Origin of the sequence: Streptomyces aureus (assembly GCF_000725495.1) — a bacterium.
In the GTDB taxonomy this organism is placed as follows: Bacteria; Actinomycetota; Actinomycetes; order Streptomycetales; family Streptomycetaceae; genus Streptomyces; species Streptomyces aureus_B.
Map to the genome: position 1 here is coordinate 57,220 of NZ_JNZD01000005.1, position 115,343 is coordinate 172,562.

Genomic DNA, 115,343 nt, shown 5'->3' on the forward strand with positions numbered 1-115,343 from the left:
ATCGACCACCTGGTGGACGCCGGGGTGCACGGCCTGTTCGTCCTCGGCTCGACCTCCGAGGTGGCCTATCTGACCGACGCGCAGCGCAGGCTCGTGGTGGAGACGGCGGTGGCGCACGTCGCGGGCCGGCTCCCCGTCCTGGCCGGCGTGATCGACATGACGACGCCCCGCGTCCTGGACCACGCCCACACCGCCCGGGCCGCCGGCGCCGACGCGATCGTCGTCACCGCCCCCTTCTACACCCGCACCCACCCCGCCGAGATCGCCCGCCACTTCCGGCTGGTCGCCGCGCGCGCCGGGCTCCCCGTGTTCGCCTACGACCTGCCGGCCTCCGTCCACAGCAAGCTCGGCCCCGAACTGGTCCTGGAACTCGCCGCCGACGGCGTGCTCGCGGGCCTCAAGGACTCCAGCGGCGACCTCGGCTCCTTCCGGACGGTCGTCACCGGCGCCCGTACCCGCCCCGGGGTCCGCGGCTTCACCGCGCTCACCGGCTCCGAGGTGGTCGTCGACTCCGCCCTGGCGCTCGGCGCCGACGGCGTGGTCCCGGGTCTGGCCAACGTGGACCCGGTGGGCTACGTCCGGCTGTACGAGCTGTGCGCGGCGGGCGACTGGCAGCGGGCGCGGGCCGAACAGGAGCGGCTGTGCGAGCTGTTCGGCCTGGTGGGTGTCGGCGACGCCGACCGCATGGGCGGCAGTTCCTCGGCGCTCGGCGCCTTCAAGGCCGCGCTGCACCTGCGGGGTGTCATCGACTGCCCGGCGACGGCGGAGCCCCAGGTGCCGCTGTCGCCGGGCGAGGTCGAACGCGTGGGCAAGTACCTGGCGTCGGCGGGACTGCTCTGACCCGGCGCCGGGGCCCGTCCGCCCCTGGGGCCTGTCAGGGCCTGTCCGGGCCGAGCAGCTCGCTCACCGGCAGCCGCCTGAATTCGATGGACTCGTACGGTCCCCTGTCCCCGGTCTCGTAGAGGATGCCGACCCGGGAGGCGCCGAGCTGGACCAGGTCCGAGTAGGCGGCCCGCCGCGTGGACAGGGTGCTCGCCCTCACGAAGTCCGCTCCGGCCGTCGTGCTGCGCCAGAGCGCCATGGACTGCCGGGCGGTCGGGACGGACGGCCCCGAGAAGAGGAGCGGCGCGGAGCGGCCGGTGAGCTGGAGGACGCTGCCCTGGACGACGGGGACGTCGTCCAGGGTGGGCTGCACGGCGAAGGGGCGGTCCAGGGTCTCGGCGCCGTCGCTCGAGTAGGAGTCGAGGCGGTTGCCGGGGCTCGTGCCGTTCTGGTCCCGGGAGGAGAAGTAGAGCCGTCCGTCGGGGAGTTCGGCCACCGAGCTCTCGTTGGCGTTCTCCGTCCCGTCGTAGGTGTCGTCGACGAAGCCGAGCCGCCAGCTGCGCCCGCCGTCGTCGCTGTAGAGCGCGTGCGCCCCGTAGTACCGGGCCTCCTGGCCGGAGTCCGGTGACCCGGCGGGCGGGGCGGCGGAGTGGTTGGCGGGGACGACCAGGCGGCCCGCGTGCGGTCCGTGGCGCAGCGCGATCGCGTGGCCCGGTCCGGTGGCGTACCAGCGCCAGCCCGGAGGCTTCACCTGGTCGGTGATGTCCCGCGGGGCGGTGAAGTGCCGTCCGTCGTCCCGGCTGGTCTGCACGAAGACGCGCCGGCTCTGCTCCGGGGTGACCTCGCCCCGCATGATCTGCGCCTCGGTCACAGCACCGCTGTTGTAGGACGTGAGCAGGACGATCCGGCCGGTGCGGGGGTCCACCACCGGCGCCGGGTTGCCGCGGGTGTCGCCGTCCCCGGAGGAGACGACCGTGAGCGGGCTCCAGGTGCAGCCGCCGTCGGCGGAGCGTCTGAGGACGACGTCGATGTTCCCGGTGTCGCCCGCCCCGCTGTGCCGCCCCTCGGCGAAGGCGAGCAGGGTGCCGGCGCCGGTCCGGACGGTCGCCGGGATGCGGTAGGTGTCGTAGCCGTCCTGTCCCGCGGTGTACGGGACGGAGGAGACGCATCCCCCGCCGCCGCCCCGGGGAGTGGCCGCGGCGGTGCCGGTGGCGGCGAGGGCGGTGAGGAGTCCGGTGGCGGCGGCGAACGTGAGCGTGCGGCTCATGCTGGTCATGGCACTCCCTGGACGGCGTCGACTGCGTCGGGCCCGGGACGTGGGACGTGGGATGTCCCGGTGCACCTACTGTGCCCCGGGCGTCACGCCGGTACCCGTGCCGTCGGGGTGGGATGACGGGGCGTCAGCGCTTTCCGGCCGCCTTCCGCGCCCGCCCCGGACGGCCCGGCGGGTCAGGTCCGGCCCGCGTCCCCCGGGGTCACCAGGCCCGACTCGTACGCCACGATGACCAGCTGGGTCCGGTCGCGGGCACCCAGCTTGCCCATGATGCGGCTGACGTGGGTCTTCGCGGTGAGCGGGCTGAGTCCCAACGCCGCCGCGATCTCGGTGTTGTTGAGGCCGCGCGCGACCAGGGTGAGCACCTCCCGCTCGCGTTCGGAGAGCCCTTCGGGGCCGGCCGCCGTGAGCGCGGGGACGGCCGGGGCGCTCAGGAAGCGGGCGACCAGGCGGGCGGTGGGGCCCGGCGAGAGCAGCGCGTCCCCGGCGGCCACCGTGCGGATCGCGTCGAGGAGTTCCGCGGGCCGGGTGTCCTTCACCAGGAAGCCGGAGGCGCCCGCGCGCAGCGCCTCCACGATGTGCTCGTCGGTGTCGTAGGTGGTGAGCACGAGCACCCTGACCCCGGCGAGGTCCGCGTCGGCCGCGATGAGCCGGGTGGCCTCGATGCCGTCCAGGTCGGGCATGCGGATGTCCATCACGACCAGGTCGGCGCGCCCGGTGCGGGCCAGCTCGACGGCCTCGCGCCCGGTGGCGGCCTGTCCGACCACCTCCATGTCCCGTGCCGACTCCACGAGCATGGCGAACGCGGCCCGCACGAGGTTCTGGTCGTCGGCGAGCACCACACGGATGGTCATCGCACCCCACCCCGCCCGCCGTCGGCACCGCCCGCGAGCCCCGGCCCGGAGCGGGGGACCCCGGGTGCCGCCTCACCGGCCGGAAGGCCCGACACGGCGGGAGCCGCCGACGGCCGGGACGGGTGCGCGGGCACCGGGGGCTCGGCCGGTTCCAGGCGCGCTCCCGTGTCCGGTTCCGGGCGCACTCCTGCGGCCGGTTCCGGGCCCACTCCAGGGGCCGGGCGCACCCCCGTGCCCGGCTCCAGGCCCGCCCCCGTACCCGGCTCCAGGCGCACTCCTGCGGGCGATTCCAGGCCCACCCCCGTGCCCGGTTCCGGGCGCGGGTCCGGCACCGTGCCCAGGGGAAGGACCGCCCGGACCGCGAATCCGCCCTCCTCGCGGGTCCCGGTCTCCACCGTGCCGCCCACGCTGCGGGCCCGTTCCCGCATTCCCACCAGCCCGAAGCCGGGCGGGCCGCCCGCGTCGCCGGCGCCGTCGTCCGTGACCGACACCCGCAGCGCCCAGCCGTCGGTGTCCAGGTCCACCCGGACGCGCGCGCCGGGACCCGCGTGCCGTACCGCGTTGGTCAGCGCCTCCTGGACGATGCGGTAGGCGGCGGCGCCCACGGCGGTGGGAACGCCGTCGGCCCCCCTCAGCGCCGGGGCCTCCACCGCCGTGCCCGCGGCCCTGGCCGCCGCCACCAGGTCGGGCACCCCGTCGAGGCCGGGCAGCGGGCCCCGGGCCTGACCGCCGTGCTCGGAGTCGCGCAGCACCTTCAGCGTGGTCCGCAGTTCGCCGCGCGCGCTCCGGCAGGTCTCGGAGATGTCGTCGAGGGCCTTGGCGACGGCCGTACGGTCCAGCCGGTCGGGGTCGGCGGCCAGGACGTGGGCGGCGACGGAGGTCTGCACCCCGATCAGGGTGATGCTGTGGGCGAGCAGATCGTGCAGGTCCCGGGCGATGCGCAGCCGTTCCTCGGCGACCCTGCGGCGGGCCTCCTCCTCCCGGGTGCGTTCGGCGCGTTCGGCGCGCTCGACGACCGAGGCGAAGTACTGCCCGTGCACCCGGACGTACACGCCGAGCACGATGAACGCGACGATCCAGCCGGTGACGCGCAGCGCCTGGGTGCCCTCGGTGGTGCCCTGCCCGAACTTGACCGTGAGCATGATGCCGATGACTCCGCTGCCGATGAGCAGCGAGCGCAGCGGGCTTCCGGTGACGGCGACGGTGAACAGCGCGGTCATCGAGACGAGCAGCGGCGCGCTGTGGTCGAAGTCGAGCGCGTGGTACGGGGCGACGCAGGCGACGAGCAGGAGGAACGCCGGGAGCGGGGCGCACCGCCGGAAGACCAGCGCGAGGTGGGCCCCGGTCAGCAGGGTCCAGCCGAGCGCGTCGGGCCGCCGCCCGTCGGTGTGCAGGGTGAGCGCCACGGCCATGTCGAGGATCAGCAGCACGCCGGCGAGCAGCGCGTCCTGGCGCAGGAGCCGCGCCCGGGCGACGTTGCCCCGGTACCCGGAGCCGGTGAGGTGCAGCAAGCGTTTGACGTCCACCGCTTCATCTTCCGTGAGGGGGCGCCCCCGCGGGAGACGGGGGCGCCCGGAACCTGTCGTCCGGTGCGGGGTCAGCCCACGGGGGCGGGCTCCCTCGGTCCGGCCGGCTCGGGGTCCGGTTCGCGGGAGAGGGCGCCCGGCCACCAGACCTTGCGGCCCAGGGCCACGCTCGCGCTGGTCACCAGGTACGTACGGACGAGGAAGGTGTCGAGCAGCACCCCGACCGAGATGACGAAGCCGAGCTCGACGAGCTGGAGGAGCCCCATGTTCGTGAGCACCGCGAAGGTGGCCGCGAGGACGAGGCCGGCCGAGGCGATCACCCCGCCGGTGGTGCGCAGCGCGGTCAGCGCGGCGGCGGCCGGTTCGGCTCCGGACAGGGACTCCTCCCGCATCCGGTGCATGAGGAAGATCCCGTAGTCGACGCCCAGGGCGACGAGGAACACGAAGGACAGCAGGCCGAGTCCGGGGTCGGTCCCCTCGAAGCCGAGCAGCGGGCCGAAGACGAGACCGCCGATGCCGAGGGCCGCTCCCCACACCGCGATGACGGCGGCGACGAGCAGCAGCGGTGCGACGAGCGAGCGCAGGAGCAGGATCAGGATCAGCAGCACGGAGACCAGCACGATCGGGACGACGACGAGCCGGTCGCGGGCGTCGGTGTCCTGGAGGTCGATCTGCTGGGCGCTGGGGCCGCCGACGTAGGACCCGTCGAGGTCGGCGCGCAGGGCCTTGATCGTGGCGGTCTCGGCCGCCGACTGCGGGGCGCCGCGCGCGATGACGGAGAGCTCCGTCCAGCCCCCGCCGCTGCGTCCGCGTTCGGCGCTCGCGACCCCGGCGTGCCCGCGTACGGCGGACAGGGTCGCCTCCGCCCGTCCGGTGGGCGTGATGACGGTGATGGGCTGGGTGCCCCGCTCGGGGTAGGCGCGGGCGAGGGTCTCCAGCGCGGTGACCGAGTCGGGCCGGTGGGCGAAGGAGTCCTGCTGCTTGAGCGGTCCGGGCAGGTTCAGGGTGCCGAGGGCCAGCGCCCCGAGGAGGGCGGCTCCGGCGGCCAGGACGACGAGGGGCCGGCGGCCGGCGGAGGACCCCATCGCGGCGAACAGGCCCCGCCGCGAGGAGGGCTCGCTGCCGTACGCCGGGACGAGCGGCCAGAACACCCGGCGGCCGAGCAGGACGAGCACGGCGGGGAGCAGGGTCAGCATGGCGACGAGGGCGCAGAGGACGCCGACGGTGCCGGTCGGACCCATGCCCCGGCTGCTGTTCAGGTCGGCGGCCAGCAGGCACAGGAGTCCCGCGGCGACGGTCCCGGAGGAGGCGAGGACGGCGGGCCCGCAGCCGCGCAGGGCCTCCCGCATGGCCTCGTAGGGGCGTTCCACGCGCCGCAGTTCCTCCCGGTAGCGGGAGATGATCAGCAGGGCGTAGTCGGTCCCGGCGCCGAAGACGAGGATCGTCATCACGCCCGTGCTCTGGCCGGAGACGGTGGTGCCGAACGCCTGGTGCAGTCCGTAGGTGACGCCCATCGACAGATAGTCGGCGACACCCGCGACCGCGAGCGGGACGAGCCACAGCAGCGGACTGCGGTAGATGAGGATCAGCAGGACGGCGACGACGGCGACGGTGGTGTAGAGCAGCGGTCCGCCCAGCGAGTTGTAGACCTCGCCCGCGTCGGTGGCCAGGGCGCCGGGCCCGCCGACGACGACGCTCATCCCGTCGGTGGACCGGGCGACGTCCCGGACGTCGTTCACGAACGCGTCGCGCTTCTTCTCGTCGGTGCCGGGCGCGGTGCTGGCGAGGGGGTACATCAGGGTGGTGCCGTCGGCGGACGGGACGGCCCGGGGTGTGCCGGTGAGCGGATTGGCCCGGGTGATCGCGGCGATCTGGCGGGCCGCGGTGTCACGGTCGGCGGCGCCGAGGCCCCCGTCCCGGTGGTAGACGAGGACCAGTTCGGTGGCCTCGCCGCCGGGCAGCCGGTCCTCGATCTTCGCGACCCGGGTGGAGTCGGCGCTCGCGGGCAGATAGTCGACGGCCCGGTCGTGCTGCACGTCCGACAGCTTCGCCGCGAACGGGCCGACGACGGCCAGCAGTCCGATCCACAGCGCGAGCACCGCCCACGGCACGGCCCGCCGCCGCGGGCGCGTTCTTGTCTCTCCGGCCCCCATGGACAGGGCCTCCCTTCGGTCCGGATGTCTGGTTCCGCGTTCCAGACTTCCGTTCCGCGCCCCGCCTTTCGTCGCCCGCCGGAGCGAGCCGGGGCCTACTGCGGGGGGTGTCCCAAGGCGGGCGTTACTCCCCGGGGAGTACTGCGGGGGTGCCCGCTACGAGGGTGTCCGGGCCGTGGCCAGCAGGCGGGTCACGTCGTCGGAGCAGATCGTCAGGGCCGCGCCCACGGTGGCCAGCGCGTCGCGTTCGGCGGGCGTGTAGGGGCCGTCCGCGAGGGCGATGCGGGCGCCCTGGAGGAGGATCGCCTCACGGCCGGTCGGTGCGAGGTGCGGGGCCAGCGGGTCCAGGGCCTCGTGGAGCTCTATGGCCAGGCTCGCTCCGCAGGGCTCGCCGAAGAAGCGGCCGGTGTCGGCGGCGAGGGCCTCGACGAGGGCGTTCAGCTGGTCCTCGGTGCAGTCGTCGAAGCCGGCCGAGCGGACGGTCGCGGCGGCGGTCTCCAGGGACGCCCGGGCGCAGCAGCCGCCCGCCGCGAGGACGGCGAGGGCGACGGTGTGGACGGCGTCGCGGAGCATCGCGGAGAAGCGGGTGGTGGTGGGGTGGTCCAGGACGTCGGCGCCGTAGTGGCTGCGGCAGGCCGCGCATTCGACGACGGGCCCGGTCTCGCCGCGCGGCAGGACCGGAACACCCAGAAGGGTGAAGCGGCGCCGGCCGGTCAGCCGCTGGTAGTTGCGGTCGCCGCCGCAGCCGGGGCAGAAGAACTCGCCGTCGCCGACGGTGCTCCACGCCGTACGGGTGCCCAGGATGCGGGGAACCTGAACTGCACGACCGTTTCGTCCCCATCCTGGCAGCACGTCGCACACCTCCGTAACCACGCGGCAACATCGCCGCGCTGGCGTGATGTTAGCCACATTGTCGAGGTGTCGTCAGTACCTGGGACGAGACCTGCTTGTTACCTGCACACGGATTGGCCGGGACACGACCCGGCCCCGCCCGCCTCGAAAGGCGGACGGGGCCGGAAAGACGCAGGTGGGCGCGGTCAGCGAGCGGCGCGGTTGACCGCGGAGACGACGGCCTTCAGCGAGGCACGTGTCGTATTCGCGTCGATGCCGATTCCCCACAGGACCTTGTCGCCGATCGCGCACTCGATGTACGAGGCGGCCTGCGCGGAGGCGCCCTCGCTCATCGTGTGCTCCTGGTAGTCGAGCAGGCGTACGTCGACGCCGATGGACTGCAGGGCGTCGAAGAACGCGGAGATCGGGCCGTTGCCGGTACCGCTCAGGACGGTGTCGGCGCCGTCGACCGTGGCCTCGACGGTCAGGGTGTCGACGCCGTCCTTGTCCGTGGTGGACTGGCCGGTCCTGACCTGGATACGGCCCCAGGCGTTGTCGGGGTTGGGCAGGTACTCGTCCTGGAAGGTCGCCCAGATGTCCTTCGGCGTGACCTCGCCGCCCTCGGCGTCGGTCTTCGCCTGGATCATCTTGGAGAACTCGATCTGCATCCGGCGCGGCAGGTCCAGCTTGTGGTCGTTCTTCAGGACGTAGGCGATACCGCCCTTGCCCGACTGCGAGTTGACCCGGATGACGGCCTCGTAGGAGCGGCCGACGTCCTTCGGGTCGATGGGCAGGTACGGGACGGCCCACTCGATGTCGTCGACGGTGACGCCCTTGGCGGCCGCCTCGGCCTCCATGGCGTCGAAGCCCTTCTTGATGGCGTCCTGGTGGGAGCCGGAGAAGGACGTGTAGACCAGGTCGCCCACGTACGGGTGGCGCGCGTGGACCTCCATCTGGTTGCAGTACTCCCACGTACGACGGATCTCGTCGATGTCGGAGAAGTCGATCTGCGGGTCGACGCCCTGGGAGAACAGGTTCATGCCCAGGGTCACCAGGTCGACGTTGCCGGTGCGCTCGCCCTGGCCGAACAGACAGCCCTCGACGCGGTCGGCGCCGGCCATCAGCGCCAGTTCGGCGGCGGCGACGGCGGTGCCGCGGTCGTTGTGGGGGTGGATCGACAGGCAGACGTACTCGCGGCGGGTCAGGTTGCGGTGCATCCACTCGAACCGGTCGGCGTGCGTGGACGGGGTCGAACGCTCCACCGTGGCGGGCAGGTTGAGGATGATCTCGCGGCCCGGACCGGGCTGCCAGACGTCCATGACGGCCTCGCAGACCTCCAGGGCGAAGTCCAGCTCGGTGTCGGTGAAGATCTCGGGGCTGTACTGGTAGCCGAACTCGGTCTCGGGGCCCAGCAGCTTCTCGGCGTACTCCACGACCAGACGCGTGCCGTCGACGGCGATCTGCTTGATGTCTTCCTTGGAGCCGCGGAAGACGACCCGGCGGAAGACCGGCGCGGTGGCGTTGTACAGGTGGACGTTGGCGCGCCTGGCGCCCTTCAGCGACTCGACGGTCCGCTCGATCAGGTCCTCGCGGGCCTGGGTCAGTACGGAGATCGTCACGTCGTCCGGGATCGCGGTCTCGTCCTCGATGATGGAGCGGACGAAGTCGAAGTCCGTCTGGCCCGAGGCGGGGAAGCCGACCTCGATCTCCTTGTAGCCCATCTTGACCAGCAGGTCGAACATCTCGCGCTTGCGCGCGGGCGACATGGGGTCGATCAGGGCCTGGTTGCCGTCGCGCAGATCCGTGGAGAGCCAGCGGGGGGCGACGGTGATCCGGTTGTCGGGCCAGGTCCGGTCGGGGATGTCGACCTGGTCGTAGCGGCCGTACTTGTGGACCGGCATCGACGTGGGGCGCTGACGGTTGGGACGGGCGTGCTGGCTGCTCTGGCTGTCCGCCATGATGCGTGGGCTCCTCAGGATGTCCGAAAGGACGGCCGACGGCGCAACGCCAGACTCCGCGGGGAGGGGGTCGGCCTCGACTACAGGCCCTCGCCGCGGCAGCTAAGAAGAAGCAGCCCGAAACGCATGATGCTCCGCAGCCTAGCCGAGCCGCGCTCCGTGCGGAGGGCTGTATCAGTATGCGGGATCGCACCCCCCGAAAGGGACAAAAAGTGCGCCATACCACTTCCGGGCGGAATCCTCGGCTCCTTATCCCCCCATTTCACCAATCATGGTTGCACGTAGTGACATCGACGTCACTCAGTGCAAGGGTGCCGGGCATGAAGACCAACGGGGGCTTCGAGCCCGTCCACTGCACCATCGTTCCGCCCCACGTCCTCGACCGGATCGCCCGGCACGAGGACCCCGCGCTCTCCGGTCCCGCGCGCCAGACCCTGGAGCGCGACGCGTACGAGCGCACCCACCGCCGGCTGACCACCGTCGTCGCCGCGCCCACGGGGACCGGCGACCCCGCGCCGCACCGCACGATCTACGACGCCCGTCACCACCAGGACCTGCCCGGCCGGAAGGTCCGCGGAGAGGGCGACAAGCCGGGCAAGGACGCCACCGTCAACCGCGCGTACACCGGCCTCGGCGCGACCTTCGACCTCTATCTGAAGGCCTACGGACGCACCTCGATCAACGGCGACGGCCTGCCTCTGGACGCGACCGTGCACTACGACACGCACTACAACAACGCCTTCTGGAACGGCGAGCAGATGGTGTTCGGCGACGGCGACGGCGAGATCTTCCTCGACTTCACCATCCCGGTCGACGTCATCGGCCACGAACTGACCCACGGCGTCACCCAGTACACGGCGAACCTCACCTACTTCGGCCAGCCGGGCGCCCTGAACGAGTCGATGTCGGACGTCTTCGGCTCGCTGATCAAGCAGTACGCGCTCGGCCAGACCGCCGGCGAGGCCGACTGGCTGATCGGCGCCGGGCTGCTCGCCCCGCGGGTGACCGGCACCGCCCTGCGCTCCATGAAGGCGCCCGGCACCGCGTACGACGACGACGTGCTCGGCAAGGACCCGCAGCCCGGGACCATGGACGGCTACGTCCGCACCGGCCGGGACAACGGCGGGGTCCACATCAACTCCGGCATCCCCAACCACGCCTTCTACCTCGTCGCCCAGGCGCTCGGCGGTCACGCGTGGGAGCGGGCCGGGCAGATCTGGTACGACGTGCTGACGGGCGGGGAACTGCCGCAGCAGGCCCTGTTCTCCGACTTCGCGCGGCTCACGCTCGCCGCGGCGCGGACCCGGTACAACGAGGGGGAGGAACTTCAGGCCGTGACGAAGGCCTGGGAAGAGGTCGGAGTGACGTCCGACTGACCCGGGCACCCGAGTCGTACGAGAGGGGACCCATGCGGATCGAGGTACGGCGTACGGGCGGGTTCGCGGGCATCGAGCGCCGTGCCGAGGTGGACACCTCGGCACGGCCCGACGCGGCCGAGTGGCACGCCCTGGCCGAACGGGTGCTCGCCACCGAAGGAGACACCCACCCGGCCGGTGTCCCGGACGGCTTCCACTACGAGATCACGGTGGACGGCACGACGGTCCGCGCGGCCGACCCGCACCTCACCGACGCCCAGCGCGAACTGGTCTCCCGCGTGCTGAAGGAGGGGGCCTGAGGGCCTGCCCCGGCGCGGGTTCACGCGGAACCGTTGACTTCCGTTACCGCAGGTACGGATGATCGCGCATGGCGACGAACCCACTCCCGCAGTTCCCCTCCGGCTTCCTCTGGGGCGTGTCCACCTCGGCCCACCAGATCGAGGGGGCCGTCGATCTGCGCGGCCCCTCGGTGTGGGACGCCTTCACGGCCGTGCCCGGGCACGTCAAGGACGGTTCCACGGCGGCGGTGGCCTGCGACCACTACCACCGCTACCCCGAGGACGTGGCACTCCTGAAGGACCTCGGGGTGGACGCTTACCGCTTCTCGGTCTCCTGGCCCCGGGTGAACTCCCCCGGCGGCCTCGACTTCTACGACCGCCTGGTCGACGCGCTGTGCGCGGCCGGCGTCCGGCCCGTGCCGACCCTCTTCCACTGGGACCTGCCGGCCGAGCTGGACTGGGCGGACCGGGACACCGCCGAGCGGTTCGCCGCGTACACCTCGGTCGTCGCGGAACGCCTCGGCGACCGGGTCAAGAAGTGGATCACCCTCAACGAGCCCGCCGAGCACACCCTGCTCGGGCACGCGCTCGGCGCGCACGCCCCCGGGAAGCAGCTCCTGTTCGACGCCCTGCCGGTGGCCCACCACCAGCTCCTCGCCCACGGTCTGGCCGTACGGGCGCTGCGCGCGGCCGGGGCCGACGACATCGGGATAGCCAACTCCCACGGACCGACCTGGGCCGCCTCGGAGCGCACCGAGGACGTGGAGGCGGCCGACTTCTACGACCTCCTGCTCAACCGGCTCTTCGCCGACCCCGTCCTGCTGGGCCGCTACCCCGACGGCATCGCGGAGCTGATGCCCGGTGACGTCGAGGCGGACCTGAAGATCATCGGCGAGCCGGTCGACTGGTACGGGATCAACTACTACCAGCCGACCGGCGTGGGCGCCCCCGAGGGCGCGGAGATCGAGTTCGGCGGACTGACCCTGCCCGCCGAACTGCCCTTCACCGTCAAGGAGCTGGAGGGCTACCCGAGAACCGACTTCGGCTGGGCGGTGGTGCCCGAGGGGCTCACCGAGCTGCTCACCGGCTTCCGCGAGCGCTACGGCGACCGGCTCCCGCCCGTCGTCATCACCGAGAACGGCTGCAGTTACGAAGGCGTCGACGACCAGGAGCGGATCGCCTTCCTCGACGGTCACGTCCGGGCCCTGCACCGGGCGCTGGAACAGGGTGTCGACGTCCGCGGCTACTTCGTCTGGTCGCTGATGGACAACTTCGAGTGGGCGGAGGGCTACCAGCGCCGCTTCGGTCTCGTGCACGTCGACTACGAGACCCTGGAGCGGACCCCGAAGGCCTCCTACGCCTGGCTGCGGGACGCCCTGCGGGCGCAGAGATGACCGCCGCCGACGCCGCCCCGCCCGTCTCGGCGCTCGCCGAGCCCGTCGAGCGGGTCGGCCGGGGCTGGACCTCCGCGCTCTCGCTCGCCAACGGGGCGATCTGGGTGGGCTGGTACGGCCCGCTCCAGATCCTGCTCGCCTCCCAGGCGGAGGACTTCGCGCCCGGCTCCGGCATGTCCAAGGAGACGATGCTGGCCTGGGTGACGGGCGCGGGCGCGGTCGTCTCGCTCGTCGCCAACCCGCTCTTCGGCGCGCTGTCCGACCGGACGACCGCGCGGTGGGGCCGGCGCACGCCGTGGATCGTGGCCGGAGCGGCCGGCGGGGCGCTGTCCCTGCTGCTCCTCGCGGGCGCGGGCGGGGTGTGGACGATGGCGGCGGGCTGGTGCCTGGTCCAGCTGACCCTGAACGCCGCGTTCGCCGCCGTCACCGCGGCCGTCCCCGACCGGGTGCCGCGGCTCCAGCGCGGCAGCGTGGGCGGCTGGCTGGGCGCGGCGCAGATCCTCGGCGTGGTGGGCGGCACCGGGCTCGCGACGGCGGCCGGGGGCACCGGCGGCGGGTACGCGGCCTGCGCGGTGTTCACCCTCGTGGGAGTCCTGCCGTACGTCCTGCGCCATGAGGACCTGCGGCTTCCGGTGTCCGCCCGGCCGCCCTGGTCGGGGCGGGAATTCCTCACCTCCTTCCGGCTGAGTCCGCGCGAGCACCCCGACCTCGCCTGGGCCTGGCTGACCCGCTTCCTGATCAACCTCAGCAACGCCCTGGTGCTGCTGTACCTGCTCTACTACCTGCGGGACCGGCTGCGTCTCGACGACCCCGAGCAGGGTGTCCTCGTCCTCACCGCGGTGAACGGGATCACGCTGCTGGCCACCGTCGTGGTGGGCGGGATCTGGTCGGACCGGCTGGGGCGGCGCAAGCCGTTCGTCATCTGGTCCGGCGTCCTGATGGCGGTGGCCACGGCGGGCCTGGCCTGCTGGCAGACCTGGCCCGGCGCGATCGCCGCCGCGGCCGTCCTCGGCATCGGCTTCGGCGTCTTCACCTCCGTCGACTTCGCCCTGATGACCGACGTCCTGCCGACGGCCCTCGACCGCGGGAAGGACCTCGGCGTCATCAACATCGCCAACGCCCTCCCCCAGGTCGCGGCCCCCGTCCTGGCGGCCCCGGTCGTCACCTACCTGGGCGGCTACCGGGTCCTGTACCTGCTCGCCGCGGTGATCGGTCTGGCCGGGGCACTCCTGGTGGTGCGGATCAGGGGAGTGGACTGAGCGGACGGCCCTCCCGGGCGCCGGACCACCGGCGGCCTCCGGCGCCCGGGAGCCAACTTCGGCCACTTTTCACGACCGTTGAAGGAAAGGGCTCCCTTCCCTTGCAATCGTGAGGCGCCCGCGCCTCAATGGAGCCGCACATTCCGACGGACCGTCGGTCACGCCTCCGCACGGCGTCCCGCACCCCCACGAGCGGACGGTCCGCGTACACGTCTCCCCGCACCCTCACCGGCACAGAGGTGAGAAGCCCGTGTGCCCGGACCCGGGCCCACTGCTCCGTCCCGACCATCCCCACATGGCAATTCCCCCACCAGGGAAGGGATTTCGATGAGAGGCACGCGACTCGCAACACTGTCGGCGTTAGCCGCCGGCACTCTCGCCGCGACCGGACTGGCCTTCGCGCCGGCCGCCGCGGCGGTCACTCCCCAGACCGCCACCGTCACCGCGACCTGCACCATCGGCGGCGGCGGTGCGGCCACGCTCACGGCCACGCAGGACGGCACGGCCGCGACCGTCACCCTCAGCTCCACCGCCATCACGGCCCCGATCCCGATCGCCGCGAACTCGGTCACCTCGACCCTGTCCATGGTGAACGCGAACGGCGGGACCACGGCCTTCAGCGGCAGGAAGAACCCCGCGATGGCCACCGGCAGCGGGGTCTCGGTCGGCCCCCTCGACGGCACCGTCGCCTCCGGCGACAGCCTGGAGTTCTACGGCGGCTCCCTGAAGATGACCATCTTCGGCATCACGATCACCTGTACGGCGGACGCGCCGCAGTCCCCGGGCCCGTTCGTCTTCGACTGAACCGCCGCGCCCTGACGTGAGGAGGGCCGGTGCCGCCCGCGCGCAGCGGCACCGGCCCGACACCCCGCGGCCTCCCCGGGCCCCCTCCGGACCTCTCCGGGCTTCCCCGGGCCTCCGGCACGACGACGCTTCCGCCGCGTGCGGCCCGGCCGCCGACCATGACAGAACCTGATGGGCCATCAGTCAGTGCGCCGGGACTCCATTGACTTCTCACACGACCGGCACATCAATGTCCCCCTGGCGGCGCAGACGAGCCGCTGCGCCCGCATCCCTCAGGAGGGGGCACCAACCATGTCAACCAAGGGTCCGACAACCCGAAGACGCCGCGTCGCGGCCCTTCTCGGGGCGACCGTGCTCGCGCTCACCGCCGGGGGCGCGCTGGCCGCCCCGGCCGGAGCCGCACCCGTGAACGTGGACTTCGCCACGCACTGCATCCCGCCGGCGATCGCGGGCCTCCCGCCGATCGACGGCACCACCACCGCGAAGATCACGGTGGACAACGCGAGTCCCAAGGTCGGCGACACGGTCACCGTGACGTACACGGTGGTCACACCCGCCGCGAGCAACCCCGTCGATCTCGCGCTGCCGGCCGACATCATGACGCCCACCGGCAAGGTCGCGCTGGGCGGGGCCCAGACCGGAAGCGTCACCGTCGCCGGTCCGAAGAAGAACGACCCGGTGCCGGCCAAGGGCGCCTTCCCGTCGTTCAGCATGACCGGGACGTTCACCGTGACCGCGCCCGGCGCGATCACTCTGTCGCCCGGCGACTACAACATCCACACCAGCTACATCATGGAGCTGGACACCCCGTGCACGGTCACCAATCCGCCCGCCCCGGTGTCGGAGACGGTCACCGCGACCGGCGGACAGACCAACACCCGGGCCATCCAGCTCGGTTCGGCCTCAGGGAACCCCGGTGACAGCGTGACCGTCACCGGCAGCGGCTTCACCCCGGGCGCGAGCGTCACCCTCGCCGGACGGTCCGGGGCCACCCAGACCGCCGACACGGCGACCGTGACCGCGGACTCCCAGGGCTCGGTCAGCGGCTCGCTCGTCGTCAACGACAAGACGACGACCGGCGTGGTCGCGTACGAGGGAGGAAGCTGGAACCCGGACACCGGGGCCGGTCCGGCCGCGTACGTCGTCATCGACAACACCCCCGTCCCCGCCGGCAGTCAGAAGCTGACCACCACGGTGAAGGCGGGAACGCTGTCGATGACCCAGGCCGGGGACGCCGTCGCACTGTCGTCGGTGGACTACGGCAAGGGCGGCGCCTCCACGGGCTCCCTGCAGACGGTGACGGTCAAGGACTTCCGCGGCGGCCCCGCGGGCTGGTCCCTGACCGGCAAGGTCACCGACTTCACCGGCCCCGGCGCGAAGATCGACGCCGGTGCCCTGAGCTGGACCCCGGCCTGCGCGACCAAGGCCGGCAGCCCGAGCACCTGCCAGGCCGGCTCGTCCGGCACGGTCGGCACCTCGGGAGCGACCCTGGCGTCCACCCCCAACGGGGGCGTCACCGGTGGTGAGTTCACCGTCGACGCCGGACTGTCGCTGAACGTACCGGCGTTCACGCCTCCCGGCTCGTACTCCGGTGTGCTCACGCTGACGCTCAGCTGACCGGTCCGCCCTTCGACCGGTCTTCCGCACCCCGTGGCCGGGCGCGCACCCGCCCGTCCACACAGCACCCCTCCCCACCGAGTCCGTCACCACAGCGTCCGTCACGACGGCGCCTGTCACCACGGCAGCCGCCCGTCGGCGAAGCCGTCCGCGGGGGTCCGCACCCATGCGCAAGCCGTACGCCCTCCTCCTGAGCGTGTTCCCGGTCCTGCTCGCCCTCCCGGCCCTCCTGGCCGCGCCCGCGTACGCGGCCGACAACGGCAGCTGGTCGGTCTACCCGGTCTCCTCGCGCATCGCCGCGCGGCCCTACTTCTACCTCTCCGCCGATCCCGGCCAGACCCTCCGGGACAAGGTCACCGTCGCCAACAAGACCGGTGGCCCGCTGACGTTCCGGCTGTACGCGGCCGACGCCTACAACACCGCCCGGGACGGCGGTTTCGCCGTGCGCACCCTGGCGGAGAAGCAGCGCGGGGTGGGGGCCTGGGCCCGGCCCGGGCGCACGCGGATCACCGTTCCCGCGCACGGCACGGTCACGGTGCCGTTCACGCTGCGGGTGCCGCAGCGGGCGGAGCCGGGCGATCATCCGGGCGCCCTGGTGGCGCTCGACGAACGGATCGAGACGGGCTCGGGCTCCCTCTCGGTCGGGGTGCGGCGCGCGGTCGCGGCCCGGGTCTACCTCAGGGTCGGCGGGCCCACGGTCCCCGCCCTCGCGGTGGAGAAGGTCCGCCTCACCCGCCACCAGCCGCTGATCCCCGGTACCGGCGCCGCCACGGCCACCGTCTCGTACACGCTGCACAACACGGGCAACGTGACGCTGAACCCGAAGGTGCGGCTGCGGGCCGAGGGCCTCTTCGGGCGCACCCTGCTCTCCCGCGACCTCGCGGGCATCCCCTCGGAACTGCTGCCGGGCCAGCGGGTGCGGCTCACCGCGCCCTGGCACGGGTCGCCCCAGCTCGACCGGGGCAGGGTGACGCTGACGGCCAGCGCCGCGGGCACGAAGGAGTCGGCGAGCGTGTCGTTCCTCGCCCTTCCCTGGCTTGCGGCCGTCCTGGCGGCGGCCCTGGTCGCCGCCGCCGTGGTGGCCCTCAGAGCGCGTCGGGCCCGCGTTCGCCCGTCCGTACCCGTACGACCGTCTCCACGGGTACGGACCACACCTTTCCGTCCCCGATCTTCCCGGTCTGCGCGGCCCTGACCACGGCGTCGATGACCTCGTCGGCCTCCGCGTCCTCGACGACGACCTCGATCCGGACCTTGGGGACCAGGTCGACCTGGTACTCGGCGCCGCGGTACACCTCGGTGTGGCCACGCTGCCGCCCGTAGCCGCTGGCCTCGGTGACGGTCATCCCGTGCACACCGAGCGCCTGGAGGGAGCCCTTGACCTCGTCGAGGCGGTGGGGCTTGACGATCGCGGTGATGAGTTTCATGCCTGCGGCTTGGCCTTCTGCGCGACGGGGAGGGACGAGGACACCGGGGCGCCGTGGCCCAGGACCCCGTGATCGTAGGCGCTCTCGGCGTGCACCGTAAGGTCCAGGCCGGTCCGCTCGTGCTCCTCGTCCGCGCGCATCCCCAGGAACCGGTCGATCGCGGTGCCGATGCCGTACGTGGCGCCGAACGCGTACAGTCCGACGGCCAGCACGCCCACCAGCTGCCGGCCGAGCTGTCCGAGCCCTCCGCCGTACAGCAGCCCCTCGGCACCGCCGGTCATCGTGTGGACGGCGAAGACGCCGATGAGCAGCGTGCCGATGATCCCGCCGACCAGGTGGACGCCGACGACGTCCAGCGAGTCGTCGTAGTCGAACCGGAACTTCCAGCCCACGGCGTAGGAGCAGACCACGCCGGCGGCGAGCCCGACGACGAGCGCGCCCAGCAGGGACACCACGCCGCACGACGGGGTGATGGCCACCAGGCCCGCGACGGCGCCGGAGGCCGCGCCGAGGGTCGTCGGGTGGCCGTCGCGGCGCTGCTCGACCAGGAGCCAGCCGAGCAGGCCGGTGCAGCCGGCCGCGAGGGTGTTGAGGAAGGCCGCGGCGGCCAGACCGTTCGCGCCGAGGGCGGACCCGGCGTTGAAGCCGAACCAGCCGAACCACAGGAGACCGGCGCCGAGCACGACCATCGGGAGGTTGTGCGGCCGCATGGCGTCCTTCTTGAAGCCGAGCCGCGGTCCGAGCACCAGGCACAGCGCGAGCCCGGAGGCGCCCGAGGCGATCTCGACCGGCATGCCGCCCGCGAAGTCGAGCGCGCCGAGACCGTCGTGGATCCAGCCGCCCGGGCCCCACACCCAGTGGGCGACGGGAACGTATACGAGCAGTGCCCAGACGGGCACGAACACGAGCCAGGCCCCGAACTTCACCCGGTCGGCGACGGCCCCGCTGATCAGCGCGGCGGTGATGATCGCGAAGGTGAGCTGGAAGGTCGCGAACAGCAGGGTGGGGACGCTCCCCTGGACGCTGTCGGGACCGATCCCGGCCATCCCGGCGTGCTCGAGACCGCCCACCAGCCCGCCGAACGCGTCCGGGCCGAACGCGAGGGAGTACCCGGCGGTCAGCCACACCACCGTGACCAGGGCGATCGAGACGAAGCTCATCATCAGCATGTTGAGCACGCTCTTCGCGCGGACCATGCCCCCGTAGAACAGGGCGAGACCGGGGGTCATCAGGAGGACGAGCGCGGTGGCGGCGAGCAGCCAGGCGGTGTCGCCGGTGTCGATCCGGGAAGCGGCCAGGGTCACGGTCTCTCCAACGGAGTGGGGGCACGGGGAGGGCGTCGTCAGAGCGTCGTCGGCGTGCGTTTCCGGTTGCGCACGCGGACGTTTCCGATGTGTTTCATTGCGCCCCGATTTCCGATTCCTCACGGTGCGGGCGGCCGGCCCCGCGCCCGGGACACCCCGGACGGGAGAAGCGGAACGACCGCTTCATGGATGCGGGGGCGACGGCGCCCGTGGTGTCGGCCACCTTGGTACGGCGGGCGCCCGACGATCAGGGACAATGGGCGCCATGAGCGTTCGCAACCAGTCATCCGAGCCGTCCGAGGACAGGGGCTCCTCCGGCGCCCTCGACGCGGTGGAGCCCCACCGTGCCGGCTTCGCCTGTTTCGTGGGCCGTCCCAACGCGGGCAAGTCCACCCTGACGAACGCTCTGGTCGGCCAGAAGGTCGCGATCACCGCGAACCAGCCGCAGACCACGCGGCACACCGTGCGCGGCATCGTGCACCGGCCGGACGCCCAGCTGATCCTGGTGGACACCCCCGGGCTGCACAAGCCGCGCACCCTGCTGGGCGAGCGGCTCAACGACATCGTCCGCACCACCTGGGCGGAGGTCGACGTGATCGGCTTCTGTCTGCCCGCGAACGAGAAGCTCGGCCCGGGTGACCGTTTCATCGCGAAGGAACTGGCGTCGATCAAGAAGACGCCGAAGATCGCGATCATCACCAAGACCGACCTCGTCGACAGCAAGACGCTCGCCGAGCAGCTCATCGCGATCGACCAGCTCGGCCGGGAGCTCGGCTTCGAGTGGGCGGAGATCGTCCCGGTGTCGGCGGTCGCGGACAAGCAGGTGGGCCTGCTGGCCGACCTGATCGTCCCGCTGCTGCCGGAGGGGCCCGCCCTCTACCCGGAGGGCGACCTGACGGACGAGCCGGAGCAGGTCATGATCGCGGAGCTGATCCGCGAGGCCGCGCTGGAGGGCGTCCGGGACGAGCTCCCGCACTCCATCGCGGTCGTGGTGGAGGAGATGCTGCCGCGCGAGGACCGTCCCGCGGACAAGCCGCTCCTGGACATCCACGCCTTCGTCTACATCGAGCGCCCCAGCCAGAAGGGGATCATCATCGGCCCCAAGGGCAAGCGCCTGAAGGACGTCGGCATCAAGTCCCGCAAGCAGATCGAGGCCCTGCTGGGCACCCCGGTCTTCCTCGACCTCCATGTGAAGGTCGCCAAGGACTGGCAGCGCGACCCCCGGCAGCTGCGCAAGCTCGGCTTCTGAGGGAGCCCCGGCCCGGGGGAGGGATCCGGTCCCGCCCCCGGGTCACACGCGTGTGCTCAGCCCGCGGTCACCGTCGTGTGCACCGCGCCGTCGGGGCCGGCCAGCAGCACCGGCGTCGCGGGCCCGGCGAGATCCCGTACGGCCGCGCGGTCCGCGTCGGCGACGGCTCCGGCCTCGGACACCACGGCCGCCGCCTCCAGGGACTTCGCCCCGGACGCCACGGCCATCGCCACGGCCGTCTGCAGGGCACTCAGCCGCAGGGAGGCGAGTTCCACGGTCCCGGCGACGTACGTACGCCCCGTCTCGTCGCGTACGGCCGCGCCCTCGGGCACGCCGTTGCGGGCCCGTGCGGAACGGGCCAGGGTGACGATCTTGCGGTCCTCGGGGTCGAGCGCGCTGCTGTCGGTCATGACCAGAGCATACGAAGTGCCGGCGCCGTCCCCCGCCGAAGGGTCACCCCGCCACCGGGTACATCGAGCCGCGGCGCCCCTCCGGCGAGGCGAGCCACTCCAGCTTGGCGGCCGTGTTCTCCTCCGGCAGCGGTGTGTGCAGCACGATCGTGAGGTCGGGCCGGACCGGCACCTTCATCGCGGTGGACTCCACGGCCAGCAGTCCCACCAGCGGATGGTCGAGCTCCTTGCGGATCTGCCCGGCGTCCTCGATGTCCCTGCGTTCCCACAGCCGGGCGAACTCCTCGCTGGCCCCGGTCAGTTCGGCCAGCAGCTCGCGGAAGCCCTCGTCGTCCGGCGCGGCCGCGCACGAGGCCCTGAACTGGGCCACGACGGTACGGGCGTTGCGCTCCCAGGTGCGTGAACGGCCGCGGTACAGCGGGTCGGTGAAGAAGTCGACGATGCAGTTCTGGGTGTTCTCGGGGCGCATGCCGAGGACCACCGCGGCCGCGTCGTTGTACATGACGCAGTTGTAGTACGGGTCCATGATGTGCGCCGGGTACGGCATCCACGTGTCGATGAGCCGCCGCAGCCCGTCGCACATGTCCCGGTTCCCCGGGGCGACTTCGGGAGCGGGAGGGTTGAGTCCGGCGAGCGAGTACAGATGACGGCGCTCGGTGTTGCTGAGCCTGAGCACCCGGGCGACGGAGTCGAGGACCTGCGGCGACACGGAGATGTCCCGCCCCTGTTCCAGCCACTGGTACCAGGAGGCGCCCACGCCCGCGAGAACGGCGACCTCCTCGCGGCGCAGCCCCGGGGTGCGGCGCCGGGCGCCGCCGTCCGGGAGCCCCGCCTCGGCCGGTGACACCCGTGCCCGCCGGCTCATCAGGAACTCGCGCAACTCCGGGCGTCGCCCGGCCCTCGGCGCCTCCTCCGTCACGTGTCTCCCCCTTCGGTGACTGGTGGTGCGGCCACCAGCATAAGTTCCGGCTCCCCACGGATATTCCGGCCGCCGCACGCTCTTCCCATGACCACGCAGACGACCACCGAGTCCACCACCCGCACCCCCGGCGACGGCCTGCCGGGCATCGATCCGGCCACCACGAACGGCCCCCGGGCCGAGACCCAGGGCGGCTCGGGGGCCGGCCGGCTGCCGCGTCGCGACGCCCTCGTGCTCTTCGTGCTGTGCGCCGCCCAGTTCATGGTCGCGCTGGACTTCTCCGTCCTGAACGTGGCGCTGCCCGTGCTCGGCAAAGACCTGGGGATGAGCCCGTCCGCGCTCCAGTGGGCGGTCACCGCGTTCGCGCTGCCCTCCGGCGGCTTCCTGCTCCTCTTCGGCCGGATCGGCGACCTGTTCGGCCGCCGGGGGCTCTTCCTCGCCGGGCTGACCCTGTTCGGGGCGGCCTCCCTGCTCGCCACGCTCGCCTGGGACCCGGCGGCCTTCCTGGCCGGACGGGCCCTCCAGGGGCTCGCCGCGGCGGCGATCGTGCCGACCGGCATGTCGCTGCTGACCACGACGTTCCCCGAGGGTCCGGCCCGTGACCGCGCGCTCGGCATCTCCGGCACGCTCCTGTCGCTCGGCTTCACGGTCGGCATGGTGGCGGGCGGCGTCCTGACCGACGTGCTGGGCTGGCGTTCGACGATGGGCCTGCTGTCGCTGTTCGCGCTGGTCGTGCTGCCGCTCGCCGTCACGCTGCTGCCCGCCACCGAGGCCCGGCACACGGCCGTGGACGGCGCCGGGGGCGGCCCCCGCCTGGACGTCCCCGGCGCGGTCACCGTCACCGGCGGCCTGCTGGCCCTGATCTACGCCCTGTCGACGGCGGCCGAGCGCGGCTTCGGCGGCGCGGACGTCGTCACGACGCTCGCCCTGGGCGTGCTGCTGCTCGGTGCCTTCGTCCGGATCGAGTCCCGCGCCCACGCCCCGCTCGTCAGCCTGCGGATGCTGCGCCGTCCCACCGTGGCCTGGGGCAACCTGGGCGGCCTGGTCACCTTCTCGATGATGTCGACGGTCGTCTTCGTGCTGACCCTCTACCTCCAGGAGACGCTCGGCCTCTCCGCCTTCGAGACGGGTCTGGTCTTCGGGGTGCAGGGCGCGCTGTCGGCCGTCGCCGGGATGTACGCCCCGAAGGTCATCGGCCGCTTCGGCGCCCGGCGCACCCTGGCCGGCTCGCTCGCGGGCCAGGGTCTGCTGGTGGCGGGGATGCTGCTGCTGAACGCGCACGTCTGGTCCGTGTGGATCGCCGTCACCGGGGTGTCGCTGGCCAGCATGTTCCACCTGGGCGCGATCATCTCGTACGGCCTGACCGTCACCTCGGGCGTCCCCGACGAGGAGCAGGGCCTGGCCACCGGCCTGGTGACCTCCACCCAGCAGGTGGGCATCACCGTCGGCATCCCGCTCCTCGGGGTCCTCGCGACCACCTCGGACGACCTGCTGAGCGGCGTCCACACGGTCCTCGCCCTGGACGCGGCGATCGTGCTCGCGGCGGCGGCCCTGGTCGCCGTGGGGCTCGGACGGCGGGGCGCGGCGCGCACCCGCTGAGGAGCGGCGCCGGGCCGCGCCCGGTCAGGGGCGGTCGAGGCGCAGCCGCTCGGCCCGGGGCAGCCCGGCCACGACGAGATCGTAGGAATCCTCGACCAGCTCCCGGACCAGACGGTCCGGGAGCTCGCCGTCGACGGTCACCGTGTTCCAGTGCCGCTTGTTCATGTGATAGCCGGGGACGATCAGCCCCGGGTGCTGCTCGCGCAGCCGGATCGCGTCCTGCGGGTCGCACTTGAGGTTGACCGTGAGCGGGCGCCCGTCCAGGTTCGACAGTGCGAAGAGCTTGCCCAGCACCTTGAAGACCGAGGTCTCGGGGTTGAAGGGGAAGTCCTCGACGGCCGCGTTGAAGGACAGGCAGAACGCGCGCAGCTGCTGCGGGGTCACTCCGGCTTCTCCTCCGGCGGGGGCCCGGCCGGGCCGACCGGCTCGACGAGCACCGTGACGATCTTGTTCCGGCGGCCGGCGGCGGCCTCCGCGGTGAGCCGCAGTTCGCGTCCGTCGGGCAGTTCGACGGCCGAGGAGGCCCCGGCGATGGGGACCCGGCCCAGGGCCTTGGCGAGCAGTCCGCCGACGGTCTCCACGTCCTCGTCGTCGTAGGCCTCGAAGCCGTACAGCTCGCCGAGGTCGGTGATGTCGAGGCGGGCGGTCACCCGGAAGCGGTCGTCGCCGAGCTCCTGGACGGGCGGCAGCTCGCGGTCGTACTCGTCGGTGATCTCACCGACGATCTCCTCGAGGATGTCCTCGATGGTGACGATGCCGGCCGTGCCGCCGTACTCGTCGATGACGACGGCGACGTGGTTGCGCTCCTGCTGCATCTCGCGCAGCAGGTCACCGGCGTTCTTGGTGTCGGGCACGAACGTGGCCGGCCGCATGGCCGTGGCCACCAGCTCGGACTCGGCGTCGCGGCTGATGTGCGTCTTGCGGGCCAGGTCCTTGAGGTAGACGATCCCGACGATGTCGTCCTCGTTCTCCCCGGTGACGGGTATGCGGGAGAAGCCCGAGCGCAGGGCCAGGGTGAGGGCCTGCCGGATGGTCTTGTACCGCTCGATGACGACGAGGTCCGTACGGGGCACCATGACCTCGCGCACGAGGGTGTCGCCGAGCTCGAAGACGGAGTGCACCATGCGGCGCTCCTCGTCCTCGATGAGCGACTCCTTCTCGGCGAGGTCGACCATCGCCCGCAGCTCCGCCTCGGAGGCGAACGGGCCGCGCCTGAAGCCCTTGCCGGGGGTGAGCGCGTTGCCGATGAGGATCAGCAGCGGCGGGATCGGGCCCATGATCCGGGCGAGCGGCAGCAGGACGTACGCCGCCGCGGTCGCCGTGTTCAGCGGGTGCTGGCGTCCGATGGTGCGCGGCGAGACCCCGACCGCGACGTAGGACACGAGGACCATGACGGCGATGGCGACCGCGAGGGCCTGCCAGGTCCGGTCGAACTCCTTCAGGCAGGCGAACACGACGAGCGCCGCGGCCGCCATCTCGCAGGCGACGCGGACCAGGAGCGCCACGTTCAGATAGCGCGTCGGGTCCGCGGCGACCTGCACGAGTTTCGCGCTGCCGCGCCGGCCGGCCCGGACCGCCTCCTCGGCGCGGAAGCTGGAGACGCGCGCCAGGCCCGCCTCCGCGCAGGCGGCGAGCCAGGCGACGACGACCAGGACGATGGCACCGACGACAAGCTGTGGGCTCATGACACGGTCGGGGCCGGAGACGGACCCGTGATGCCCTTCTCCGCGCGCCAGCCGTCCACGATGGCGGCCTGCAGGCCGAACATCTCGGCCTTCTCGTCGGCCTCCTCGTGGTCGTAGCCGAGGAGGTGCAGCACACCGTGGACGGTGAGGAGCTGGAGCTCCTCGTCCATGGAGTGCTCGGTCGGGGCGTCCTTGCCCTGGCGCTCGGCGACCTCGGGGCAGAGCACGATGTCGCCGAGCAGGCCCTGCGGCGGCTCGTCGTCGTCCTTCGACGGCGGGCGCAGCTCGTCCATCGGGAAGGACATGACGTCCGTGGGCCCCGGCAGGTCCATCCACTGGATGTGCAGCTGCTCCATGGCGTCGGTGTCCACGACGATCACCGAGAGCTCGGAGAGCGGGTGGATGCGCATCCGTGCGAGCGCGTAGCGGGCGATGTCGAGGATCGCCTGCTCGTCGACCTCGGTTCCGGACTCGTTGTTGACGTCGATCGACATGGCGGTGCTGGTCTACTTCCCCTTGTGGCCCCGGCTCTTGTGGGAGCCGTTCTCGGTGCCGTTCTCGCTGTCGTACTTCTCGTACGCGTCGACGATACGGCCGACCAGCTTGTGCCGGACGACATCCTGGGACGTGAGCCGCGAGAAGTGGACGTCCTCGACCCCCTCCAGGATGTCCTGGACCTGCCGCAGACCCGACTTCGTGCCGCTCGGGAGGTCGACCTGCGTCACGTCACCCGTGATGACGATCTTCGAGTCGAAGCCGAGGCGGGTGAGGAACATCTTCATCTGCTCGGGGCTCGTGTTCTGGGCCTCGTCCAGGATGATGAAGGCGTCGTTGAGGGTGCGGCCGCGCATGTACGCCAGCGGCGCGACCTCGATCGTGCCCGCCGCCATCAGGCGCGGGATCGAGTCCGGGTCGAGCATGTCGTGCAGCGCGTCGTAGAGCGGGCGCAGATACGGGTCGATCTTCTCGTAGAGCGTGCCGGGCAGGAAGCCCAGCCGCTCGCCGGCCTCGACCGCCGGGCGGGTCAGGATGATCCGGTTGACCTGCTTGGACTGGAGCGCCTGGACGGCCTTCGCCATGGCGAGGTACGTCTTGCCGGTACCGGCGGGGCCGATGCCGAACACGATCGTGTGCTTGTCGATGGCGTCGACGTAGCGCTTCTGGTTGAGCGTCTTGGGGCGGATCGTGCGGCCGCGCGAGGACAGGATGTTCTGCGTGAGCACCTCGGCCGGGGTCTCCTGGCCGTCGCCCTCCCCGTTCCCGCTCGCCCTGAGCATGGCGATCGAGCGTTCCACTGCGTCCTCCGTCATGGGCTGCCCCGTGCGGAGCACCAGCATCATCTCGTCGAACAGGCGCTGGACGAGCGCGACTTCAGCGGCGTCGCCCACCGCACTGATCTCGTTTCCCCGGACGTGGATGTCGGCCGCCGGGAAGGCCTTCTCGATCACGCGCAGCAGGGAGTCTCCGGACCCCAGAACGGTCACCATGGGGTGCTTGGCCGGGACGGTGAAGTGCGCGCGCGCCTGCCCCTGGACGGGGCCGTGAGCTGTGGGTGTCTGAGTCATGGGCCGGCTCTGTAGGCCTGCGTATCCTCCTCGGTCGGCACGCTTGCCACACGGGCAGCCTTGCGGTTCCCAGCGTACGTCGCGGCGCACACGGACCCGTAGGGCTTTTCTTCCGGTGACGAGGTCGTGACCTGAGGGCGGGCCGGACGGGGGCTCAGGCGGAGCGGCCGAAGCCGATCGTCGGGACGGCCCGGCGCAGCGGCCAGGGGCGGGTGACCTCCGGGAGCAGCCCCTCCAGGAAGGCGTACCGGCTCAGCGCCGCCGGGTCCTGGCCGGCGACCGAGTGGACCCGGCGCCACCAGGCGGCGATCTCCGACCAGCCGGGCGCCGACAGCGATCCGCCGAACTCCTGGACGGAGAGGGCGGCGGTCAGCCCGGCGAAGGCGAGCCGGTCGGCCAGTGGCCAGCCGGCCAGGGTCCCGGTGACGAATCCGGCGACGAAGACGTCCCCGGCGCCGGTGGGGTCCAGCGCCTCGACGGCGATCGCCGGGACCTCGGCGCTCTCGCCGGTGCGCCCGTCCACGGCGTAGGCGCCGTCGGAGCCGAGGGTGACGACGGCCAGCGGTACGTGCTCCGCCAGCGCGTGCGCCGCCGCGCGGGGGCAGTCGGCGCGGGTGTAGCGCATGGCCTCCTCGGCGTTCGGCAGGAACGCCTCGCAGTGCGCGAGATCGGCGAGTCCCGCAAGGTCCCAGCGGCCGGTGTCGTCCCAGCCGACGTCCGCGAAGATCCGGGTGCCGTTCGCGGCGGCCTGCTCGATCCAGGGCTCGCGGACTCCGGGGGTCAGCGAGGCGACGGCGGCGCGGGCGCGGGGCGGGCACGCGGGCGCGGGCTCCTCGGGCGGCGGCTCGTGCCCGTGGCTGACCATGGTCCGTTCGCCCTCGTACGCCATCGACACGGTGACCGGGGAGTGCCAGCCGGGCACGGTCCGCGACGGCGTCAGATCGATGCGCTCGCCCTGCTCCAGGGCGTCCCAGCAGTACTCGCCGTAATGGTCGTCGCCGAAGGCGGCGGCGAGGGAGGTCCGCAGGCCCAGCCGGGCGAGGGCGGTCGCCATGTTGGCGACGCCGCCGGGGCTCGACCCCATGCCCCGCGCCCAGGACTCGGTGCCGCGCACGGGGGCGGAGTCGAGGCCGGTGAAGATGATGTCCAGGAACACCGTGCCCGTCAGATAGACGTCCCAGGGCGGGTCGTCGGCCGTGCGCAGCCCGGCGAGCGGGTCGAGATGAGCGTGGCGGAACGGTCCCTCGCCGTTGATCACGGTGTGCTCCCTGGGGGTGGTCCGGATCTGGCCAGTGTGCACCACACCGGCCACCCCGGCCTCGGGTCACGCCGGAGCGTCCCTGGCCTCCGAGGCGGACATGCGCGTCCCGCGCGTCCCGGTCGGGCCGCGGTCCGCCGCCCGGTCCCGGCGCTCCTTCGGGCCTCCCACCTGCCCGGACGCGTGCACGGCCGCCGCCGGACAGCCCGGGGCGGGCGGCCCGGCATCCGGCTTGCCGCCGCGTCCGGCACGCGGGGAACGCCGCCTCTACCCCGCGTCCCGCGCCGCAAACGAAGAGTGCTCCAGATCACACGGCCACGCCTTCTTCGCGGACCCCCCACCTTGATACAAATTGCCCGCGCGTTCCTGTCCGTCGACAGCCGCCCCTCCCCCTCCTCATTCTTGAGCCGCTCTCGCCTGCCCTGGGAACGCCCGTGTCCGCCCGCACCCCCACGCCCTGGCCCCTCGTCGCCCTTTTCACGGCCGGGTACCTCGCCGCGTATCTGCTCCCCACCACCGTCGGCCGCCTCGACGCGGGACTCCCGCTGTCGGCCACCCAGGCCGGTGCCGTCGGCAGCCTCCTGCTGCTGAGCTCGGCCTCGGCCGGCTTCCTGCTCGCCTCGCGCGTCGACCGCTTCGGCCCGCGCGCGCTCGCCCGCGCCGGGCTGCTCCTCGCGGCCGCCGGCTTCGGCACCGCGGCGCTCTCCTCGGCCCTGCCCCTCGTCGTCGGCGGCGCGATGGCCGGCGGCTTCGGTTCGGGCACGGCCACCACGGTCGCCGCGACCGGGATCGCCGGCCGGCCCGATCCCCACCGGGTCACCACCCTCGGCCTCTTCGGCGTCTCCGGCCTCGCCGGCGCGCTGTACCTGACCATCCCCCACCTCGGCCCGGGACACGGCTACCCGCTCGCCGCGATCGCCTGCACGGCGCTGGTCGCGCTGTCCCTGACCGGGCGGCTCCCCGCCCGCACCCCGGCCTCCCACGCCGTGCGCCCCGTCGGCCCGCTCCCGCACCGCCGCCCCGGGCTGCTGCTCGCCGGCGCGATGCTCTTCTGGTCCCTCGCGCAGAACTCCCTGTGGGGGGTGAGCGGCCGGATCGGGCTGGCCCAGGCCGGTCTCACCGAGGTCGAGGTCGGCGCGGTCTTCGCGGTGGCGCTCGGTGCGGGGCTGCTCGGGACCCTCGGCGCGGGCGTCCTCGGACCCCGGCTCGGCCGGGCGCTGCCGATCGGCGCGGGCACGGCGCTGATAGCCGGCTGCATCGCCCTCAGCGCGGCGGCCACCGATCTGACGTCCTTCGCGGCGGGCGAGATCACCTGGAACACGGTGTACCCGGTCGTGCTCTCGTACGTGATCGGCCTCGCCGCGTCCATGGACCCGCGCGGGCGGTGGGCGGTCCTCGTCGGCTCCGCCTCCTCGCTCGGCACCGCGTGCGGCCCCCTCACGGGCAGCCTGCTGTCGGCCCGGGCGGGCTACCCGGCGATGGGAACGGTCCTGGCGGCCGGGCTGCTGCTGGTCGGTGTCCCGATGACGCTGGTGGCCCTGCGTCCGCGGCACGCCACCCAGATCGTGGAGCTGCCCGTGGCGGAGGCCAGCGCCGTGGAGATCCCGGTGCCGGAGATCCCCGTCGTGGAGATCGCCGTGGCGGAGATCCCGGTGGTGGAGATCCCCTTGGAGGGCGTGCCCGCCCAGCGGGAGGCCTACGGCACGGCGGGCCCCCGCCACACGGGCGCCACCACAGCCGCCCCACCGGGCCCGGCCGGCCCCTGACCACGGCGGCCCCGGCGGGCGCCCTACGCCCCCGCCGTCCCGGGCCGGTCCGTCAGTCGAACTCGTATGCCTCGACCTCGGCGAGGTAGCGGGTGCGGCGGTCCTCGTCGTCGTCCAGGAAGGACGCCTCGAACGAGTTGCGGGCCAGCTCCCGCAGCCGCTCCTGGTCGAGACCGAGGGCCTCGCGCACGGCGTCGAAGTTGTCGCCGGCGTAGCCGCCGAAGTAGGCGGGGTCGTCGGAGTTGACCGTGCACAGCAGACCGGCGTCCATCATGGCGGGCAGCGGGTGCTCCGTCAGGACGTCGACCGCGCGCAGCCGGACGTTCGACAGCGGGCACAGGGTCAGCGGAACCCGTTCCCGGACCAGCCGTTCGACCAGCTCCGGGTCCTCCATGCAGCGCAGCCCGTGGTCGACGCGCTCGACGCCGAGGATGTCCAGGGCCTCGGTGATGTACGCGGGCGGCCCCTCCTCGCCGGCATGCGCGACGCGCCGCAGTCCGAGCGCGGCGGCGGCCTCGTACACCGCGCGGAACTTCACGGGCGGGTGGCCGACCTCGGCGGAGTCCAGACCGATGCCGGTGATGCGGTCGAGGTGGGGCTTCGCCGCCTCCAGGGTCTCCATGGCCGACTCTGCCGACTCGTCGCGCAGGAAGCACATGATCAGCCGGGTGGAGACGCCGTGGGTCTCCTCGCTGCGTCCGAGCGCCCGCCACAGCCCCTCGACGACCGTCCCCATCGGCACGCCCCGGACGATGTGCGCCTGCGGGTCGAAGAAGATCTCCGCGTGCCGCACGCCCTGCGCGGCCGCGCGGGCGAGGTAGGCGTCGGCCAGGTCGGCGAAGTCCGCCTCCGTCCGCAGGACGGCCATGAGCTCGTAGTACAGGTTCAGGAAGGACTGGAGGTCGTCGAAGCGGTACGCCTCGCGCAGCTCCTCCGTGTCCGCGTACGGCAGCGTGACGCCGTTGCGCGCGGCGAGCGCGAACGCCAGCTCGGGTTCGAGGGTGCCTTCGATGTGCAGGTGCAGTTCAGCCTTGGGGAGGGACATCGAAGCATGGTACGGCCCGTTCCCCGATGGATCGAAACACCACCTGTCCGTCGCCGGGGCCCGCGCCGTCCTCAGTGCCGTGTGGGGACCGGCACCCGCACCAGGTCCTGCGCCACCGTCAGCTCCCCGTCGAAGCCCGCGGCACGGGCCTCGGTCTCGAACGCCCCGGAGTCGGGGTAGCGCTGGCTGAAGTGGGTGAGCACCAGGTGCCGCACCCCTGCCTCCCGGGCCACCCGGCCCGCCTGTCCCGCCGTCAGATGACCGTGGTCGGCGGCGAGCTGATGGTCCCCGTCGAGGAAGGTCGACTCGATGACCAGCAGGTCGCAGCCCTCGGCGAGCGCGTCCACGCCCTCGCACAGCCGGGTGTCCATGACGAACGCGAACTTCTGTCCCCGCCGCACCTCGCTGACGTCGTCCAGGGTGACGCCCCGCAGCGAGCCCTCCCGCTGGAGCACTCCGACGTCGGGGCCCGTGATCCCGAGCTCCCGCAGCCGCTCGGGCAGCATCCGCCGGCCGTCCGGCTCGACCAGCCGGTACCCGAAGGACTCGACGGGGTGGGAGAGCCTGCGGGCCTCCAGGGTGTAGGCGGGAGTGGTCGCGAGGACGCCGTCCTCGGCGACCGGCACCTCGGTCAGCGGCACGGTCTCGCGGTAGGCGGTGGCGTACCGCAGCCGCTCGAAGAAGTGCTGCCCCGAGAGCGGGTAGTGCGCGGTCACCTCGTGCGGCACCCGGTCGAGGTTGATCCGCTGGATCACCCCGCCGAGCCCGAGCGCGTGGTCGCCGTGGAAGTGGGTGACGCAGATGCGGTTCAGGTCGTGCGCCGCGACGCCGGCCCGCAGCATCTGACGCTGGGTGCCCTCGCCGGGATCGAAGAGGAGACCCTCGCCGTCCCAGCGCAGCAGATAGCCGTTGTGGTTGCGGTGCCGGGTCGGGACCTGGCTGGCGGTGCCGAGGACCACCAGTTCACGGGCGGACAAGGCCGGCTATCCCGGGGGCCACTGCATGCCGCGGCCGCCCAGGAGATGGGCGTGCGCGTGGAAGACGGTCTGGCCTGCGCCGCTGCCCGTGTTGAACACGATGCGGTAGCTCTCCAGCTTCTCCTCGCCCGCGACCTCGCCGGCCTCGCGCAGGACGTCCGCCGCGATCGCGGGCTCGGCGGCGGCCAGGGTCGCCGCGTCCGGGTAGTGCACCTTGGGAATGACCAGGACGTGCGTCGGTGCCTGCGGGTTGATGTCGCGGAACGCCACGGTCGTGTCGCTCTCGCGCACCAGCGTCGCCGGGATCTGCCCCGCCACGATCTTGCAGAACAGGCAGTCGTCCTGCGGTTCCCCGCCGGCACCCCGCCTCGACTCCTGCGTCATGCGTCCGTCTCCTCACGCCGGCCGATCATCACCTCCGCATGCTAGCGGCCCGGCGCGGCGGGCGACGTGCCCGCGGCCCGCGCCGGACCGCGGGGGCGTCACCGGTTCACAGCGGCGGCAGCACGGGCGCGGTCTTCGCCGGGTTCTCCTCCAGGGCGGCCAGCGCGATCCTGATCGCCTCGTCGAGCTGGGTGTCACGCCCGGCCGCGTGGTCCTGCGGTGCCTGGACGACCTCGACGTCGGGGTCGACACCGTGGTTCTCGACGTTCCACTCGTAACCCTCCATCCAGAAGGCGTACTTGGGCTGGGTGACGAGGGTGCCGTCGACGAGCCGGTAGCGGGAGTCGATGCCGACGACACCGCCCCAGGTGCGGGTGCCGACCACGGGTCCGATGCCGAGCGCCTTGATCGCCGCGTTGACGATGTCGCCGTCGGAGCCGGAGAACTCGTTGGCGACGGCGACGACGGGACCGCGCGGCGCGTCCTCCGGGTAGCTGTAGGCGCGCAGCCCGCGGGGCAGGTCCCAGCCGACGATCCGACGGGCGAGTTTTTCCACGACCAGTTGCGAGGTGTGGCCGCCGCGGTTCTCCCGGACGTCCACGACCAGGCCCTCGCGGGCCACCTCGACCCGCAGATCGCGGTGGAGCTGGGCCCAGCCGGCGCCGACCATGTCCGGCACGTGCAGATAGCCGAGGCGTCCGCCGGACCGCTCGTGGACGTAGGCGCGCCGGTCGGCCACCCACGCGTGGTAGCGGAGCGGCTCCTCGTCGGCGAGCGGGACGACGACCGCGTGCCGGGGATCGCCGCCGCCCGAGGGCGAGACCGTCAGTTCGACGGGCTTGCCCGCCGTGCCGACGAGCAGGGGCGCGGGCCCGGCCACCGGGTCCACCGGCCGGCCGCCGACCGCGACGATCGCGTCCCCGGCGCGCACCGCGACGCCGGGCGCGGCGAGCGGGGCCCGCGCGTCCGGGTCGGAGGTCTCCGAGGGCAGGATCCGGTCGATGCGCCAACTGCCGTCCTCATGACGGGCGATGTCCGCCCCGAGGAGCCCCTGCGCCCGGTCGCCGCCGCCCCAGCCGCCGCGCGGGGAGACATAGGCGTGCGAGGTGCCGAGTTCGCCCTGCACCTCCCACAGCAGGTCCACGAGGTCGTCGTGGGTGGCGATGCGGTCCAGCACCGGCCGGTAGCGCTCCAGGACACCGTCCCAGTCGACGCCGCCCAGGTCCGGCCGCCAGAAGTTGTCCCGCATGAGCCGGCCCGTCTCGTCGTACATCTGGCGCCACTCGGCGGCCGGATCGACGCTCTGGCGCACCCGGGACAGGTCGACGGTGATGTTCGTGTCGCTCTCGTCGTCCAGCGAGGCACGCCGGTCGCTGGGCACGACCTTGAGCTTGCCGTCGGTCCACAGCAGGACCCGCTTGCCGTCGCCGGTGACGGTGAAGTGGTCGGCGTCGGCGGCGAGATGCTCGATGCGCTGCTGCGCGAGGTCGTACCGCTCCAGCTCCGTCTTCGGGTCCGGATCGTCCGGGGTGGCGCGGGAGGCGCCGAGCACGCCCCGGACCGGGTGGCGCAGCCACAGCACTCCGTCCTTGGCGGCGCGCAGCGTGGAGTAACGGGCGGCCTCGACGGGGAAGGGCACGATCCGGTCGGCGAGTCCGTCCAGGTCGATACGGGTGCTGGGGGCGCCCTCGCTGTCGGGCGTCTCGTCCTTGTCCGGTGCCTCGAAGGGCCTGCCGTGCCGCTGCGGTCCGAACGGGGACGGGGTCGTCGCGGCCAGGGTGATCAGGTACGGCCGGGAGCCGCCGACGAAGGCCAGGTCGAAGACGTGCTCGTCGTAGACGGGGTCGAAGGCGCGGGCCGAGAGGAAGGCGAGGTGCTTGCCGTCGAGGGTGAAGGCGGGCGCGTAGTCACGGAAGCGCAGCGGGGTCGCCTCGGTGACCGACAGGTCGGTGGTGTTGGCGAGCCGGAGCTGGCGCAGCGGGCGCGGGCCCGGGTGGGACCAGGCGAGCCAGGCCGAGTCGGGCGAGAAGACGAGTCCGGTGACCTCGCCGTCCTCGCTGCGGTCGACCTCGCGGACCTCTCCGCTCTCGCGCTCGACGAGCAGCACGCGCCCGTCGTGCGAGGCGACGGCGGCGCGGCTTCCGTCGGGCGCCACGGCGAGGCCGAGGACCCGGCCGAGCGCTCCGGCGGCGATGCGTCGGGGGGTGGCTCCGGGGGCGACGCCGGTGGCGGGGGCGAACTCGAGGGCGTCGTCGCCCTCGGCGTCGGTCACCCACACCACGTGTTCCTCGCCCTCGGCGCGGAAGGCGCGGGGCAGCCGGGCGCGCACGCCCTGTCCGTCGGCGAGGGCCCGGGTGGGGCCGGAGCGGTGGGTGACCCAGTGGACGGCGCCGCGCACGGAGACCGCGCTGCCGCGTCCGGTGTGGTCGGGCGCGGCGGCGGAGAACCAGCGCGAGGCGCTGATCGGGTGCGGCTGCTGGTCGGTGCGCTGGCCGCCGAGCCGGACGTCCAGACGGCGCGGTTCGGCGCCGTCGAGGTCGTCCAGGATCCGGAGTTCACCGGCGGCCACGTATACGACCCGGGTGCCGTCGGTGGCCGCGTGGCGGGCGTAGAAGGAGTCGACCGGGGTGTGGCGGCGCAGGTCCGAGCCGTCGCCGAGGGAGGAGTACAGGGCGCCGACGCCCTCGTGGTCCGACAGGAACGCGATCCGCTCACCGGCCCAGAAGGGGTACTCGATGTTCCCGTCGAGGTCCTCGTGCAGCCGGACGAACGCGCCGTCGCCGTCCCGGTCGATCCACAGCTTGCCCGCCGTGCCGCCGCGGTAGCGCTTCCACCAGGCGGCCTCGCGTCCCATGGGCGCGGACAGCAGGACGACGCCGCCCGCGCCGTGGGCGACGTCGCCCACGGGTCCGTAGGGCAGGACCGTCGCGGGCCCGCCGTCGAGCGGGACGGACCGGGCCCAGGTGCGGCGCAGGCTGGCCTGGCCCTCGGTGCTGAGGGCGAGCACCTGTCCGTCGGGGGTCCAGCCGCGCACCTGGGTCTTCGCGCTGCCCCAGTACGTCAGCCGTTTCGCGGGCCCGCCGTCCAGGGAGGCGGCGTGGACCTCGGGGGCCCCGTCGCGCGTCGACGTCCAGGCGACGGTGGTGCCGTCCGGGGAGATGCGCGGATGGCTGACCGGTACGTTGTCGGCGCTGACCCGCCAGGCGCGTCCCCCGCCGTCGAGCGGTGCGGCCCAGATGTCGTCCTCGGCCGTGAACACGACCAACTCGCCGTGCAGATGCGGAAACCGGATGTACGCGGAGGCTGCGGACTCAGTCACCCGGTCACCCTATGCAGCGCACGCGCGCCCCGACAGGGGTTCGGATCACTTGATCCCTGTACGGATCGCAGGTCACTTGCCCTGCGAGGGCCAGCAGGTGGGGTCGCCCTTGCACCACATCGTCTTCGTGACGGTGACGGTGACGGTGGGGCCCGGCCCGCCGTTCGTGGGGTGGTAGGTGACCGGCGGGGTGGGTCCGGTGTCGCAGTCGCCGAGGCCCTTCACCCGGAAGACCTGCCGTCCGCCGACGGTGGCGCGCAGGTCGCCGCGTACGCAGGCGCCGTTGACGGCGCGGGTCACCCGGCCCTTGACGACGATGGCCCGTCCGTCGTCGGTCTGGCCCTGGCAGTCGACGGAGGCCACGGTGTTCTCGCTCGGCGAGGACGACCCGCCCGCCGTGGAGGCGGTGCCCACGTGCGCCGTGCAGGTGAGCCACCTCACGTCCACGTGACGGCGGTTCAGTTCCTTGGTCGCCGTCTGGTCGGTCGTGTAGGCGACGGTCGCGGTGCTCAGTCCGTCCACGGGCTGGCACGCGGTCATCGCGAACACCCCGGCCGCGCCCAGCCCGAGGGCCGTCAGTACCCGTCCGCGCCGCGTGCGGCGCCTGAAATGCCTCAAAGCCCCCATGAATGGCAGCGTGCCACCGCGGGGCCATGCGCGGTAGACCGCATGCGGCCATCGGGGGCACAACCACCCGAAGGAGTTGCCCGGGCGCCCGCGGGGTCACGGACTCCGCCGTCTTCCGTGCCGGACTCCGCCGTCTCCCTTGCCGGGCGCCCCCGTTGACCGTCCGTCAGCCGAGCAGCAGCAGCCACTCCTGGAGTTCCACCAGGTTGCCCTCGGGGTCCTTGAGGTGGGCGACGCGCATGCGCTCCGTCATGGGCGCGGGGCCGTGCAGCAGGGTCGCGCCGCGCGAGACGACCTGCTCGCAGTAGCTGTCGAGGTCGTCCACCCGCAGCACCACCAGCGACCGGTGCCCGGTCACGGTGTCGCCGAGCTCTCCGAGGACCTCGGCCATCATGGCCCGGTCCTGGAGGGCGATGCCCGCGGACCCGGTGACGGGGCTGAACTTCTCGTACGGGCCCTCGGCCGCGCCCGACTGGGGCTTGAGGCCGAGGACTTCGCAGTAGAAGCGGTAGCAGGCGGCGAAGTCGGAGACGAGCAGTCGTACCTGAGCGAGTTCCATGGATTCCCCGGTGAGGTGCGGACGGTGACGTGGTGCGGGCGGGTCGGGACCGGCCGTTGCGGTCGGGACCGGCGGCCGGTGCGGGTCAGGACCAGCGGCCGGTACGGGCCAGCAGCAGCGCCGCGGCCACGGTCCCGGCCGTCGAGGTGCGCAGCACGGTGCGCCCCAGGTGGAAGGTCCTCGCGCCGGCCTCGGTGAACAGTGCCACCTCCTCGGCGGAGATGCCGCCCTCGGGACCCACCACGAGGACGATCTCCCCGGAGCCGGGCAGCGCGGCGGTCGCGAAGGGCTCGGTGCCCAGGGCGGTGTCCTCGTGGAGCACGGCGGCGAGGTCGGCTTTGGCGAGAAGTGCGGCAACCTGCTTGGTCGTCATGGCGTCCGTGACCTCCGGGAAGCGCACCCGGCGGGACTGCTTGCCGGCCTCCCGGGCGGTGGCCCGCCACTTGCCGAGCGCCTTCAGTCCCCGCTCGCCGCGCCACTGCGTGATGCAGCGGGAGGCGGCCCAGGGGACGATCGCGTCGACGCCGGTCTCGGTCATGGTCTCGACGGCCAGCTCGCCCCGGTCGCCCTTGGGCAGGGCCTGGACCACGGTGATGCGCGGCTCCTCCGGCGCCTCCTCGGTGACCGCGCCGATCCGTACGATCAGCCGGTCCTTGCCCTCGGTGTCCACGACCACGCCGTCGGCCCAGCGGCCGGCCCCGTCGGTGAGCCGGACCTCCTCACCGCTGTGCAGCCGCTTCACGGAGACGGCGTGCCGTCCCTCGGTTCCGTCGAGGACATGGCGCTGCTCGCCGTCCGTGTCGAAGTGCTCGACCAGGAACACCGGTGCCGTCATCGGGCCGCACCCTCTTCCGGGATCTCGGCGGCCCCCGACAACGCTGTCCGGGCGGCCGCGATTTCTGCGTTCAGTACCTCCACCAGCCGCCCGGCGGGCAGGTCGCGCGCCATGCGGTGGCCCTGTCCCGCCCACAGGGCCGTGCCCTGCGCGTCGCCCGCCTTGGCCGCGGCCCTGCGCAGCGGCAGGGTGAGGTGGTGGATCTCGGGGTAGGCGGCGGGGGCGTAGGGGCCGTGCTCGCGCATGAAGCGGTTGGCCAGCGCGCGCGCCGGACGTCCGGTGAAGGCGCGCGTGAGCTCCGTGCGGACGTAGAGGGGGTCGGTCAGGGCCTGCTTGTGCACGGCGCTCGCCCCGGACTCGGGGGTGGCGAGGAAGGCGGTGCCGAGCTGCGCCGCGTGCGCGCCGGCGGCGAGGACGGCGGCGATCTGGCTGCCGCGCATGATGCCTCCCGCGGCGACGACCGGGATGTCCACCGTCTCGCGGATCTGCGCGACCAGGGAGAGCAGTCCGACGCCCGTGCCGTCCGTCTCCGGGTTGTCCCGGTGGGTGCCCTGGTGTCCGCCGGCCTCGATGCCCTGCGCGATCACCGCGTCGGCGCCGGCCCGCTGCGCGCCCAGGGCTTCCTCGGCCGTGGTGGCGGTGACCAGGGTGAGGGTGCCGGCGCGGCGCAGCGCCTCGAGCGTCTCCGGCTTCGGGACGCCGAAGTGGAAGGAGACCGCGGCCACCGGATTGTCGAGGAGGACCGCGAGTTTGGCGTCGTAGCCGTCGTCCCGGCCGCTGTCCGGGTCGCCGAGTTCGGTCTCGTACCAGGCGGCCTCGCCGGCGAGCTGGTGGGCGTACACCTCGACCGCGGCGGCGTCCGCGTGCTCCGGCTGCGGGAGGAACAGGTTGACGCCGAAGGGACGGCCGGTCAGCCCGCGCAGCTGCTTGATCTCCTGGTACATGCCGTCGGCGGTCTTGTACCCGGCGGCGAGGAAGCCGAGTCCCCCGGCCTCGGAGACGGCCGCCGCGAGCTGCGGGACGGAGACTCCGCCCGCCATGGGGGCCTGCACGATCGGGTGAGGGAAGAGATCGGTCAGCGCGGAGGACATGACGGCATGTTGTCACGTCCCCGCAACAAGTCCGAATCCGGTCGTCCGCCCGGAACGGGCCCCGCGGCGAAGGGCACGAAGCGGCTTCAGCTCCGTGCCCCCGCGTGGATCACCGGCCGTTGAAGGCGTCCTTCAGCCGGGAGAAGAGTCCCTGCTGACCGGGCTGGAACTGACCCGTGGGCCGCTCCTCGCCGCGCAGCGCGGCGAGCTCGCGCAGCACCCGCTCCTGCTCCGGGTCGAGCTTGGTCGGCGTGGTGACCTCGACGTGCACGACGAGGTCGCCGCGGCCGCCGCCGCGCAGGTGCGTGATGCCCCGGCCGTGCAGCGGGATCGACTGGCCGGACTGCGTGCCCGGACGGATGTCGACCTCCTCCATGCCGTCGAGCGTCTCCAGCGGCACCTTGGTGCCGAGGGCCGCCGCGGTCATCGGGATGGTGACCGTGCAGTGCAGGTCGTCGCCGCGCCGCTGGAAGGTCGAGTGCGGCAGCTCGTGGATCTCCACGTACAGGTCGCCGGCGGGGCCGCCGCCGGGGCCGACCTCACCCTCGCCCGCGAGCTGGATGCGGGTGCCGTTGTCCACACCGGCCGGGATCTTGACCGTGAGGGTGCGGCGGGAGCGGACCCGGCCGTCGCCCGCGCACTCGTGGCACGGGGTCGGGACGACGGTGCCGAAGCCCTGGCACTGCGGGCACGGCCGCGAGGTCATGACCTGGCCGAGGAAGGACCGCGTCACCTGGGACACCTCGCCGCGGCCGCGGCACATGTCACAGGTCTGCGCGGAGGTGCCGGGAGCGGCGCCCTCGCCGTTGCAGGTGCCGCAGACGACGGCCGTGTCGACCTGGATGTCCTTCGTGGTGCCGAAGGCCGCCTCGTCGAGCTCGATCTCCAGACGGATCATGGCGTCCTGGCCGCGGCGGGTGCGCGAGCGCGGTCCGCGCTGCGACGCCGTGCCGAAGAACGCGTCCATGATGTCCGAGAAGTTCCCGAAGCCGCCCTGGCCGAAGCCGCCGGCACCGCCGCCGCCCTGCTGGGACAGCGGGTCGCCGCCGAGGTCGTAGACCTGCTTCTTCTGCGGGTCCGACAACACCTCGTACGCGGCGTTGATCTCCTTGAACCGCTCCTGCGTCTTCGGATCGGGATTGACGTCCGGGTGCAGCTCGCGAGCGAGCCTCCGGAACGCCTTCTTGATCTCGTCCTGGGACGCGTCGCGGCGCACGCCGAGTACGGCGTAGTAGTCCGTGGCCACTTAAGACTCCGCCAGGATCTGTCCGACGTACCGTGCCACCGCTCGTACCGCTCCCATCGTTCCCGGGTAATCCATGCGGGTCGGGCCGACCACGCCGAGTTTGGCTACTGCCTCGCCGCCCGAACCGTAGCCGACGGAGACCACGGACGTGGAGTTGAGTCCCTCGTACGCGTTCTCGTGCCCGATTCGCACGGTCATGCTCGAATCCCCGGCCTCTCCAAGCAACTTGAGGAGCACGACCTGCTCCTCCAGCGCTTCGAGCACCGGCCGGATGGTGAGAGGGAAGTCATGTCCGAAGCGCGTGAGATTGGCGGTGCCGCCGATCATCAGGCGCTCCTCGGTCTCCTCGACGAGCGTCTCCAGCAGTGTGGAGAGCACCGTCGAGACCGTACCCCGGTCCTCCGCCTCGAAGGCTTCGGGGAGGTCCTGGACGAGCTGCGGGACGTCCGCGAAGGGGCGCCCCGCGACCCGGCTGTTGAGCCGGGCCCGCAGGTCCGCCAGCGACGTCTCACCGAACGGCGCCGGACAGTTGATCATGCGCTGCTCGACCCGGCCGGTGTCCGTGATCAGCACGAGCATCACCCGCGCGGGGGCGAGCGACAGCAGCTCCACGTGACGGACGGTCGAGCGGGTCAGCGAGGGGTACTGCACGACGGCGACCTGCCGGGTGAGCTGCGCGAGCAGCCGCACGGTCCGGCCGACGACGTCGTCCAGGTCGACCGCGCCGTCCAGGAAGTTCTGGATGGCGCGGCGCTCGGGCGCGGTCATCGGCTTGACGCCGGCGAGCTTGTCGACGAAGAGGCGGTAGCCCTTGTCGGTGGGGATGCGCCCGGCGCTGGTGTGCGGCTGGGCGATGTACCCCTCGTCCTCCAGGACCGCCATGTCGTTGCGGACGGTCGCCGGCGAGACGCCGAGGCGGTGCCGTTCGGTGAGCGCCTTGGAGCCGACCGGCTCCTCGGTGCCCACGTAGTCCTGGACGATGGCGCGCAGCACCTCGAGCCTGCGTTCGCTGAGCATCGCGCACCTCCAGAAGTCGACTCGGTGGTCTTCGTGGCCTTCGTGGCATTCGCCTGGCACTCAGCGCACCCGAGTGCCAACGTTCCCCGGCCCAGTGTACGGCGGTGAGGCGCGCCCCGGGCAAGGGCGGGCCTGCGATGTCGTGCACGGCACCCGGTCACCGTTAGCGTCGCCGCATGAGGCTGACTTGGGAAGAGCTGGGGTGGGAAAGGGTGGCGCCCCGGGTGGGGCGGCGGCGGCTTCCGGGCTGGGACTGCACGGCCGGGCTCGTCGTCGGCGACGGGGCGGCGCTGATGATCGACGCCGGGTCGAGCCTCGCGGAGGGCGCCCTGCTGCGCGCCGACGCGCGGGCCCTCGCGGGCGCGCGTGTGACCCATATCGCGCTCACCCACCCGCATTTCGACCACGTTTTCGGCGCGGCGGCGTTCGCGGGCGTGGAGGTCCTCGCCGCGGGCGGTTCCTCGGATGTGTACGAGCGCGGCCGCGAGGAGCTGTGCGCGGACGCGGTGCGCAACGGGCTCGACCCCCGGGCGGCGGAGGAGGCGGCCGACACCCTCGTTCGGCCGAGGCACTTCGTGTGGGGCACCTGGGAACTGGAGCTCGCCGGAGGCGTCCGGGTCCGGCTGGTACGGACGGGCGAGGGCCACACCGCCCACGACCTCGTGGTCGTCGTCCCGGGCGACCCGACCGTGGTGTTCTGCGGCGACCTGGTCGAGGAGTCGGGCGAACCGCAGGCCGGCCCCGACGCGGTGCCCGCGCGCTGGCCGGCGGCCCTCGACCGGCTGCTGGAACTGGGCGGCGAGGACGCCCTGTACGTCCCCGGCCACGGCGCGGTCGTGGACGCCGCCTTCGTACGCTCCCAGCGGGACGCCTTGGCGGAGCGCTTCGGCGTAGCGGGGTAGGCGCGGGCGGGGCGGACCCGCCAGGTGCTGGGACGGCGGGTTTCGGCGTGTCGCGGTGAGGCTCGGGCGGCTTCTCCTATCGTCATCCGAATGCGCCAGTACTCTCCGGACCTGACCCCGCCGTGGAAGAAGCCCCGGCCCGTGCCCGAGGTCCCGGCGGACCCGGGTCTGGTCGTCGAGGAGCCCGGCACCGGCTTCTGCGGCGCGGTGATCCGATGCGAGGCCGGCACGGTGACCCTGGAGGACCGCTTCGGCAAGCACCGGGTGTTCCCGATGGAGCCGCGCGGCTTCCTGCTGGAGGGCAGGCCCGTGACGCTGGTCCGCCCGGCGGCCGCGGCACCGGCCCGGCCCGGCCGGACGGCGTCCGGATCGGTGGCGGTCCCCGGCGCCCGCGCCCGGGTCGCGCGCGCCGGGCGCATCTATGTGGAGGGCCGCCACGACGCGGAACTGGTGGAGCGGGTCTGGGGCGACGACCTGCGCATCGAGGGCGTCGTCGTGGAGTACCTGGAGGGGGTCGACGACCTCCCGGCCGTCGTCGAGGAGTTCGACCCGGGACCGGACGCCCGGCTGGGCGTCCTGGTGGACCATCTGGTCCCGGGCTCGAAGGAGTCCCGGATCGCGGAGGCGGTCACCAGCGAGCACGCCCTGGTGCTCGGGCACCCGTACATCGACGTCTGGGAGGCCGTGAAGCCGTCGTCCGTCGGCATCGCGGCCTGGCCCCGCGTCCCCCGCGGCCAGGACTGGAAGACGGGCGTGTGCCGGGCCCTGGGCTGGCCGGAGAACACCGGCGCGGCCTGGCAGCACATCCTGTCCCGGGTCCACTCCTACAAGGACCTGGAACCGGCCCTCCTGGGCCGGGTGGAGGAACTGATCGACTTCGTCACGGCGCCGGAGTGACGGCCCGGCCTCCGGCCTCCCGGGTCCGGGGCAGGTGCCCGTTGACGTCCGGGTCTCCGCGGAAGCCGGGCGCCACCCGCCGACCGCCGAAACCAGAGGTCCGGTGCCCGTCGGAGGCAGCCCGCCGACACGGCGTCGCGCCCGTCCGAGGGCCGCACGCTGACGCTGTAGCGAAGCCGGGGCAGATATGGCCGCGGACTGTACGGGAATCAGGTGTTCAGTCCACCAGGTCCCGGACGACGGCGTCCGCGAGGAGACGGCCGCGCAGGGTGAGGACGGCGCGCCCGGCGTCGTAGGGGCCCTCTTCGAGGAGACCCTCGGACAGCGCGCGGCGGGAGGCGGCGAGCCCGTCGGGGCGCAGCAGCGAGAGCGGGCAGCCCTCGCGCAGCCGCAGCTCCAGGAGGATGCGCTCGACCCGGCGGTCCTCCTCGGAGAGGAGTTCGCGGCCGGCCCCTGGCGAGCGGCCCTCGGCCAGTGCCGCCGCGTACGCCCCCGGATGCTTCACGTTCCACCAGCGAACACCGCCCACGTGGCTGTGCGCGCCGGGGCCCGCGCCCCACCAGTCGGCGCCCCGCCAGTAGAGCTCGTTGTGCAGACAGCGGCTGTCCGGCGAGCCGGCGGTGGCCCAGTTCGAGACCTCGTACCAGTCGAAGCCCGCCGCCGACATCACCTCGTCGGCGATGAGATACCGGTCCGCGTGCACGTCGTCGTCGGTCATGGGGACCTCGCCGCGGCGGATCCGGCGCGCGAGCTGCGTGCCCTCCTCGACGATGAGCGCGTACGCGGAGATGTGGTCGGGACCGGCGCCGAGGGCCGCCTCCAGGGAGGCCCGCCAGTCGTCGTCCGACTCCCCCGGTGTGCCGTAGATCAGGTCCAGGTTCACATGTGCGAAGCCGGCCGCGCGGGCCTCGGCGACGCAGGCCTCGGGACGGCCCGGGGTGTGTGTGCGGTCGAGCACCTTCAGGACGTGCTGCCGGGCGCTCTGCATGCCGAAGGAGATCCGGTTGAAGCCCCCGGCGCGGAGGGTCGCCAGGTACTCGGGACCGACCGACTCGGGGTTCGCCTCCGTCGTGACCTCGGCGTCGTCCGCGAGCCCGAACTCGTCCCGGATCGCGCCCAGCATCCGTACGAGATCACCGGCGGCCAGCAGCGTGGGCGTACCGCCTCCGACGAAGACCGTGCGGACCGGGCGGGGGTCGTCGCCGAGGACCTTGCGGGCGAGCCGGATCTCGTCGATCAGGGTGTCCGCGTAGTTGTCGCGGGAGGCGAGGACGCCCCCGCTGCCCCGCAGCTCGGTCGCCGTGTAGGTGTTGAAGTCGCAGTAGCCGCAGCGGGTCGCGCAGTACGGGACGTGGAGGTAGAACCCGAGGGGCCGCTCGGCGGCCCCGGCCAGGGCGTGTGCGGGCAGCGCCCCGTCGTCGGGGACGGGCTCACCGTCGGGAAGTGCGGAAGGCATGCCTTCCATTGTCCAGCACGCACGGAGTACGGCGGCCCGGCACGGGCGGGCGCGCCGTTCCCCACCGACCGGACCGGGCGGGCAGAGCGTTCCCCCGTCCGGCGCGGGCGGGCCCGGTGGGCTCCGCCGTCCGGCGCGGGCGGGCGCGGTGGCCCCGCCGTCCGGCGCGGACGGGCCCGGTGGGCTCCGCTATTCCGCCTGGAGCACCAGCAGGGCCATGTCGTCCTCCGGCGGCCGGGGGCCGAACGCGTGGACCAGTGTCCGGATCCGTTCCGCGATCAGCTCGGCGTTCAGGCCCGCGCACTCCGCCAGGGCGTGCGCGAGACCGTCGTCGTCGTCGAACTGGCGGGAACCGTCGCGCCGCTCGGTCACCCCGTCGGTGACGCACAGGAGGGTGTCGCCGGGATACAGGTCGAAGGACTCGGAGGTGTACTCGGGGTCCTCGAAGACACCGAGCAGGGTCTGCGGCCGGGCCATCTCCCGTACGACGCCGTCGGGGCCCAGCAGCAGCGGCAGCGGATGCCCCGCCGAGGCGAGCGTGCAGCGCACACCGCCGTCGAAGGGCACCAGCTCGCCGTAGAGCATGGACAGGAAACGGGTCTGCGGGCCGAGGTCGGCGCCGAGCCCGGGTCCGCCCGCGGCCACCAGCGCCCGGGCCGCCGCGTCCGCCGCCTCCGTCGCGTCGTCGAGGAGGAGCTGGTTGAGGCGGTCGAGGACGTCCGCGACGTCGTAGCCCTCGCGGGCCAGCAGCCGCAGCCAGGGCCGGGCCAGCCCGATCACCACGGCGGCCTCCGGGCCCTTGCCCTGGACGTCGCCGACCGCGAAGCACCAGCGCCCGTCGCCGGCCGGGAACACGTCGTAGAAGTCGCCGCTCGGCCCGCCCTTGTCCAGCGGCTCGTAGACGAGGGCGCTGCGCACCCCGGGGATCTCGGCGACCGCGCCGGGCAGCAGCCCGCGCTGCAGGACCCGGCTGATGGTGGCCTGGCGCGCGTACTGGCGGGCCGCGCCGATGGCCAGGGCGATACGGCGGCTGAGGTCCTCGACGAGTCCGGTGACCTCGTCCGGGAAGGCGGGCGGTCCGGCCCGCCCGATGACGAGCGTGCCCAGCGGCCGTCCGCCCGCGATCAGCCGGTACGCCAGCGCCGCCCCGCTCGCGCCCCGGGGGCCCAGCGCCGCACCGGGCCAGGGCACCGGGACGGCGCGGGAGCGGACCGCGTCGGGCAGGCACGGCGGATCCTTCTCCAGGGCCTGGCGCAGTCCCTCGACGAGGTTCTCGCTGCCGTGCCAGACGCGGGCGAGACGGGGTCCGAGGGCGAGGCCGAGACCGCCGGCCCGGTCGGTGGCCTCGTCCTCCAGCCACACGGCGCACCAGTCGGCCAGCCTCGGGACGAGGAGCTGTCCGGCCAGCGCGGCGACCAGGTCCTCGTCGAGCTGCCCGGCGAGCAGGTCCGAGGCCTCGGCGAGGAACGAGAGGGCGCCCCGGTCGAGCCAGTCGTGTGCCCGCGCGGGGCCGAGGCGATACGGGTCCGCGCCGGTGCCCGGTCCGTACCCCGGAGGCGGCCCCTCGGCGTACGCGTCGGCGCCGGCGCCGGTCGACTCCGCGCCGTCGGCCGGGTCCGTGAACCCGCCGGTCGCCGTGTAACCGCCCGCGTCGGCGAACCCGCCCGCTCCCCCGTAACCACCCGTGTCCGCGTAGCCGTCCCGGTCCGTGAAGCCGTCCGGGCCCGTGAGCGCGCCCGTGTCCGTGAACCCGGCCGTTCCGGCGAGAGGTCCGACGTCCTGGAGCCCTCCCGGACCGCGGAAGCCGTCGTCGTCCGTGAACACCGCCGGCGTCGGCGGCACGGCGGCGCCGTCGACCAGCAGCCGGGACCACACGGTCTTGACGCCCGGGCGGTAGGTGATCCCCCAGGCCTCGGAGAGCGCCGAGACCAGGCGCAGGCCCCGCCCGTACTCCGGTGTCCCGTACGGCGGCTCGGCGCCGTCCTCGCGTATGGCGCGCGAGGGGTGGTGGTCCGACACCTCGATCACCAGCGGGCCGGGCGGGCCGTCGGTCTGGCGCTCCAGGCGGCACACCAGGTCGACGTCGGTACCCGCGTGCACGACGGCGTTGGTGACGAGCTCGCTGACCACCACGGTCGCGTCGTCGGCGAGCCGGCCGTCGATGATCTCCGCGCCCGGCACGGCACCCTCGGTCCAGTGCTCGAGGGTGTCCCGGAGGAAGCGGCGCGCGGCCGCGGGGGCCAGCGGAGTGCCCGGCAGCGACGTGTGCGACACGAGGTCCTGGCCGGCCCGGTGGTGCGCGAGCGCGCCCGGTGCGCACGCCGTGGACTCCCGTTGCGTCGGAATGGCCCCCACTGTGCGGCTCCCTGGGCAGTTCGGACGAACCTCGTACGATGCGGCCAGGGTGACAGAAAGGCGGCGTCCATAAGCGGCGAGTCACCGAAGTGGGCCGTCATGGATGCGAACGATGGTATGGATGTGCTCGAAGACGGACAGATTCGAGCATCCGGTCCGCGTCCACGGCCCCGGGGGCCACTGCCGTCCTGCGGGGCCGCGCACCGAAGCGGGGGCCGTACGAAAGCGGGGGTGCGCACGAAGCCGGGGCGCACACGAAGGCGGGGGCCCGTACGAAGCCAGGTGCGTGCGCGAAGCCGGGGGCGCGCACGAAAGCGGGGGCGCCCCGGGTCCCTCCGCTCGTTCGCGGACGGATCCGGCGCACCCCCGCCCCGTAGGGGCCGGGCCCGGGGTCAGGCCTCGCGGGCGCCGGCGTACATCTCGTCGATGAGGTGCTTGTACGCCTTCTCGACCACCGGGCGCTTCAGCTTGAGGCTCGGGGTGATCTCGCCGTGCTCGACGTCCAGGTCGCGGGGCAGCAGCCGGAACTTCTTGATGGTCTGCCAGCGCTGCAGACCACCGTTGAGCTCCTTCACGTAGCCCTCGACGAGGGCGACCGTCGCGGGCGCCGCGACGACGTCGGCGTACGACTTGCCCTCCAGCCCGTTGCCCTTCGCCCACTCCAGGATCGACGGCTCGTCGAGGGCGATGAGCGCGGTGCAGAAGTTCCGGTCGGCGCCGTGCACGAGGATGTTCGAGACGTACGGGCAGACGGCCTTGAACTGGCCCTCGACCTCGGCGGGCGCGATGTACTTGCCGCCCGAGGTCTTGATGAGGTCCTTCTTGCGGTCGGTGATCCGCAGGTAGCCGTCCGCGGACAGCTCGCCGATGTCGCCGGTGTGGAACCAGCCGTCGGCCTCCAGGACCTCGGCGGTCTTGTCGGGCAGCCCGTGGTAGCCCTCCATGATGCCGGGGCCGCGCAGCAGGATCTCGCCGTCGTCGGCGATGCGCACCTCGGTGCCGGGCACCGGCTTGCCGACCGTGCCGGTGCGGTAGGCCTCGCCCGGGTTGACGAAGGAGGCGGCCGAGGACTCCGTGAGGCCGTAGCCCTCCAGGATGTGGATGCCGGCACCGGCGAAGAAGTAGCCGATCTCCGGCGCGAGCGCGGCCGAGCCGGAGATGCAGGCGCGCAGGTTGCCGCCGAAGGCCTCGCGGATCTTGGCGAAGACGAGCGCGTCGGCGACCTTGTGCTTGGCGCCGAGCGCGAACGGCACCGAGGCCGAACCCGTGCGGCGGAAGTTGTCCTGGCTGGCCTTCGCGTAGTCGCGGGAGACCTCGGCGGCCCACTGGAAGATCTTGTACTTGGCGCCGCCGCCGGCCCGTGCCTTGGCCGCGACCCCGTTGTAGACCTTCTCGAAGATGCGCGGGACGGCCGCCATGTACGTCGGCCGCACCACCGGAAGGTTCTCGATGATCTTGTCCACGCGGCCGTCGACGGCGGTCACGTGCCCGACCTCGATCTGGCCGGAGGTCAGGACCTTGCCGAAGACGTGCGCGAGCGGCAGCCACAGGTACTGGACGTCGTCCTGGCCGAGCAGACCGGTCGAGGCGATCGCCTTCGCCATGTACGACCAGTTGTCGTGCGGCAGCCGGACGCCCTTGGGGCGGCCCGTGGTGCCGGAGGTGTAGATGAGCGTCGCGAGCTGGTCGGCGGTGATCGCGCCGACGCGCTCCTTGATCAGCTCGGGGTGCTTCTCCAGGTACGCGGAACCGCGCGCCTCCAGCTCGGCGAGGGTCAGGACCCAGTCGTCGGTCTCGACGCCCTCGGGGTCGATGACGACGACCCGGGTGAGCTCGGGGAGCTCCGCGCGCTTCTCCCGGGCCTTGGCGAGCTGGGCCGCGTCCTCGGCGATGAGCACCCGGCTCGCGGAGTCCGAGAGGATGAACGCCGACTCCTCGGCGTTGGTCTGCGGGTACACCGTCGTGGTGGCCGCGCCCGCGCAGAGGATGCCGAGGTCGGCCAGGATCCACTCGACGCGGGTCGAGGAGGCGAGCGCGACGCGCTGCTCCGGCTCGACGCCGAGTTCGATGAGACCGGCCGCGATGGAGAAGACCCGCTCGGCGGCCTGCGCCCAGGTCAGCGACTTCCACTCGTCCGGCCCGCCGCCCGAGGCCGGTACCGGGTACCGGTATGCCTCGGCGTCGGGCGTAGCCGCCACGCGCTCCAGGAACAAGGCGGCGACGGACGGCGGACGGTTCTCGATCAGGGTCTGTGTGTCGCTCACGACATCCTCCGGGGCCCGCGGCAGTGCGGCTGGCTCAATTGCGGCTGTTGTTTAACTCGCGAGTAACTACCGAGCAGAGATCAGACTAGAGCGCGTCCGGCCGGTGCGTAAGAGGCGGCGGCCGGTCACTTCTTGCAGGACACACACAGGAGACAAGCACAGGGCCCGCCGCGCCGAAGCGCGACGGGCCCTGAAACACGGGATTCCGCGGGGCTACTTCTTGCCCTTGGCGGAACCGCCGCTGTCGTCACTGGACAGCACGGCGATGAAGGCCTCTTGCGGAACTTCCACAGAGCCCACCATCTTCATCCGCTTCTTGCCCTCCTTCTGCTTCTCCAGCAGCTTCCGCTTACGGGAGATGTCACCGCCGTAGCACTTGGCGAGGACGTCCTTGCGGATGGCGCGGATGGTCTCGCGGGCGATGACCCGGGAGCCGATGGCCGCCTGGATGGGCACCTCGAAGGCCTGCCGGGGGATGAGCTCGCGCAGCTTGGCGACCAGCCGCACGCCGTACGCGTAGGCAGCGTCCTTGTGGGTGACCGCCGAGAAGGCGTCTACCTTGTCGCCGTGCAGCAGGATGTCGACCTTGACCAGGCTGGAGGTCTGCTCGCCCGTGGGCTCGTAGTCCAGCGAGGCGTAGCCGCGGGTCTTGGACTTCAGCTGGTCGAAGAAGTCGAAGACGATCTCCGCGAGCGGCAGGGTGTAGCGGATCTCGACCCGGTCCTCGGAGAGGTAGTCCATGCCGAGCAGGGTGCCGCGCCGGGTCTGGCACAGCTCCATGATCGCGCCGATGAACTCCGAGGGGGCGAGGATCGTCGCCCGCACGACAGGCTCGAACACCTTGTCGATCTTGCCCTCGGGGAACTCGCTCGGGTTGGTGACGATGTGCTCGGTGCGGTCCTCCATCTCGACGCGGTAGACCACGTTCGGGGCGGTCGCGATGAGGTCGAGGCCGAACTCGCGCTCCAGGCGCTCGCGGATCACGTCGAGGTGCAGCAGGCCGAGGAAGCCGACGCGGAAACCGAAGCCCAGCGCCGCCGAGGTCTCCGGCTCGTAGACCAGCGCGGCGTCGTTGAGCTGGAGCTTGTCCAGGGCGTCGCGCAGCTCGGGGTAGTCCGACCCGTCCAGCGGGTACAGGCCCGAGAAGACCATGGGCTTGGGGTCCTTGTACCCGCCGAGCGCCTCGGTCGCGCCCTTGGCCAGGGTGGTGATGGTGTCACCGACCTTGGACTGACGGACGTCCTTCACACCGGTGATGAGGTAGCCCACCTCACCGACGCCGAGGCCGTCGGCCGCCTTCATCTCGGGAGCGGAGACACCGATCTCCAGCAGCTCGTGCGTGGCGCCGGTGGACATCATCCGGATGCGCTCGCGCTTGTTGAGCTGGCCGTCGACGACACGCACGTACGTCACGACACCGCGGTAGGAGTCGTAGACCGAGTCGAAGATCATCGCGCGGGCCGGGGCGTCCTGGACGCCGACCGGGGCGGGGATCTCGGCGACGACCTTGTCGAGCAGCGCCTCGACGCCGAGACCCGTCTTGGCGGAGACCTTGAGGACGTCCTCGGGGTCGCAGCCGATCAGGTTCGCGAGCTCCTCGGAGAACTTCTCCGGCTGGGCGGCCGGCAGGTCGATCTTGTTCAGTACGGGGATGATCTTGAGGTCGTTCTCCATCGCCAGGTAGAGGTTGGCGAGGGTCTGCGCCTCGATCCCCTGGGCGGCGTCGACGAGCAGGACCGTGCCCTCGCAGGCCGCCAGGGACCGCGACACCTCGTACGTGAAGTCGACGTGCCCGGGGGTGTCGATCATGTTGAGGATGTGGGTGCGGCCCGGATCCTCGGACGGGGCCCAGGGCAGCCGGACCGCCTGGGACTTGATCGTGATGCCGCGCTCGCGCTCGATGTCCATGCGGTCGAGGTACTGAGCGCGCATCTGGCGCTGATCAACCACCCCGGTCAGCTGGAGCATGCGGTCGGCGAGCGTGGACTTGCCGTGGTCGATGTGCGCGATGATGCAGAAATTGCGGATCAGAGCCGGGTCGGTACGGCTCGGCTCGGGCACATTGTTAGGGGTCGCGGGCACGCAGGGTCCTGTCTCTTGAGGCGCCTTGTGCCTCGGGTCGGATCGATACGTAGGTTCCATGGTCCCACGCGCGAGGGGCTGCGACCGGTTCGGGCCGCGTCGGCGCGGGACCCGCGACCGGTCCGAAGCCCCTGACCAGCGCTTCGGCGAGCGCCCCCGGGTCCGGGGAGCACCACCGGTTTGGGCCGGTCGCGGGGGGACTGGTAGCCTGGGTGGCTGTGTCTCATGCCCTCTCTGCAGGAGACGCACCCAAGAAAATCAAACGGCGGGTGAGACGTGACGTCTTGCGCGCCTGAACCTGTAAAGGCTCATCAGTGGCGAACATCAAGTCCCAGATCAAGCGGATCAAGACCAACGAGAAGGCCCGGCTGCGCAACAAGGCCGTCAAGTCCTCTCTGAAGACCGCGATCCGCAAGGCCCGCGAGGCTGTTGCCGCGGGTGACGTCGAGAAGGCCACCGTCGCGGCGCGCGAGGCTTCGCGCAAGCTCGACAAGGCCGTCTCGAAGGGCGTCATCCACAAGAACCAGGCCGCCAACAAGAAGTCGGCGCTTGCTTCGAAGGTCGCTTCCCTCCAGGGCTGAGTCGGCTGAGCTCTCCGGGGCTCAACCCCTGACTTGACCGTCGGCCGGACCCGGGCGGGCCCTCTCTCTCCGCCCCCGACCGATGTACCGGATTCACGCACGATCTGCGTTCGCCACGCGGGCGTGAATCCACCGGCTTGAACCGAAGGCCCCGCTCCCTCCCTTCCCCGGGAGAACGAGCGGGGCCTTCGGTGTGCTGTCCCGGCTGTCCTAACGGCGGCCGGCGCGGGCGGCTCGGGCGACGGCCACGACCGCCTTCTCCAGGGCGTACTCGGGGTCGTCCCCGCCGCCCTTGACGCCGGCGTCCGCCTCCGCGACGGCGGTGAGCGCCATGGCGACACCGTCCGGGGTCCAGCCCCGCATCTGCTGCCGCACGCGGTCGATCTTCCACGGGGGCATCCCCAGCTCACGGGCCAGGTCGGCGGGCCTGCCGCCGCGCGCGGACGACAGCTTCCCGATCGCCCGCACCCCCTGCGCGAGCGCACTGGTGATCAGGACGGGGGCCACGCCGGTCGACAGCGACCACCGCAGCGCCTCCAGCGCCTCGGCCGCCCGCCCCTCCACGGCCCGGTCGGCCACGGTGAAGCTGGACGCCTCGGCCCGCCCGGTGTAGTACCTCCCGACGACGGCCTCGTCGATCGTCCCCTCGACGTCCGCGGTCAGCTGCGACACCGCGGACGCCAGCTCCCGCAGATCGCTCCCGATGGAGTCCACGAGAGCCTGGCAGGCCTCGGGCGTGGCCGCCCGGCCGAGCGTCCGGAACTCGCCGCGCACGAACGCCAGCCGGTCCGCCGGCTTGGTCATCTTGGGACAGGCGACCTCCCGCGCGCCCGCCTTGCGCGCGCCGTCGAGCAACCCCTTGCCCTTGGCACCGCCCGCGTGCACGAGCACCAGGGTGATCTCCTCGGCGGGCGCGGCCAGATACGCCTTGACGTCCTTGATCGTGTCGGCCGACAGGTCCTGGGCGTTGCGCACGACCACGACCTTGCGCTCGGCGAAGAGCGAGGGGCTCGTGAGCTCGGCGAGCGTGCCCGGCTGCAACTGGTCCGGGCTGAGGTCCCGGACGTCCGTGTCGGCGTCGGCGGCCCTGGCGGCGGCCACCACCTCCTGCACGGCACGGTCGAGCAGGAGATCCTCCTGGCCCACGGCCAGCGTGACGGGGGCGAGAGGGTCGTCTTGTGCGGTCTTCTTGGCCATCACGGAAAGCATCCCACGCGCCACCGACAACCCGGACCGACCGGCACCCCCGGCTCCGCCCGCCGGTCCGGCAGACCGGGACACCGGGACACCGGTGGTCCGGGACACCGGGACACCGGTCCAGGAGACCGGGCGGGGCTCGGTGACGAGCCGAGCGCGCACCTGGCGGGGCGGGCGTGGGGGCCGGGGCGGCGGGGCCGGGACGGCCGGACGGGAACGGACGCCATGGCTGTCCCGTCAGCGCGGGCGGGACCGCACGGAGAGCGATCCGGTCCGCGGCCCCGGCGTCGGGACTACGAGCGGCGGGGCTACGGGCGGCGGGACTACGGCTCCTCGTGCCAGCCGTCCCACTCGGCCGCGAACTCGTCGAGTTCCTTCGGGTCCAGCCGCTCCTCGGGGTCCGTCAGGACCACCAGCCACTGCGCGTCCTCGGCGTCGTCCTCGCCCGCGAGGGCGTCCCGGACGAGCTGCGGTTCCTCCGCCAGCCCGAACCGGTCGCCGACGGCCTCCGCCGCCTCTTCCGCCGCGTCACGGTCGGGCAGCACCAGTACATGTCTCACGTCGCTCACCCGGACATCTTCCGGCACACGGGAGGCCCCCGAGGCCGGGATCGGGACCCGGAGCGTGTGATCTGCGCTGCTCATCGGACCGGAGGCACGACTACCCGAACTTCCCGACCTCCGGCACCCGGTCCAGTTCGATCCCGAAACGCTCCCGATACGCGGTCAGCATCTCCTCGTCCGTCGTCAGTTCCGTCACCTCCTTGGTCCCGTCGGCCGCGGACACGGTGAACCTGCGGCCGCCGAGTGTGATCCGTCCCCCGTCCTCGGTGACCCGCGAGCAGACCAGGGACCGGGTGAAGTGGGACTGCGGCGAGGTGGTGTGCCACCAGGCCCCGGCGACGAAGTCCCCGAGCACGCGCGGCCGCACCTCCAGCCGGTACTGCCGCTTGTCGCCCATGAGGACGTCGAGGTCCTCGTGCTCCCGCGCACCGCCGGCACCCCGCACTCCCGCCGCGTCCGGCGCCGACTCCACGACCCGGAACACCCCGGCGGGATCGTGCTGTTCACCCCGGTCCGTGAACGACAGCGGGTAGTGGCTGTGCGCCCCGAACCCGACGTCCGTCAGCCAGTCGCCGCCGTCCACCGTCCGCACCCGCAGCGCGAGATGGTCGTACGGGATGCCCGGCTTCTCCTCGTCCCCGTACACCCGTGCCGCGAGCAGCGTCACGTCGAAGCCCAGCGCTCCCAGCAACGCACCGAACGCGCCGTTGAGTTCGTAGCAGAAGCCCCCTCTGCGAGCACCCACCACCTTGTCCAGGAGCCTCTTCTCCTCCAGCACGATCTCCTCGCCGAGATGGATGGACAGGTTCTCGAACGGCACCGTCCGCAGATGGCACAGCTGCAGCTCGCGGAGCACGTCGGACGTGGGCCACGCCGGGTGCTCGGCCCCGATGCGGCGAAGGTAGGCGTCGGCCTGCGCGGATTTCATGCCTTCAGTGTCGCGCCACACCCAGCCCTTCGCCCGCACCCGTGACGGCGAGATCACCGTCCTCGTCGGTCCGCAGCACCACCGCGCCCCGGGCCCGCAGGGCCCCGACCGTGCTCGGGGCGGGATGTCCGTACGGGTTGTCTCCCCCTACCGAGACGAGCGCGAGGCGCGGAGCCACCCTGCGTATCAGTTCCGGGTCCTGGTACGCGGAACCGTGGTGGGCGACCTTGAGCACGTCGACACCGTCCAGCCCCGCGGCTTCCGGCGATCTCGACAACGCCCGCTGGGCGGGCGGCTCCAGGTCGCCGAGGAGCAGCAGCCGCAGCCCCGCGGACCGTACGAGCAGGGTGACGCTGGCGTCGTTCGGGTCGTCCGGCGGCGGGTCCGGATCCGGCGGTGGCCACAGGACCCGCCAGTCCAGGCGCCCGGCGCACCTCCGCTCCCCGGCCACGGCCCGGGTCACCGGGATGTGCCGTTCCGCCGCCTCCCTCCGTACGAACTCGGCCTGCTCCGGGGGCTCTTCGAAGCCGGTCGTCTCGATCTCGCCCACCGAACGCCCCCGCAGCACACCCGGCAGGCCCGCCACATGGTCGGCGTGGAAGTGCGTCAGGACGACCAGCGGGATCCTGGTCACCCCGAGCGTGCTCAGACAGTGGTCCACCAACGCCGGATCGGGCCCGGCGTCCACCACCACCGCGCTGCCGTCCCCCACCGCGAGGACACCCGCGTCGCCCTGCCCCACATCGCACATCGCGAACCTCCAGCCGGGCGGCGGCCACCCCGTGATCACCCTGGTGAGCGGCGGCGGCTGCACCACGAACAGCAGGAGCAGCGCCGCGACGACGACGGCCGCCGGCGGATGTCTCAGCAGCCGCCGGCCCGCGGCCACGCCCACCGCCGTGACGAGCGCCAGCAGCAGGGCGCCCGTCCAGTTGTCCGGCCAGTCCACTCCCCCGCCCGGCTGGGCCGCCCCCGTGCGCGCGATGTCCGCGATCCACCCCGCGGGCCAACCGGCGCACCACGCGGTGAACTTGGCCACGGGCATCGCCACGGAGGCGGTCGCCAGGGTGGCGAACCCGAGCACCGTGGCCGGAGTGACCGCGAACTCCGCGAGGAGATTGCAGGGCACCGCCACCAGACTCACCCGGGCGGACAGCACGGCGACGACCGGGGCGCACAGGGCCTGCGCGGCGGCGGCCGCGGCCAGCGCCTCGGCCGCACGCGCGGGCACCCGGCGCCGGCGCAGCGCAGCGCTCCAGCGCGGGGCGAGGGTGAGCAGCGCTCCGGTCGCGAGGACGGAGAGCAGGAATCCGTAACTGCGGGCGAGCCACGGGTCGTACAGCACGAGGAGCAGCACCGCGGCGGCCAGGGCGGGGATCAGCGATCTGCGGCGCCCGGTCGCGACGGCGAGCAGCGAGATCGATCCGCAGGCCGCCGCCCGCAGGACGCTCGGGTCCGGCCGGCACACGATCACGAACGCGAGGGTGAGCGCTCCGCCGAGCACGGCGGTCGCCCGGAGCGGGACTCCGAGCCGGGAGGCCAGTCCCCGGCGTTCCACCCGCTGGGCGAGGCCCGGCGGCCCGAGGAACAGTGTGAGGACGATGACGAGATTGCCTCCGCTGACGGCGAGGAGATGGGTGAGGTCCGTGGCCCTGAAGGCCTCGTCCAGCTCCGGTGCGATCCGTGAGGTGTCGCCCACCACGAGCCCCGGCAGCAGTGCCCGCGCGTCCGCGTCCAGACCGTCGGTCGCCCGCCGCAGTCCTTCGCGCAGCCGGCCCGCGAACCGTTGCGGACCGGACGGCGCCCCGACCACCTCCGGCGGTGCGCTCCCGCGGACCCGCAGCACAGCCGCGATGTCGTCCCCGTCCACCAGGGCGGGCACGACCCGTGCGGTCACGCGCAGCCGGGTCGACGGCAGCAGGCCCTGCCACGGCGAACGCCGGCCGGTCTCCGGGAGCCCGAGCCCATCCGTCCGCCGAGGCCCTCCGGCCTCCGCGGGGGCACCGGCCGCTTCCAGACGCCGGTGTCCTCCCGTCTTCCCCTGCGCACCCCGCCGCGAGCGGACGTCGACGATCACGAGCACCGGTGTCCGGGTGGCCAGCTCCGTGCCGTCCGCCCGGACGACGCGGGTGACGTCCGCGTCGAACAGCAGGGCCGTCGGGGCGACGTGGTCCCCGGTGATCCGGGGCCGGGTGAGCCGGGGATCGGAGGTGAGCTCCACCTCGGCGGTGACGTCGGCGAACCTCTCCGCCAGCGCCGGGACCGGTCCGCGTCGCAGGTCCGCCGCGTGCAGTCCCGCCGAGGCCGCGGCGGCGCCGACACAGAGGAGCACGGCGGAGACCGATGCCCACAACCCCGGCCGCGCCGGCCCGGCACGGGCGCTGGTCCCGGCCCGCGCGCTGTCGGCCCCTGCGGGCGGAACCTTCCCTTCCGCCCGTGTGCACCGCCTCCCCGCCCGGGTGCACCGCCTCCCCGCCCGGGTGCCCCTCCGCCCCGCCACCAGCAGGCCGCCGCCGATGACCAGGGACACCGCCGCGACGGCCGTGACCCAGCCCGGTGACAAGCCGACGCTCACGGCCGCCGTGATCCAGACCGCCGCCGCGGGCGCCACGAGCCGCAGATCGGTGGGTCCCTCCGCCCTGGGGTGCGCGTCCCCCAGACGGCTCCCCGCCGCCGCGTGCACGGGCCTTCGGCCGGTGGCGCCGGGGGGATCGGCCGGACGGCGCGACGCACCCCGCGGTTCCCCCGGCCCTTCGCCCGGCAGCGGTCCGGCCCGCTCTCCGCTCATGGCCGCACCAGGTTCCTGAGGTCAGCGAAGCGGCGGTCTCCGATCCCGCTCACCTCGCGCAGCTCGTCGACCGAGCGGAAACCGCCGTGCGCCGTGCGGTAGTCGATGATGTGCCGGGCCAGCACGGGGCCGACGCCGGGCAGGCTGTCGAACTGGTCGACCGTGGCCGTGTTGAGGGGAATCGGCGCGGCGGGCACCGCGCCCGCCGTGGATCCTCCGCCGCCCGACGGTCCCGGGAGGACAGGACCGCCCGGTCCGGCTCCCGCGGGCGGGGCGGACGCGCCGACCACGATCTGTTCGCCGTCGACGAGGAGCCGGGCGCGATTGAGGCCGTCGGTGTCCGTGCCGGGCCGGGGCCCACCGGCGGCCCGCAGGGCGTCCTCGACTCGGGACCCGGCCGGCAGTCGCTGGATCCCGGGCGCGCGGACCTTCCCGCCCACGTCCACGACGACCACGCTCCCGCCCGCACCGGCGGCACCGGCGGCACCCGGGAGTCCGGCCGGGGCGCCGGATTCCGCTCGCGTCGGCTCCCCCGGTCCGTGCCCCGGCGCGCGCTTCCCGCCGTACGGTGCGGCGGCGCTCACCACTTCGGGAGCCCGGACCGGCCGCGTCCGGCCCGCCCAGAAGTGCTGCACGGCGAGGACGGCGGCCACGACCAGGAGCACGCTCAGCGCGACCACGCTGCGGCGTTCCAGACCACAGCGCGACTGCAGCCACAGCGGCAGCCGCTCCCGCACGGCGAGCCCGGCACGCCCTCGCCACGCGCCCACCTCGTCGACCGGACACTCGGTCGCCCCGTCGACCGGAACCCGGGCCGGAGCGACTCGGGCGGGCTCCCGAAAGGTCGGATCGGCCGGGATCAGCCCGGTCGCGGGCGGCCCGCCCCAGGCCTGATCGACTCGGGCCGGATCGTCCAGGGTCGGATCACCCGAGACCAGCCCGACCGGAGTGGGCTCGGCCAAGGCAGGCCCCACCGAAGTCGGCCCGCCCGGGATCAGCCCGACCGAGGCCGGCTCCACCGGGATCACCTCGGACGGCACCACCTCGTTCGGCACCACCTCGTTCGGCATCACCTCGGTCGGAATCACCGCCGTCGGAATCGAAGGCGTCGGACCCAACCCGGTCGGGGCCCACCCCCGGGGACGCCAAGGGCCACGGACGGAACGACCGGTCAGAAGGTCCGTACCCGCCAGTCCCGTACCCGCCAGTCCCGTACCCGCTGCCGCATCCGCGCTCGGAACCCCCCGCCCCCTGCCGTCCACGTCCGGCGGTCCGTTGCCCGACTCGCGTCGAACCCGGGTGCGTTCGGTGAACAGGGCGTCGGCCCGCAGGCGCAGGGCCGCGGCCGAGGCATCGTGGCGACGGGGCCGGCCATGGCTGTCGTGGCGGCCGGTCCGGCTGGTGCCGTCACGGCGGCGGTGTCGGCTGCGGCTGTCGGAGTGGGGGCCGCGACCCGGACCGCTGGTCGGGGTCGCGCTGCGTGAGCTCGGTCGAAGTGCCATGCCGCGAGGATCCGGCATCCCGGCATCTCGCGATGATCTTGCTCAATTCCGGTGGAGAGCCGCCCAGTTGTGGACAACTCCATCACTCGTGCGAGCGACACACACGGATGCCACCGGCTCCGGCGCCCTCATCGGGGCGAGACGACCGCCGCCAGCAGCCCGGGGCCGGTGTGCGCTCCGATCACCGCGCCCACCTCGCTCACATGCAGTTCGGCGAGTCCCGGCACCCGCGCCCGCAGACGGTCCGCGAGGGCCGACGCCCGCTCGGGGGCCGCCAGATGGTGCACCGCGATGTCGACCTGGGCGCTCCCCGCGCGGTCGGCCACGATCTCCTCCAGCCGCGCGATCGCCTTGGACGAGGTGCGGACCTTCTCCAGGAGTTCGATACGGCCGTCGCGGAGCTGCAGCAGCGGCTTCACGGCGAGCGCGGACCCCAGCAGGGCCTGCGCCGCCCCGATCCGGCCGCCGCGGCGGAGGTAGTCGAGGGTGTCGACGTAGAAGTGGGCGGACGTGCCCGCGGCCCGCTTCTCGGCGGCCGTGACCGCGTCGTCGACGGTCCCGCCCGCCTCGGCGGACTCGGCGGCGGCCAGCGCGCAGAACCCGAGGGCCATGGCGACCATGCCGGTGTCGACGACGCGCACCGGCACCGGGGCCTCGCGCGCCGCGAGCACAGCGGCGTCGTAGGTGCCCGAGAACTCGGAGGACAGGTGCAGCGAGACGATTCCGGTGGCGCCGGACTCGGCGACCTCGCGGTAGGTCGCGGCGAACGCCTCGGGGCTGGGCCGGGACGTCGTGACGGGGCGCCGCTTCTGGAGTGCCTGGGCGAGGGAGCGGGCCGAGAGCTCGGTGCCGTCCTCGAGCGCCTGGTCCCCGAGGACCACGGTCAGCGGGACCGATGTGATGCCGTGGCGCTCCATCGTCCGCGGCGGCAGGTAGGCCGTTGAATCGGTGACGATCGCGACATGGCGGGACATGAGCTGGAGATTACCTGGCGGGGAGGGTGCTCGGCAGCCCGGCCCCGTCCGCCCGCGGTAGGAACGGCCGGATCATGTCGTGCTCTCGGGGCGGGGCTTCTTCTGCCAAGGGTAGGTGGGCCGTTGGCCGGGGGGCGTGATGGCCGAGGGCCTCGGCCGGTCCTCGGCGCGGGACCCCCGGCTCTCCGGGCGGGTCCGTCCGTCCGAGGTGCCCTCGTCCGTGCCGGGAGCGTCGGGCCAGGAGGCGGCGGGCCCCGGCTCCTTGGTCCAGTGGCGCAGGGCGCCGGCCTCCACGTCGATCTGGGCGCTCAGGCTGTCCAGGTCGTCGCCCGCGAAGCGGTGGGCCCGGTCGCGGGCGGCCCAGCGCAGCGAGTCCGCCGACTTCGTGATCCGCTGGGTGCGCTCACGCAGGCCGGGGAGCCGGGTGGCGAGCGTGGCCCGGTCGGGCTCGGCCTCCAGACGCTTCAGTTCGGCGTCCAGCTCGTGCCCGTGGACGCTGAGCCGCTCGAAGAGGCCCAGCGACTCCTTCAGGGACTCGTCCTCCATGACGCCCGCCTGGAGCGCGTCCTGGGTGGCGCGCATCGAGGTGCGCAGGGTCAGTCTGAGCTGGGCGAGCTCGCCCTGGGGGCCGGGCTGGGCGTAGGTCTTCGCGCGCAGGGTGGTGTCCTCGACCGTGCGGCGGGCCTGCGAGATGGTGCGGTCCACGCCCCGCTTGGCGGCGCCGATCACTTTCACCGTCGCATAGGCGCCGAACACCACGAACAGCAGGAAGAGCAAGGCGATTACGGTGATCACGGTCCCCATCACACTCCTCCTCCGACCGGTCGCGGCAACTGTCGCCGTGCTCTCAACGGTAAACGCTGCGGGCAGGTTCGGAGTTCCGAAAGGACCCCGAACCTGCCCGTAGGGGACTACCCCGAGCCGTCGCACCGCCCGGACCTGCACGGCTGCCGGACCCGGGGCCCGGCACCCTTCACGACATGGCGGCCGCACCGCGACGGCCGGCCCCGACGACCCGGCCGACGACCAGGTCGGCCGCCGGAACCCGACGACCCACCGGCCGCCGGGCCGCACCGACCGCCCCGCAGCCCCGCGGCTACGCGGTGACGATGTTCACCAGCTTCGGCGCGCGCACGATGACCTTGCGGATCCCCGCGCCGTCCAGCGCCGCGACGACCTTCTCGTCGGCCAGGGCCACCTTCTCCAGCTCCGCGTCGGTGATCGACGGGGAGACCTCCAGGCGCGCCTTGACCTTGCCCTTGATCTGCACGACGCAGGTCACGGCCTCGTCGACGACGTACGCCGGGTCGGCCACGGGGAAGTCCTGGTGGACGACCGTGTCGGAGTGGCCCAGCTTGCGCCACAGCTCTTCGGCGATGTGCGGGGCCAGCGGCGCGACCATCAGCACCAGGGCCTCGGCGACCGGCCGCGCGACCGGGCCGCCGGCCTTGGTCAGGTGGTTGTTCAGCTCGGTGACCTTGGCGATGGCGGTGTTGAACCGCATGCCCTCCAGGTCCTGGCGCACCCCGTCGATGGCCTTGTGCAGGGCACGCAGCGTGTCCTCGTCGGGCTCGGCGGAGCCGACCGTGACCTCGCCGGTCGTCTCGTCGACGACGTTGCGCCACAGCCGCTGCAGCAGGCGGTACTGGCCGACCACCGCGCGTGTGTCCCAGGGGCGGGACACGTCCAGGGGACCCATCGCCATCTCGTACAGGCGCAGGGTGTCCGCTCCGTACTCGTCGCAGATCTCGTCCGGGGTGACCGCGTTCTTCAGGGACTTGCCCATCTTGCCCAGCAGCCGGGAGACCTTCTCGCCCTGGTAGAAGTAGGCGCCGTCGCGCTCCTCCACCTCGGCGGCCGGGACGGCGATGCCGCGGCTGTCGCGGTACACGTAGGCCTGGATCATGCCCTGGTTGAACAGCTTGTGGAACGGCTCGGCGGACGAGACGTGGCCCAGGTCGAACAGGATCTTCGACCAGAAACGGGCGTACAGCAGGTGCAGCACGGCGTGCTCGGCACCGCCGACGTACAGGTCGACACCGCCGTGCGGCTGTCCCTCGCGCGGACCCATCCAGTACTGCTCGATGGCCGGGTCGACCAGCTTCTCGTCGTTGTGCGGGTCCAGGTAACGCAGCTCGTACCAGCAGGAACCGGCCCAGTTGGGCATGGTGTTGGTCTCGCGGCGGTACTTCTGCGGGCCGCGGCCGTCCTCCAGGTCCAGGGTGACGTGGACCCAGTCGGCGTTGCGGGACAGCGGGGTCTCGGGAGAGGTGTTCGCGTCGTCCGGGTCGAAGGTGCGCGGCGAGTAGTCCTCGACCTCCGGCAGCTCCAGCGGCAGCATCGACTCGGGCAGCGCGTGGGCGACGCCGTCCTCGTCGTAGACGATCGGGAAGGGCTCGCCCCAGTAGCGCTGGCGGCTGAACAGCCAGTCGCGCAGACGGAAGTTGACGGTGCCCTCGCCGATGCCCCGGCGGGCCAGCCACTCCGTGATGCGCGCCTTGGCGTCGACGACGCCCAGACCGTCCAGGGAGATGTCCTCTCCGGCGGAGTTGACGATCTTCGCGTCGTACGAGGAGAAGGCGTCGTCCCAGGTGGAGGCGTCGGTGCCGCGGTCGTCCGAGGGCTCGACCACACAGCGCACGGGCAGTTCGAAGGCGCGGGCGAAGGCGAAGTCGCGGGTGTCGTGCGCCGGGACGGCCATGATCGCGCCGGTGCCGTAGCCCATCAGCACGTAGTCGGCGATGAAGACCGGGACCTTCTCGCCGTTGACCGGGTTGGTGGCGTACGCGCCGGTGAAGACACCGGTCTTGTCCTTGGCCTCGGCCTGGCGCTCGACGTCGGACTTCGAGGCGGCCTGCGCGCGGTAGGCGGCGACGGCCTCGGCGGGCGTCGCGTGGCCGCCGGTCCACACGTCGTGGGTGCCCTCGGGCCAGGCGGCCGGGGTGAACTTCTCGACCAGCGGGTGCTCCGGCGCCAGCACCATGTAGGTGGCGCCGAACAGGGTGTCCTGGCGGGTGGTGAAGACCGTGATCGCTTCGCCGTCGACCGGGAAGTCGACGCGGGCGCCCTCGGAGCGGCCGATCCAGTTGCGCTGCTGCAGCTTGATGGCCTCGGGCCAGTCCAGCGCGTCCAGGTCGTCCAGCAGGCGGTCCGCGTAGGCGGTGATGCGCATGTTCCACTGGCGCAGCTTGGCCTTGAAGACGGGGAAGTTGCCGCGCTCGCTGCGGCCGTCGGAGGTGACCTCCTCGTTGGCCAGGACGGTACCCAGGCCCGGGCACCAGTTGACCGGCGCGTCGGAGGCGTACGCCAGGCGGTAGCCGCTCAGCACGTCGGCGCGCTCGGTGGCGCTCAGCTCGTTCCACGCGCGCACGTGGCCGCCGACGGCAGGGACGGCACGCTCACCGCTCTCGAACTGGGCGATCAGGGCGGAGACGGGGCGGGCCTTCGCGGCCTCGTCGTCGTACCAGGAGTTGAAGATCTGCAGGAAGATCCACTGGGTCCACTTGTAGTACTCCGGGTCGATCGTGGCGAACGACCGGCGCTTGTCGTGGCCCAGGCCCAGCGAGCGCAGCTGGACCTTCATGTTCTCCATGTTGGCCTCGGTGGACACGCGCGGGTGCGTGCCGGTCTGCACGGCGTACTGCTCGGCCGGCAGGCCGAAGGCGTCGAAGCCCAGGGTGTGCAGGACGTTGTGACCGGTCATCCGCTGGAACCGGGCGTACACGTCGGTGGCGATGTAGCCCAGGGGGTGACCCACGTGCAGGCCCGCGCCCGAGGGGTACGGGAACATGTCCATGATGAACTTCTTGGGCCGGGCCGCCAGCTCCGGGTCCCCGGCCAGGTCACCGGTGGGATTCGGGGCCTCGTACGTGCCCTCGGCGTCCCAGAAGTCCTGCCAGCGTGCCTCGATGTCGGCGGCCAGGGCGGCCGTGTAGCGGTGCGGCGCGGCCGACTCGGCGGTGGCGGCAGCGGTGTTCGTCTCGCTCATGTCCTCAAAGCTCCATCGGTCGTCTCTGCCAGCGGCTGTGTCACGCGGAAACGAAAAATCCCCTCGCACAGGAGGGGACGCCGCGCCGATGCCGACCACGATGCGTCAGTGGTCGGTGCTGATCAGCGCGGCTCGCTAAGCAGAAGGCGTACGGCACGCATGGCGTCAGGGTACCGCAGCGTCCGCACGGGCCGCGACGAGGTTCCGGGCGGTTCGGGCACCTCTCCTGCCCCGCGGGGGCCGGAAAAAACGTTGAACGATGTTCAAATTTTACTTCGCTTAACGGACGCTTGCGGACAACACAAAGACCTCATTGCCCTTTGGTAACAACGCAATAACTCAAACGTGGAGCTCGGCGCGTTTTCTCGACCTAGAGTGCGCCTTCGGGACCGCTTCCCCGAACCGTAGGGAGTAACCCCTCATGGACCCTCGTCGTAACAACAGCTCGCTTCCCCGGATGGGCCGTTCGGCCTATGGGGTGGCGACGGCTGTCGCCCTGTTCCTCATACCCGTGATCGTGCTGGTGGGAGGCAACGCGGTCCAAGACTTCCTGAACTTCGGCGCCGGCGTCCTGTCGCTGGTCTCCCTGACGTGTTCGGTGATCTGGGGCCTGGTCGCCCAGGACCGGCTCCTCCTGGACACGCGCCAGCGGATCATCGCGCAGGGCGTCCACCGGGTGACCGCCGTCGGCTCGATCGCCTTCCTCCTGGTGCACGTCACCGTCAAGCTGGCGCTCGACCACACCGTCCTGATCGCCGCGCTGATCCCCTTCAGCCTGGGCGTCACGGGCATCGGCGGGCTCATCGGCCTCGGCTCGCTGGCCGGCCTGCTCATGATCTTCGTCGGCATCACCGGTGCGCTGCGCAATCAGTTCGCCGCTCCGGCCGTCGTCGCCGCCCGCTGGCGCGCGATGCACATGCTGGCCTACCCCGCGCTGTGCGCGGCCCTGGTCCACGGCCTGTTCGCGGGCCGCGCCGCGAAGCCCTTCTTCATGGTCTCGTACGAGCTGTGCCTGGCCGGCGTCATGGCCGCCCTCCTCGTGCGCGCCGCCCCGAACCCGGTCAAGCACAGGATCGCGGCACAGATCCTGGCGATCACCGGCGGCGGCAGCGCCCGCGGGTTCCGCGAGGACCTGGAGGCCTCCCGCGCCGCCGCGATGGAGGGTCAGGGCGGCCGCTCCGAGCGTCGTTCCGCGGGCGAGGACGGCGTCCCGTCCCCCCGCAAGGAGCGCAAGGACTCCACGTCCTCGCTGTTCGGCGGTGCGCAGGGCGCCGCGGACACGGCCGGCTTCGCGGCGGCCTACCGGACCGCGGCCCCCGGCGACGCGGCCCCCGGCACCCAGCAGTTCCCGATGCCCTCCAACGCCCAGCCCACAGAGACGTTTCCGCGCGCCGGCAACGGCGGGCAGGGTGCCTGGCCCGTTCCCCAGTCGGCCCCGGTCGGCGAGGCCCCGGCATCGGCGTACGACCCGCTCCAGGACACCGGATACACCACCCCCGTCTATGGCAATCCGGCCACCGGCGGCTACGGGACGAGTGATGTGTACAACACCGGTGAGACGAATCAGTCCTACCGCACGTACAACAGCAACGACACGTACGACAGCGGTCCCACGACTGACGTACTGCCGGGCGCCTTCGACGCTCCTGGCTCCGGTGAATCCTGGAATGCCCCTTCCGGAGGCTTTAAGTGAACGAGGCCCTGCCCGACGTCCCGGAAGTCCGCGTGGTCGGACTTCCGCAGCTCACGTCGGGTTTCGACCTGGTTGAACGTCTTGATCTACCCATGCACCTCAAGGTGCACGGTCCGCTCGAACCCCTGGGCGGAGAGGACCTGGCGAGCCTCGCCGAGGACATCAATCTGAAGGGCCGCGGCGGGGCGGGCTTCCCCTTCGGGAAGAAGCTGCGCTCGGTGGCCGAATCGGCCATCAAGAAGGGCATCCGCCCGGTGGTGGTCGTCAACGGAAGCGAGGACGAACCGGCCTGCCGCAAGGACACGGTGCTCATCAACCGTGCCCCGCACCTCATCCTCGACGGCGCCCTCCTCGTCGCGGAGGCCATGGGTGCCCGCACGCTCGTGATCGGTGTGACCCGCGAGTCCACCCAGCGCTCGATGGAGGCGGCGCTGGCGGAGCGGGGGCTGAGCAACCGCAGGGGGTCGCCCCTTCGCGCGCGCGTGCAGCGCAATCCGGTGCGCATGGTGACCGGAGCGGCCGCCTCGCTGATCCGCTCGATCGACGGCGGCCCGGCCGTGCCGCCCGGCCGCAAGGTCAGCGCCTCGCAGTCGGGCGTCGGGGGCGCGCCCACCCTGCTGTCGAACGCAGAGACGTTCGCGCAGCTGGCCATCGCCGCCCGCATCGGCCCGGAGCGCTACCGCAACACGGGCCTGTACGACGAGCCCGGCACCGTCATGCTCACCGTCTCGGGCGCGGTCGCGCGCCCGATGGTGATCGAGGTCCCCACGGGCGTGCCCCTGCGGTACGTGCTCCAGCTGGCCGGCGCCCCGGCGATGCCGCAGGGCGTGCTGACCGGCGGCTACCACGGCAAGTGGCTGGACGCGGCGACCGTCAACGACGCGATCGTCTCGCGCGACTCCCTGGCGGCGGTCGGCGGCGCGCTCGGCGCCGGCGCGATCCTCCCCATCACCCAGGAGACCTGCCCGCTGGGCGAGTCGCTGCGCGTGATGCAGTGGCTGGCCGACGAGAGCGCGGGCCAGTGCGGTCCCTGCTACCTCGGTCTGCCCGCCGCCGCGCGCGGCCTGGCGGACATCCTCAACGGCGGCGGCCCGGCGGCCCTGGAGGCCGTGAAGCAGGTCGCCAAGTCGGTGAAGCGGCGCGGCGCCTGTTCCCACCCGGACGGCTCGGCGATGTTCATCGAGTCGACCCTGAAGGCGTTCACGGACGACCTGGCCGCGCACGTCCTCGGAAACGGCTGCGGAAGGCCCGTGGAGGGCGTTCTGCCGCTCTTCGAGGACGGTCAGGTGCCGATGGGCGTCCTGAGCGGCCCGAGCGAGCAGGAGGCGGGGCCGGCCCGCCAGAAGATCTTCGTCGACTGGACCCTGTGCCGCGGGCACGGCCTGTGCGCCGACCTCCTTCCCGAGGTCTTCGAACTGGGCGCCGACGGCTTCCCCACCGTGGCGCAGGCCCCGGTGCCCCGGTTCGCCGAGGCGAAGGCCCTGCGCGCGGTGCGCCGCTGCCCGGCGCTGGCCCTGCGCATCGAGGAGGACACGAGGGGCTCGTCCTCCTCGCGGACCAACCTGCCGGTGCTGTCCCAGGGCCGCGGGCGCCGCGCGCTCGGCAGCGGCCGCTGACCCGAAGGAGCGGGCCGCCGGGAACGGCGGCCCGCCCTCGGCATGTTCCGGATGTTCCCGGCGCGGGAGGTTCACCCGTGGCGCCGGGAGGCCCGTTCCGTGAAGGACCCGGGAAACGAAGAAGCGGACCACCCTGATCGGGTGGCCCGCTTTCAACGACTGTGGAGCTAAGGAGAATTGAACTCCTGACCTCCTGCATGCCATGCAGTGAACCACCAAATCGTTTCCGGTCCGTACGGATTCGCGCCGCATGTCGCATTTTCCGGGTCCTGGCGTGCGCCGCGCCCGCCCCGCCCTGCCCGCCGCGCCGGCCCCGGCGGGCCTCAGCGGCCCCACAGGCGGCTCACGGCACCCCGTCGCCCCTCCGGGGCGCCCGGGGACGCGGACGGTGCGCGGGGGCGGCTTCAGGGCGGCCGGAGGCCCGCGGCCAGGAAGGGCCGGCTCCCGGGACCGGAAGACTCCCGGAAACGGGAAAGCCCCGGGGACGGCCCGTCCCCGGGGTCACACGGCCTCGATCAGGCCGTGGCGAACGAATAGAACCGCTTGAGCGTGCAGTGCTCGTCGAGGAGCCGTGCGTAGATCGGCTCGCCCTCCAGCTCGCGGTACGTCTCGATCGGGTCGCCTTTTATGATCAGCGCCCGCGCGCATTCCTCGCACCAGTACTGGTAGTCGTGGTTGACCGGCTCCATGTCGCGGACGATCGGCGTACCACTGCCGCACCAATCGCATTTCCGCCTGTGTGCACCCATCAATCAGCTCCAGCTGTGGCCGCAGGCCGTGCACACGTAGGAGATTCCTCCGTTGTCACCGAGAACCTGGGCAACGTGGACCGATCCGCAGGAAGGGCAGTCGAGGAGGGTGGCTTTCTCACGGTTCAGTGCCACTTCGAGGAGATCGTCGACCTCCTCGAGGATGCTGGCAGGCATCGCTACTCCCTCCCGTCGGGCCGCGCCCCCTTCCGGCCGTTTGATTCTGCCACGGCCGGAGCAATACGGTCAGCGACGCCTGCGTACCAGTCCGGACACGGGCACCCGGCGCGGCCGTACGGGGCGGCGCATACGAGCACGCCGGGAGCGCGTCCGCAGAGGTATACGCCCCAGGGACCCCAACCGACTCAAGCGATTCCGGAAGAGTGTGCCGAAGGCCACGGTGCCCGGGGGTCCGGGGCGCTCGCCCGGCCCCTGACGGTCCGGCGGCCGGAGCGGACCGGCGCTTCCGGGGCGAAGGACCCCGGTGCCTCCGGGGCGAAGGACTCGGGAAACGAAGAAGCGGACCACCCTGATCGGGTGGCCCGCTTTCAACGACTGTGGAGCTAAGGAGAATTGAACTCCTGACCTCCTGCATGCCATGCAGTGAAATCCGGTCCCGCCGGGGCCGCGCGAGGGGATGAAGAGCGGCCCGGCGCGCCTCAGTCGTCGTCGCCGAGGACCGGCTCCGGCAGCGTGCCGGCGTTGTGCTCGAGCAGCCGCCAGCCGCGGACGCCCTCGCCGAGGACGGACCAGCAGCAGTTCGACAGACCGCCGAGGCTCTCCCAGTCCTGCGACTCCAGGCCGAGCAGACGGCCGATCGTGGTGCGGATCGTGCCTCCGTGGCTGACGACGACGAGGGTGCCGTCGTCGGGCAGCTTGTCCGCGTGCCGCAGCACCACGGGGGCGGCGCGGTCGGCGACCTCGGTCTCCAGTTCGCCCCCGCCGCGCCGCACCGGCTCGCCGCGCTTCCACGCGGCGTACTGCTCGCCGTGGCGGGCGATGATCTCCTCGTGCGTCAGCCCCTGCCAGACGCCCGCGTAGGTCTCGCGCAGGCCCTCGTCGTGGGTGACGTCCAAGCCGGTGAGGACGGCCAGCTCGGCGGCCGTGGCCGCGGCGCGCTGGAGGTCCGAGGCGACGATGGCGTCGGGCTTCAGCGAGGCGAGCAGCCGGGCGGCGCGCCGGGCCTGCCCGATGCCCGTCTCGGTCAGCTCGACGTCGGTCGAGCCCTGGAACCGGCGGTCCACGTTCCAGGAGGTCTGGCCGTGCCGCCACAGGATGATGCGGCGGCCCCGGCCGGGCTTCCCGTCGGAGGCCGGGCCCGCGGCCCCGCGGGCCTCGGCGCTCACCGGAGTTCCCCCAGGCCGGCGGAGTCCTCCTCGGCCTGGAACTTCGCGTGCTCGGCGGCCTTGCCCCGGGTCGCCTTGGCCTCTTCGGGCAGGTCGAGCTCCGGGCAGTCCTTCCACAGCCGCTCGAGGGCGTAGAAGACGCGCTCCTCGCTGTGCTGGACGTGCACGACGATGTCGACGTAGTCGAGCAGCACCCAGCGGGCCTCGCGGTCGCCCTCGCGGCGCACCGGCTTGGCGCCGAGTTCCTTGCTCAGGCGCTCCTCGATCTCGTCGACGATCGACTTGACCTGGCGGTCGTTCGGCGCGGAGGCCAGCAGAAAGGCGTCGGTGATGGAGAGCACATCACTGACGTCGTAGGCGATGATGTCGTGCGCGAGCTTGTCTGCGGCCGCCTGTGCGGCGGTGTTGATGAGCTCGATGGAGCGGTCCGTGGCGGTCACTGCGCGGCTTTCCGTCGGCGGTCGGTTACCCCTCAAGGGTCTCACGGACCGCCGACGACACCCCACGCGTTTCTCCGGCCACGCCCCGGGGCCGAGCCCCGGGGCGTGCCGCCGGTCACTCGTGGGTCACCCCGTCTTGGTGCTGGTGATCTTGTAGTCCTGGCCGAGGACGACGGACACGTCCGCGTTGCCCGAGGCCTTGCCCTTCGTGACGCTGCCGGTCGGCAGCCCCAGGGTCTTGGCGACCTCGACGGCGTCCGCCTTCCTGGCGGCGTCGGCGTACGTGATCCTGGACACGCTCCGGGCGGCCGAGGTGCCGGAGTCCAGGAACGTGTAGCCGCCGTTGACGAGGACGACACGGGCCTGGCTCGTGGCCGCCTTGACGCCGGTGGCGTTCTCGATGCCGACGCGGACCGCGGACCCGGCGTCGGGGCTCTTGGCCGTACCGCCGAGAACGTCCTTGATCACACCGCTGGAGGCGGTCGTGCTCAGGGTGCCGTCCTGCTGCACGGGCAGCATCGCGGTCTTGTAGTCGCCGCCCTTCGCGAGGTCGGCCAGTTTGGCGAGGAAGGCGCCGAGGTCCTGGTCGGTCAGGGACGGGTCGAGGATCTGGGCGAGGGTCTGCACGGTGGTGGTCGCGGCCTGCTTGTCCGAGGACAGCTTGCGCATCACGCCCTGCATGACCTGCCCGAACCGCTCGAGCTGCGCGTTCTGGGCCTCGCCGGGCGCGCGGTAGGTGGCGTAGGCGACGGCCATCTTGCCGCTGAGGGTCTGGTCCTCGCCCTTCTTGACGAGCGGGTCCCCGCCCTTCTTCTTGTCGGCGGGGTCGGGCACCGCGGCGTTGGTGGTGACCTCGATGTTGCCGACGAGCTCGACGAGGTTGTCCAGATAGGGGGTGTCGAGCCGCCAGGTGCCCTGGATGCTGGTGCCCAGGACGGTGTCGAGCGCGTCCCGGGTGCCGGAGGAGCCGTCGTCGTCGACGGACTTGGCGAGGGTGGTCGTCGAGCCGTCGTCGTCCGTCAGGGCGAGGGCGTTGGGCAGCAGGACGGTGGTGCCCTGCTTGGTGGTGGTGTTGTCCACGAGCAGGGCCGTGGAGGTGCCGCCGCCCTTGGTGTTGTGCAGATGGACGACGATCACGTCGCGCTTCTGCGCGGCGACGGGCGTCGAGGCCCCCGGCTTGGCGTCGGAGGTGCCGCCGGGCAGCTTGCCCGCGTACCAGAGGTAGCCGGCGCCGCCGACGAGGGCCAGGGCGAGGACCACGACCAGGGCGACGACCCGGCTGCGGGCGCGGCGCTTGGCCTCCTCGCGGCGCTCCGTGCGGTTCTCGGTGAACTTGAGCCAGTCGATGACGTCCTCGGACTCGGCTTCCTGCTCCTCGACGAAGGCGAACTGCTCGGTGCGGTAGTCCCGGTCGGCCTCCGGGGCGTCGTCCTGCGCCGGCCGGGCCTGCTGCGGGATGCGGGCGGCCTGCTCGGCGACCCGGGGCTGCCGCCCGGTGCTCGTGGCCCCCGCGGGCTCGCCCTCGCTCGCGTAGCCGCCGTCGTACGGTGCCTGCGCGGTCCCGGTCCCACCGGCCCCGGGCGCACCCGTGCCGAACGGGTCGAAGGGGTCGTAGGAGGGGACGGCCCGCTGTTGACCGGTGTCGTAGGAGGGGACGGCCCGCTGTTGACCGGTGTCGTAGGGGGAGACGGCCCGCTGCTGACCGGTGTCGTAGGACTGCGCGGCCCCCCGGCGGCCGGTGTCATAGGGGGACACCGTCTCGTGCTGCCCCGTGTCGTAGGGCGGCATCTGCTGCTGCCGGCCCGTGTCGTAGGGCCGGACGGGTTCCTGACGTCCCGTCGCGTAGGGGTCGTAGCCGTAGCCCTGCTGTTGGCCGGCGTCGTAGCCGTCGTACCCCTGGCCGGGCTGCTGCGGGATCGGCCGGTACACAGGCTGCCCGTACTCGTCGTAGCCGACGATCTCGTACTGCTCGCCGCCCGCGTATCCGTCGTATCGGTCGTTCACCGGGTGCCCCTCTCGGCTCACTGGCCGCGGTACAGCTCACGCTTGTCGATGTAGCGCACCACACCGTCCGGCACCAGGTACCAGACGGGGTCGCCCTTGGCGACTCTCGCACGGCAGTCTGTGGACGAGATGGCGAGCGCGGGAACCTCGACCAGCGAGACACCGCCCTCCGGGAGCCCCGGGTCGGTCAGGGTGTGACCGGGCCGGGTGACCCCGATGAAATGCGCAAGGGAGAACAGCTCTTCCGTGTAGCGCCAGGTGAGGATCTGGCCGAGCGCGTCCGCGCCGGTGATGAAGAAGAGGTCCGCGTCGGGGTTGAGCGCGCGCAGGTCGCGCAGCGTGTCCGTCGTGTAGGTCGGGCCGCCGCGGTCGATGTCGATCCGGCTCACCGAGAACTGGGGGTTCTCGGCGGTCGCGATGACGGTCATCAGATAGCGGTCCTCGGCCGGGGTGACCGCCCGGTCGGTCTTCTGCCAGGGCTGCCCGGTCGGCACGAACACCACCTCGTCGAGGTGGAACTGCGCGGCGACCTCGCTGGCCGCGACCAGGTGTCCGTGGTGGATCGGGTCGAAGGTTCCGCCCATGACGCCGAGCCGGCGCTTGCCCGGGTTCGAGGGGCCGCCGCCGGGGCCGGTCGACGGGCGTCTGCGCGCACCGCCGGCCGCCGCGCCCGCGCCGCCCGTGGCGTCGCCGGCGGCGCTGGTGCCCGTGTCGTTCGCCGGACCGGTAGGCATGTCCTGCTCTCCCATGCGTGCAGACCCTACCGGCCCGGCCGAGGGGCTTCGGCCGAGAGGGGCCCCGAGCGGGCCCTCGGGGCTCAGCGGTCGCGGTTGAAGCGCGTGGTGATCCACAGCAGCAGGAGCAGGATGAACAGGGCCCCGCCGCCGGTCAGGTACGGGCTGAGGCTCTCGTGGTTGCCGCCGTTCTCGCCCTCGGCGACGACGGTGGCCAACTGTGCGGCAGTGTGCTGGAAGCTCATCTCGGCAGGACCTATCCAGTGTGTGCGGGATAAAGATGTCGGCCCATCGTATGCGGGCGCCCACGCAGCGAACACGGCGACTCCGCCGTTGGGGACACGGTCGCGGGGCCGCCCTGCCGGTCCTCCCGCTCGGTCGTACCGCTCAGTCGTCGCGCTTGTAGCCGCGCAGCAGGAACCAGGCGGTCAGGGCCACGCCGACGACCATGACGATCAGCACGACGCGGAGCAGATTGCCCGGGCCCTGCTTGTCCGCCGCCGCTGCGGCCTCCGTGAGCCATGCGGCCGCGGGGATGTGCTCCATGTCGTACGACTCCTTCTCTGTACTGCCCGTCAACGGTATCTCCGCCTAGGCTGGGCACTGCCTTGGGGGCACATAAGGCACTCAGACGCACATGGGGGAACACATGTCCGACGGCGACCACGAGCGGAACGGGCACGAGAAGGTGCCCAGCAGGCAGCGCAGGCGCTTCCCGGGGATCTCCTCGCGGGCCTACGAACACCCGGCGGACCGCTCGGCCCTGGTGGCGCTGCGCAAGCTCAGCGGCTTCGACACCGTCTTCAAGGCGCTGAGCGGTCTGCTGCCCGAGCGCAGCCTGCGGCTGCTCTTCCTGTCCGATTCGGTGCGCGTCTCGGACGCCCAGTTCGCGCACCTCAACGACATGCTGCGGGACGCCTGTTACATCCTGGACCTGGAGAAGGTCCCGCCGATGTACGTGAACCAGGACCCGCAGCCGAACGCGATGTGCATCGGTCTGGACGATCCGATCATCGTGGTGACGACCGGGCTCGTCGAGCTGCTCGACGAGGAGGAGATGCGGTCGGTCATCGGCCACGAGGTCGGTCACGCGCTGTCCGGTCACGCCGTCTACCGCACGATCCTGCTGTTCCTCACCAACCTCGCCGTCCGGGTCGCCTGGATCCCGCTGGGGAACCTCGCGATCATGGCGATCGTGACCGCGCTGCGCGAGTGGTTCCGCAAGTCGGAGCTGTCCGCCGACCGGGCCGGGCTGCTGGCCGGCCAGGATCTGCAGGCCTCGATGCGCGCCCTGATGAAGATCGCGGGCGGCAACCATCTGCACGAGATGAACGTGGACGCGTTCCTGGAGCAGGCCGAGGAGTACGAGGCGGCGGGCGACCTGCGGGACTCGGTGCTCAAGATCCTGAACGTGCTGCCGCGCACGCACCCCTTCACCGCGGTCCGCGCGGCGGAGCTGAAGAAGTGGGCCGAGTCCCGCGACCACCAGCGGATCATGGACGGCCACTACCCGCGGCGCGAGGCGGACAAGGACACCTCGGTGTCCGACTCCTTCCGCCAGTCGGCGGCCAGTTACGCCGGGGACGTGAAGAACTCCAAGGACCCGCTGATGAAGCTGGTCAGCGACATCGCGGGCGGCGCGGGGGACCTCGGGGGCCGGGTACGGCGCGGCTTCGGGGGCTTCACGGGCGGTGCGCCCAAGGACGGCGGCGCGGGCGCCGACTCCTCAGGTGCCGGCCGGGCGCCGCGCGAGGACCGCTCCGAGGACGAGGACGCCGACGGCCGCGACTGACCGCCCCGGTCCGGGCGGCCCGGCCGGTGCGTCCTACACCGCCGGCTGCGCGTTCCTGGCCAGCGTGCCGCACACGGCGGTGACGCTGCCGGTGGCGTACGGGTCGGTGCCGGCCGGGCCGCCCGGACCGGCCTTCTCGCCCGCGAGCAGCGGCCGCAGCCGGCTCGCCGAGTCGTCGGAGCACGCGAGCGGGCCGGCCTGGACGGCGGAGACGGCCAGTTCGGCCTGGTGCATGCGCAGGTCGTCGCGGTCGAAGCGGAAGGTCAGCTCGCGCCGGACGGTGAACAGGGAGGCCTTGGCCCCGGCGGCCGCACCGGCCGGCTTCAGGGCGTAGACGAAGGTGTGGTCGGAGAGGACCTCCAGGGTGTTCGCGTCGGTCTCGACGGCCTGGAGGGTGCCCTGCACCCGGATCCGGTTGTCGGCGAGCTGCGTCCGGGTGGCGTCGAAGCGGGTCAGCCAGCCGGTCGGGGCGTGCCGCCCGTCGGCGGCCGGGTGGTCGAAGCTCCGGTCGAACTGGTCCAGTTGCCGCGGGTCGAGCAGGATCCGCACGGGCCGGGTGGCGCCGCCGGTCAGGACGCTCGGATCGAGGGAGGACTCGACGAGGTAGGTCCTGGCGGTGGTCAGGGCCACGCCGACCTGGCTGTCGGAGAAGTGCGCGGTGCGCCGGACGGCGGGCAGGGTGATGCCGTCGGCGCCGGTGCGGAACCCGGCGGCGGGGCTGGCGGTGAACAGCCGTTCGGTGGCGGCGGAGCCGGGGACGGCGGACTGCGGGGCGAGCGGGATCACGGTCATGCGCAGCGGTTCGGCCGCTCGGGTGGCCTGGGTCGGGTACGGGTGGCGTACGCCCATGTAGATCGCGGTGCCGAAGGCCATGGCTATCAGCAGGACGAGGATCAGCGCCTGCCGGGACAGTCCGCGCTGCAGGGGCGGGCGGCGGCGTACGGCCGGGCTGTGGTCGGCCATGCGTTCCTGGGCGGAGAACTCCTGGAGCCGGGCAGCCCGGACGAACGACTCGTCGAAGACGACGGATCGGTACTCGTCCTCGCCACCACCAGGAGCACCCTCGGGCGCCCCCTCAGGTGGGTCTCCAGGCCCGCCCATACCTTCAGAGTAGGTCTCCGGGGGCTCCGGTAAACGCTGTGGTGCACGACAAGTTCTGACAGGTTCCCACCAGGACGGTCACGCTGGGTGACGACCCTCGGCGGGCCCGCGCGGCGACCGGTCTCAGGGGGTCCGCTGCGCCGCCGACGCCGTCGGCCGGGCGGGGACGGCGGAGACCGCCGGGCCCGGGCCGGTGAGCTTCTGCCGGCCCTGTTCGAGGCCGGAGGCGGCGGGTGAGGGGACCTGGTCCCGGCCGCCGGAGGACGCTCCGCGGTAGACCGCCGTGAAGGCGAGGGCGACCATGCCGATGCCCATGACGAGGGCGAGGAGCCAGGCGACGGGGCGGTGCCAGCGGGTCTGCTTGCCGTAGGGCCGGCCGTACAGGCCGGGGAAGCCGCGGCGGCCCTCCAGGACGTCGGCGTCGTCCGGGTCGTCCAGGTCGGGATCCTGGGCGAAGTCGCCGTGGCCGTAGCCGTCCTCGTAGCGCTCGTCGTCGCCGCGGGCGCCGCGGGCGTGCGCCCGGCGCGCTTCGGCCTCGGAGGCCTCCGCCCGGGCCTGGGCGGCCGCGAGCAGCCTTTCCACGGCGGTCGGTTCATGGAACACCGCCGCCTTGACGAAGTCCTCGTCGAAGACCACGGAGGCGAACTCTTCGTCCGCACCCCCGCGGTCGTGGTCGTCTTCGGGCTCCCAGCCGTCAGGGAACGGCGTGCCCCCCACGTCCTCCGGCACGGATCCAGAGTAGACCCGGGGGGTCAATTTGGGCAGACGGTACGGAAATTCGTCCGCGGGACGGACAGCGCCCCGGCGGATCACGGGCCGTGCGCCGGCCGCCGCGCGCCCCCGGCGCCTTGCCCCGCGCCCGGCCCACGGCCGTCCGCGCCCTCCGTCCGCGTCGGGCCGCGTTGGATCACAGCGGCCTCAGGCGCCCGCACGGGGCCCTCTCACGGCCGAGGGGCGCACGGAGGACCCGCGCGCCCCTCGGCATCGGCCCGACGGCTCAGCGGCGGATGTGGCCGTCGCCCGTGACGATGTACTTGGTGCTCGTCAACTCTGGAAGGCCCATGGGGCCGCGGGCGTGGAGCTTCTGCGTGGAGATGCCGATCTCGGCGCCGAAGCCGAACTGGCCGCCGTCGGTGAAGCGGGTCGAGGCGTTCACGGCGACGGTGGTGGAGTCGACCAGCTGGGTGAAGCGGCGGGCGGCCTGCTGCGAGGTGGTGACGATGGCCTCGGTGTGGCCGGAACTCCACAGCCGGATGTGCGACACGGCCTTGTCGAGCGAGTCCACGACGGCCGCCGCGATGTCGTAGGAGAGGTACTCGGTGTCCCAGTCCTCCGCCGTGGCCTCCACGACGGTGGCCTTGGAGTCCTTGGCGAAGGCGAGGACCCGCTCGTCGGCGTGGACGGTGACCCCGGCGTCCGCGAGGGCGTCCAGGGCGCGCGGCAGGAACGCGGCGGCGATGTCCTGGTGGACCAGGAGGGTCTCGGCGGCGTTGCAGACGCTGGGCCGCTGGGCCTTGGAGTTGACGAGGATGTCGACGGCCATGTCGAGGTCCGCCTGGGCGTCGACGTAGACGTGGCAATTGCCGGTGCCGGTCTCGATGACCGGGACGGTGGACTCCTGGACGACCGTGCGGATCAGGGAGGCGCCGCCGCGCGGGATGAGGACGTCGACCAGGCCGCGGGCGCGCATCAGCTCGCGCACCGAGTCCCGGCCTTCTCCGGGCACGAGCTGGACGGCGTCGGCGGGCAGCCCGGCGCCGCCCACGGCGTCGCGCAGGACCCGTACGAGGGCGGTGTTCGACTCGTAGGCGGAGGACGAGCCGCGCAGCAGGACCGCGTTGCCCGACTTCAGGCACAGGGCGGCCGCGTCGACGGTCACGTTCGGGCGGGCCTCGTAGATGATGCCGACGACACCGAGGGGGACGCGGACCTGGCGCAGGTCGATGCCGTTCGGGAGGGTCGAGCCGCGCACGACCTCGCCGACCGGGTCGGGCAGCGCCACGACGTCACGGACGTCGGAGGCGATCGCGCGGACCCGCTCGGGGGTGAGCGTGAGCCGGTCGACGATGCTCTCGCCGGTGCCGGCCTCGCGGGCCTTCTCGATGTCCTTGGCGTTGGCCGCGACGATCTCGCTCGTCCGTACTTCCAGGGCGTCCGCGATCGCGAGCAGCGCGTCGTCCTTCTCGGCGCGCGGCAGCGGCGCCAGGTCGGCGGCGGCGGACTTCGCGCGATAGGCGGCCTGGGCCACCGGGGACATGGAGTCGTACGGCGAGAGCGTGGTCATGGGGGAAGGGTAGTGCGCCGGGCGGGCGAAATCGGCGGTCGTCCCACTCGGCGAGACAGGCTCAAAAGGGATGAACGCCCACAGGTGTGGCGGGCAGCGGTCCGTAGCCCTCGGCGATCCGCTGGTGGTAGGTCTCCCGGTCGATGACCTCCAGGCCGACGATCTCCCAGGGCGGGAGCTGGGCGGTCTGGCGGTGCTCTCCCCACAGGCGCAGCGCCACGGCCGCGGCGTCGTGCAGGTCGCGGGCCTCTTCCCAGTAGCGGATCTCCGCGTGGTCGCCGGCGTACCGGCTGGTCAGCAGGAAGGGGTGGTCGTGGGCGAGCTGTTCGAGACCGCGGCGCACCTCGGTGAGCGGGGCCTCGCCGCCCGAGACGCTGAGCGTGACGTGCCACAGCCGGGGCTGGTCGGCGGGACGTTCACCTTCGTAGGTGTCGCCGGCCGCGACGCTGGTCAGGGCCCGCTCCTCACCCACTGCGCGGGAGGCGGGACCACCGCGGGACGCCGCCGCCCCAGGGCGTACTCGTCTCACGACGGCCTCCTTTACCCGATGGTCCACCGAATCCCTGACTCTCCCTGCCACAAAGTTGAGCAGGTGAGAAGCCGCCGTGTGGCGGTTTTACGGAACGTCCACCGCTGGGGGCGGGGGATTCGGCCGTTTACGGGTGTACCGGACAGCTTGCCCGGCGATGCCCCTGAGGAACCGGTTCCGGAACCGGGCCGGTGGGGCCGCCGTGACGTCCACCGGCCGGGACGCCCGTCTCACGGACGCCCGCACCGGCACGCGTGTTCTACGGGTTCAGCAGGACGAGGTCGTCGCGGTGGACGACCTCGCGTTCGTAGGCGGGGCCCAGCTCGCGCGCCAGCTCCCGGGTGGAGCGGCCGATCAGCTGGGGGATCTCCTTGGCGTCGAAGTTCACCAGTCCGCGGGCGACGGCCCGGCCCGCGCCGTCACGCAGTTCCACCGGGTCGCCGGCGCTGAACTCGCCCTCGACGCCCGCGATGCCCGCGGGCAGCAGCGAGGTGCGCCGCTCGACGACGGCGCGCACCGCCCCGTCGTCGAGGACGATGGCGCCCTGCGGGGTGGAGGCGTGCTGGAGCCACAGCAGCCGGTCGGCCGACCGCTTGCCGGTGGCATGGAAGAAGGTGCCGGTGTCCCGGCCCGCGAAGGCGTCGGCGGCGTGGACGGCGCTGGTGAGCACCACGGGGATGCCGGCCGCGGCGGCGATCCCGGCCGCCTCGATCTTGGTGACCATGCCGCCGGTGCCGACGCCCGCCTTGCCCGCGCTGCCGATCTCGACGTGGGCGAGGTCGGCGGGTTCCCGCACCTCGGCGATCCGCGAGGTGCCGGGCCTGGAGGGGTCGCCGTCGTAGACCCCGTCCACGTCGGAGAGGAGGATCAGCAGGTCGGCGTGGACGAGATGGGCGACGAGGGCGGCGAGGCGGTCGTTGTCGCCGAAGCGGATCTCGTCGGTGGCCACCGTGTCGTTCTCGTTGACGACCGGCAGGGCGCCCATCGCGAGGAGCTTGTCGAGGGTGCGCGAGGCGTTGCGGTGGTGCGCGCGCCGACTGGTGTCGTCGGAGGTGAGGAGCACCTGTCCGACGCGGATGCCGTAGCGGGCGAAGGAGGCGGTGTAGCGGGCCACCAGCAGGCCCTGGCCGACGCTGGCGGCCGCCTGCTGGCGGGCGAGGTCCTTGGGGCGGCGGCGCAGTCCGAGCGGCGCGAGACCCGCGGCGATGGCGCCGGAGGAGACGAGGACGATCTCCTTCTCTCCCCCGTCGCGCGCCTTGGCGAGGACGTCCACGAGGGCGTCCACCCGGTCCGCGTCCAGTCCGCCGGAGGCGGTGGTGAGCGACGAGGAGCCCACCTTGACGACGATCCTGTGGGCCTTGCCCACGGCATCCCTGCCGTCGTGCGTCTCGGTCTGCGTAGCCGCTGCCACCTGCGCTGTGTCCCCTCGCGTCGGTCCCGGTGCCCCGCCCCGCAATCTACGCGAAGAGGGAGCCTCCCGGCCCGCCGGTCCAGCAGGCGGACGGCGGCGCGTAGTTGCGTGATCACGAGGTGCTTACGAGAAAAAGGTTGTACGGGTTCCTCATGGGAATTAAAGGCAGTGCAAAGTTAAGTTGAACAATGTGTCACCTACCGTTCCCCCCGTGAAGCGCATATTGCTGAGATCGGGCAAGAGCCCCTACGACGCCGTTCCCGTGGAAGAAGCCCTCCACCAGGACGTCTTCGCCACCAACTCGGGCAACCTGATCTTCAGCGATGCCGCGCACAAGATCCTCGAGACACCGCGCACGGAGGTCGTCTCGAACGGCATCCGGACCGACGTGGCCGCCGCCGGCCGGATCAACGAGGAGTTCGACGCCTTCGTCGTCCCGTTGGCCAACGCGTTCCGGCCCTCGTTCGAGGCGCAGCTCAGACGACTCACGCGGCTCATACGCAAGTTGAAGATCCCGGTGATCGTCCCGGGCATCGGCGCCCAGACGGGGCTGAGTTACAACCCGGCCCGGCTGAAGCCGATCGAGCCCGCCGTGCGGGAGTTCGTCTCCGCGGTCCTCGACCGCAGCGCGTCCATCGGGGTGCGCGGCGAGTTCACCGAGAAGTACCTGCGGGACATGGGCTTCAGCGACGTGGAGGTCATCGGCTGCCCCTCGCTGTTCATGTACGGCGACCGTCTCGACGTGCGGAAGCGTGCCGACGCGCTCGGGCCCGAGTCCCGGATCGCGGTCAACGGCTCGCACAGCGCGATGCGGACGCAGGGGCTGGGCCCGGTCGTCCGCAACGCCCACGCACGCTATCCGCACCTGCGGTTCATCGGCCAGAACCTCAGCGACGCACGGCAGTTGCACTGGCGCGACCTGTCGGACCCGAACGGCGCGGTGACCGAGATGCCCACGCATCCGGACCACCCGATGTTCCGCGAGGACAAGGTCCGCGTCTACATCGACCCGGTCACCTGGATCGACGACCTGCGCGACTTCGACTTCTCCTTCGGCTCCCGCATCCACGGGAACATCGCCGCGCTGATCGCCGGCACACCCGCCACCGTGCTGTGCGGCGACTCCCGCACGCTGGAGCTGTGCCGCTACTTCGACATCCCGCACCGGCCGATCACCAAGCTGCCCGCGGACCTCAATCCGGCGCAGCTGTACGCGGACGCGGACTTCGGGCCGCTGGTCCGCGGGCACCGGGAGCGCTTCGAGCGTTTCACGGGGTTCCTGACCCGCAACGGCCTGGAGAACACCTTCACGCACGGCGACGGGGGCGCGGCCCACGAGGAGCGCATGCGCTCGCTGGCCTTCCCGCCCGGTGTCCGGCCCTGGAACGACGCCGACATCGCCTCACTCACCACGCGCTTCGGCTTCCTCCAGAGCCGTATCACCGAACTGTCCACGGAGAACGTGCAGTTGAAGCGGGAGCTGGTCCGGGGACCCAAGGCGCTGAAGCTCACCCCCGGGCCTGCGGGTACGTCGGGGCGCTCGGTCTACCGGATGGCGCGGCGCGCGGTGGGCCGCCCGCTGCGCAAGGCGCTCCAGTCGGGCCGCCAGTAGGAGGCGGACCCTTCCGGGCCCGGGGTGCCGTCCGGACCGGTCGTGTCCGGACGGCACCCGGCCGGCCCGTGCGGCCGGCTCCGGGAGCCCCGGGGCCGGGCGGACCGGAAGGGCCGGGCGGGCCCCGGGGGCGCGCTCAGCGGCGGGGGCCGATCACTCGCCGGGCCACCCGGCGCAGCCGCCGGAACGGCTTGGGGCGGGGCTTGAATCCCTCGATGGTGACCGTCTCGCGGGTCGTCGGGACGTAGCAGCTGTCCGGGACGCCCGCGGCCTGGTCGCGGAAGTGCGGGTAGGCGAGGTAGACCTTGCGGCCGCGGGACTCCAGCACTATCCCCGGGGCCTTCTTCGACTTGACGAACTCCACCACGTCCAGGAGGAGATCGCCCCGGCCGCGGGCCACCAGGTGCAGCCGCAGCCGCTCGTGGACCTTGAGCCGGCGGGCGAGGCCCTCGTGCCAGTAGGCGTCCATCAGCGGCTTGGCCAGTTCGAGCTTGTGCTTGCGCACCTTCTCGCTCTGCTTCAGCAGCCCGGGCCCGAACTGCGGGAGCAGCGTGATCAGGAACGGCCGGACCATCAGGGCGTCGCGGCGGGGGCCGGCGGGCACGTGCGCGGCGATGAGGTTCATCAGCGCGCGGGCCGAGTCGAAGCGCAGGCTGTAACCGCCGCTCTTGGTCACGTGCTTGCCGTCGTCGCGGCCGACCAGGTGGTAGCAGTCGTAGTCGGCTATCACCGAGACGCCGTCGGCGCGGAGGTAGGCCTCCATCGTGAACAGCGCGTCCTCGCCGGTCTTCAGCCCCTCGTCGAAGACCATTCCGTGCCGGGTGAGCAGCTCGCGACGGAACAGCTTCTGGGCGCTGAGCGTGAACTTGATGTTCGACGAGAAGACGTCGGTCCGGGTCAGGGTCTTGCCCCACATCGTCTTCGGAGCCGTCCTGTTGACCCCGACGACCTTGCCGAGCACGACGTCGGTGCCCTGTTCGTCGGCCATCGCGACCATGCGCTCCAGCGCCTCCGGGCCGAAGTAGTCGTCGGCGTCCAGGAAGAAGACGTAGCGCCCTCTCGCCTTGGCGAGGCCGACGTTCCTCGGGCCGCTGGGGCCACCGGAGTTGGCCTGCCGGATCACCGTCACGGACATCGCCGCCCGCTCGGCGAACTTCTCCAGATACTCCCCCGTGCCGTCCGTCGACCCGTCGTCGACGGCGATCACCTCGATGCGTTCCGGGCCGATGGTCTGGTCCTCGACGGATTCCAGGCACTTCACCAGGTACGGCATCGCTTCGTACGCCCCGATGACGATGGTCACGTCGGGTTGCGTCACGTTTCCCCCTCGTTCGGGAAGTGTCACAAGAACATTTCCCGCTTATCACCTCAATCGCTACCTAGAAGACGACTGGAAGTACGGGCAGGTTGCCCCGGACGACTCATTTCATGACCCAGGTCACAGGATCCGGCACTTGCCGCCTGCCCGTGAAGGCTCACAGAACGATGTAAGAGGAACGGCGGAAGACGTAAGAAACGGGCATGGCCCCGGGGAGAAATCCCCGGGGCCATGCCCGTGTGTGCGTGCGGAGGGTCAGCCGGTGACCGTGGCTCCGGCTTCGTCCGTCTCCCCGGTCACCCGCTGGGCGGGAACCGCGCTCGCGAGGTCCACGCCCGCGGCCTCGGCCGAGGCGAGGCTCTCCTGGCCGGCGTTGCGCCGCTCGGCCTCGCGCGCCAGGTTCCGCACCGCGGAGTTGAACTGGTCGATGGAGGCCGGCTCGTCCGGGCCGAGGAGGTAACGCTTGAGCTCCTGGCGGCCGGCCGCCAGCGCGTCCTTCGCCGGGTCGGCCACGGCGGTGAGCAGCTCACCGAGTTCGGCGGCCGAGTTGGACAGGATCACCGCGGAGCGCACCGCGGTGTTCTGGCGCTTGAACTCCTCGACGCCGAGCTCCGCGGAGTCCGTGACGGCGTACGGCTTGCCGCTCGCGATGAAGTCGGAGACGACACTGGAGATGTCGGAGACCATCGCGTCCGACACGTTGAAGCAGTCGTACAGGCGCGGCTCCGCGCCCGTGATGACCCGGTGCTCGGCGGTGCCGAAGGAGCGCCAGTACACGTCGTTCCACTCGGCGCGCAGCCGGGCGATCTCGGCGTGCCGGACCGCGTCGACCATGCCGTCACGGGTGGCCTCGGCCTCGTCGCCCTTCTCGCCGCCCGTGCCGGACAGCTCGGCGATCCTGGCCTCGATACGGGTCAGCTCGCCCTTGGCGGCCGTCTGGGCGGTCGCGTCGGGCGCGAAGCGGGGGTCGGCGGCGCGCTCGACGGCGGCCTTCTCGACCAGCGCGGTGATGCGCCGGTGCGCGGCCCCGGCCTCGGCACTGACGGTGCCCGTGAAGGGATGCGGCTTGTACAGGACACGGACCGGCGGGTCGGCCGCGACCAGCTTCTTCACGATGTTCTCGCCGGCGAGAACGATCGAGGTGTTGCCGGGGTTGCCGTCCCAGCCCTCCCAGGTGGGGGCGTACAGCACGGTGGGGACGCGGCCCTCGGGCACGCCCTGCCAGGTCTGGATCGGGGCCAGCTGCGGACGGCCGACCTCGACGATGTCGTCGTCGCGGACACCGACGTCGGCTATCGCGTAGCGGTCGCGGCCGGCGCGGCCCGCGGTCCACACCTCGTCGTACGCCTTGCTGAACGGGTTGACGCTGGCGAGCTTGTCGCTGTCGCCGTGGCCGATGAAGACGTGCTGGATGGTGGGCACGCGCAGCATGTGGATGTTCTTGCCGACGTTGGCCGCGTAGAGCGCGACCCGGACCGACGACAGGTCCATGTTCATCAGGTGCACCCCTCCGGGCACGCAGATGACCGGCACCGTGGTGGGCGCCATGCGCTCCAGGATCGCCCGCTCGCGCAGGATGATCAGCGGCCGGGTGTCCAGCTGCTCCATCGTCTCCAGCCACATGTTGACCTGGTAGGCGGAGTCCTTGGAGCCGGAGAAGTAGAGCACCGTCTCCGGGCGGTAGTCGGCCAGCCAGCCGTCGACGGCCGTGAGGACCTTCTCGGCGTTCGGCGGGATCCTGCGGCCGCGCACGTACGGGACGAGGACCGCGACGTAGCCGAAGGCGAGCAGCAGCGTCAGGCCGACGCCCGCGAAGCCGAAGAGCTTGTCACCGGTCTCCCCGGCGACCAGGAGGCCGACGACGGCCACCAGGTCGAGGTGCAGCATCTTCTCCGCGGAGCGGTGCAGCAGCCGGCGCGGCGGAGCGTCCGGGATGCGCACGCGCGAGCCGAGGTCGACGTTGCGGGTGGCGACGGGCATCTTGCGACGCATGCGTATCAGCGTGATCAGCGCGCCGTGCGGTGCCTGGAAGCCGTAGAAGGCCAGGAAGCACGCGATGGCCGCGTAGAAGACCATGCTGTCCGACAGGTCGAGCCGCGCCAGGAGCAGGACCAGCAGCAGCTGCCGGATCAGGAACCTGATGGACAGACCGGCCCGCACCTTGCTGAGGCGGTTGACCAGATAGCTGCCGCGCCGGTGCAGATAGTGGTCCGCCAGGTACGTCACGGCGGCCGCGGCCGCGAAGGCGCCGACGCTCGGCAGGAGCGCGGCGAGCATCAGGCAGGGGAAGCCCAGCATCATGAGGGCCGCCGCCGCCAGCTCGGCCGCGCTGCCCACCCGGGCAACGCGAATAGCGGTGGAAATCACGGAGAAACCTGCTCTTGAGGGGTGAGTGCCGGTTTGATACCAAAAGGTGCTTTTGATACCGAAAAGGGAACCAGAAGCGAAAAGTGAACTTTACGGACTCAGGCCCTTGTGAATGCGCGGCGAACGCGCGGACACAAAGGCCTGAATTCCGAAAGACTATTCGTTTTTGATTATGCCACGCCGTCCTGGCGGTCCAGAACGCTGGCCAGAGCCGCCTCGAAACCGGAGGCACGGCCCGCGCCCGCGGTCGGGTCCTGCTGGCGGACGTCGATCACGTGACCCGTGAGCTCGGAGAGCAGGACGTCCAGCGAGGTGTGCGCGACGGCCTCGGAGGAGAGCAGCGAGCCCGCGGGCTCCTGGCCGAACGCCTTGGTGCGCATGGGGGTCGCGGTGCGCTCGGGGTTGATGCAGTTGACGCGGATGCCGTCGCCCGCCCACTCGTCGGACAGCGCCTGGGTGAGGTTCACCATCGCGGCCTTGGTGGAGGAGTAGAGGCTGTACTCGGCACGGCCCCGGGTGTAGCTGCTGGAGGTGTAGAGCAGCAGCTGGCCCTTGCTCTCGGCCAGGTACTTGTACGAGGAGCGGGCGATCTGCACCGGCGCCAGGTAGTTGACCTTCAGCGCTTCCTCGATGGTCGCGTTGTCCGTCTCGGCCAGCTTGCCGATGCGCAGGACGCCCGCGGTGTTGATGACGTAGTCGATGCGCCCGGTCTCCGCGTACGCCGTGGAGAGCGCGTCGTCGACCTCCTCGGGGTTCTCGACGTGCGTGCCGGTGGTCGAGCGGCCGAGCGCGTAGGTCTTCGCGCCGTAGCCCTCGGCCAGCTCGGCTATGTCCTTGCCGATGCCGTACGAGCCGCCGAAGACGACGACGGTCTTGCCGGTGAGCAGCTCGCGGTAGGCGGCCTCGCCGGCCTGCTCGGGCGCGGCGGTGGAGGCGAGCTGGAAGAGCTTGTCGGCGATGAAGACGTCGACGGGCTGGGTGACCTTCATGTTGTACTCGTCGCCCGCCACGACGTGGATCGGCACGTCCGGCAGGTACTTGAGCACGACCGAGCAGTCGTCCGTGGCCTGGAAGTTGGGGTCACCGGCCGCGACCTGGTAGGCGCGGCGGATCGTGGACAGCTTGAACGCCTGGGGCGTCTGGCCGCGGCGCAGCCGGGAGCGGTCCGGGATCTCGGTGATGAACTCGCCGTCCTCGCCGTGGGTGCGGGTCACGATGATCGTGTCCGCGGACGGGATGGCGACGTCGACGGCCTGGTAGCGCTCCAGGGCCGTGACGCAGTCGTCTATGACGCGCTCGGACAGCAGCGGGCGCACGGCGTCGTGGAAGAGGACGTTGGCGTCCTCGCCCTCGGCCAGGCCCTCACCGAGAGCGGCGATGGCGCGCTCGGTGGTCTCGTTCCGGGTCGAGCCGCCCTCGATGACACGGGTCACCTTCGTGAAGCCCGCCTTCGCGACGATCTTCTCGACGTCCGGCACATAGCCCGGGGCCATGAGCACGATGATGTCGTCGATCGAGTCGGCCTGCTCGAAGGTGGTCAGCGTGTGCTCGATGACCGCCTTGCCGGCGATCTTCAGCAGTTGCTTCGGAATCGACAGACCCACGCGCTGACCGGTCCCGCCGGCCAGGATCACTGCGGTGGTACGGGGCTTGGCAATGTGCTCAGACACAGGTGACCTACCTTGGGGCGACAGGGAACCCGGGAATGGTCCCACCTACGGTTACCGCCGTGCAAGGTGAGCGCCGTCCGCTGCATTTGTGCGCGCAACCGGGCATTCACCTTGCACACAGGCGACTTCGGGGACACCGGACCGAATTGTCCGGATTTGCTGTGAGTAACTCCACACGTCCCGCGCGGCTGTTCCTCACGTTCTTCTCAGACGCCTCAGCACCCGGTGACCGAGCACACGCACGAGTTCCCCCGACGGCGTCTGGTGAACCGACCGGATTCCGGCCGCTCGCGCGGACTGGGCGGCCACCGCGGCGAGCGCTCCGTACAGCGCCTGGGCGGCGCTCTCGGGGTCGACGCCGGGAACGGCGGGGGCGGGGGCGGTGCCCGGGTCCGACACCGGCCCCGGACTCGGTGGCGCCGGCACTGGCGCCGGCGCCGGCGGCACCGGGCTCGGCGTCGGTGACGGCTTCGACGGTGGCGATGGCTTCGACGGCGGTGCCGGTGGGGCCGACAGCAGCGCCGGGTCGCCGAGGACCCGTACGCCCAGGGCCCCGATCCGCCCGGCCATCTCCGCGCCGATGTCCGCGGCGGCCTCCAGGGCCCACCGCGGGGTGCGGATCCGGTCCCCCACCGACGGCGGACGGCAGTTCTTCATCCGCGGGACCGCGCCGCCCCGCACCAGTTTCGAATAGATCTCGTCCGGCAGCCCGTTGCCTCGGAATTCCCGGTTGAGAAGCCGCAGCATTTCCGTCTCGGCCGGTGTCAGGGAACGGTTGGCGGTGTCCGGGGCCTCTTCCAGCAGCCCGCCGGGCAGTCCGAGCAATGCCTCGAAGACGCGCATCAGACCGCCGCGGTCGCGGTCGTCGACCACCACGACCGTGACGTTCCCGGCGCCGACGACCCGCGCCCAGCGCTCGACGAGCCGGTCATGGCGGTGCCGCCGCCAGAAGCTCGGGTTGGGCGCCTCGTACGGAGCCCTGCGCAGCATGTGGTCGAGCCAGTCCTCGTAGTCCATGCGCAGTCCGTTCTGGACGTACTGCTGCCACTGCGAGGGCATGATCTTCGCCAGCGGGCGCAGGGTGACCAGGACGTGCACCCGGTCACGGCCCAGGTCGCCGGCGATCCGGGCGGCGGTCGCGTCGTCGGGGGCGTCCGCGAAGAACTCGCTGCTGACCAGCGAGGTCCGCTCGCCGGTGGCGTGCACCGCGTCGACGAGCCGCTGCCAGTGCCGCTCGGCGGGCCGGACGTCGCCCATCATGCCGGGCCGGCCGCAGACCGCGAGGGCGGCCTCCATCGGATGTCTGCTGTGGGCGGGGAAGGCAACGCCGTGGGCGGCCATCGCGTCCTTCGCGGCGAACAGCGCGCCCTGGATCGAGGTGGTCCCGGTCTTGTGCGGACCGATGTGCAGCAGCCGGGTCCCGGCGGGCAGGGGCCCGGGCCTCGCGGGAGCTGTCGTGTCTGGGGTCGAACAGTCGGTCTCCATGGTGAGAGGACGGTAAGGACGGTTGCTGAGGGCAGGCTGAGAATGCCCTGGGACTCCGGTGAGTCCCAGGGCGGGGCCGTCTCAGACGAGCCGTACGCCCGGTTCTCCCGCCTCGACCCGCAGCCGGGCCAGGGCGGAGGAGGAGGCGTCGGGGCTCAGCACCGTCTCCGCGACGCGCACCTGGGCGTCGATGCCGTCCCGCCGGATGTCGAAGAGGTGGTAGCCGCGGTGGGCGTCGATGAACTTCCAGTGCGGGTTGTCCGGCATCCGCGCGTCCCACTCCTTGTGGAAGGCGCTCTGGTCCTGGTCGCCGCCGCTGGAGATCGAGGTCCCGACGAACTCGGCGCCCACGGTGTCGGAGTCCGGGTCGGCGAAGTCCGCCTTGAGGTCGCTGATCATCGTCAGGTGGCGGTCGCCGCTGAGCACCACAGGGTTGCGGATTCCGGCGAACTCCCCCATGAGGGCGTTGCGTTCGGCCTGGTAGCCGTCCCAGGCGTCGTAGTACCAGAGCTTGCCCTCGCCGACCTTGAGGTCGGTCTCGGCCATCATGATCTGGGAGGCGATCAGGTTCCAGCGGGTGGGCGAGTGGCGCAGCCCGTGGAGCAGCCAGTCCTTCTGCGCCGCGCCGAGCATGGTGAGCGAGGGGTCCTGCGCCCCGTCCTGGCCGGTCGCCTGGTCGCTGCGGAACTGGCGGGTGTCGAGGACGTTCAGCCGGGCCAGGCGGCCGAAGTCGAGCCGGCGGTACATCCGGATGTGCGGTCCGTCCGGGATCGCTGCGGCCCGGACCGGCATGTGCTCGTAGTACGCCTGGTAGGCGGCGGTCAGCCGGGCCGTGAAGGCGTCGTGCGACTGCTTGTCGGGGTCCTGGGGGATCTCCCCGGCGAAGTCGTTGTCGACCTCGTGGTCGTCGAAGGTGACCACCCAGGGGGCGTTCGCGTGCATCGCCGCGAGGTGGGGATCGCTGCGGTACTGGGCGTACCGGTTGCGGTACTGGACCAGGGTGTACGGCTCCCCGGTGCCCTCGTGCCGGCGCACGGCCGTCGCCGAGGGCGAGGACTCGTAGATGTAGTCGCCGACGAACAGGACGACGTCGGGGTCCTGGCCGAGCATGTCGGCGTACGGGGTGAAGTAGCCGTTCTGCCAGTTCTGGCAGGAGGCGAGCGCGACGCGCAGCGATCCGCCGGCCCGGGAGGGGGGCGGCGCGGTGCGGGTGCGGCCGGTCCGGGAGAGCTGCCCGTCCACGCGGAAGCGGTACCAGTACACGCGGTCGGGGCGCAGTCCGCGCACGTCGACGTGGACGCTGTGGCCGTACTCGGGGCGGGCCTGTGCGGTGCCGCGGCGCACCGGCTTGCCGAAGCGGGCGTCCTCGGCGATCTCCCACTCGACCGGCACGACGCGGTCGGGCATGCCGCCGCCGTTCAGCGGATCGGGGGCGAGCCTGGTCCAGAGCACGACCGCGTCGGGCAGCGGGTCACCGGAGGCCACACCGAGGCTGAACACGCCGTCGGGCAGCGGGGTTTCGGCCGCGCGTGCGGTACCGGGCAGCCAGAGCTGGGCGGAGGCGGCGGCGCCGAGCACGGCGGCCGAGGCGGTGAGAAAGTGGCGACGATCGCGTGAGACTGCTCCGGGCATCGGCGAACTCCCTTGCGTCGGTTGCCTCTTGGACACCGGGAAGCCCACACGGCACAGCGGCCCACCTCTTGAACACAGCGCATCGTAGGCATGACGAACGCACGAGCAACGAACGACCCGCCGCGCCAGGGGACTTCGATGCCGCTCCGGACACCCCCGGGCGCCCCGGGTGCCACGGAGACTGCCGAGGCACCCGGCGGGCCGGGGTCAGTCGTCGAGGGACCGGCCGAAGCCGGAGCCGGTCGCGGCCAGGCCCAGGCCGGCCCCGCCGAAGGAAGCCGACCCGCTCGCCGTGACGCCGCCGGACCCGGCGGAGAAGGTCCACACCGCGCCGTTGCCCGCGTTCTCGTCCGGGTCACCGACGATCAGGCCGTCCTTCTTGTCGCCGTCGCCGTCGACCAGGGCCGTCTCGGCGCCGAAGCGGTCCAGCCGCTCGGCCGTACCGGGCACGCCGGAGGTGCTCTGGGTGAACGACCTGGCGCCGGTGCCGGTCAGCCCCGAGGCGCCGCCCCTGAGCACGAGCACGCCGCCGGCGTCGGTGACGGTGCCGACGTCCTCGCCGGGCAGCCCAGTCGCCACGTCGAGGTAGCCGTCGCCGTCGGTGTCGCCGACGGACAGGCCGGTGCCCATGCCGTCGCCGTTCTCGTCGGTTCCGGGCACACCGGGGGTGTCCTGGCTGATCCACACGGGCTTACGGGTGGCCGAGGCACCTCCGGGGCCGCCGTAGACGACGCCCACCGCGCCGCCCTTGGCGGGCGATCCGGCGCCGTCCGACGCCGAGTGGCCGACGATCACCTCGCCGTACCCGTCCCGGTTCAGGTCACCGATCGCGATGTCCTCGCCCGCGACGGGCCGGCCCTGGGCGTCGCGCAGCAGTCCCTTGTCGGTGAAGCCGTCCTTGCCGCCGGCGAGCAGCGTCGTGGTGCGCGATCCCCGGTCCCCGGTGGTCACCGCGAGGTCGGCCACCCCGTCCCCGGTCACGTCACCGGCCGCCATCACCGGCTTGTACAGGGACGTCCGCGGGTCGACGGTGAAGTGCTCCTTGCCCGCGTTGCCGCCGCCGCGGTTGAACGGGCCGTGCCACACCGTCCCGTCCTCCTCCGGCTGGACGTCCGGGTCGTCGGAGAGCCACTGCTCGGCGCCCGCCGTCACCAGATCCGGGTGCCTGTCGCCGTCCACGTCACCGACGGTGAACTCTCCCCGCCACTCGTAGTACGGGCTCCATGCGATCCGGGTGGGAGTCGCCGACAGTCCTTTGGGGCCACCCCAGTTGACGACCACGGCGTAACCGCTGTCCACGTCCATCATCGACACCGCGACGGACGAGAGCAGATCCGCGTATCCGTCGCCGTCGAGGTCGGCACTCCGCAGGCCGGTGCCGTAGCCGGACTCGGGGGTGTCGCCGCCGCCGTGTCCGGGCGCGGTCAGCACCTGCTTGCGCGCGGTGGACAGTCCGCCGGAGGCTCCGTACAGGACGCTGACGGCCCCGGCGCCCTTCAGACCGCTCTCCTTGGTGCCCGGCGCCCCGATCGCCAGGTCGGCGTAGCCGTCGCCGTTGAAGTCGTCGTGCAGCCGCTTGGCGCTCGGCGTGGTGGAGCCGGTCGTCGGCACGGGCACGGCGTTGACGGCGGGCACGGCCAGCGCGCCCGCGGCCAGGGCGACACCGACACCGATGACGAAGGGTCTGCGGCGGGCGAGGAAGGAACGGCGTCGGGGCATGGGGTTCCTGACCTGGGGGGGACCTGGCGTCCGCTGCTGAAGCGGAACGCGCGACGGGCGCGGAGAGGAAGATCCTCTCCGCGCCCGTTACGACTGCCGGACCGGCCGATTGGTTGTCCTGCCCATGCCCCGGGTTTCCCCCGCGTTCACGCGGGGCGGCCTCCGGTCCGGTCGGGACCCGCAACGACCCCGGTGTGGCCTCGGAGCCCGTCGGGACCTAGAACGGCTCGAAGTCGTCGTACTCCTTCTCCGACTCGTCCCGCTCGGCCTGCCGGTCCCGGCGGCGCTGGGCGGCGGGACGCGGGGCCTCGAAGCGGTGGTCCTCGCCACGGCGGCCGAGCATCTCGGCGCCGGCCATGACGGTGGGCTCCCAGTCGAAGACGACCGCGTTCTCCTCGGGGCCGATGGCGACGCCGTCGCCCGCGCGGGCGCCCGCCTTCATCAGCTCGGCCTCGACACCGACGCGGTTGAGCCGGTCGGCGAGGTAGCCGACGGCCTCGTCGTTGTTGAAGTCGGTCTGGCGCACCCAGCGCTCCGGCTTCTCGCCGCGCACGCGGAAGAGGCCGTCCTCCTCCTGCGTCACGGTGAAGCCCGCGTCGTCGACCGCCTTCGGGCGGATGACGATCCGGGTCGCCTCTTCCTTGGGCTTCGCGGCCCGCGAGCGCGCCACCGTGTCGGCGAGCGCGAAGGAGAGCTCCTTCAGACCCATGTGGGCGACCGCGGACACCTCGAAGACGCGGTAGCCGCGGGCCTCCAGGTCGGGGCGCACCATGTCGGCGAGGTCCTTGCCGTCCGGCACGTCGATCTTGTTGAGGACGACCATGCGCGGACGGTTGTCGAGACCGCCGTACTGCTTGAGCTCCTCCTCGATGATGTCGAGGTCGGAGACCGGGTCGCGCTCGGATTCGAGGGTGGCGGTGTCCAGGACGTGGACGAGCACGCTGCACCGCTCGACGTGGCGCAGGAACTCCAGGCCGAGGCCCTTGCCCTGGCTGGCGCCGGGGATGAGACCGGGCACGTCCGCGATGGTGTAGACGGTCTCGCCCGCGGTGACCACGCCCAGGTTCGGGACGAGGGTCGTGAAGGGGTAGTCCGCGATCTTCGGCTTGGCGGCGGACAGGACCGAGATGAGCGAGGACTTGCCGGCGCTCGGGTAGCCCACGAGGGCCACGTCGGCGACGGTCTTCAGCTCCAGGACGATGTCCTGGAGGGTGCCGGGCACGCCGAGCAGGGCGAAGCCGGGCGCCTTGCGGCGGGCCGAGGCCAGCGCCGCGTTGCCGAGACCGCCGCGGCCGCCCTCGGCGGCGACGTACGTGGTGCCCTCGCCGACGAGGTCCGCGAGGACGTTGCCCGCCTTGTCGAGGACGACGGTGCCGTCCGGCACGGGCAGGACCAGGTCCTGGCCGTCCTTGCCGGAGCGGTTGCCGCCCTCGCCGGGCTTGCCGTTGGTGGCCTTGCGATGCGGCGAGTGGTGGTAGTCGAGCAGGGTGGTGACGGACTGGTCGACGACCAGGATCACGTCACCGCCGCGGCCGCCGTTGCCGCCGTCCGGGCCGCCGAGCGGCTTGAACTTCTCCCGGTGCACGGAGGCACAGCCGTGGCCCCCGCTACCCGCGGCGACGTGCAGCTCGACGCGGTCCACGAAGGTGGTCATGTGGGGTGCCTCCAGCACTTCGGTTACTTCGGTTACTTCGGTTCTTCGGCCCGCATCAGTACGTACCGAATGTCTCTTGCGTAACACGCGAAAGGCGGACCCGCTTCCCGTGGGGGAAGTGAGGTCCGCCTCGCGAAGAACTTCTGTTCTACGGAGCCTGGGCCCCGAGGCCTTCGATCCGGTCCGCGTGGAACCGGATCAGCCTCGACGGGACTCGATCAGGCGACCGGAACGATGTTCACGACCTTGCGGCCACGGTGCGTGCCGAACTCGACCGCACCGGCGGCCAGCGCGAACAGCGTGTCGTCCTTGCCACGGCCGACGCTGACGCCGGGGTGGAAGTGGGTGCCACGCTGGCGGACCAGGATCTCACCGGCGTTGACGGTCTGACCGCCGAAGCGCTTCACACCGAGCCGCTGAGCGTTGGAGTCGCGACCGTTCCGAGTGGACGATGCGCCCTTCTTGTGTGCCATGTCTCAGTCCCTACCCTTACTTCGCAGCCGCGGGGATCTCAGTGACCTTGATCGCCGTGTACTGCTGGCGGTGGCCCTGACGACGGCGGTAGCCGGTCTTGTTCTTGTAGCGAAGGATGTCGATCTTGACGCCCTTGTGGTGATCCACGACCTCGGCCTGGACCTTGATGCCGGCAAGGACCCAGGGGTCGCTCGTCACGGCTTCGCCGTCGACAACGAGCAGGGTCGAGAGCTCGACCGTGTCGCCAACCTTGGCGGTGGAAATCTTGTCAACCTCAACGATGTCGCCGACAGCAACCTTGTGCTGGCGACCACCGCTGCGCACGATGGCGTACACGCGGATCTCTCTTTCGCTCGGAACGGAACCCCGCAGTCCAGCCGACCGGGAACGAACACGGAAGGCCTCTCCCGGTCACCGGGGTGTCCGAGAGGAAGAGGTTTACGGGGATGCGGCGCGTCAGGGGACACGCCGACGGTCAAGGTTACGGGGCCACGGCCGAAAGGGTCAAACCAGGCCGGGCCCCGCGGGTGTGCCACCGGTCACGCGACGTCCCCGGCCCCGCGGGAAGCGCGGGGCCGGGGACGTCGCGGGAGCCTCAGCCCTCGTCGGTGGAGGCCGTGACGGACGAGAGCGTCTGCTCCGCCGCCGCGGTCTTCTTCGCCGTGGACTTCGTGGCCGTCTTCTTCGCGGTCGCCTTCTTGGCCGTGGCCTTCTTGGCGACCGTCTTCTTGGCGGCGACGGTCTTCTTGGTGGCGGCCTTCTTCGCCGTCACCTTCTTGGCCGTCTTGCGGGCCGCCTTCTTGGCGGCCGGTGCCTCGGCGTCGGCCTCGGCGGCCTCCGGCTCGGCACCCTCGGACCCGGACTCGGCGACCGGCTCCGCGGCGGCCGACGGGACGACCACGACGGCCGCCTCCGCGGACGCGGTGGGCGCGGTGGCCTTGCGGACGGCACGACGGCGCGGGCGGGCCGGCGCGGCGCTCTCGGCGGGGGCCTCGGCCACCGGCTCGGGCGTCGTCACCGTCTCGTCGGCGCTCTCGGCCGGCGTCTCGGCCACGGGCGCCGCGACCGGCTCCGTGACCGTCACGACGGCCTCCTCGGCCGACTTCGGCGAACCGGCCGGCGCCGACACCTTGCGGGTCGCACGACGGCGCGTACGGGGCTGGGGCGCGGCCTCGGGCTCCGCCACGGCGGCCGCGGGGGCCTCCTCGACGGTCTCGGCCACGGGCTCGGTGACCGGCTGCTCGGCCACCGGCGCCTCGACGACCGGGTCCTCGGCCGCGAACGGCTCCGCCTCGGCCTCCTCGCGGGACCGGGCGGCGGCCCGCTCGGCACGCTCCTCGCGCCGGGTCCGGGGAGCGCGCTCCTCGGTCCGCGGCGCGCCCGCCGGAGCGGACGCGCGCCGGGAGGCACGGCGCCGCGAACGGCCACGGGTGACCGCGGCCTCCGCCTCGGCGGCGCTGCCGTACAGCTCCTCGTCCGGCTGGAACTCGGTCTCGGCCGGCGCGACGGGCGCGGCGACCTCGGCGGCCACCTCGGCCTCGGTCTCCGCCTCCGGCTCCTCGGCCGACTCCTGCGTGAGCTCGTGGTCGTGGTCGTGGACCTGCTCGGCGCCGCCACGGCCGCGCTTCTTGCGCTTGCCGCCACCGCCGATGGACGTCGGCTGCTCCATGTGCACGATGACACCGCGGCCGTTGCAGTGGACGCAGGTCTCGGAGAAGGACTCCAGCAGGCCCTGGCCGACCCGCTTGCGGGTCATCTGCACGAGGCCCAGCGAGGTCACCTCGGCCACCTGGTGCTTCGTACGGTCGCGGCCCAGGCACTCCAGCAGGCGCCGCAGCACCAGGTCGCGGTTGGACTCCAGGACCATGTCGATGAAGTCGATGACGACGATGCCGCCGAGGTCACGCAGCCGCAGCTGGCGCACGATCTCCTCGGCCGCCTCCAGGTTGTTCCTGGTGACGGTCTCCTCGAGGTTGCCGCCCTGGCCGGTGAACTTTCCGGTGTTGACGTCGACCACGATCATGGCCTCGGTCTTGTCGATCACCAGCGAGCCGCCGCTGGGCAGCCAGACCTTGCGGTCCAGCGCCTTCATCAGCTGCTCGTCGATCCGGTAGGTGGCGAAGACGTCGACCTCGGAGGTCCACTTCGACAGCCGGTCGGTCAGGTCGGGCGCCACGTGCGAGACGTAGCCGTGGATGGTCTCCCACGCCTCGTCGCCGCTGACGATGACCTTGGAGAAGTCCTCGTTGAAGATGTCGCGGACGACCCGGACGGTCATGTCCGGCTCGCCGTAGAGCAGGGTCGGGGCGTTGCCGCTCTTCGCCTTCTTCTGGATGTCCTCCCACTGCGCCTGCAGACGCTCGACGTCACGGCGCAGCTCGTCCTCGCTCGCGCCCTCGGCGGCGGTGCGCACGATGACGCCCGCGTCCTCGGGGACGATCTTCTTGAGGATGGTCTTCAGACGCGCGCGCTCGGTGTCGGGCAGCTTGCGGCTGATGCCGGTCATCGAGCCCTCGGGCACGTACACCAGGTACCGGCCCGGGAGGGAGACCTGGCTGGTCAGACGGGCGCCCTTGTGGCCGATCGGGTCCTTGGTGACCTGCACCAGGACGGACTGGCCGGACTTCAGGGCGGACTCGATGCGGCGCGGCCCATTGGCCATGCCGAGCGCCTCGAAGTTGACCTCACCGGCGTAGAGCACCGCGTTGCGGCCCTTGCCGATGTCGATGAACGCGGCCTCCATCGACGGCAGCACGTTCTGGACCTTGCCCAGGTAGACGTTGCCGACGTACGAGGTCGCCTGCTCCTTGTTGACGTAGTGCTCGACGAGCACGTTGTCCTCGAGGACGCCGATCTGGGTGCGCTCGCCGCTCTGGCGGACGACCATCACGCGCTCGACGGCCTCGCGGCGGGCCAGGAACTCGGCCTCGGTGATGATCGGAACACGGCGGCGGCCCTGCTCACGGCCCTCACGGCGGCGCTGCTTCTTGGCCTCCAGACGGGTCGAGCCCTTGATGGACTGCACCTCGTCCGAGGGCTGCTCCTCACGCCGGCCGCGCGGTTCGCGGACCTTGACGACGGTGCGCTCGGGGTCGTTCTCGCCGGGCTGCTCGGCCTCGCCGCCGGAGTCACCGGCGCGACGGCGGCGGCGACGACGGCGACGGCTGCTGCTGGAGCCGCCCGACTCCTCGCGATCCTCCGCGTCCTCGGCGTCCTCCTCGACCTGCTCGGCGGTGTCCTCGGCGTCCTGGGCGGCCTGCTCGGCGGCGTACTCGTCCTCGGCGGACTCGCCGTCCGACTCGGCGGACTCGCCCCGACGGCGACGGCGGCCACCGCGACGGCGACGGCGACGGGAGCCCGCGGACTCCTCCTCGCCCTCGTCACCCTCGACGGCGTCCTCCGCGTCCTCGGCGGACTCCAGGTCCTCGGCGGAGTCGGCGGCCTCGGTGTCCTCGACGGACTCCTGCGGCTCCTCCGTCACGGCCACGGGCTCGTCCTCGAAGCCCCGGCGACGGCGGCGCCTGCCGCGGGGGGCGGCCGGCTCCTGAACGGTCTCGGCCGGCTCCTGGACCGCTTCGGCGGCCTCCGCCGCCTCAGCGGCGGCCGCGGCGGCGGCGCGCTCGGGCGTCTGGAACATCGGCTCGGTGAACACCGGCGCCTGGAACACGGCGACGGCGGGACGGCCCGGGCGCCGCGTGGACTCCTCGGTGTCCTTCTGCGCGGGCGCCGAGAAACCGACGGCGGCCTTGCGGGTGGCACGGCGGCGGGCACGGCGGGGACCGCCCTCCTCGCCCTGTGCCTCGGCCTGCGCGGCTTCCGGCTGCGCGGACTCGGCGGCGACGGCCGTCGGCCGTGCGGGCTCCTCGGCCTTGGTCTCGGCGCTCACGGGCGCCTCCGCCGGCTCGGCGGAGGTGTCGCCCTCGGGCGCGCCGGCGGGCGCGGTGGCCCTGCGGGTGGCGCGACGGCGGGTCGTCCGGCGCGGGGCGGCGGACTCCTCGGCGACGGGCTCGGCGGCGGGCGCGGTCTCCTCGGCCGGGGCCGGGGCCTCCTCGGCGGGCGCGGCCACCGGCTCGGCGGCGGCCGTCACGGCCTCGGCGGGGGCACCGGCGGGCGCGGAGGCACGACGGGTGGCGCGACGGCGCGTACGGCCGGCGGGCGCGGTCTCCTCGACCGGAGCGGGGGCCTCCTCGGCGGGCGCGGCCACCGGTTCGGCGACGGCGGCGGGCGCGGGGGCCTCGACGGTCTCCGCGGGAGCACCGGCGGGGGCGGAGGCACGACGGGTGGCGCGACGACGCGTACGGCGCGGCGCGGCGTCGTCGGTGGCCTCCTCGGCCGGAGCCTCGGCGACCGCGGCCGTCTCGGCGGCCTCCTCGGTCTCGTCCGTCTCCTCGGCCTCGGCGGAGGTCAGGGCCCCGGCGGGGGCCTCCTGCGCCGCGAGGTCGGCGGACGCGACGGCCGGTATGGCCGGCGCGGTGGTCTCGGCCGCGGCCTCGGAGGCGGCGGTCGGCGGACCGGCGGGGCGCGACGCCGCACGGCGGCGGCGCCGCGGCGGCAGGGTGTCGCTGGGAGTGTTGTTGTTCTCGGAACCCTCGGTGGGTTCGGTCGGCTCGAGCATGCGGGTGGATCTCCCGTCAGGCTCCCGGGCGCCGCGCCTGGCCCGGCAGTGCCGGTGACGTCCGCGGCTCGCGCGATGCGCGGTGCCGCCGTCCGGGGCGCGGGCGCCGCACGGGAGCTCTCTGTGTCCTGGTCTCGCCGGTTCCGTACGCCATGTGTGCGTACGGCCTGGCGAAAGTCTTAAGGTCGGTGCGCCGCCCGACCCAGGTGGCTCCCGGATACGAGGGCTGCGCTACGACATCCGTCCCTACGCGGGACCTTCCTTACGCCGACGCCTTCGCGGCGGCGGTCTCGGCGGCCCCTGTGCGATCGGCTGGGGCGCCTGCGACTGCCTCGCGGTCGGGCGCGAGCGGGTCGGTCACCGTGCCGGTCTCTTCATCGAACAGCCCCTGCGCCAGCCTGGTCACCGCAGCGGCGACCGGCGGCGCCAGGTCGGCCACGGCGCGAAGACCGGACAGGACGTCGTCGGGTCGAACGGCAGGCGTCACGTGCCGAACAACCAGCCGCAGTATCGCACAGGGCTGGTCGGTCGGCCTATCAGCCTGTGGACTGTGCGTCTCGGGGGTCGTCCCGAGGCTCGCCACGGCGCTGCGGGCGTCGAACGTCCGCATGCCGTTCTTCGTCCTGCGGCTGACCTCCACGGTCTCGGCCGCGTTGAACGCCTCCACCGCGCGCTCCGCGTCCGCGGGCTCCACGCCGTCGAGGCGCATCTCCCACACGGAGGCGGTGAGCCGGTCGGCGAGACCCGAGACGCGGGCCTCGACCGCCTCGGTGATGTCGAGGCCCTGGGGCATCGACTCGTCGAGGAGCTCGCGCAGCTTCTCGGGGTCGCGCCGTTCGGTGAGCGCGATCTCCAGATACTCCGCCTCGCTGCCCGTGCCGGTGGGTGCGGCATTGGCGTACGACACCTTCGGATGCGGAGTGAACCCTGCCGAGTACGCCATGGGTACGGCGGCACGGCGCAGGGCACGCTCGAAGGCGCGCTGGAAGTCACGGTGGCTGGTGAACCGGAGGCGGCCGCGCTTGGTGTAGCGCAGTCGGATGCGCTGCACCGCGGGTGCGGGCGGCGGGCCTTCGGGCTGTCGCTTGCCCAGTGTCGCTCAGTCCTTCATGAGTGCGGTCGTACTGCTACCTAGAGTACGTGTCTCACCGGCCGCTGGTTCCCTCCGGGCGACCGGCCGTGGTTCCGCGGGGGTTCCGAAGAGCATCCTCCGGAAGTCGGCGCGGGCCTGCCGGGCGGTGTCCCGGGCGGCCTCCAGCGCCTGCCGTACCGTCCGCCGTACCGCGCGCGCCGCCTCGGCCGCGGGCTTCAGCACCAGGTCGCGCACGGCGTGCCCGACGGGCGTCAGCACGGTCCGGTACACCCAGCGCGCCGGCTCCACGAAAGTCCACCGGAAAAGACGCGCGAGGAAGCGTCCTACGGCCAGCGAGACGTACCCGGCGATCCGCCACGCGTGCCCCAGGGCCTCGCCGATCTCCCGGGCGACGACGGCCAGGGCCCGCCCGACGGGCACGAGGACCCACCGCCACACCGCGAGGGCGGGAAGCACCAGCAGCACGCGGGCCGTCCGGTACAGGGCGACTCCTATGCCGGTGAAGACCGTCCCCACGATCCGCGCGAACCATCCGGCGACGAAGGCGACCGCCCTGCCGACGGGGGTGAGGACCCACGTGTACAGCCACACGGCGGGAACCACGAGCAGGTACCGGACCAGCCAGGCCACGGCGGTGTACACCCCGAACGCGACGGCCGCCAGGATCATGCCGACGCCCTTGAACACCCGGGCGACGGCGCGCCCGACCGGCGTGAGCAGCCGCGCGTACACCCAGCCGCACACGGCCCCGACCACGCCGCCGAACCACTCGATCGCGGCCAGGACCCCCGTGAGCGCCAGGACGAGCAGCGCGGCGGTCTTTCGGACCGTCCAGCTGAGGGCGTGGCCGAGCGGGGTCAGGACCGCGCGGTACAGCCAGACCGCGGGCACGACGAGCAGCACCTGTCCGAGCCGGACCAGCGCCGTGCCGACCGGCCGGAGGACGTACCGCCACAGCGCCACCCAGGGCCAGACGAACAGCGCCCGGGCCACCCATCCCAGGACCAGCCCGAGCGCCCGCCCGACCGGCCGGAGCAGCGTGTCCCGGAGGAACCTCCCGGCGACGACGAGCGCGTCCCACACCATCCGCACCGGCACGACGAGCACGAGCACCACGATCCGCACGGGGAGGCGGATGGCGACGGCGAGACATCCCTCGGCCGCCGGGGCGGGCCGCTCGGCCTCCCTCGATGCGGGCCGCTCTGCGGACGGTTTTTCCAGATCCATACCCGCGTAGACGCACCGGCGGCCCCGATGGATGCGTCCGTGCGCGTGCGGGGTGTCACCGGGTGCTCGGGCGGGAGGTGAGGCGGGTCCCCTCGTGCGGCGAGGGTGTCCGCGAGTCCCTTCGTGCGGCGAGTGTCGTGGGTCCCCTCGTGCGGCGGCGGGTGTTGTGGGTCTCCGTACGGCGGAGGCGCGTCCGGCGGGCCGGCTACGTCTCGCCGGTGCCGGCGGGGTGCCGTGCCGTCGTCGCCGGCCCGGCGGGGACGGGGGACGGCTGGGGGACGGTGGCCAGGCGCCGGACGGAGAACTCGCGGTTGATCCCGGTCTGGCGCCGGACCGCGTCGGGCAGGTCGGGCAGGGCCAGCAGCCGGTCGCAGGCCCGGACCGAGCCCGCGTGGTCGCCCACCCAGTACGCGGTGATCGAGTACTCGAACAGCAGACCCCAGCGGTACACCCAGCTCCGGGTGAACAGCAGGTCGTCGGGTTCGGGCCGGTCGAGGGCGGCGCCCAGCAGGGCGTGCGCGGTGTGGTGACGGCCCAGGACCCTGAGCCGCGAGGCCAGTTCGTAGCAGGCTTCGAGCCGTTGCGGACGCGCCTCCCAGGCCCGGGTGAACGCGTCCATCGCCCCCGGCCAGTCCTCGGTGCGCTCGGCCTTGAGAAGACCGGCCTCCAGGAGCGAGACGTAGACCTCCTCCGGCCAGCCGCCCATCGCCGCGCGCCGCTCGTACAGCGCGATCGCCTCCTCGGGGTGTCCGAGGTCGCGTTCGGTGTTGGCGAGGTAGAAGACCGTGCGGGGGTTGGCGGGGTCGCGTTCCAGTTCGCCCCGAAGCAGCCGGGCGTCGCGCTCGAACTTGTCGGCGCGGCAGCCTCCGTCGGCGTGGTCCTCGATCACCAGCGCGTCCAGGTTCTCCTGGAGGTCGGGCTCGTCGGTGCAGGGGTACTCGTGGGTGACGCCCTCGTAGCGCCAGTCCCGGTCCCCGCGCATCAGGTGCTTGAAGCGGTGCTGGGTGCCGGGGGTGTCGTAGCGCAGCATGTACGAGGTCGCCGTCAGCGGGGGCAGCGGGGCGTCCTGGCGCAGGACGTGGTCGGCGTCGAGCGTGAGCAGGAAGTCGGCCTTTCCGCGGGCACGGCGGATGTTCCGGGTGCGGTTGTGGCCGAAGTCGACCCAGGGCTCCTCGTGGAGTTCGCCGGGGATGCCGGCGAGTGCCGCGCGGATCAGGTCCTGGGTGCCGTCCGTCGAGCCGGTGTCGGAGACGACCCAGGTGTCGATCAGATGGCGGACCGAGCCGAGGCAGCGTTCGATGACCCGCGACTCGTTCTTGACGATCATGCAGAGGCAGATGGTCGGCGGCTTCACGGCGGCCAATGTGGCACACGGCGGTCCCCCGGGGGCACCGCGTGCGGGGCCTTCGCCGAAACAGCGCCCGATTGGCCGCAGGCGGATCCAACTTCGCTTCGGCGGCGGGCATTTGCCCGTCCGGAGGATCATCCCGATTACTCTGATGAGATGACATATAGGGCGCGTTTCGGTGGAGCGTGACGATCTTCAGGTCACCGCCGGGTGAAGCTCGCGATCGGTTTCGGGGAGTTCCCCGCTGATCGATGGAGGAGAACCCGCAGATGAATCCTGAGTCCAGGAAGGCGCCCCCGCTGGGGCCGCTGGCCCGCCACCGCTTCCGGAAGGCCGGCCTCGTCGCCTCGCTGGCGCTGCTGGTGGCGTCCGGGGTGGTCGACCCCGCGCTGGCGGTCGCCCGGAGCATGACCGGCCACGCGACGGCCGCCTCGCGCGGCGGCGACGCCTGCAAGCCCGGCTCCCACCACGACGACTACGCGCACCAGGCCCATCCGGGCGGCCACCGGGGCGGCAAGGACGACTGCAAGGGCCCGACCGGCCCGACGGGCCCCACCGGCCCACAAGGCACCAAGGGCGACACCGGGGCGACGGGGGCGACCGGCCCGATGGGCCACACCGGGGCGACGGGGGCGACCGGCGCGACCGGACCGATGGGGCATACGGGCACGGCCGGGGTCACCGGGGCGCAGGGGGATCCAGGGGCTACGGGAACTACTGGGGCCACCGGCGCCACGGGGGCGCAGGGAGATCCGGGTGGCACGGGGGCGACGGGGGCGACCGGGCTTCAAGGTGACCCTGGGGCAACGGGAGCCACGGGCGCGACCGGCCCGGACGGGATCCAGGGCCGGACCGGGGCCACGGGCTCGACGGGCGCCACGGGCTCGACCGGACTCCAGGGAGACCCCGGAGCCGTAGGGGCCACCGGGGCTACCGGAGCGACCGGATCGGTGGGAGCTCAGGGCGACGTGGGTGCCACGGGAGCCACCGGGGCGACGGGAGCGGCCGGCACTCAGGGCGGGACCGGCGCCACCGGAGCGACGGGCGCGGTCGGGAGCCAAGGCGACCCCGGGGTGACCGGAGCCACGGGCGCGACCGGCCCGGACGGGATCCAGGGCCGGACCGGGGCCACGGGCTCGACGGGCGCCACGGGCGCCACGGGCTCGACCGGACTCCAGGGAGACCCCGGAGCCGTAGGGGCCACCGGGGCTACGGGAGCGACCGGGGCCGTGGGAGCTCAGGGGGACGTCGGCGCCACCGGAGCCACGGGAGCGGCCGGGGCCCAGGGCCAGACCGGGGCCACGGGAGCGACTGGGGCCCAGGGCGACCCAGGGATCACCGGAGCCACAGGAGCCGCCGGGGCCCAGGGCGACCCGGGAACCACCGGCGCGACAGGCGCCACGGGAGCCACGGGTGCGACCGGGCTCCAGGGCGACCCCGGAGCGGTCGGAGCCACCGGAGCCACGGGGGCCGTCGGCGCCCAGGGGATCCCCGGTGCGACAGGCCCTGCGGGCGCCCAGGGTGACCCCGGAACGGTTGGAGCCACGGGGGCCACCGGCGCCACGGGAGCGGCCGGGGCCCAGGGCGACCCCGGAGCCGTCGGCGCCACCGGCGCTACGGGGGCCACCGGAGCGACCGGACTCCAGGGCGGCACCGGACCGACGGGAGCCGTGGGAACCCAGGGCGTCCCCGGAGCGACCGGAGCGGCCGGCGCCCAAGGGACGACCGGCGCCACCGGCGCGGTCGGGACCCAGGGTGTCCCGGGGGCCACCGGAGCCACCGGCCCCGCGGGAACCCAGGGCACCACCGGGGCGACGGGCGCCACCGGAAGCCAGGGCACCGCCGGCGTCACCGGTGCCACCGGCCCCACCGGCGCCACGGGGCCCTCGGGCCTGCCCGGGATCAACGGACTCACCGGCGCCACCGGAACGGCGGCCCCCTGCACCGACATCGACTCCGCGCAGGAGTCCAACGACTACGAGCTCCGTGCCGTACTGATCAACGGCAAGGCGTACGCGGGCATCCGCGACCAGCGGAACAACGAGACGCAGACCTTCCAGTGGACCGACCTCAGCACGCACGCCGGCTACCCGCTGGTCGCCTGCGGCATCTCCGTCAACGGTCACGGCCAGAACGGCAGTTCCACCATCAAGTTCGACGTCGTGTCCGCCGCGGGCCAGATCTGGGAGACCACCTGCGTGGCCCGTACCTCCACGCACCCGGCCACGCTGGTCTGCACGGACGCCAACAACGCCGCCATCCCGTGGACCCCGGTGACATCCCAGCCGTGAGGCGCCACCGCCGACGGGGGTTCACCACCACGGGCCCCTGACCCGCCGGTCCCCGCGGGTACGGATCTGAACTCTGAACCCCCGCCCGTACGAGGGGTGCCCGACCGGACGCCGACCGTTCCCCGGGCACCCCTCCCCCACCCCGCGGGTCCCCGCGGCTTGCCGGAACCGCGGAACCGCTCGGCCCGCACGAACCGCATGACCGGTATTGGACTGACCTGATGATATGTAGGGCGTGTTGGGGCGAAATACGCCCGTGCGACCGGCGTCAACCGGTCAAGCTCGCGATCGGCTTCAGGAACTGCCCGCCGATCGATCCAAGGAGCGCCCCCGAATGAATCCTGAGTCCCGGACCGCCCGCCCGCCGGGCCCGTCGGCCCGCGGCCGGCTCAAGAGGGCGGGCGTGGTCGCCTCGCTGGCCCTGGCCATGGCGTCGGGGGTGGTCGGACCCGCGACCCCGGCGGACCTGGGCGGCGCGTCCGGTCGCGCCCAGGCCGCCCCGGACTCCCCGAACGGCCCGGGCGGCCCGGACCGGTGCCGACCGCGCCGGCTCGACGACCGGGTCACGGCGGGTGAGCCCTCCGACGGCGTGAGGGGGTGCAGAGGGCCGCGGGGCCCGAGGGGCGAGACCGGCCCCGCCGGACCCCAGGGCCCGACCGGTCCGAGCGGCCCCCGGGGAGAGACGGGCCCGACGGGCCCCTGCGTGGGGATCGACGCCGCCCAGGAGTCCGAGGACTTCGAGATCCGGCTCGCGCTGACCGGCGGACGCACGTACGCGGGCATCCGCGACCAGTGGACCGGCGAGAAGCAGACGTTCCTGTGGACCGACCTCAGCGCCCGTCCCGACTATCCCGCCGGCGGTGCGGCCGGCCTACCCTGCGACGTCGCCGTCAACGCGCACAACCGGTCCACCACAGTGCGGCGCATCAAGTTCGACGTCATCACCACCACCGGTCAGGTGTGGGAGGCCGCCTGCGTCGCCTTCACCACGACGCACCCCGCGACCTTGAACTGCGCCGACCGTACGGGCCGTCCCAAGCCCTGGATCCTGGTCGCCCGGCAGCCCACGCCCGGCACCGTCAACGGCGGCGTATGACGACCACGCCCCCCGTCGCGCACAGGGGTGTCCGAGGGCAGGCGACAGACCCTGCCCCGGACGCCCCTCCCGCGTCACGGCGTCCGTCGGGCGACATGACGAAGCCGTCCACGCGGGAGGTCCCGGAGCGGACGGCTCGGTCGAGATGTTCAGAGATCCGGATCGGCGGCGGCGACGAAGCATCCTCGGCCGCTGGACGACACCGGCGGAGCCGGCGGCGGGATTCGAACCCGCGTCGCTCTCTTTGCAGGAGAAGTAGCCGCAGCCTGCGCACCTGAACGGTGCCAACGGTAGCCCGTAACTCACGCCCGGGTCACGCGAATTCGTCCAGGGCCGACGACGGGACGCCCGCCGCCGGGTCCGGCCCGGGTCGGGTCGGGTCGGGTCCGGTCGGGCCGGGGTCCGGCGCCGGAGATCTAGGCCTTGGTGCCGCCCGCGTAGTCACCGTTGAACGTGGTCTCGATCGTCGTGGCGACGGACTGGGCCACGCCCGTGCCCGTCAGGACGAGACCCAGCTCCCGGTTGTTGCTCAGCGAGTTGCTGCTGATGTTCATGGAGCCCGCCTCCCGATGCCCGTCCGCTCTCCCACCGCGACTCCCCCGTCCCTTGCCCCTCCGCCGCACGCCGAAGGAGCCCCCTCCCGACGGGGAGGGGACTCCGGAAGACGGCTACGGGAACGGAGGACGGCTACGGGAACGACGGAGGGCGTCGCCGGCTACCCCCGGTCCGTGTCCGGGATCACCGGCATCCCGGGTTCGTGCTCCAGCGCCTCACGGTTGAACAGCAGCAGACCGGCGAAGAACAGCCCGCCCGCGACGATCAGGCCCACCACGATCAGCGAGGGAACCAGTGCCTCCGACGGCGAGACCAGCATGACCAGGGACGCCACCGTCCACACCAGCGCGCAGATCGCGACCGGCAGCTCGAACCGCCCGAGGTCGAACGCCCCCTTGTTCCGGTCCAGTCCGCGGCGCACCGAGAGATACAGGACGACTGTCGCGCCGTAGACGAGCGCGGGAATGATCGTGCTCGCCGTGATCAGCTGGATCAGCGCGTCGCCCGGCAGCGCGACCATCAGCACGACGCCCACGGCGAAGATCAGGATCGTCGCGGGGATCGGCGTGTGCGTGCGCGGGTTGACCCGGCGCATCAGCTGATGGGCGGGGAACCGCCCGTCGCGCGCCATCGCGAAGACGATCCGCGAGCACGAGGCCATCACCACGGTCCCCGCGCCGAAGAACGCGATCACGATCGCCGCCAGGAGCACCTTCTCCATCTCCGGCCCCAGTTGCTCCCGCATGATCGCCGCAACCGGCGACTCGCTCGCCGTGACCCCCGGAATGTCCTCGATGGCGACCGTGAGGCAGATCAGGAAGGCCATCCCGAGCACACCGGCGGCCACGACGGACCCCACGATCGCCCGCGGGACGCTGCGGAAGGGGTCCTTGGCCTCCTCGGCCAGGTTCGCCGCGGAGTCGAAGCCGACCAGAGTGGCGAGGCCCATGATCATCGCGACCATCAGTCCGCCGCCGACGTCGAAGTAGTGCTCCGTGTGCTCGGTGACGCCCCGCGAGGTGAGATTGCCGATGTCGCCGCGGCCGGTGGCCACGACCACGATGGCGAGGGCCAGCGCCACCAGCACGATCAACGCCAGCTCGAGCCCCACCGCGGTCGAGTTGATCAGGCTGACGAGCCGCGTCGAGGCGACGACGAGCACCACCTGGACCAGCAGGATCGCAAGGGTGATCAGACGGGCGGTCCCCTCGTCCGGCTCCATGCCGAACAGCGGCATGAACGCCTGGCTCGCGAGCGCGTTGGCGATCGCCGCCACCCCGATGGCCAGGTAGCAGAAGGTCAGCCAGCCGAATCCCCAGCCGATCTTCGGGTTGGCCAGCCGCGAGGCCCACTGGTACGACGAGCCGCTGAGCGCGATGCGCCCGGCCAGCTGCGCCACGACCAGCGCCACCAGCACCTGCCCCACGGCCGCGACGACCCACAGCCAGATGCCGACGGGGCCCGCGTTCTGGAGGACGTCGTCGTAGGTCGAGAAGATGCCGACCGCGACCGAGATGAACGCGAACGAGATCGCGAACACCTGGAAGGAGCCGAGCGTCCGTTTCAGCTCGGGCCGATATCCGCCGAGAGCGGCGGAGTCCTCCGTCTGTTCGGCGCCCGGCGCAGCATCCACCACTTCGGCACCCGCCTTCCGTCATGACCGGCCACACGGCCGGCGCCCACGCACCGGCACCGTGCACAGCCGCCGGCTGCCGTCCGTGCCTTTCTCGCACATCCGGGACATACGCACGGCCCGCACGCACCCGGAAGATCGCCACCGTCACCCGCACGGCGCCGACCCGGCCGCCGTCGGCGCGTGCCCCGTTTTCCGCCCCGTGACGGGGGATCCCGGTCCGCTGGGGCTCACGGGGGTACGGACGGCCGGCCCCGCGGAGGTACGAACATGAGCGCCGGACAACGGGCCAAGGCCAAAGCCGAGCAGGTCGTCGGAAAAACCGTGCGGAAGGCGGCCCACGCGATGCACAAGGAGACCCTGGCGGCGAAGGGCGCCGCTCTGGAGACGCGCGGCAGGCTGCGCGGGGCGAAGGAACGGGCCAAGGACACGTTCAAACGCTGAGGTCCCGGGGTCGCGGCCTCGGGCCGGCGCCGGCCAGAGGCGGGCGGGCGCGGTGGTGCCGGTGGCGGGCGCGGAGGAACCGGTCGCCGACGCGGAGGGGCCGCCCTTGGCACGGGCACCCGCCCGAGTACCGGCACCGGGTGGCCACGGGCACCGGCATCGGCACCCGCACCCGCACCCGCACCCGCAATGCGACCTGGTTCCGATCCGCCGATGAGTTTCGCCGACCGGCCCGGTCTACCAAGACGTACGCCATCAAGCCAGGACGTACGCCGTCGCGCATCGAGCGATCGAGCCATCGATCGAGCCACCGAGCCAGCAACTGGAGAAGCACCATGACGCACCCCGCACACCCCGGCCGCATGCTGTTCGTGAACCTCCCGGTAGTGGACCTGGAGCTCAGCAAGGCCTTCTTCTCGAAGCTCGGGTTCGGCTTCAACCCGCACTTCACCGACGACAGCGCCGCCTGCATGCCGGTCGGCGAGCACGCCTTCGTCATGCTGCTCACCCGCGAGCGGTTCGCGGACTTCGCGAAGCTGCCGATCGCCGATCCCCGGACGCACACGCTCGGGCTGTTCTGCTTCAGCGTGTCGTCCCGCGACGAGGTCGACGCGGTCAGCGCCGCCGCGCTCGCCGCGGGCGGCACCGAGGTGGACGAGGCCGAGGACCACGGCTTCATGTACTCGCGCAGCTTCTACGACCTCGACGGTCACGGCTGGCAGGTCATGTGGATGGACCCGGCGGCGGTGGAGCAGGGCCCCGAGGCCTACGCGGCCGCCAACCAGGACGCCGACACCCCCGCCTGACCCACCGCACCTGCCTGCCTCTCCCACCAACGCCCCCGTCCGATCCCACCCATCGAATCCCGTCCCCCGATCCCGTCCCCCTGCATCAGCCCGCCGATCCGGGCCCGGTTCACCCGTGCAGCCCGATTCCGCGCGCACGGCCCGGGCAAGGGATCGCCCGTCCTTCCCCCAGCGGCACTCCGGAGGTACCCGTGCCCGAGATGAACACCCCCTACAAGCCCGGCACCCCTTGCTGGATCGATCTGATGGTCCCCGACCAGCAGGCGGCGCTCGATTTCTACCGCGATCTCTTCGGCTGGCAGGGCGAGGTGGGCCCGCCGGAGACGGGCGGCTACGCCGTCTGCACGCTCAAGGGCAAGCCGGTCGCCGGGATCATGAAGGCGATGAACCCGGACGGAACGGTGCCGGACCCGATGCCCCCGACGGTCTGGACGACGTACCTGGCGACGGACGACATCGACGGCACCGTCAAGTCCGTCACCGACGCCCACGGCACGATCATGATGGGCCCGATGGACGTCATGGACCTCGGGCGGATGTCCGTGATCGTCGACCCGACGGGCGCCGTCGTCGGCCTGTGGCAGGCCGGCACGTTCGACGGCGCGGGCATCGTCAACGAACACGGCGCGCTGATCTGGAACGAGCTCAGCACGCCCGACGTGCCGGCGGCGTCCGCGTTCTACTCCGCCGTCCTGCCCGTCACCACGACCCCGTCCGAGATGCCCGGCGCGGAGGGGTACATCGAGTTCCAGGTCGCCGGACGGACGGTGGGCGGAATGATGGACAACGCCACCCTGCCCCCGGGCACACCGCCGCACTGGCAGCCGTACTTCAGCGTGGACGACGTGGACGACATCCAGGCGGCCGCGGTCCGCGCCGGCGGTACGGTCCTGGCCCCGGCGTTCGACATGGCGGCGGGCCGCATGGCGGTCCTGGCCGACCCCCAGGGCGGCCCGTTCTCCGTCATCGCGGCGTCCACACCGGCACAGCCGGCCTGACGAGCCCGACCCCGCCCGGCACCACACGCGAGCTCCCTTCCCTTCCGGGCAAGGGGGCTCGCCCCATGATCGACCGTTCAAAGGAGTCGTGTGGTGTTCTGGGCGATCGGCTACGGGCGGTACCTGCTCAGCGCGATCTTCGGAGTCCTGTTCACGGCCCTGGCCGATCAGGGCGGCCGCTACGGGCGCCGCGCGTTCGACACCTCGCTCTTGGCGCTGACCGGCGCCGGGGCGACCGCGCCGGCCTTCGGCATCGCGGCGGACGCCTGGGGAGGGAAGGGATCACCAGGCCGACAGACCTGACCGGGCTCGGCCACGAGCCCCCTGTCCGCCGTCCGCCCTAGCCCGGAAGCTCCGTAGCAGGCTGCCGCAGGTCGTACGGAGCCTCGCGACGCCAGACCCGTCGCCACTCCCGGGCGAGCAGCGCGCCGGCCACGAGAAACAGGACCGCTCCCGGCCACGCCACGTGCGGCACCTCCACGAACGCGGAAACCGGGGCGGCAACCCAACCGCACGACACCACGGCAAGCACTCCGACACGCCCCGCCCGTCCGGGAAACCCGGCCACATCCGCCATGCCGTCGCCCTCCACACCGTGCTCCTGGAACTGGGAGCGCCAGTGTATGTACGGGCGGCGGCGCCGCTGCGAGCCCCCTGACGGGCCGTGAAAGGGGGGCTCCGCCCACGCAAAGCCGCCGGGCGGCCGGGACGACGGCTCAGCAGTGACAGAGCAGGTCGAGGACGACGGCCTCGTCGTCGAGGGTGTCGAGATAGTGGTTGGCCTGTTCCCAGTGGCCGTCCGTTTCGGCGTCCAGCCACGTGCCGTCCAGGGTGACCAGGGCGAAGCCGGGCACGGCGCTCTGGACCGCCCACAGCCGGGATTCGTCGTGTTCCTGCGCGAAGTAGGCGAGTGGGTCGTTGACCAGGAAGGACATGCCGAAGTGCGGATCTCCGGCGACGGCCCGCTGGGCCACGTCCTGCACCAGCGGCTGGGCCAGGTGCTCCCTCTTGGCGTCCGCCTGGGAGTACGCCTCGGGATCGGCCTCGTGGCGCGCGAGGAACTCGGCGAGCGGGCGGGCCGGCGGATGTATCCCGGTCAGCTCGGTCCAGGCGGCGAGCAGGGCGTCATGCTCGCGCGCCGCTCGTTCCCGCATACCGGCGAAGTCGAGCAGCCCCCGGGGCCCGCCGTAGCATTCCAGCGGCCCGAGCCGATCCAGCTTGGCCTTCCTGCGCGGCACGGTCGAGGCGGTGACGAGCCTGCGGTCACCGTCGTGCTGGGGCAGGACGAGGTAGCCGTTGCCCGGGCTGGAGTGGAAGGCCCACCAGTCCCATTCGCCGACCGGATTCCAGTCGTCGGTGAGGTTCATGTCGTAGGGCGCCAGGGCGGCGGCCACCGCCTGCGGAATCTTCCGGGGCGCGGTCGGCGGCAGGCACACGGTGGCGTGGAACTTGGTCATGCCGGGGAGCGTACGGCCTGGGACTTTACTTACCCATTGAGTTTCTTCACGTCGGATCGCAGTCCCGGCGGACCGGCCACCACGGCGAGCCGCTCCGCCGGTCCCCCGATGAGTTCCGGAGAGGGCTACTCCTCCGGCTCCCACTCGCGGAGCAGGTCGAACAGGCCCGCGTCTCCCTCGAGTTGCAGGGAGTCCGCCGGGATGCGGTCGTACACGAAGAGAACCAGCTCACTGGCGGTGCCGCGGACGGAGACACCGACCGCGTCCGGGCCCTCGCCGGCAGCGGCGACAGGTGTCGTGCCGGGCACGGGGATACGGGTGCTGCGGGCGCCGTCGCCGTCGACCGTGAGGCGCCAGGAGTGGCCCTCGGTGGCGTGGAACTCGAAGGCGGTGGGCTTGTGGGGCCAGGGGCTCGGCGTCGCGACGCAGGTGAACAGGAACTCCTCGACGCCGTCGAGTGCCACCTCGGTCGGCAGCGGCTCGGGGTCACCCACGGTGATCTGGGCGTCGTAGGTGTGCACCGCCATCTGCTGGAGTTGGTGCCGGGCGACGGAGCCACAGTTCTCCGGCGACTGGGACGCACCCCACCACGTCCAGCAACCGCGATCCGGTCCGGCCTCCTCCAGTGCGTCCACCAACTCCTGCGTCGACGCGGCCAGCCAGGCCTCCAGGGCCTCACGCTCCCGGGGCACCGCCGGGGCGCCCTCCGCCGCGGACTTGGCCGGAGCGGGCCCTGCGGCGACGGTGGCGGCCCAGTCGCGGCGCCCGTCGCCGATGTGCTGCGCCAGATCGAACAGCGTCCACTCCGGACAGGTGGGCACCTGCGCGTCGAGGCTGGGTGCGGAGGCGACCGCGGCGCGGAAGGCGCCCGCCCGCTCGTCGATCAGTCGCAACAGAACGGGAAACGTAAGTGTCGTCGTCACAGGGACTCTCTATCACCATGTCCCGACAACCAGACAATGATTATTTCCGGCCGAGGCGTCGAGCGCAGCGCGCGACAGGTGACAGGGCGCCGCCCCAACCCCTGCTGGCGGGGCGCCGTAATCATTTCCGCCGCGTCAGACACCGTGTGACACAGGACGGTTGTACGACACTCCCGATGATCGTGTTCGCGCGGGCGCCACGTCGGAGAAGTCGTGCTCTGCAAGCCGGCCTTCTGTGCTGAGCAGGCCAGCCATGGCAGGAGGGCGGCGTGAGCGAACGGCGGCAGGTAGCGCGCGGAGCGCCGCGGGGATACAGAACCTTGGACAACCGCTTTCCGCTCGGAGCGAGCGGAGGGCTGAATGCTTCCTCGCTTTCGCCGGCACCCCCATCCACTCTCGCCGACTCATCCAATAGGAGGGCTCTCAGCTGTGCCTCAGCACCACGCTGACCACCCGTGATGTTGTACCTCCGCTGGAGCGATGTCCCACGAACTGTGGGCGAGCTCCCCGGGGTTGCAGAACGACGCCCAGCTCAAGACCGTATCGCCCGTGCGCTGCGCGCCCCGAACGAACGCGAAGTCGTACCAACAGATGTAACCGGTAGGGCAGTAGAACCAACTCAAGTCCCGCTCTACGGCGCCCGCTTCCCGCTCCGCGTTCAGCTCTGACGGCACTCGGCCGATCAGGCGGATCCCCTCACACGTGACCTGGGGGCCACGCAGCGCATCGACGAGCACACAGGTCAAACCCACGCCCTCGATGAAGTAGCAGTTCACGGCAGGCCGAAGCTCGTCCGGCTCGGTCCTGCGGAACTCGACGCGCCACTGTGCACGCTGCGGATTCCAGCGCTCGATCACGCGCTCCTTGGCAGCAAAGCCCTGCCCCGCCATTATCGTGACCGCTTCATGTCGATCGACCCCGAAGTTCAGCGGTCCAACAGCCTGGCGGTCGACGAATCCCCACTGCTCTCGGTCCGAATCCGCGAGCACCGCCCCATAGTCCGTGTCCACCTCCCCATGATCACTCACACGGGTTGTCGGCTTCCCCTTGGGCGTGCGAGGGGATCGGCGCCTGGTCGGGAAGGGCCACGACTGTGACGCCTGCGGCAAGCATCCTCGCGATCACTTGGTCCGCCAGGTCGTCGTCGCAGATGACTTCGGCCATGGGTGGATCACCCTTCAAGATCGGCATGTAGCCCACGCTCGTACGCCAAAGCTCCCAGCGATCACGCTCGGTGGTCCACATCGGCTCGAATTCGAGCAGATCTCGGTCGTTCATGCCCACCCCCTGGGTGCACGGTATCGCCAGGCCGACGGAGCGACTTCGGGCGGCAACTGCCAAAGGGCTGGTGATCATTGCCCCGCAAGCTTCCGGCGCCTCGGGCAGTGCCCGGCGCGTGCTCAACGCGACAACGGCATGTTGTAGCCTCAGCGCGCGCTGACCAGCGAAGTCGTCGAGGAGTCGGCTCCGATACCGGTCCTTCGGAGGGGTGACGTGATCAAGCGAGTGCAGAAGATTGCCGGGGTTGCCTTGGCGGTGATCGTCACCCTGACCGCGTGCAGCGGCAACAAGCCCACTGACGCGAAATCCTCCCCGAAGCCGACATCGAGCTCCAGCAGCGAGGCCGGCACACCCAAGCCCCGGAAGGACAGCGGCAAGGCCGACGCCGCACTCACCGACAGCTGGCTTGCTGCTCGCGCATCCATGAGGCCGGACGCCGAACGCAGCGTCATACTCCGCATCGATGGACCGCGGGTCGAACTGCTCGGGGCTCACCCTTGTCGAGGCAAGGTGTCCAAGGAAGACGGGCTGAACGTCATCAGGCTCAAGTGCGATGACGGCAACACCGACCGGACCGTCGGACGGGTATACGGGCTCTCGGCGAAGACCATGACCGTTGACTGGGAGGGATTCGGGGCCGACATGTTCCTGCGGGCGACGCACGCAAAGGGTTCGGCCTGAGCCAACGAGTGAAGCCGCCGGCCCCTGGTTCATTCCACGGCGAGCGGCAACGAGCCCCCTTCCGTGACAGGAAAGGGAGGCTCGCGGGCATACACAGCCGATACGAGCCTCAGACCCACTCCACCCCGGAAACGCTGTGCGACGCAGCCTCAGAGGCCGGCAGCGGCGTCCGAAAGGGCGTCCGCGGCACCTCCGGACGAGCGGGCATGGCACTGAACGCAGCCAACACCGCAGCCGGCTAGTGCTCGCTCGCCCCAGTCAAAGCCTCAGCAACCCGATCCAGCCGGGTTCACGTCCCGTCGGCCGTACTGCGATGGTGAGGACGTGCCAGAGGACCTGAGTATGCAGCCGGCCGCGCCGGTCACGAAGTGGTCGGCCGGGTCACTCCGGATCACGAGCAGCACGGTCACGGCCGGTGAGATTTCGGGTCGCCTGGGGATCACGGCGGACGAGCAGTTCGAGCGGGACAGCCTGATGAGTCCCCGCAACCCGAGCAGCGCTCGACGGGAGACCTGCGTCTGGATCAGGCGAAGCGGACTGCCCGACGACAGCGACCTCGCCGACCATGTACGAGCGCTGGTCGAACTCGTCGACGGGCATCGCGAGGAGTTGGCGAGCCTGTCGGCCGACTGCGATCTGGAACTGTTTCTTGGCTTCGGCAGCGAGAACGGTCCGAAAGGCTGTGTCCTGCCCGCACGCCTGCTCGCCGAGGTCGGCGCACTCGGCCTGGACATCGTGCTCGACCTCTATCCACCCGAACCAACCACGACCGGCGCTTCCGGATGACGATCGGAGAGCCTGCTCGGGTGGTAGGGCGAGGGTGAGCCCGGTTCCGGTGAGGCAACCGTCAACGAGGAATGCCAGCTGTGGTTGTCAGACCCTTCACCCGTAGTTCTAGAAGGATCGGTCAGCGGGTCACCCTGCTCTTCCTCACCGAGGACGGCAGCGCACTCGTGGCCGGCGCCGGCTGGCCGCTCCCGCTCGTCGCCAGGAAGCCACCGCTTCAGGGGCGAGGTTGAGCGATCTCGGGCCTGACCTGGTAAGTCCTGACCTGGCGGTTCTATCACCAGTATGGTTCTGCTCCTCGGATCGGTGGCTCAGCTCTCCGGGTCGTACATGATCTCGCGTACCTCCTGCGCGCACCGGCACGCCTCGGCGATCTTCGCAGCCCACATCAGCGCGTCCTTGCGCGACGGGACCTCGATGATCGAGAAACCGCCGACGACCGCCTTGGTCTCGGGGAACGGTCCGTCCGTGACCGTACCGTCGGTGGCCACGATGCTTGCCTGCTGACGCTCCAATCCGGCGCCGAAGATCCAGACACCTGCGTCCTTGGCCTCCTGGACCACCCGGTGGGATGCCTCGCCGACCGCCGAGAGGTCTTCCTCGGGGAAGGTCATCGAACCGTCGTCGAACGAGATCAGATACCGCGCCATCGTGTTCGCCTCCTTCTTTCAGCGACCACCCGGCCGCCTCGTCGCTGCTCCCGGTTAGACGGACCGCGCGTCAACTTCTCATCGGTCGTCCCGCCCGCGGTCTGCGGTTCTCGACTCGGGCCCGCACTCGCTGCGGCCCAGGGCTCGGCTTTGACGCCGAAGGCGCAGAGAGCCCAAGCCAAAGGACCGGCCCGCGCTCCCGAGGGCACTTGATGACGTAGGGCAACTCATAGCGCGGCCGCAGAAGGGCTCCACAGCGCCCAGCTCATCGACTCACTCACCGACGAAAGGCACGAGCCCCCTCCCGGTTATGGAAGGGGGCTCGCGGCCATGCAGTCGCGTACAAGCAGGCGCAGACCTCAGACCCACTCCACCTCGGAAACGATGTGCAGCGAGGCGCCAGGGCTCGGCAGGGGCGTCCGGAGGGATGCCGGCGACGCCGATGGGCGCGGGAGCGAGGCGTCGGCCGCGGACGGTGTGGACTTCGCCTCGTCCTCGTTCGCGCCCGCCGGCGCCTCCATCACCCGAACCAGTGGTCACTCACATCAGTGAGAGTGACCGGTCGATGCCGGCGTCGGGCCCGCGTTCTTCACTGTCAGGGGCAGGAGCTTCTTGCCGGTGGGGCCGATCTGGATGCTCGTGTCCATCTGCGGGCACACGCCGCAGTCGAAGCACGGGGTCCAGCGGCAGTCCTCTACCTCGGTCTCGTCGAGGGAGTCCTGCCAGTCCTCCCAGAGCCAGTCCTTGTCGAGGCCCGAGTCCAGGTGGTCCCAGGGGAGGACCTCCTCGTAGGTGCGCTCGCGGGTCGTGTACCAGTCGACGTCGACGCCGAAGGGGGCCAGGGCCTTGTCGGCGCAGGCCATCCAGCGGTCGTACGAGAAGTGCTCGCGCCAGCCGTCGAAGCGGCCGCCGTCCTCGTAGACCGCGC

At 72.3% G+C, this 115,343-nt stretch carries 96 protein-coding genes and 1 pseudogene (2 of these 97 only partly in view); 26 read left to right on the plus strand and 71 right to left on the minus strand.

The features are described 5' to 3' along the window. Positions 1–840: the 3' portion of a dihydrodipicolinate synthase family protein gene (locus IO36_RS10270; RefSeq protein ID WP_037618699.1), read on the plus strand. It extends 96 nt beyond the left edge of the window; only the last 840 of its 936 coding nucleotides appear in the window; its start codon lies beyond the left edge, outside the window; the stop codon is at positions 838–840. 34 nt (positions 841–874) lie between these two features. Here the strand turns inward: IO36_RS10270 and IO36_RS10275 are convergent, their stop codons facing one another. From IO36_RS10275 to leuA, 6 genes and pseudogenes are all read right to left on the minus strand, one after another. Beyond that, positions 875–2,098: a sialidase family protein gene (locus IO36_RS10275; protein ID WP_037618701.1), complete on the minus strand. Its 1,224-nt coding sequence runs from the start codon at positions 2,096–2,098 to the stop codon at positions 875–877. Positions 2,099–2,271: 173 nt separating this feature from the next. After that, positions 2,272–2,949, minus strand: a complete 678-nt coding sequence (locus IO36_RS10280; RefSeq protein ID WP_037618702.1) for a response regulator transcription factor — start codon at positions 2,947–2,949, stop codon at positions 2,272–2,274. A gap of 338 nt (positions 2,950–3,287) precedes the next feature. Continuing rightward, a pseudogene (locus IO36_RS10285) lies at positions 3,288–4,460 on the minus strand (sensor histidine kinase); the annotation flags it as partial. 86 nt (positions 4,461–4,546) lie between these two features. Further along, positions 4,547–6,628 carry an MMPL family transporter gene (locus tag IO36_RS10290; RefSeq protein ID WP_078943109.1) on the minus strand — a complete coding sequence of 694 codons (2,082 nt, stop codon included), beginning with the start codon at positions 6,626–6,628 and terminating at the stop codon, positions 4,547–4,549. A 156-nt stretch (positions 6,629–6,784) separates the two neighbouring features. Next, positions 6,785–7,480, minus strand: coding sequence for a TerB family tellurite resistance protein (locus tag IO36_RS10295; protein ID WP_037618706.1), 696 nt, complete (start codon positions 7,478–7,480; stop codon positions 6,785–6,787). Positions 7,481–7,665: 185 nt separating this feature from the next. Further along, positions 7,666–9,417 carry a 2-isopropylmalate synthase gene (gene leuA, locus IO36_RS10300; RefSeq protein WP_051900288.1) on the minus strand — a complete coding sequence of 584 codons (1,752 nt, stop codon included), beginning with the start codon at positions 9,415–9,417 and terminating at the stop codon, positions 7,666–7,668. A 320-nt stretch (positions 9,418–9,737) separates the two neighbouring features. Here leuA and IO36_RS10305 point away from each other — a divergent pair, with 320 nt between their 5' ends. The 7 genes from IO36_RS10305 (at position 9,738) to IO36_RS10335 (ending at position 17,337) form a co-directional block, all read left to right on the plus strand. After that, entirely contained in the window at positions 9,738–10,793 is a 1,056-nt protein-coding gene (locus IO36_RS10305) for a M4 family metallopeptidase (protein ID WP_037618707.1), read from the plus strand. Between the two features lie 32 nt (positions 10,794–10,825). Continuing rightward, positions 10,826–11,092 (plus strand): protealysin inhibitor emfourin, encoded by a 267-nt coding sequence (locus IO36_RS10310; RefSeq protein ID WP_037618708.1) that lies wholly within the window; start codon positions 10,826–10,828, stop codon positions 11,090–11,092. 68 nt (positions 11,093–11,160) lie between these two features. Beyond that, positions 11,161–12,465 (plus strand): GH1 family beta-glucosidase, encoded by a 1,305-nt coding sequence (locus tag IO36_RS10315; protein WP_037618709.1) that lies wholly within the window; start codon positions 11,161–11,163, stop codon positions 12,463–12,465. Next, complete coding sequence (locus tag IO36_RS10320) at positions 12,462–13,724, plus strand: MFS transporter (RefSeq protein ID WP_037618710.1); 1,263 nt, start codon at positions 12,462–12,464, stop codon at positions 13,722–13,724. The genes IO36_RS10315 and IO36_RS10320 overlap by 4 nt, the downstream gene beginning before the upstream one ends. Positions 13,725–14,051: 327 nt before the next feature. Beyond that, positions 14,052–14,528, plus strand: coding sequence for a hypothetical protein (locus IO36_RS10325; RefSeq protein WP_037618711.1), 477 nt, complete (start codon positions 14,052–14,054; stop codon positions 14,526–14,528). 291 nt (positions 14,529–14,819) lie between these two features. After that, positions 14,820–16,145 (plus strand): beta-xylosidase, encoded by a 1,326-nt coding sequence (locus IO36_RS10330; protein WP_051900290.1) that lies wholly within the window; start codon positions 14,820–14,822, stop codon positions 16,143–16,145. Between the two features lie 166 nt (positions 16,146–16,311). After that, positions 16,312–17,337, plus strand: a complete 1,026-nt coding sequence (locus IO36_RS10335) for a WxL protein peptidoglycan domain-containing protein (RefSeq protein WP_037618713.1) — start codon at positions 16,312–16,314, stop codon at positions 17,335–17,337. On the opposite strand, the gene IO36_RS10340 is transcribed toward IO36_RS10335, so the two are convergent. Then, positions 17,231–17,569, minus strand: a complete 339-nt coding sequence (locus tag IO36_RS10340; RefSeq protein ID WP_037618714.1) for a P-II family nitrogen regulator — start codon at positions 17,567–17,569, stop codon at positions 17,231–17,233. The two genes, IO36_RS10335 and IO36_RS10340, sit on opposite strands and share 107 nt — an antisense overlap. Next, on the minus strand, positions 17,566–18,873 hold the full coding sequence (locus tag IO36_RS10345) for an ammonium transporter (RefSeq protein ID WP_037618715.1): 1,308 nt from the start codon (positions 18,871–18,873) through the stop codon (positions 17,566–17,568). Before IO36_RS10345 ends, IO36_RS10340 begins: the two co-directional genes overlap by 4 nt. Positions 18,874–19,129: 256 nt before the next feature. Here IO36_RS10345 and era point away from each other — a divergent pair, with 256 nt between their 5' ends. After that, complete coding sequence (era, locus tag IO36_RS10350; RefSeq protein ID WP_037618717.1) at positions 19,130–20,122, plus strand: GTPase Era; 993 nt, start codon at positions 19,130–19,132, stop codon at positions 20,120–20,122. Positions 20,123–20,178: 56 nt separating this feature from the next. Here the strand turns inward: era and IO36_RS10355 are convergent, their stop codons facing one another. Together IO36_RS10355 and IO36_RS10360 are read right to left on the minus strand one after the other, a co-directional pair. Further along, complete coding sequence (locus IO36_RS10355) at positions 20,179–20,532, minus strand: cytidine/deoxycytidylate deaminase family protein (protein WP_037618718.1); 354 nt, start codon at positions 20,530–20,532, stop codon at positions 20,179–20,181. Positions 20,533–20,575: 43 nt separating this feature from the next. Next, positions 20,576–21,397, minus strand: coding sequence for a helix-turn-helix transcriptional regulator (locus IO36_RS10360; RefSeq protein ID WP_107065690.1), 822 nt, complete (start codon positions 21,395–21,397; stop codon positions 20,576–20,578). 141 nt (positions 21,398–21,538) lie between these two features. Here IO36_RS10360 and IO36_RS10365 point away from each other — a divergent pair, with 141 nt between their 5' ends. After that, positions 21,539–23,050, plus strand: a complete 1,512-nt coding sequence (locus tag IO36_RS10365; RefSeq protein ID WP_078943110.1) for an MFS transporter — start codon at positions 21,539–21,541, stop codon at positions 23,048–23,050. Between the two features lie 24 nt (positions 23,051–23,074). Here IO36_RS10365 and IO36_RS10370 read toward each other — a convergent pair whose 3' ends face one another. From IO36_RS10370 to IO36_RS10390, 5 genes are all read right to left on the minus strand, one after another. Next, entirely contained in the window at positions 23,075–23,434 is a 360-nt protein-coding gene (locus tag IO36_RS10370) for an MmcQ/YjbR family DNA-binding protein (protein WP_037618721.1), read from the minus strand. Next, complete coding sequence (locus IO36_RS10375) at positions 23,431–24,735, minus strand: hemolysin family protein (RefSeq protein ID WP_037618722.1); 1,305 nt, start codon at positions 24,733–24,735, stop codon at positions 23,431–23,433. Before IO36_RS10375 ends, IO36_RS10370 begins: the two co-directional genes overlap by 4 nt. Beyond that, positions 24,732–25,229 carry an rRNA maturation RNase YbeY gene (gene ybeY / locus IO36_RS10380; protein WP_037618724.1) on the minus strand — a complete coding sequence of 166 codons (498 nt, stop codon included), beginning with the start codon at positions 25,227–25,229 and terminating at the stop codon, positions 24,732–24,734. The genes IO36_RS10375 and ybeY overlap by 4 nt, the downstream gene beginning before the upstream one ends. A 12-nt stretch (positions 25,230–25,241) precedes the next feature. Continuing rightward, positions 25,242–26,300, minus strand: a complete 1,059-nt coding sequence (locus IO36_RS10385) for a PhoH family protein (protein ID WP_051900291.1) — start codon at positions 26,298–26,300, stop codon at positions 25,242–25,244. Positions 26,301–26,454: 154 nt separating this feature from the next. Next, entirely contained in the window at positions 26,455–27,558 is a 1,104-nt protein-coding gene (locus tag IO36_RS10390; RefSeq protein ID WP_245173231.1) for a carbohydrate kinase family protein, read from the minus strand. 434 nt (positions 27,559–27,992) lie between these two features. Between IO36_RS10390 and IO36_RS10395 the strand changes: the two genes are divergently transcribed. Further along, positions 27,993–29,324 carry an MFS transporter gene (locus IO36_RS10395; protein WP_037618726.1) on the plus strand — a complete coding sequence of 444 codons (1,332 nt, stop codon included), beginning with the start codon at positions 27,993–27,995 and terminating at the stop codon, positions 29,322–29,324. A 52-nt stretch (positions 29,325–29,376) separates the two neighbouring features. Here the strand turns inward: IO36_RS10395 and IO36_RS10400 are convergent, their stop codons facing one another. The 10 genes from IO36_RS10400 to hrcA form a co-directional block, all read right to left on the minus strand. Then, positions 29,377–30,369, minus strand: coding sequence for an adenosine deaminase (locus IO36_RS10400; RefSeq protein ID WP_037618727.1), 993 nt, complete (start codon positions 30,367–30,369; stop codon positions 29,377–29,379). A gap of 71 nt (positions 30,370–30,440) precedes the next feature. Further along, complete coding sequence (locus IO36_RS10405) at positions 30,441–31,346, minus strand: ribonuclease Z (protein WP_037618728.1); 906 nt, start codon at positions 31,344–31,346, stop codon at positions 30,441–30,443. Positions 31,347–31,352: 6 nt separating this feature from the next. After that, positions 31,353–31,730, minus strand: a complete 378-nt coding sequence (locus IO36_RS10410; protein WP_037618729.1) for a histidine triad nucleotide-binding protein — start codon at positions 31,728–31,730, stop codon at positions 31,353–31,355. Positions 31,731–31,836: 106 nt separating this feature from the next. Further along, positions 31,837–35,049 (minus strand): S41 family peptidase, encoded by a 3,213-nt coding sequence (locus tag IO36_RS10415; RefSeq protein WP_037618730.1) that lies wholly within the window; start codon positions 35,047–35,049, stop codon positions 31,837–31,839. Between the two features lie 72 nt (positions 35,050–35,121). Further along, positions 35,122–35,676 (minus strand): hypothetical protein, encoded by a 555-nt coding sequence (locus tag IO36_RS10420; RefSeq protein WP_387711545.1) that lies wholly within the window; start codon positions 35,674–35,676, stop codon positions 35,122–35,124. 166 nt (positions 35,677–35,842) lie between these two features. Then, positions 35,843–36,235 carry a VOC family protein gene (locus tag IO36_RS10425; RefSeq protein ID WP_037618731.1) on the minus strand — a complete coding sequence of 131 codons (393 nt, stop codon included), beginning with the start codon at positions 36,233–36,235 and terminating at the stop codon, positions 35,843–35,845. Between the two features lie 85 nt (positions 36,236–36,320). Then, complete coding sequence (locus IO36_RS10430) at positions 36,321–37,070, minus strand: 16S rRNA (uracil(1498)-N(3))-methyltransferase (RefSeq protein WP_037618732.1); 750 nt, start codon at positions 37,068–37,070, stop codon at positions 36,321–36,323. Next, positions 37,067–38,161 (minus strand): nitronate monooxygenase, encoded by a 1,095-nt coding sequence (locus IO36_RS10435; protein WP_037618733.1) that lies wholly within the window; start codon positions 38,159–38,161, stop codon positions 37,067–37,069. Before IO36_RS10435 ends, IO36_RS10430 begins: the two co-directional genes overlap by 4 nt. Positions 38,162–38,270: 109 nt before the next feature. Next, complete coding sequence (gene dnaJ, locus IO36_RS10440; RefSeq protein ID WP_037618734.1) at positions 38,271–39,407, minus strand: molecular chaperone DnaJ; 1,137 nt, start codon at positions 39,405–39,407, stop codon at positions 38,271–38,273. Continuing rightward, entirely contained in the window at positions 39,408–40,424 is a 1,017-nt protein-coding gene (gene hrcA / locus IO36_RS10445) for a heat-inducible transcriptional repressor HrcA (protein ID WP_037618735.1), read from the minus strand. 176 nt (positions 40,425–40,600) lie between these two features. Here hrcA and IO36_RS10450 point away from each other — a divergent pair, with 176 nt between their 5' ends. Beyond that, on the plus strand, positions 40,601–41,326 hold the full coding sequence (locus tag IO36_RS10450) for an MBL fold metallo-hydrolase (RefSeq protein WP_037618736.1): 726 nt from the start codon (positions 40,601–40,603) through the stop codon (positions 41,324–41,326). A gap of 90 nt (positions 41,327–41,416) precedes the next feature. Further along, positions 41,417–42,223, plus strand: a complete 807-nt coding sequence (locus IO36_RS10455) for a DUF3097 domain-containing protein (RefSeq protein WP_037618737.1) — start codon at positions 41,417–41,419, stop codon at positions 42,221–42,223. A 217-nt stretch (positions 42,224–42,440) separates the two neighbouring features. On the opposite strand, the gene hemW is transcribed toward IO36_RS10455, so the two are convergent. The 4 genes from hemW to lepA all read right to left on the minus strand — a co-directional run bounded on the left by hemW (position 42,441) and on the right by lepA (position 50,380). Beyond that, positions 42,441–43,679: a radical SAM family heme chaperone HemW gene (gene hemW, locus IO36_RS10460; RefSeq protein ID WP_037618738.1), complete on the minus strand. Its 1,239-nt coding sequence runs from the start codon at positions 43,677–43,679 to the stop codon at positions 42,441–42,443. Positions 43,680–43,868: 189 nt separating this feature from the next. Further along, entirely contained in the window at positions 43,869–46,034 is a 2,166-nt protein-coding gene (locus tag IO36_RS10465) for a SpoIIE family protein phosphatase (RefSeq protein ID WP_037618739.1), read from the minus strand. 392 nt (positions 46,035–46,426) lie between these two features. Then, positions 46,427–48,298 (minus strand): AMP-dependent synthetase/ligase, encoded by a 1,872-nt coding sequence (locus tag IO36_RS10470; RefSeq protein ID WP_037618740.1) that lies wholly within the window; start codon positions 48,296–48,298, stop codon positions 46,427–46,429. A 213-nt stretch (positions 48,299–48,511) separates the two neighbouring features. Further along, positions 48,512–50,380, minus strand: coding sequence for a translation elongation factor 4 (lepA, locus tag IO36_RS10475; protein ID WP_037618741.1), 1,869 nt, complete (start codon positions 50,378–50,380; stop codon positions 48,512–48,514). A 314-nt stretch (positions 50,381–50,694) separates the two neighbouring features. Between lepA and rpsT the strand changes: the two genes are divergently transcribed. Continuing rightward, positions 50,695–50,961: a 30S ribosomal protein S20 gene (gene rpsT / locus IO36_RS10480; protein WP_037618742.1), complete on the plus strand. Its 267-nt coding sequence runs from the start codon at positions 50,695–50,697 to the stop codon at positions 50,959–50,961. Positions 50,962–51,171: 210 nt separating this feature from the next. Here the strand turns inward: rpsT and holA are convergent, their stop codons facing one another. The 8 genes from holA to leuS all read right to left on the minus strand — a co-directional run bounded on the left by holA (position 51,172) and on the right by leuS (position 62,901). Next, positions 51,172–52,158, minus strand: coding sequence for a DNA polymerase III subunit delta (holA, locus tag IO36_RS10485; RefSeq protein WP_209441176.1), 987 nt, complete (start codon positions 52,156–52,158; stop codon positions 51,172–51,174). A 323-nt stretch (positions 52,159–52,481) separates the two neighbouring features. Further along, complete coding sequence (locus IO36_RS10490) at positions 52,482–52,727, minus strand: hypothetical protein (RefSeq protein ID WP_037618744.1); 246 nt, start codon at positions 52,725–52,727, stop codon at positions 52,482–52,484. Between the two features lie 91 nt (positions 52,728–52,818). Further along, positions 52,819–53,649, minus strand: coding sequence for an arylamine N-acetyltransferase family protein (locus IO36_RS10495; protein WP_037619365.1), 831 nt, complete (start codon positions 53,647–53,649; stop codon positions 52,819–52,821). Positions 53,650–53,653: 4 nt separating this feature from the next. Next, positions 53,654–56,332 (minus strand): ComEC/Rec2 family competence protein, encoded by a 2,679-nt coding sequence (locus IO36_RS10500; protein WP_037618745.1) that lies wholly within the window; start codon positions 56,330–56,332, stop codon positions 53,654–53,656. Positions 56,333–56,433: 101 nt separating this feature from the next. Next, a complete protein-coding gene (locus IO36_RS10505; protein ID WP_245173202.1) occupies positions 56,434–57,525 on the minus strand; it encodes a ComEA family DNA-binding protein in 1,092 nt (363 codons plus the stop codon). Positions 57,526–58,067: 542 nt separating this feature from the next. Continuing rightward, positions 58,068–58,913, minus strand: a complete 846-nt coding sequence (locus tag IO36_RS10510; RefSeq protein WP_037618747.1) for a DegV family protein — start codon at positions 58,911–58,913, stop codon at positions 58,068–58,070. A gap of 72 nt (positions 58,914–58,985) precedes the next feature. Then, positions 58,986–59,717, minus strand: coding sequence for a hypothetical protein (locus IO36_RS10515; protein WP_037618748.1), 732 nt, complete (start codon positions 59,715–59,717; stop codon positions 58,986–58,988). Between the two features lie 292 nt (positions 59,718–60,009). Continuing rightward, positions 60,010–62,901 carry a leucine--tRNA ligase gene (leuS, locus tag IO36_RS10520; protein ID WP_037618750.1) on the minus strand — a complete coding sequence of 964 codons (2,892 nt, stop codon included), beginning with the start codon at positions 62,899–62,901 and terminating at the stop codon, positions 60,010–60,012. A 421-nt stretch (positions 62,902–63,322) separates the two neighbouring features. On the opposite strand from leuS, the gene IO36_RS10525 reads away from it, so the two are divergent. Together IO36_RS10525 and IO36_RS10530 are read left to right on the plus strand one after the other, a co-directional pair. Continuing rightward, on the plus strand, positions 63,323–64,594 hold the full coding sequence (locus tag IO36_RS10525) for a ferric reductase-like transmembrane domain-containing protein (protein WP_209441178.1): 1,272 nt from the start codon (positions 63,323–63,325) through the stop codon (positions 64,592–64,594). Then, positions 64,591–66,210, plus strand: a complete 1,620-nt coding sequence (locus IO36_RS10530; protein ID WP_037618753.1) for an NADH-quinone oxidoreductase subunit NuoF family protein — start codon at positions 64,591–64,593, stop codon at positions 66,208–66,210. The genes IO36_RS10525 and IO36_RS10530 overlap by 4 nt, the downstream gene beginning before the upstream one ends. Before the next feature lie 515 nt (positions 66,211–66,725). Here the strand turns inward: IO36_RS10530 and IO36_RS10535 are convergent. From IO36_RS10535 to IO36_RS46770, 8 genes are all read right to left on the minus strand, one after another. Further along, positions 66,726–66,959, minus strand: a complete 234-nt coding sequence (locus IO36_RS10535) for a DEAD/DEAH box helicase family protein (RefSeq protein ID WP_037618755.1) — start codon at positions 66,957–66,959, stop codon at positions 66,726–66,728. A 3-nt stretch (positions 66,960–66,962) separates the two neighbouring features. After that, on the minus strand, positions 66,963–67,136 hold the full coding sequence (locus IO36_RS47360) for a hypothetical protein (protein ID WP_167347389.1): 174 nt from the start codon (positions 67,134–67,136) through the stop codon (positions 66,963–66,965). A 482-nt stretch (positions 67,137–67,618) separates the two neighbouring features. Next, positions 67,619–68,305 carry a histidine phosphatase family protein gene (locus IO36_RS10540; protein WP_037618757.1) on the minus strand — a complete coding sequence of 229 codons (687 nt, stop codon included), beginning with the start codon at positions 68,303–68,305 and terminating at the stop codon, positions 67,619–67,621. Beyond that, positions 68,302–68,745 (minus strand): ribosome silencing factor, encoded by a 444-nt coding sequence (rsfS, locus tag IO36_RS10545; protein WP_037618758.1) that lies wholly within the window; start codon positions 68,743–68,745, stop codon positions 68,302–68,304. Before rsfS ends, IO36_RS10540 begins: the two co-directional genes overlap by 4 nt. 126 nt (positions 68,746–68,871) lie before the next feature. Continuing rightward, positions 68,872–70,749 (minus strand): LCP family protein, encoded by a 1,878-nt coding sequence (locus tag IO36_RS10550; protein WP_037618760.1) that lies wholly within the window; start codon positions 70,747–70,749, stop codon positions 68,872–68,874. A gap of 17 nt (positions 70,750–70,766) precedes the next feature. Continuing rightward, positions 70,767–71,498: a nicotinate-nucleotide adenylyltransferase gene (gene nadD / locus IO36_RS10555; protein WP_037618762.1), complete on the minus strand. Its 732-nt coding sequence runs from the start codon at positions 71,496–71,498 to the stop codon at positions 70,767–70,769. A 68-nt stretch (positions 71,499–71,566) separates the two neighbouring features. Further along, positions 71,567–71,728: a hypothetical protein gene (locus IO36_RS47365; protein ID WP_037618764.1), complete on the minus strand. Its 162-nt coding sequence runs from the start codon at positions 71,726–71,728 to the stop codon at positions 71,567–71,569. Between the two features lie 142 nt (positions 71,729–71,870). Beyond that, complete coding sequence (locus tag IO36_RS46770; protein ID WP_158997288.1) at positions 71,871–72,062, minus strand: hypothetical protein; 192 nt, start codon at positions 72,060–72,062, stop codon at positions 71,871–71,873. A 70-nt stretch (positions 72,063–72,132) separates the two neighbouring features. On the opposite strand from IO36_RS46770, the gene IO36_RS10570 reads away from it, so the two are divergent. Further along, on the plus strand, positions 72,133–73,275 hold the full coding sequence (locus IO36_RS10570) for a M48 family metallopeptidase (RefSeq protein WP_037618768.1): 1,143 nt from the start codon (positions 72,133–72,135) through the stop codon (positions 73,273–73,275). Between the two features lie 33 nt (positions 73,276–73,308). Here IO36_RS10570 and IO36_RS10575 read toward each other — a convergent pair whose 3' ends face one another. The 5 genes from IO36_RS10575 to proB form a co-directional block, all read right to left on the minus strand. After that, positions 73,309–74,376, minus strand: a complete 1,068-nt coding sequence (locus tag IO36_RS10575; RefSeq protein WP_037618769.1) for an SCO2583 family membrane protein — start codon at positions 74,374–74,376, stop codon at positions 73,309–73,311. A 123-nt stretch (positions 74,377–74,499) separates the two neighbouring features. After that, on the minus strand, positions 74,500–75,105 hold the full coding sequence (locus tag IO36_RS10580) for an SCO2584 family spore wall biosynthesis protein (RefSeq protein ID WP_037618771.1): 606 nt from the start codon (positions 75,103–75,105) through the stop codon (positions 74,500–74,502). Positions 75,106–75,373: 268 nt separating this feature from the next. Continuing rightward, on the minus strand, positions 75,374–76,660 hold the full coding sequence (locus IO36_RS10585) for a glutamate-5-semialdehyde dehydrogenase (protein WP_037618772.1): 1,287 nt from the start codon (positions 76,658–76,660) through the stop codon (positions 75,374–75,376). Between the two features lie 61 nt (positions 76,661–76,721). Further along, positions 76,722–77,189 (minus strand): hypothetical protein, encoded by a 468-nt coding sequence (locus IO36_RS10590; protein ID WP_037618773.1) that lies wholly within the window; start codon positions 77,187–77,189, stop codon positions 76,722–76,724. Between the two features lie 259 nt (positions 77,190–77,448). Beyond that, positions 77,449–78,555, minus strand: a complete 1,107-nt coding sequence (gene proB / locus IO36_RS10595) for a glutamate 5-kinase (protein WP_037618774.1) — start codon at positions 78,553–78,555, stop codon at positions 77,449–77,451. A 256-nt stretch (positions 78,556–78,811) separates the two neighbouring features. On the opposite strand from proB, the gene IO36_RS10600 reads away from it, so the two are divergent. After that, positions 78,812–80,212: a polysaccharide pyruvyl transferase family protein gene (locus tag IO36_RS10600; RefSeq protein WP_037618775.1), complete on the plus strand. Its 1,401-nt coding sequence runs from the start codon at positions 78,812–78,814 to the stop codon at positions 80,210–80,212. Positions 80,213–80,348: 136 nt separating this feature from the next. Here IO36_RS10600 and IO36_RS10605 read toward each other — a convergent pair whose 3' ends face one another. From IO36_RS10605 to IO36_RS10665, 13 genes are all read right to left on the minus strand, one after another. Then, positions 80,349–81,485 (minus strand): glycosyltransferase family 2 protein, encoded by a 1,137-nt coding sequence (locus IO36_RS10605; RefSeq protein WP_051900339.1) that lies wholly within the window; start codon positions 81,483–81,485, stop codon positions 80,349–80,351. A 300-nt stretch (positions 81,486–81,785) separates the two neighbouring features. After that, positions 81,786–83,867: a hypothetical protein gene (locus tag IO36_RS10610; protein ID WP_037618777.1), complete on the minus strand. Its 2,082-nt coding sequence runs from the start codon at positions 83,865–83,867 to the stop codon at positions 81,786–81,788. Positions 83,868–84,067: 200 nt separating this feature from the next. After that, complete coding sequence (locus IO36_RS10615) at positions 84,068–85,567, minus strand: bifunctional cytidylyltransferase/SDR family oxidoreductase (protein WP_037618778.1); 1,500 nt, start codon at positions 85,565–85,567, stop codon at positions 84,068–84,070. 195 nt (positions 85,568–85,762) lie between these two features. Next, positions 85,763–87,052 carry a hypothetical protein gene (locus IO36_RS10620; protein WP_051900292.1) on the minus strand — a complete coding sequence of 430 codons (1,290 nt, stop codon included), beginning with the start codon at positions 87,050–87,052 and terminating at the stop codon, positions 85,763–85,765. An 81-nt stretch (positions 87,053–87,133) separates the two neighbouring features. Further along, positions 87,134–88,684: an alkaline phosphatase D family protein gene (locus IO36_RS10625; RefSeq protein WP_037618779.1), complete on the minus strand. Its 1,551-nt coding sequence runs from the start codon at positions 88,682–88,684 to the stop codon at positions 87,134–87,136. Between the two features lie 207 nt (positions 88,685–88,891). Next, entirely contained in the window at positions 88,892–90,403 is a 1,512-nt protein-coding gene (locus tag IO36_RS10630; RefSeq protein WP_037618780.1) for an integrin alpha, read from the minus strand. Between the two features lie 217 nt (positions 90,404–90,620). Beyond that, positions 90,621–92,057 (minus strand): GTPase ObgE, encoded by a 1,437-nt coding sequence (gene obgE, locus IO36_RS10635; protein ID WP_037618782.1) that lies wholly within the window; start codon positions 92,055–92,057, stop codon positions 90,621–90,623. Positions 92,058–92,275: 218 nt separating this feature from the next. After that, on the minus strand, positions 92,276–92,530 hold the full coding sequence (rpmA, locus tag IO36_RS10640; RefSeq protein ID WP_037618784.1) for a 50S ribosomal protein L27: 255 nt from the start codon (positions 92,528–92,530) through the stop codon (positions 92,276–92,278). A gap of 16 nt (positions 92,531–92,546) precedes the next feature. Next, positions 92,547–92,867: a 50S ribosomal protein L21 gene (gene rplU / locus IO36_RS10645; protein ID WP_030601628.1), complete on the minus strand. Its 321-nt coding sequence runs from the start codon at positions 92,865–92,867 to the stop codon at positions 92,547–92,549. Positions 92,868–93,126: 259 nt separating this feature from the next. Next, the gene (locus IO36_RS10650) at positions 93,127–97,146 is read right to left on the minus strand and encodes an Rne/Rng family ribonuclease (RefSeq protein WP_037618789.1); all 4,020 of its coding nucleotides are present in this window, start codon (positions 97,144–97,146) and stop codon (positions 93,127–93,129) included. A 262-nt stretch (positions 97,147–97,408) separates the two neighbouring features. Beyond that, positions 97,409–98,197: a TIGR03936 family radical SAM-associated protein gene (locus IO36_RS10655; protein WP_037618790.1), complete on the minus strand. Its 789-nt coding sequence runs from the start codon at positions 98,195–98,197 to the stop codon at positions 97,409–97,411. A 48-nt stretch (positions 98,198–98,245) separates the two neighbouring features. Beyond that, positions 98,246–99,466 carry a hypothetical protein gene (locus IO36_RS10660; RefSeq protein ID WP_037618791.1) on the minus strand — a complete coding sequence of 407 codons (1,221 nt, stop codon included), beginning with the start codon at positions 99,464–99,466 and terminating at the stop codon, positions 98,246–98,248. A gap of 205 nt (positions 99,467–99,671) precedes the next feature. After that, positions 99,672–100,820, minus strand: a complete 1,149-nt coding sequence (locus tag IO36_RS10665; RefSeq protein ID WP_037619369.1) for a tetratricopeptide repeat protein — start codon at positions 100,818–100,820, stop codon at positions 99,672–99,674. Positions 100,821–101,083: 263 nt separating this feature from the next. Between IO36_RS10665 and IO36_RS43005 the strand changes: the two genes are divergently transcribed. Both IO36_RS43005 and IO36_RS48895 read left to right on the plus strand, forming a co-directional pair. Then, positions 101,084–103,105: a collagen-like domain-containing protein gene (locus IO36_RS43005; RefSeq protein WP_280923720.1), complete on the plus strand. Its 2,022-nt coding sequence runs from the start codon at positions 101,084–101,086 to the stop codon at positions 103,103–103,105. A gap of 334 nt (positions 103,106–103,439) precedes the next feature. Further along, complete coding sequence (locus tag IO36_RS48895) at positions 103,440–104,201, plus strand: collagen-like protein (protein ID WP_037618792.1); 762 nt, start codon at positions 103,440–103,442, stop codon at positions 104,199–104,201. 416 nt (positions 104,202–104,617) lie between these two features. Here the strand turns inward: IO36_RS48895 and IO36_RS44340 are convergent, their stop codons facing one another. Beyond that, positions 104,618–104,755, minus strand: a complete 138-nt coding sequence (locus IO36_RS44340; protein ID WP_245173204.1) for a hypothetical protein — start codon at positions 104,753–104,755, stop codon at positions 104,618–104,620. A gap of 161 nt (positions 104,756–104,916) precedes the next feature. Further along, on the minus strand, positions 104,917–106,389 hold the full coding sequence (locus IO36_RS10680) for an APC family permease (RefSeq protein ID WP_245173205.1): 1,473 nt from the start codon (positions 106,387–106,389) through the stop codon (positions 104,917–104,919). Between the two features lie 270 nt (positions 106,390–106,659). Between IO36_RS10680 and IO36_RS47370 the strand changes: the two genes are divergently transcribed. From IO36_RS47370 to IO36_RS10695, 4 genes are all read left to right on the plus strand, one after another. Then, positions 106,660–106,833 (plus strand): hypothetical protein, encoded by a 174-nt coding sequence (locus IO36_RS47370; protein WP_167347390.1) that lies wholly within the window; start codon positions 106,660–106,662, stop codon positions 106,831–106,833. Positions 106,834–107,168: 335 nt separating this feature from the next. Then, complete coding sequence (locus IO36_RS10685; protein ID WP_209441180.1) at positions 107,169–107,639, plus strand: VOC family protein; 471 nt, start codon at positions 107,169–107,171, stop codon at positions 107,637–107,639. Between the two features lie 200 nt (positions 107,640–107,839). Beyond that, positions 107,840–108,637: a VOC family protein gene (locus IO36_RS10690; RefSeq protein WP_037619376.1), complete on the plus strand. Its 798-nt coding sequence runs from the start codon at positions 107,840–107,842 to the stop codon at positions 108,635–108,637. 93 nt (positions 108,638–108,730) lie between these two features. Next, positions 108,731–108,940: a hypothetical protein gene (locus IO36_RS10695; RefSeq protein ID WP_209441181.1), complete on the plus strand. Its 210-nt coding sequence runs from the start codon at positions 108,731–108,733 to the stop codon at positions 108,938–108,940. 413 nt (positions 108,941–109,353) lie between these two features. Here the strand turns inward: IO36_RS10695 and IO36_RS10705 are convergent, their stop codons facing one another. The 4 genes from IO36_RS10705 to IO36_RS10720 form a co-directional block, all read right to left on the minus strand. Beyond that, positions 109,354–110,094 carry a hypothetical protein gene (locus IO36_RS10705; protein ID WP_037618796.1) on the minus strand — a complete coding sequence of 247 codons (741 nt, stop codon included), beginning with the start codon at positions 110,092–110,094 and terminating at the stop codon, positions 109,354–109,356. 125 nt (positions 110,095–110,219) lie between these two features. After that, positions 110,220–111,017, minus strand: coding sequence for a maleylpyruvate isomerase N-terminal domain-containing protein (locus IO36_RS10710; RefSeq protein ID WP_037618798.1), 798 nt, complete (start codon positions 111,015–111,017; stop codon positions 110,220–110,222). A gap of 434 nt (positions 111,018–111,451) precedes the next feature. Further along, the gene (locus IO36_RS10715) at positions 111,452–112,027 is read right to left on the minus strand and encodes a hypothetical protein (protein WP_158997290.1); all 576 of its coding nucleotides are present in this window, start codon (positions 112,025–112,027) and stop codon (positions 111,452–111,454) included. A 10-nt stretch (positions 112,028–112,037) separates the two neighbouring features. Beyond that, positions 112,038–112,295, minus strand: coding sequence for a hypothetical protein (locus IO36_RS10720; protein WP_158997292.1), 258 nt, complete (start codon positions 112,293–112,295; stop codon positions 112,038–112,040). A gap of 216 nt (positions 112,296–112,511) precedes the next feature. Here IO36_RS10720 and IO36_RS47680 point away from each other — a divergent pair, with 216 nt between their 5' ends. Next, the gene (locus IO36_RS47680; RefSeq protein WP_209441182.1) at positions 112,512–112,979 is read left to right on the plus strand and encodes a hypothetical protein; all 468 of its coding nucleotides are present in this window, start codon (positions 112,512–112,514) and stop codon (positions 112,977–112,979) included. Between the two features lie 324 nt (positions 112,980–113,303). Beyond that, entirely contained in the window at positions 113,304–113,765 is a 462-nt protein-coding gene (locus tag IO36_RS10730; protein ID WP_158997294.1) for a DUF4279 domain-containing protein, read from the plus strand. A gap of 311 nt (positions 113,766–114,076) precedes the next feature. Here the strand turns inward: IO36_RS10730 and IO36_RS10735 are convergent, their stop codons facing one another. Both IO36_RS10735 and IO36_RS10740 read right to left on the minus strand, forming a co-directional pair. After that, complete coding sequence (locus tag IO36_RS10735) at positions 114,077–114,415, minus strand: YciI family protein (RefSeq protein ID WP_037618803.1); 339 nt, start codon at positions 114,413–114,415, stop codon at positions 114,077–114,079. A gap of 545 nt (positions 114,416–114,960) precedes the next feature. Beyond that, positions 114,961–115,343, minus strand: partial view of a TIGR03960 family B12-binding radical SAM protein gene (locus IO36_RS10740; RefSeq protein WP_037618805.1) — the 3' end only. It continues 1,588 nt past the right edge of the window; the window shows 383 of its 1,971 coding nt (coding positions 1,589–1,971); the start codon falls outside the window, past its right edge; the stop codon is at positions 114,961–114,963.

Bases quoted from the DNA above. Each gene is read 5' to 3' on its own strand.
- IO36_RS10275 (WP_037618701.1), bottom strand. From the start codon at position 2,098: ATGACCAGCATGAGCCGCACGCTCACGTTCGCCGCCGCCACCGGACTC.
- IO36_RS10280 (WP_037618702.1), bottom strand. From the start codon at position 2,949: ATGACCATCCGTGTGGTGCTCGCCGACGACCAGAACCTCGTGCGGGCC.
- IO36_RS10290 (WP_078943109.1), bottom strand. From the start codon at position 6,628: ATGGGGGCCGGAGAGACAAGAACGCGCCCGCGGCGGCGGGCCGTGCCG.
- leuA (WP_051900288.1), bottom strand. From the start codon at position 9,417: ATGGCGGACAGCCAGAGCAGCCAGCACGCCCGTCCCAACCGTCAGCGC.
- IO36_RS10305 (WP_037618707.1), top strand. From the start codon at position 9,738: ATGAAGACCAACGGGGGCTTCGAGCCCGTCCACTGCACCATCGTTCCG.
- IO36_RS10310 (WP_037618708.1), top strand. From the start codon at position 10,826: ATGCGGATCGAGGTACGGCGTACGGGCGGGTTCGCGGGCATCGAGCGC.
- IO36_RS10315 (WP_037618709.1), top strand. From the start codon at position 11,161: ATGGCGACGAACCCACTCCCGCAGTTCCCCTCCGGCTTCCTCTGGGGC.
- IO36_RS10320 (WP_037618710.1), top strand. From the start codon at position 12,462: ATGACCGCCGCCGACGCCGCCCCGCCCGTCTCGGCGCTCGCCGAGCCC.
- IO36_RS10325 (WP_037618711.1), top strand. From the start codon at position 14,052: ATGAGAGGCACGCGACTCGCAACACTGTCGGCGTTAGCCGCCGGCACT.
- IO36_RS10330 (WP_051900290.1), top strand. From the start codon at position 14,820: ATGTCAACCAAGGGTCCGACAACCCGAAGACGCCGCGTCGCGGCCCTT.
- IO36_RS10335 (WP_037618713.1), top strand. From the start codon at position 16,312: ATGCGCAAGCCGTACGCCCTCCTCCTGAGCGTGTTCCCGGTCCTGCTC.
- IO36_RS10340 (WP_037618714.1), bottom strand. From the start codon at position 17,569: ATGAAACTCATCACCGCGATCGTCAAGCCCCACCGCCTCGACGAGGTC.
- era (WP_037618717.1), top strand. From the start codon at position 19,130: ATGGGCGCCATGAGCGTTCGCAACCAGTCATCCGAGCCGTCCGAGGAC.
- IO36_RS10355 (WP_037618718.1), bottom strand. From the start codon at position 20,532: ATGACCGACAGCAGCGCGCTCGACCCCGAGGACCGCAAGATCGTCACC.
- IO36_RS10360 (WP_107065690.1), bottom strand. From the start codon at position 21,397: ATGAGCCGGCGGGCACGGGTGTCACCGGCCGAGGCGGGGCTCCCGGAC.
- IO36_RS10365 (WP_078943110.1), top strand. From the start codon at position 21,539: ATGACCACGCAGACGACCACCGAGTCCACCACCCGCACCCCCGGCGAC.
- IO36_RS10375 (WP_037618722.1), bottom strand. From the start codon at position 24,735: ATGAGCCCACAGCTTGTCGTCGGTGCCATCGTCCTGGTCGTCGTCGCC.
- ybeY (WP_037618724.1), bottom strand. From the start codon at position 25,229: ATGTCGATCGACGTCAACAACGAGTCCGGAACCGAGGTCGACGAGCAG.
- IO36_RS10385 (WP_051900291.1), bottom strand. From the start codon at position 26,300: ATGACTCAGACACCCACAGCTCACGGCCCCGTCCAGGGGCAGGCGCGC.
- IO36_RS10400 (WP_037618727.1), bottom strand. From the start codon at position 30,369: ATGTCCCTCCCCAAGGCTGAACTGCACCTGCACATCGAAGGCACCCTC.
- IO36_RS10410 (WP_037618729.1), bottom strand. From the start codon at position 31,730: ATGACGCAGGAGTCGAGGCGGGGTGCCGGCGGGGAACCGCAGGACGAC.
- IO36_RS10420 (WP_387711545.1), bottom strand. From the start codon at position 35,676: ATGGGGGCTTTGAGGCATTTCAGGCGCCGCACGCGGCGCGGACGGGTA.
- IO36_RS10425 (WP_037618731.1), bottom strand. From the start codon at position 36,235: ATGGAACTCGCTCAGGTACGACTGCTCGTCTCCGACTTCGCCGCCTGC.
- IO36_RS10430 (WP_037618732.1), bottom strand. From the start codon at position 37,070: ATGACGGCACCGGTGTTCCTGGTCGAGCACTTCGACACGGACGGCGAG.
- IO36_RS10435 (WP_037618733.1), bottom strand. From the start codon at position 38,161: ATGTCCTCCGCGCTGACCGATCTCTTCCCTCACCCGATCGTGCAGGCC.
- hrcA (WP_037618735.1), bottom strand. From the start codon at position 40,424: ATGCTCAGCGAACGCAGGCTCGAGGTGCTGCGCGCCATCGTCCAGGAC.
- IO36_RS10450 (WP_037618736.1), top strand. From the start codon at position 40,601: ATGAGGCTGACTTGGGAAGAGCTGGGGTGGGAAAGGGTGGCGCCCCGG.
- IO36_RS10455 (WP_037618737.1), top strand. From the start codon at position 41,417: ATGCGCCAGTACTCTCCGGACCTGACCCCGCCGTGGAAGAAGCCCCGG.
- hemW (WP_037618738.1), bottom strand. From the start codon at position 43,679: ATGCCTTCCGCACTTCCCGACGGTGAGCCCGTCCCCGACGACGGGGCG.
- holA (WP_209441176.1), bottom strand. From the start codon at position 52,158: ATGGCCAAGAAGACCGCACAAGACGACCCTCTCGCCCCCGTCACGCTG.
- IO36_RS10495 (WP_037619365.1), bottom strand. From the start codon at position 53,649: ATGAAATCCGCGCAGGCCGACGCCTACCTTCGCCGCATCGGGGCCGAG.
- IO36_RS10510 (WP_037618747.1), bottom strand. From the start codon at position 58,913: ATGTCCCGCCATGTCGCGATCGTCACCGATTCAACGGCCTACCTGCCG.
- IO36_RS10515 (WP_037618748.1), bottom strand. From the start codon at position 59,717: ATGGGGACCGTGATCACCGTAATCGCCTTGCTCTTCCTGCTGTTCGTG.
- leuS (WP_037618750.1), bottom strand. From the start codon at position 62,901: ATGAGCGAGACGAACACCGCTGCCGCCACCGCCGAGTCGGCCGCGCCG.
- IO36_RS10525 (WP_209441178.1), top strand. From the start codon at position 63,323: ATGGACCCTCGTCGTAACAACAGCTCGCTTCCCCGGATGGGCCGTTCG.
- IO36_RS10535 (WP_037618755.1), bottom strand. From the start codon at position 66,959: ATGGGTGCACACAGGCGGAAATGCGATTGGTGCGGCAGTGGTACGCCG.
- IO36_RS47360 (WP_167347389.1), bottom strand. From the start codon at position 67,136: ATGCCTGCCAGCATCCTCGAGGAGGTCGACGATCTCCTCGAAGTGGCA.
- nadD (WP_037618762.1), bottom strand. From the start codon at position 71,498: ATGGGAGAGCAGGACATGCCTACCGGTCCGGCGAACGACACGGGCACC.
- IO36_RS47365 (WP_037618764.1), bottom strand. From the start codon at position 71,728: ATGAGCTTCCAGCACACTGCCGCACAGTTGGCCACCGTCGTCGCCGAG.
- IO36_RS10570 (WP_037618768.1), top strand. From the start codon at position 72,133: ATGTCCGACGGCGACCACGAGCGGAACGGGCACGAGAAGGTGCCCAGC.
- IO36_RS10575 (WP_037618769.1), bottom strand. From the start codon at position 74,376: ATGGGCGGGCCTGGAGACCCACCTGAGGGGGCGCCCGAGGGTGCTCCT.
- IO36_RS10585 (WP_037618772.1), bottom strand. From the start codon at position 76,660: ATGACCACGCTCTCGCCGTACGACTCCATGTCCCCGGTGGCCCAGGCC.
- IO36_RS10605 (WP_051900339.1), bottom strand. From the start codon at position 81,485: ATGCCGTACCTGGTGAAGTGCCTGGAATCCGTCGAGGACCAGACCATC.
- IO36_RS10620 (WP_051900292.1), bottom strand. From the start codon at position 87,052: ATGGAGACCGACTGTTCGACCCCAGACACGACAGCTCCCGCGAGGCCC.
- IO36_RS10625 (WP_037618779.1), bottom strand. From the start codon at position 88,684: ATGCCCGGAGCAGTCTCACGCGATCGTCGCCACTTTCTCACCGCCTCG.
- IO36_RS10630 (WP_037618780.1), bottom strand. From the start codon at position 90,403: ATGCCCCGACGCCGTTCCTTCCTCGCCCGCCGCAGACCCTTCGTCATC.
- obgE (WP_037618782.1), bottom strand. From the start codon at position 92,057: ATGACCACCTTCGTGGACCGCGTCGAGCTGCACGTCGCCGCGGGTAGC.
- rpmA (WP_037618784.1), bottom strand. From the start codon at position 92,530: ATGGCACACAAGAAGGGCGCATCGTCCACTCGGAACGGTCGCGACTCC.
- IO36_RS10650 (WP_037618789.1), bottom strand. From the start codon at position 97,146: ATGCTCGAGCCGACCGAACCCACCGAGGGTTCCGAGAACAACAACACT.
- IO36_RS10660 (WP_037618791.1), bottom strand. From the start codon at position 99,466: ATGGATCTGGAAAAACCGTCCGCAGAGCGGCCCGCATCGAGGGAGGCC.
- IO36_RS43005 (WP_280923720.1), top strand. From the start codon at position 101,084: ATGAATCCTGAGTCCAGGAAGGCGCCCCCGCTGGGGCCGCTGGCCCGC.
- IO36_RS48895 (WP_037618792.1), top strand. From the start codon at position 103,440: ATGAATCCTGAGTCCCGGACCGCCCGCCCGCCGGGCCCGTCGGCCCGC.
- IO36_RS44340 (WP_245173204.1), bottom strand. From the start codon at position 104,755: ATGAACATCAGCAGCAACTCGCTGAGCAACAACCGGGAGCTGGGTCTC.
- IO36_RS47370 (WP_167347390.1), top strand. From the start codon at position 106,660: ATGAGCGCCGGACAACGGGCCAAGGCCAAAGCCGAGCAGGTCGTCGGA.
- IO36_RS10685 (WP_209441180.1), top strand. From the start codon at position 107,169: ATGACGCACCCCGCACACCCCGGCCGCATGCTGTTCGTGAACCTCCCG.
- IO36_RS10690 (WP_037619376.1), top strand. From the start codon at position 107,840: ATGAACACCCCCTACAAGCCCGGCACCCCTTGCTGGATCGATCTGATG.
- IO36_RS10705 (WP_037618796.1), bottom strand. From the start codon at position 110,094: ATGACCAAGTTCCACGCCACCGTGTGCCTGCCGCCGACCGCGCCCCGG.
- IO36_RS10720 (WP_158997292.1), bottom strand. From the start codon at position 112,295: ATGAACGACCGAGATCTGCTCGAATTCGAGCCGATGTGGACCACCGAG.
- IO36_RS10735 (WP_037618803.1), bottom strand. From the start codon at position 114,415: ATGGCGCGGTATCTGATCTCGTTCGACGACGGTTCGATGACCTTCCCC.